Consider the following 107,682-nt stretch of genomic DNA (forward strand, 5'->3'; position numbering starts at 1 on the left):
TGGGTTACTGCTGGAGGTGGTTCGATGGCAGGAAATAATTTTAGGAAACTACAAATTCTATCACAATACCAAAGGTATTTATATGGTATTTAAGTCTTTTAAAATGGTGGTGTTATGCAGGATTACAAGATAAAAATAGAGAATGTTGTGGCATCAACCCAGATTGGTGAAAATATAGATCTGAACAAGATTTCAAGGGAAATTAAAGACTCTGAATACAAGCCCAAGCAGTTTCCGGGGCTGGTTTTGAGAACAAAAGAGCCAAAGGCTGCTGCTCTCGTTTTCAGAAGTGGGAAGGTAGTGTGCACGGGTTCCAAGAGTGTGGAGGATGCGAGGAGAGCTGTGAAGCAAATCGTAAAGATGCTCAAGAAAATCGGCATTTCTGTGATTGACGAGCCTGAGGTAAAGGTTCAGAACATTGTCGCCTCAGCAGACCTCGGAGTTGACCTCAACCTCAACGCAATTGCCATAGGTCTCGGGCTTGAGAACATAGAGTACGAGCCTGAGCAGTTTCCGGGGCTGGTGTACAGGCTTGACAACCCCAGAGTTGTCGTGCTGATTTTTGGGTCTGGCAAAATGGTTGTCACGGGTGGAAAAAGCCCGGATGATGCGAGAAGGGCTGTTGAGAGAATTTCAGAAGAGCTAAGAACCTTGGGACTGATGTAAATGAGGCCTGACAAGAAGGGCTACATAATTGATATAGACGGAGTTATCGGCAAGAGTGTAAAGCCCATCCCAGAGGGCGTAGAAGGGGTAAAAAAACTCAAGGAGCTTGGCAAGAAAATAATATTCGTTTCAAACAACTCAACGAGGAGCAGGAGAATTCTGCTTGAGAGGCTAAAGAGCTTTGGCCTTGAGGTTAGCGAAAATGAAATTCTTGTAGCCACCTACGCAACTGCAAGGTTTATTGCAAAAGAGAAGCCGAATGCCAAAGTTTTCACGACCGGCGAGGAAGGGCTGAAAGAGGAGTTGAAACTGGCAGAACTGGAAATTGCTGATTACAATGAGGCAGAGTATTTGGTAGTTGGGTCAAACAGAAAGATAAACTTCGAACTAATGACTAAAGCTCTGAGAGCATGCTTGAAAGGTTTAAGGTATATCGCAACCAATCCCGACAGAATTTTCCCAGCAGAAGACGGTCCCATTCCCGGAACAGGAATGATTATAGGAGCTCTTTACTGGATGACGGGGAGAGAGCCTGACGTTGTGGTCGGAAAACCCTCAGAAGTAATAATGCGCGAGGCACTTGAAATTCTTGGCCTTGAGGCTAAAGACGTTGCAGTTGTGGGAGATCAGATAGATGTTGATGTTGCTGCTGGTAGGGCAATAGGCGCGGAAACTGTTTTGGTTCTTACGGGTGTCACCACCAAAGATAACTTGAACCAGATGATTGAAAGGCACGGAATTAAACCTGACTACGTTTTCGATTCCCTTAAAGATATGGTGGAGGGTTGAGATGGACACCGCAAACGACTTCAGAATTTTGCTTGCTGAGAAGGGTATTGAAGAGTTGTTGAGGGTGTCGCAGTCATTGCAGATACCGGGAAGAAAGAAGTTTATCGAGGAGCTGAAATCCGTTTCTTCAGAAATTCAAAACGTGAAATACTGCTATCTGAGCGTTGATGAACTGCTGGAGTTTGACAGCTTCCTGAAAATCGTCGAGACTGCACGTAGCTTGAAAGACATGCTGTCAGATTCTAAGGACTACAACACAGCCTTAGCGGATTACTGGCTCGAATACATTGCCTACCTCCCTGAACTCATGAAGAGGGGCGAAATAGAAAGAGTTGGAGAGGCAATAAGGTATTTTGCCGGTGAAATCATTTCGAGAAGTGAACTCGATGGTTTGTGGCTGTGCATTTTTGACTATAGCGACAGACTTGAGGTTGTTACCAACAGCGAGGAATACAAGCAGGGAAAGAAGGCAGTTGTTGCTTACCTCCCGCCAAGAAGGTTTGGTAAGGTTGTCAGCAGAGGCATGTTCGTTCTGCAGCACGACAGAATTGCAAAGAAAGGGGAGCTTGACCTAGTGGACATTAGGAGCATAAGAAAGTGGCTCGGAGAAGTGGAGTCGATTTTAATGGACTTAATAAAAAGGTAAAATAAAAAATTATTATTCCTTTTCCTTAGGTGGCCAGTTCTTCTCAAGCCACCCCTTAATTCTTCCTGAGTCCATTGGGCCAACAAGAACTTTCCAGCCCGTCTCGTCCTCAATTGCACCCTGCAGTCTTGCAGCCAACCCTGGAATCACGAGATACTTGTGGTTAACCTTCTCCTCGATTTTCGTCTCCTCTATGAGCTCTTTAACCTTTGAAGCTGTGAACTGCCCGCCTGCAACGCTAACCTCAACACCCAGTCCCTCGGTGTTAAGCACGAGCAGCCATCCCTTGATTCCACCACTGGTAAGGTCGCTCTCGACAGTGTAGTATGTCAGGGCGAAGTTGGTTGTGATGAACACAGGATCGTCTGGCCCTGGGTCGTTGATCGCTCTCAATCCCGGCTCTACCTGCACGGGCGTTCTTGGGTCGGTGTATATGTTGAACCTGAGCGTTATTGTTGGCATAACCACATGCTGGTCAAGGCTTCTGAAAATCATGACGTCTCCATATTTCACAATGAACATGCTCGCGATAACAGCCTCCCAGTACGACTTGGTTACTTCATCTCCCTCAATCAGCCATGCTGCAATGGGTGTGATCATAATTGGATATGCAACATCCTTGTCCTGTCCTGCAATTGCTGTCCTGCGAAGCTGGATTACTCTCTCAAAGGTTCCCTTGAGTCCCTCTCCAAGAGGCTCGGTTACAGGGTCAAGAACAATGTCCTTTACACCAGCCTGCTTGAATGTGACCGCCATGCTCTTGAGAACGTCCAGGTCCTTGGCTCTCAGCGTTACAGGGACTTTGTATTCGAGGGCCATCTTTAGGAATTCCTTCCAGTTCCCTTCAGTTGCTGCATACATCAAAGGCCTCTGATCAGCCACCTCTTCAAGAGCAGCTTCCATGCATTCCGGATCAAGGGCCACAAGAATCATTGGTTTGCCGTAGGATGCAACCTTCTTCACAACCTCTCTGTACCTCTTTGGATCTCCAGAAGTGCATCTCACAGCAAAGCCATCGAGAGTCAGGAAATTTCCAACATAGAATTTCTTGTAGCTTACAACCCTATCACACCGCTCTTCCAAAGTTTTGTCATCCATCGTGTCCCAGACATCATAGAAGAAACCTGTTGGGTTAAAGAATGTGAGCTCATGTCTGTGCAGCACTTCTTCTCCACCAATCTTTACAGCATTTTCTCCTACACCGATTACAACCTCAGCTATTTCCGGAGCGGTAAGCTCAAGAAGCTCTTCAAGCTTCTTCTTCGCCTTTGGATCCTTCTCAGCTTCCTCAACAAGTGGTTTGCAGTCGAGAGGCGTTACTGATCTGTCGATGATGTGGGCTGCAAAGCTCATGCAGGTATCGAATCCACACTCTCCGCAGTTTGTTCTTGGCAGATAGTTGTAAACCTCAAGCGGGCTCTTTACCTTCATTCATCACACCTCCATGAAGATCCATTCTCCTGGGTCAGCCACACTCTCCTTCACATTCCCGCCGAGGGTGTTGAAGACCTCCTTAAGCACAGCCACTGCAATGGGATGCATCATCATGAAGAGGTCAACTCCGGCAAGTGAGAGAGTTAGACCAGTTATAATCTCCCATATCGGACCTCTCAGCTCTCTTGGTCCCCATGGTGTGTCTTCCTCAATCGGTGAGTCTACCATCCATGCTTCTCTCGCTCCCCAGGCGTTCGTGGTTCCGCTTGATATCGGGAAGTTAAGATCGGTGTCACCCTTCAAACCGCTGATCCTGATCCTCTCCATATTTGTGAAAGCGTAGTCAAGACCGTAACCAAGAGCCGCGGTGGTCGGGTCCATAACGATGCTGTTTCTTGGCACCTCAACTCTCTTCAGCAGGTACCTGTTTAGCGTCTTCTGGTTGTTTATGTCCATCTGAGTCCAGCTGAGCACTACATGCCCGTATTTCTTGGCGGCGTTGGCAATCCTCTCCCAGTCCATGTCGAGAGTTGCTGATGCAAGCATTATCCTTTCTCCCTCTGCAACCTCTGCCGCCTTTTCGAGAACCTCTGGATCCTTCTCCTTGTTACCGCTTCCACCAACAATGATCGGGCATTTTACCGCCTGCAAAACATCCTCAAGAACCTTCACAGCCTCGCTTGCTGGAGTATCATCCAGCAGAGGATCAGTGCTGATGAGATGGAGCGTTACGAGGTCAGCACCGAACTTCTTGACACACTTCTTAGCCCACTCTGCTGGATTGTCAAGCACATCTTCATAGTGGGTCCTAACGGCCTTCGCAAGCATCGGCCTTCTGTCAAAAACGTCGATTGCTATTGCGGGCAGGTGAGGCTGTGGAGCGTCAAAGGTGTAGAAGGCGAGACTTCTCTCACCACCAAGCGTGATCGTGTACTCTCTGCTCCCTCCATCCGCCTTAGTTGCACCCAGCACAACCTCCTCAATCTTATTTGGATACTCCTCCTTGTACGGTTCAAACTTTGCCCTTACAAGCTCTGTCGGAAGCTTGATCTCCTCAACTTCCGGGGCAGCTTCTGGTGCTGCAGGAGCTGCAGGAGCAAGCTGGGGCTGTGCAGCAAATGGAGTAGGTATGCCAAGAGCCGCAGAGAGTCTTTGGAGGTATCCAAGCGCCATGTTTGCATGATACAGGAAATTTCCGAATTCTGAAAGCATTGAGTACAGAGGGGCTATCGCGGATAGGTCTATAGATGAGCCCTCAAGCTCTATTTCGAGGTCTCCCTCAATCTTCACCCCTTCAATCTCCTCTACATTATATTTTTTCAGCAAATCCAAAAACTCCTCAAGCGTGAACTTTTTCAAATTAATCACCTCGCTTCTACTGACAAATTGAGCATTAAATTAGCTACTTCCCTCATTTTCTTATAAACTTCCGAATTCTTGTCAATTTCGCTCACTGGGTCTCCTCTCAGGTCGACTTCAGCCACACTGCTGTCGTATGGCAGCACGGCAAGTAGCTCCAAACCCTCCTCTTCTGCAAATTTTCTGATCGTCTTTTCTGCATCCTCTGATGCAATTCTGTTTGCAATCAGGAATATTTTCTTGAAATTCAGCTTGAGTTCTTCTGCAAGCCCCTTGATTCTCTTCGCTGTCGCAAGCCCCTTCCTTGACATGTCTGTGACTATGATAATGTAATCAGCTGTATCAATCGTTTTTCTGCTGAAATGCTCCAGTCCAGCTTCAGTGTCAATGATGATGTAGTCGTAGTGCCTCATCAGCCTTTTCAGCACTCCACGCAGCAGAGAATTGGCAAAGCAGTAACAGCCCTCTCCCTCAGGTCTTCCCATTACCAGAAGGTCGTAACGGGGGCATTCACAGATGGCTTCTGCGTAAATCTTCCCTTCTAACCACTGCTCTTTGTTCATAGTCCCCATTTCATCTCTGCTAACCTGAAAGAGTTCTCTGATCTCACCGAGAGTCTTTTTGAGCTGATCCTCCACACCGAGAGCCTCTGGCAGGTTGCTGTCAGGGTCTGCATCAACTGCGAGAACACTTGTTGTATGCTCTGAAATAAAATTAACGAGGAGGGCGGAAACCAGCGTTTTTCCGGTTCCACCCTTGCCTGCCACCGCTATTACTGTCATTCTTCTTCCTCTATTATAAGTTCCGGGATGTGAATCTGGGCTCCTTTGAGGATGAGCTTAACCTTCTTGCCTTCCTCCTCCATTACTTCCCACCCTTCTTCTCCTTCTCGGCCTTCCTGACGATGACCTTGTCGATCGTGATCTTCGCGTCCTTGATGATCAGCTTAACTCCTGCTGGAGCCGCGGAAGGAGCGGGCATCTGAAGGGCGGGCAGCTGGAATCCGGGCATCTGCATCGGCATTGGCTGCATAGCTGCTGGCTGGGCAGCAGATGCTGCAGGAGCCGCTTCAGCTGCAACTTCCTCAACAGCTTCTTCAGCCTCCTCTTCTTCCTCAACCCATCCGTTGGTAATCTTCTGGCCATCCACTGGCCTGACAACACCTTTCACCACTGGGTGATCCACCTTCTTCAGGAACTCTCTGAGCTCATCAAGGGTCTTTGCGTCCTCTTCAGTTGCAATCTTGTCCCTGATGTCGTCCGGGATGTACTTTGCCACTCTCTCTTTCAGTTCTTTCGGCATCCAGACAGTTCTGTACCACCCACCGTCAGCCTGAATGAACTTCTTGCTTCTGAAGTAGGCGATACCAATGCCAAGGAATCCGACAACCTGCTTTCCACCGCCAGTCTGCCCTGCCATTGTTGAGAAAGTCAGACCATTGGGGGCGGGCTCAGCATAGCCTCTGTGCACCCAGCCGATACCATCAACTTCAGGCATGTAAAATCCGATGACCTCAAAACAGCCGCAGCTTGTGTGCGGATACTCAAAGAAGCTGTGCAGCTTTATTCTCTCATACTCTCCACCGCTCTCCTGCTTTGCAAACTCGTTAACACCACTGTACTCACCACCTATTGGGTCAAGTAGCTCACCCTTGGGCACTGCTCTGTTCGGCCCCTCGGGGTCAACCTTTGCAGCAGCTCTCCCATCGAACCACGTTATTGCTCCACAGAGCGAGGGTCTATCTGGGGAGACGATACAGACGTTGGTAGGAGCGAAGCTCTGGCAGAGAGTGCATGAGTAGAACTCGTCAACATCCTCATCGCTCAAAGCCTCAACTCTTGCATCTCTCTCCTCGAATATGGGCATCGCAAGCTCGTTCAGCAGCTTCTCAACCAGATCCTTATCGGTGATGTAAACAGCCTCAATCTTCTCTATGAAGGGCAGTTCGTTCTTGTAGAGCATCATTGTCGCCTTGGCAATCTGGATGAGGCTCTTCAGCCCCTTCTTAATAGCATTCTTGCCGATTCTGATCCAGATATCATATCTCTGGTTGAGGTGCATGTAGCCTTCAAGGTAGTTCTGGAAGTCGTGGTTCCTCCTCTCAATGACCGGTTCAAGGTCCGTCTCAACCATCTCACCGGCAATGTAGTAAATCATCGCATATGGATAGGTCGAGCCCTCCTCCATCTCATCAAGATCAGGGCCGATGAGTGTGACCTTCATGTCCTCTACCTGGTCCATGGGTAGAGCCATTACGAGCTCGAATCCGGGCTGTGACGGGCCACCCAGTTCAACGTACATATCACCTTTCCTGATTCTCTCTCCCTCGTACATTGGAGATATGTCAAACGGAAACTCTGCCTCCTCTCCAACGCTCTCCTTGACTTTAACACCTTCCGGAATCTCTATTCTCTTTCTTTCAACCATACCTTGCTCACCTCCAAATCCATCTTAAATTTAGACTCTACAGACCATACACAGACAACCATTTTTGTTTATTTGTATTTATCGCTTTTCGCCTTTCCGCCAAACTACACGATTCCTCACTGAGCCTGATTTTCTCAGGCTTCCTTTACGATTTTGGAGTCGTTAGAATTTAAATTAATCGAAAAATATTCCTTGTAACAATTTTTTGAAAGATAATTACAACAAGTGTTAACAATAAAAAGCAAAGTTATACTATGTGTTATACTACAAGTCGAGGTTAATCACATCTCCACTCTGAACCTGCTCTTCTTTTACTGTTAGCTCCTTAACAACACTCCCTGCTTTTATGTAGTAAGGTGTTATTGGCTTAACAGGATATCTGGAGTCGTGTGAGTAGGGGAGTACAACGGAATATGTGTCGCCCTCAACCTTAACCGTCTGCCAGTACTCGAATGTTCTATTTTGATTCGTCTTGATTGTCGCGTTTACTGTAACTTCTGTTACATTGCCAGAAACTTTGCCGGTTACCACTGCTCCCTTAACTCTTTCGAATATCTTGACGTAGCCCGAAGGTGCAATTTTCACAGGTATCCCTATCTTTCTCTCATGAAGCTGACTGTAGGCGTACTTGTAGAGAACCTCCTGTGTGCCCATTGTCGGAGAAACACCGTACCTCGCCCTCATTACCGACTCATAAAGTGCCGTCTGCAGAACCTGACTCTCATTGTTTAAATCGATCTGAGAGGCGTAGGACTTCCACTCCCCCGGATAGTCGCTCTCATAGATCATTCTGTAATGAGATAATCCACTACCATCAAATAGATGTAGTTTTGCCTCCATCGTGTTGTAGTAAAGCTCGCTGGGGATTCTGAGGGGGATGATGACGGAGTTCATTGGCACGTCCCACTGAGAGCTTGCATAACCAAACTTGCCAGATGGTGAGTAGTACAGGAATCCAGCATAGTACTTCTCCGCAAGAGGCAAGTCTCCTTCAGCCCAGACAGCCATTGCGTAGAATTTTCCAGTCTCCATTTCGATATCACTAACTACATACTTCACATTGAGCTCATCAGCCACCCACTCCGCATAGCTTTCGTTCTCAGCTGTAAAGAACGAAGATGCTCCGGGAACATTGTTGTACTTGTTACCTATACCATGCTGGAATGGATTTGCTATGGGCATGCGGTGGGCAATGCTCTCTATCCAGTGCCCGTAGTCCCACCAGCTTATAACGCCATAAGTCTCGAAAGGATAATTGAATGGCTCCTTGTTGCTCTGAGGTGTGGGATATAGCTGGAGGTAGTAATCGTCGTATTTTTCTCTATCCGGCGTGTTCTCTTTCATCCACAACATCGCATCATACCACTGCTTGTTCGGTCCACCCGCGTAAGAACTCTGGGCATCCGCCAGGATGTAGGTGGGGTAGATTGCAACTAGGGCGATCAGAACGGCTAACGCAACTCTAAGATAGCTGAACTTGCTCTTTGCTCCTAAAGCATTCTCCAATACTTTGTAGAGGTGGAGCTTATCGAACACGACTGAAATAACTAGAGCCGAATAGACACTGGCTACGGCTGCAAAGTAATAAGCAAATCTGTTCTGCCCCCATAGAGCTATGAACATCAACACAGCCCAAATCAGCACACTCAATTCTACAAAATTCCTTTTTCTTATAACTCTGTATGCGGAGAAAAAGATTCCGACCATTCCGAAAAAGAACAGGCTACCGAAGTGTAGAACGGCATTAGCCAGTGTGAACTCTCCATTGTGAGTGAAAAAGAAGGGGTAAACTTCCGCAATTGTTAATGCCCCTCCCTTGGGCTGAACGACGCCTATTATAGAGAGAATGTTTCTTGCAAAATCGGGCATTAAAAGGAAAAACACTCCGACGATTACAGCGGTGATAACAACTACCGCTACCGGCATCCCCTTCCTGCCCAAACCTAATCTCTCGAAGAATTTTGCTTCATTCAATCTTTCTATCTGGTAGAATGCAGCAGCAATCACTGCTGAGCCAGCTAGAACAAGAAACTGGAAGGGTGAGTAGTGAACCCTGCTGAATCCAGGATAATTGAAGGCAAATGGAATGTAAACCAACGTTGCAACAACAAAAGTTATCACAGCTACAAGTGAAAGATTTTTTCTGTCAGCGTTGATGAGTTCTCCCAGAACAAAGGCGAAGAATAGGAAAGACAGCAGAATTGGAGCTATAATGAATCCCGGCCCCCAGGCCAGAATGTAAAGGCCAGCACAGATGCCGGCAATTACTGGATACAGGAGATGCTTTGTGTTAAGGTTATCTTTAATATTTTTGTCCTTCCATCTGTTGTACGCAAGCATGAACGTTCCGAGAGTTGAAACCTGCCAGAAGGCTTCCCAGATGTGGTGGTCGTTAAAGCCAAGAATGCTTCTCTGCAGGAACTGTCCGGGAACAATGGCGATAAGAAAAGCTGCCAGTACAGCAGTTCTCCTATCGAATACTTCCCTCGTGAGCAGATAAACGGGCAGTATCGCCAGAATTCCACCTATCGCGGGGATGAAAGCAAGAACTGCCCTTAGGCTCTCGCCGCTTGTTGCGTTGAAAATTATACCGGCTATCGACCCAAGGTAAACAAGGAAAGGCCCGAAGTGTGTGTAGGAGCCGTAAGGATAGTGTGTGAAAGGATCAAACCAGATTCTGGACGGGAAGTTGTGTATTGTGTTCTCTATAAGCCTATAGTAGTACCACGGGTCGTTTCCACCAAGCCTTACAGTCCAATTAAACACACTATCCCAGGGATTCAGAATCCTCAGCTTTAATGAAATCAAGGCGGTGATAACAAGGATTGACAGGTGCCAGTATTTCTTAACCAAATCACCAACATTCTGCATGGCAGAAAAAGTAAAATGCTTAATTTAAACTTTCTGATAGATGCTGACCTTCGTAGGGCTTGGGCTGTGGGATGCAAAAGACATTTCCGTCAAAGGGTTTGAGGCAGTAAGAGAGGCTGATGAGGTTTACGTGGAGTTCTACACCTCAAAACTTGTAAGCAGTATTGATGAAATGGAGGAGTTCTTTGGAAGGAAGATCATTGAGCTTGAGAGAAGTGACCTTGAAGAGAACAGCCGTAGACTGATTGATAGGGCAAAGGACAGGAATGTTGCTCTGCTGGTGCCCGGAGATCCTATGGTTGCCACAACACATTCAGCCCTGAGACTTGAGGCTAAAAGAAGGGGTGTGAGGACAAGGATAATTCACGGGGCAAGCATAGTCAGTGCAGTCTGCGGGCTGACAGGGCTTCACAACTACCGCTTTGGAAAGTCTGCCACTGTAAGCTGGCACAAATCCGAGACACCGGTAAAGGTCGTAAATGCAAACAGAAGCATCGATGCCCACACCTTGCTGTTTCTCGACCTCCATCCAGAGCCGATGACTATAAAGCAAGCCGTGGAGCAGCTAATTTCGATGGATGTTTCAATAAAAGACATTTACGCCGTAGGCATAGCGAGAGCGGGTAGTGATGATGCAGTCATAAAATGCGACAAACTCGAAGCTCTGAAAAACATCGATTTTGGCGAACCTCTCCACGTGATGGTTGTTCTTGCAGAAACACTGCACTTCATGGAGTTTGAGTGCCTGAGAGAGTTTGCAGACGCCCCTCCTGAGTTAGAAAGGCTGGTAGCATGATGCTTCCAGAAAGGGAGAAGTGGGGGTTGCTCTTGCTTCTTCTCGGCTTCTTACTCGCCGTTTACATTCACTGGAGGTATTCGTGATGAAGATTCCGAGGAGCTTTGAGGAGATTCTTGAGCATTTTGGCGGGCTGATTGACGAGGTGACTGCCAGACTACTCGAAAGTTATGCTGAAGGAAAGGCTGTAAAGGTGAGCGAGGCTCTGAGCAAAAGCGGCAGGGTCGTTGTTGAGGGTAAAGTTCTGAGAGTTTTTCCTGTGAGACATTTCGATAAAAACGGCAGAAAAGGGAAAGTTGGCAGTATAATCATTGAAGACGACCAAAAGGTCAGAGTAAACTTCTGGAATGAAGCTGCTGAGATGATAGAGGCGGGAGATATTGTAGAGGGTGTGAGGGTAAAGCTGAGGGGCTACTCAAGAGGTGGAGAGATACACGTCAACAGTCTTTCTGAGGTGGAGATTTTTCTCGACTTTGTGAGTGTTTCAGAACTTGCTGAAAAAGAAGGAGAGAGAGTGAACATTAAGGGATTTGTTACAGGCCTTGGAGAACCGGAAAAGGCGAGAGAAATTTACATTTCGGATGAAACAGGCAGGGTGAGAGTTTTGCTGGAAAACGAGAGTTTTTACTTTGCGGTTGACATAGGAACCTACGTTGAGATTTACAACGCTCTCGTTAGAGACAGCACGGTTTATGTGGACAGAAATTCGAGGTTTATTGTTGGAGAATAGAAGAGATGGGATTTACACTCACAGTCGGAGCATCCGAATCCGTTGATTCTTTCAAAGTTTTCGAATTTTTGGGCGAGAATGCATTCAGACTCTCTAAGGAGGATTGCTCCTATAACCTCCATTCTCGTCGAGATGTAGTCAATGTGCCACCTTTTTCTCTTTTTTGGAGAGAAATGCCTCTTGATTCTGTGCACACCGCTTTTGGCACTTCCAACATAGTAGTAGTAACCTTTCCTGAAGGAGATGACACCTAATGCTCCAACCTTGGTTTTGAAGTCCTCTTGGCAGTAAAGCAGGAGAACGTAAGAGGTCATGTCAGTAACTTGAGCCAAGATTTTATATTTTGGCGACATAGACAGTCCATGAGATGGTCAGTCATATTAATTGCATCACTTTTAGCCCTCTGCACGTCTCTGCCAGCTGAGGAGCTTTCAAGGGAAGAGTACTGCAGTAAAGTCTGGAGGTATGACTACGAGTGCGCTTTGGACTACCTTTTGAGCGATGCGGAAGTCCAGAAGGTCGCCAACGTTGCAGAGAAGCTGAAAGGAGAGAACTGCAAGGATACCGCATGGAAAATCCTTGAGTGGGAAGATGAAAACCTAGAATATGATTTTGAAAAGGCAAACCTTCCGCCACCGCAAATCGTTGTGAAAGGAAGAGATGTGGAGGTTTACGATTCGGGGAGATACATCCAGACTCCATCCGAAACGATACTGAAAGGAAAGGGAATCTGCACGGATTACGCCTTTCTGACACTTGCCCTGCTTGAATACAACAGTTGTAAGGGCTATCTGGTTAACGTAACTTTTGAGAACGATGAGATAGGACATGTCGCTGCAGCAATCCTCGTTAACGGAACCTACTTCATTCTCGATCAGCACCTCCCCCCCTTTCGACCCGGAAGGTTACTTCATTAAGTGGCTGAATGACGGAAAGAGAATCAAAAAGGCTGAAATCATTATTGACGGCAACACCACACTCCTTGACCTGACTACTGGTTACTCAGCAAGCGAAAGAGATGCTGAGTCACTTGAATCCAGACTTTACTCCTACTTTGAGAGTATGGGTATGAGGAGAGACTCAAAGCTGAACGGAAAGGTTTTGCCACCCAACTATAGAGAGGGTTACATTCTCAAGTTGAACCTTGAAATGGCTGAATACTATCATCCCGAATTTGAAAAGCAATACGCTAAGCACATCTTCAAAGTCCTCAAGGAAAAAATCGAAGACAGATACAGAGCGTTTAACTTGGATGTGTCAATTAACAAAGGAGTTTTCGAAGTAACACTTTACCTTGCAAGATGAAGTAGAGAGTAAGGGTTATTTATAATGGGCTTGAATGAAATAGTGTGGAAGTGCACGTCATTGACTCCAGTGCAATCTTCCAGAGGAAGGCAGTTTACAAAAACATGGTTACTGTGCCCGAGGTAGTGGCGGAAATCCTTGATGAGGCTTCAGCTCTCTATTTCAGCGTGAAAAGCCTGAGAGTTGAAGAGGCAAGCCCGAAAAGCGTTGAGAAGGTTAAAGAGGCTGCAAGAAGAACTGGGGACATACACAAGCTCTCCGATACGGACATAAAGGTTCTGGCAAAGGCTCTTGATGAAATTGAAAAGGGAAATGAGGTAGTTCTTGTGACCGATGACTATGCAATACAGAACGTTGCCATGAGCTTGGGGATGAGGTTTGATGGTATTCTGCACAGGGGGATATCAAAAGAGTTTAAATGGGTAAAGGTATGTAGGGGATGTGGTAGAAAGATTGAGTCTGAAGTATGCCCGGTTTGCGGGAGTGAAGCCATAATTAGGAGGGTTAAAAATGACAAAAATTGAAACTTTAGTTGAGAGGGCCAGAAGGCTTAAGGAGAAGGGTTTGACGACCGAGGAAATTGCAGACGAGCTGAACGTGTCGAGAGATACTGCTCTCTGGCTGATTACGAGAGTTGGTGAGACTCCACCTTCGGACATCTACGTTGAATGGAGGGAGCTAACGAAGCCTTCAAGGCTCAGGCTTGTTGCAATGGCAATGGTGGATATGATAGCGAATGAAGTGAGGGGAGATATTGATGTTGTGGTCGGCATTGCTACAAGCGGAATCCCTCTTGCGGCACTGGTTGCGGAAGAACTGGGGTGTGAGTTCACAATCTACTATCCAAGAAAGTTCAAAACCGAGGAGGAGAAGCCGAAAGGCGGAATTCTCAGCGAAAACTTTGCCAGAGTCGCGGGGAAGAAGTGTGCAATTGTTGATGACATCACGTCAACCGGAAGGTCGATAAAGGAGGCTATAGAGGTCATTGAGGCTAACGACGGAAAGGCTGTTTGTGTGGCTGTCATTGTAAACAAAAGAGGAGGAAACGAAATAGAGGGGATTCCCCTGCTAAGCATGCTGAAGATTCTGAGGATATAATGGATGTCACTGTCGTCATCCCAACACTGAACGAGGAGGAGGCCATCGGAGAGGTAGTTGAGGGGTTTGTTAAAAAGGGCTTCAAGGTACTTGTAATCGACGGAAACAGCAAGGACAGGACAAGGGAGATTGCAAGGGAGAAGGGGGCTGAGGTTGTTATCCAGAGCGGGAAGGGGAAAGGACAGGCTGTTGCGGAGGCGTTTGAAATCGTAGAGAGTGACATACTCGTACTTGTGGATGGTGATGGAACGTATCTTCCAGAGGAGGTAGACAAGCTCCTTGATCCCATTTTGAAGGGCAAAGCGGAGCATGTAGTAGGGAATAGGTTCGCGAACTTCGAAAAGGGAGCCTTCACAAAGCTCAACCTTATCGGTAACAAACTGCTCAACATGTTCTTTCGGCTCGCCTATGGAGTGGAGCTCAGAGACATCCTTTCAGGTTACAGAGCTTTGAAAAGAGAAGTTTACAAATCCGTAGAACTGACGAAGCCGGGTTTCGAGGTTGAGACTGAGCTTACAGTTGAGACTCTGGCAAAAGGATTCAGAATCGTCGAGGTGCCGATAACGTACAGGAAGAGGGGTGGTAAAACGAAGCTTAACCCGCTGAGGGACGGATTCAGGATAGGCAGAACGATTTATGAGCTAATGAGCCGGTACAGCCCGGCAAGATACCTCTACCTTTTCGGACTTGTTTTTATTATCGCGGGAATACTAGCGGGAGCGTTTGTCGTTTATGAATGGTTTCACAGGGTTACACACTACCTGCTCGCCATACTGACCACTCTTTTCATAATTACAGGAGTTCAGCTTATAATGTTCGGCCTTATTGCAGACTTCATATTCAGAAGCAACGTGGAGTTCAGGAAGGAGCTTAGAAGGCTGAGAGAGGCGATAGAGAGTGAAGGTAAGAGAGATTGAGGATTTGTTTTACCAGAACTTTCACGAGCTTGGAGAGAGAGCTGATTCGCTGAACGACAGGGTAATGTTCGTTGTTAACAGGCACATAAACTATACCGACGTTTGCGTTTCTAAATGCCCTCTGTGTGCCTTCAGCAACAGAGAGAGGTATTTGCTAACTCCCGACGAGATTCTGAGGAAAGTAAAAGAGGTTGAAGGGATTACGGAGGTTCACATTGTTGGAGGGCACAACCCCAACGTGGGTGTGGAGTACTTCGAGGAGGTTTTCAGCAGAATAAAGAGAGAGATGCCGGACGTCGTTATAAAGGCTTTGACGGCGACTGAAGTATATTATTACGCCAAAAAGGAGAAAATGGGCATAAGAGAGTTCCTGAGCAGGCTTAAGGATGCTGGCCTTCAGGCGATGCCCGGCGGTGGGGCTGAAATTCTTGTGGATGAGGTTAGGAAGAAAATAAGCCCGAACAAGTGCTCAAGCGAAGAGTGGCTGAGGGTTATGAAGATTGCACACGAACTTGGAATCAGAAGCAATGCGACAATGCTTTTCGGCCATATCGAGAGTATAAGGCACAGAGCCATCCACCTTTACAAGTTAAGAAAACTTCAGGAAAAGACGGGGGGATTCGTATCATGTATTCCGCTTGTTTATCATCCGGAAAACACACCCCTTGGGAAAGTCGTGAAGGAGAAGACGAATCCGGTTGATATTCTGAAAACGATATCTGTATCGAGGATCGTTCTTGACAATTTCAGGAGCGTTAGAGCTTACTGGGTTATGCTCGGAGAGAAGCTTACAGAGGTAGCTCTGAGGTTTGGAGCGAACGATATAGATGGAACGGTTGTGGAAGAGAGGGTAACGCATGCTGCTGGTGCTGAAACACCAAAGGGTTTGACGGTTGAGAGGTTGGTGGAGATTGGGAGAGGTGCGGGAAAGAGGGTGGGGCAGAGAGATACATTCTGCAACATTTTGAAGTGGTATACATGAGGGTCGGAAAGTTTGGGTATCTGAACAACTTCCTTCCTTACTACTTTCTCAACGAGAGTGTCGAGATTGTTGAGGCGAATCCGAGGAGAATGGCATCAATGCTGCTTGAAGGCAAAATTGATTATGCTCCCGTTCCCGGCTTCTTTTATCTGAAGAATAAAGAGCAGTTGAGACACTATGAATTCTGCGTCGCTTCCGAGGGTAAAGTTCTAAGTGTTGTGGTGGTTTCAAGAAAGAAGGAGCTTGACGATGATGCCATTGCCGTAACTCCCCACTCCCTGACTTCGGTTAATCTCCTCAGGATATTGCTGGCAGAGAAGGGAATGGAGAACAGGCTTGTTGAGGTGGAAACGTCCAAAGCTTCTAAGATGCTCGAAATCTGTCCACATGCTTTGGTAATAGGGGATGAGGCGATTAAGGCGAGAATGATTTACAGAGTTGTGATGGATCTGGGAGAGGAGTGGTATGAACTAACTTCACTGCCGATGGTGTTCGGAATCTCCGCATCACTGAAAGAGGTTGATGCCACGGCAATAGACAGGAAAATTCTTGATGCAACAGACGAAGGCTTCAGGAGGGTTGGAGAGGTCGTGAGGGAGGCGGAGAAAACATTTAAGATGCCGAGAGAGTTTCTCGAGGAGTACTTCAGAACTTTGAAGTTCAGGCTGGGAGAGAAAGAGGAGAGGGGGCTTTATGAGTTCGAAAAGTACTGCAGAGATTACGGACTACTTGACTGAGAAGCTTGGAAGAAGGGAAGCACTTGAGCTTTTCAAACTGTCAATTCACGAGGTAGGAAAAATTGCGGATGAGATAAGAAAGGCGAGGTGTGGAGACCTCGTTACCTTTGTCAACGACACCAACATCAACTACACAAACATCTGCACTTCAAAGTGCAAATTCTGTGCGTTTTATGCGAGAAGTGGCGGGTATGTTCTCTCCCATGAGGAGATTTTGAGAAAAATCGACTATGCTGCAAGAATGGGAGCGACGCAGATCATGCTTCAGGGCGGGATGAATCCGGGGCTTGGGATTGAGTGGTTCGAGGAGCTTTTTGCCAAAATAAAGGCTAAATTTCCGAACGTCCATGTCCACAGCCTTTCTCCTCCCGAAATCGTCTTTCTGTCAAAGCTGGAGAAATGCAGCATAAGAGAGGTTCTGGAAAGGCTAAAAAATGCCGGACTCGATTCCTTGCCCGGCGGTGGGGCGGAGATTCTTGTGGACGAGGTTAGGAAGAGAATAAGCCCTAACAAGTGCTCAAGCGAGGAGTGGTTAAAGGTAATGGAAGTTGCTCACAACCTTGGAATGCCCACCACAGCCACAATGATGTTTGGACATGTGGAGAGCGATGAGGATATAGTTGAACATCTGCTCAAGATAAGGAAATTGCAGGAAAAGACAAAAGGATTTACGGCCTTCATCCCGTGGACTTTCCAGCCCGGAAATACGGAGCTTTATGGAGAGATAAAGAGGCCAGTTTCTCCTCTCAGATACCTCCAGGTTGTTGCCGTATCAAGAATAGTTCTGAACAACTTCAGGAACATTCAGGACTCCTGGCTAACTCAGGGGTTTGAAATAGCAACTCTCAGCCTTTTCTTTGGTGCGAACGACTTTGGAGGGACGATGCTTGAAGAGAACGTTGTCAGGGCAACGGGAAAGGATTTCAGGCCTGCAAAGGTTGATGAAATAGTAAGGGCTGTTAAAGCCGTTGGTAGGCCGGTTGCGCTTCGCGATACGTATTACAGAATTCTGGAGCGGTTCTGATGTTTGAAGACCTGATTGAGAAGTATGGGCTGAAAGTCAATGTGGAGGTAATTGACCCAGCAAAGCTCAGGCTCGACTTGAGGGCAAGATGGAAGTGCATGTTCGGTTGCGAGAGCTTCGGAAAACCATCCTGCCCGCCGAACGTCCCAGATTTTGAAGAATGCATAAGGTTTGTGAAAGCCTACAAAAAGGCAATTCTCTTCAGGTTTAAAGTTAAGGGAGTGGAGGATATAAGAAAAGCTCAGGAGCTTATGCTTGAGGCCGAGTTAAGTCTTAAAAAGCCCTACGCCTTCGCAACATTTCCGGGGGGCTGTATGCTCTGCGAGGAGTGCAGAGGGAGATGTGAAAAAGCGAGACCTTCGATGTCAGCACTTTGCATCGATGCATCTCAGTTTGGGTTAAAGGATGATGAAATGGCTGCGGTGCTTTTTGTCGAATAGTAAGAATTATTGATTGAACACTACTCTAAATCGTGGAGGCAAGGCTGTATAGAAAGCTTAATGGGAAGTGCGTCTGCCAGCTATGCTGGAGATTCTGTAAGATTGGAGAGGGGGAGAGTGGATTCTGCAATGTCAGAGTTGTGAAGGAAGGCAGACTTTACACGCTCAGCTACGGCAGGTTGAGTTACCTTGAAAGCAGGCCGATTGAGATAAAGCCATTCTTCCACTTCCTTCCCGGCAGCACCAGCATGACCTTTTCAGGCTATTCTTGCAACCTCGACTGTCCGTGGTGCCAGAACTGGCAGATCTCCAAGTCTCCTCCTGTAGGTGGGAAAATCACTCCGCCTGAAAAGGTTATAGGGGAAGCGTTGAGGCACGGTGATGAGAGCACGTGTGCGAGCCTGAACGAGCCGACTTTGCTTTTTGAATACCTTCTTGACGTTTTTCCCCTTGCAGGAGAAAAGGGTTTGAGGAACACGATGGTGTCAAACGGTTACATGAGCATAATGGCCTTAAGAGAGTTAAGAAAAGCTGGACTGGATGCTATAAACATAGACGTCAAGGGGGATGAGAAGGCCTATGAGATGATTGGCGGGAAAGCAGAATACGTCTGGAGGGTGATAAAAGAAGCGGTAAGGCTTGGTTTGCACGTTGAGGTTGTATGCCTTCTTGTCACCGGTGTGAGCGACTCTGAAGACGTTATTAAGGAAAACGTCGAGAAATTGGCAGAAATAAACCCTGAAATTCCCATACACTTCACTCGCTACTTTCCCGCATACTTGTTCACAGCACCTCCGACAGATGTGGAAAAGCTTGAGAGAGCTGTTGAAATTGCGAGGAGAGATTTAAGCTACGCTTACGTTGGCAACCTTCCTGGCCACCGCTACGAGAACACGTACTGCCCTGACTGCGGGGAGTTGCTGATAAGGAGGTATCACGTGAGGGTTTTTGAAAACAGAGTTGCAGATGGCTGCTGTCCGAAATGTGGGAGAGAGATTTATGGAGTATGGAAATGAGGGTGGGGTTAGATTTTCGTTCTTAAAGTGGTAGGAAGGACGTTCAGAAAAGGTATACGCGCAATACATCCAATATGTGTATAAACGAGTTTAAGTGAAATTATCCTATGGAAAAAATATTTAAAAAATTAAAATGATTAACATTATGAACATCAAAAAGCACAGACACGCACCCATAGGAGGACTTGCAGGGGGGACTGGGGAGGTCTGGCATCTCATTTCGGTTTGGGTGTTTTAGAAGCAGTATTGATTGGCGTTGCATCCTATATCGCCATAGAGGCAATAATACATACACTAGAAAAAATTGCGAGAAGTGGGTGAAAATTTGACTCGCTAACCCTCACTTAATCCACTATCGTAAACTTCGCATACCCGCCTAACGTTATCTGGAATTTTAAGCAAAGCAAAAGAATCAGCTTGATCTTTTCCAATTACCACTCTTTTCCCTCTGTTACTGCAGAAGTATTGTCAGCAGTTTTTCCATATTTCCATAGATTATTAACTCCATCACACCAATTTGACTTGCCTTAGCATGTTTATATTTTTCCCACAACCTTACCGGGATTCAGTATGTTGTTTGGATCAAAGAGGAGCTTTATCCTCCTCATAAGATCGAACTGCTCAGGGAAAAACTCCCGTAGCTCAGATGTTTTCACAGCTCCAATGCCGTGTTCACCACTGATCACACCACCAAAGCTTACAGCGAGCTTCAACAATTCCTTCCTAAACTCAAAATAGCTCTTCTCCCATCCGTCGTAGATCAAAGGATGCTGGTGAATGTTCCCATCTCCGGCATGACCGTAAGTGATGATGTCTACTCCATATTTCTCGGCGAGTTCATTGCTCCTTCTCCAGTATTCCGCTATTTTGGCCGGAGGCAGGCAGGCATCGAGAATTTCAATGATGTCTTTTCTCAATCCCTCATAAATCAAACCTCTGACTCTCAGCAGCCTGTCCCGGTCTTTTTTCGTGGTGGCAGCATAAACATCAATCGCACCAAAATTTTGGGCAATTTTTGCAGCCTCATCTGCTTCATCAAAGCTCTCGAAAACCATCAGAAGATGTGCCTCTCCATCTCTGCTAACCCACTTCTCACCACTCACCCTCTCTCCAATTTCAACAGCTCTTTTTTCCATAAATTCAAGGGCCAAGGGTAGCATTCTTGCGGAGATTTCAACAACGCAGTCCATCGCATTATCCATCGTTGGAAACGGCACAGCAAGAACGGTCATATCTCTTAGCTGAGGAAAGAGTCTGATTTTCGCCCTGGTAATAATGCCAAGCGTCCCCTCACTCCCAACAAGAAGATGAAGGATTGAGTAGCCTGAGGAGTTCTTTATGGTCTTCCCTCCAAGCTCTAAAATTCTGCCGTCAGCCAGAACGACCTCAAGGCCGAGAACGTAGTTTCTCATCGTGCCATACTTTAAAGCCCTAACACCTCCCGCATTTGTTGCAATCATCCCACCCACAGTAGCAGTTTCTGCTCCAGGGTGGAGTGGAAAGCTCAAATCGTTCTTGAAGGCAGCGTCATCAAGCTGCTTCAGTGTCACACCTGCACCACATTCTGCCACCCTGTTCTCCCTGTCCACCTCAAGCCCAGTCATCCTCTCCGTTGAGAGTACAATCCCCTCTTCCGTTGGCACAGCACCTCCGCTCAGCCCTGTCCCACCTCCTCTTGTGAACACGGAAATTTTTCGCCTGTTTGCGAACTTAAGCACAGCTGAAACCTCATTGGCGTTCTCAGGTTTCACAACTACAAAGTTTTGAACTGGCTTAGGGGCGATTAGCGGTGGCGTTTCGTCGTAAGCGTAAGCATCAGATGGGGAAAAGACCTCAACTATTTCAGAAAGCTCTTCAACCCAGCCCATGAAAAAGGATAAAGTTTAGAATTTAAGAATTCTCGCCGAAACAACAATCGGGTCCCAGATGGGTGTGAATGGGGGAGCGTATCCAAGATCTGCAAAGAAAACATCTTTCGTCGTGAACCCGGCCTGAATCATTGTGGCAAAGACATTAACCCTCATTGCAACGTCCGCTCCCAGCACCTGTGCCCCCAAAATTTTCTTTGTGTTCGCATCCGCCACAACCTTCAGGAAGGTATCCTTTGCCCCCGGATAGTAGTGAACTTTCGTTTTTGCTTTCACAACAGCCGTTTTAACCTCATACCCTTCAGCCTTCGCAGCCTTCTCCGTCAAACCTGTAGCGCCAATTTCCAAGTCAAAGAACTTTGTAAGCTGCGTCCCTAACACGCCCGGAAACTCTACGTTTCCTCCAGCAGCATTTACTCCCGCGACATAGCCCATTTTGTTGCCGGGAGGTGCTAATGCTATCCAGACTCTCTTTTTCGTCAACATGTGGGTCGTTTCCGCACAATCACCTGCTGCAAAGACGTTTTCCACGCTCGTCTGCATCCTACTGTCAGTCCAGATTGCTCCCGTCTCACCTATCTTACAGCCAAGCTGTTTTGCAATCTCGACGTTCGGCTTGACACCAACCGCTATTAGTACGAGGTCTGCCTTGTACTCTCCCTTGTCTGTGATAACTCTCTCAACCTTATCTTTTCCCTCTATCGCAACGGCCGTTTCATTCATCCGCAGGTTTATGCTTTCGGCCATCTTCTCCTTTATTATCTCCCCGACCTCTCTGTCAAGCCTTGGCAGAGGGTAGTCGTATATTCCTATCAGTGTGACATTTTTGCCCTGAGCAGCAAAAGCTTCGCTCATCTCAACACCAATGTAGCCAGCACCGATTATCACGACATCTTTCTTATCTTTGGCAGCCTTTTTTATCGCCTCCGCGTCTGGAGGTAAATGTGCAGTGAAGACGTTCTTGAGCTCCACTCCCTCGATCGGCGGAAGCTTCGGCGAGGCGCCGTTTGCTATTACCAACTTGTCCCACTCGTATTTTTTCTCCTGCCCGTTTTCCTCAACTCTCACAAATCCCTCTCCGGCCTCAACAACTTTTGCGTTGATGTGCAAATCGATGCCTCTCTTCTCCCTGAAAAACTCGGGTGGGTAGTACATCAAATGCGAAGTCTCGGTCAATCCTTCAACAACGTAGGGAATTCCACAAGGAGCGTGGCTTACAAAGTTCGTCTTTTCAAAAACCGTAACCTCCCAATCAGGCTGCAAGGCTTTAACTCTCGAAGCTGCGCTCATCCCTGCCGCTCCACCGCCGATAACAACGACTTTCATGCTTTATTATTGTTCAGAACCAATTTATGCTTTTCGCGGTTTTGCTGGTTTAAAATAAAAGAGAATTTTATTTTGGATGAACTATAGAAGTCCATAACTCACTCTCTCCATTGGCAGGAGTTTTACCATCAAAACAAAGGTGACCAGAACTGCCCCCAAAAAGCCCCGACGATTTTGAATACTGATTCCTGAGTGGTTTGCATGGCAATGGCCCAAAAATAGAGCTATCACACAATATTTTTCGTTGAGATTACTACAGGAAGTGAGAAGCGAAGTTTATAATCAGCCCCACCTAAAAGCGAGTATGATAATAACTGACGACCACATGCACCTCTACAACCACCTCAGGTTAAGGGCTCTGGAGCAGTTTAAGGATGCTGGAGGTACTCACGTCTTTCTTGTCAACCTGCTCTGCCACCACTACAGAATAAGGCCAAAAAGTGGTAATGACTTCAAAGAGGTGTTTGAGAGACATATCAACCTCGTCAGCAAGGCGAACAAAGTCGTTAAAGCTTATGCAGTTCTTGGAGTTCACCCTGCAGAGATCACGGTTATAGGGGACAAAATTGGCCATGAAAAGGCAGCTGAGATGATGAAGGAAGCTTTGGAGATTGCAGGAAAATACATCCAAGAGGGAAGTGCTGTGGCTCTCAAATCGGGGAGACCACATTATCCAGTCAGCAAGCAGGTTTGGCAGTTGAGCAATGAAGTCTTAAAGCATGCTTTTGAAGTTGCAAAAGATGTCGGGTGTGCAGTCCAGCTTCATACGGAGAGCTACACGAGGGAGGGGATGGTGGAGATAGCAGAGATGGCAGATGAGGTTGGGCTTAAAAGAGAGAAGGTCGTGAAACACTTCTCCCCGCCGTTCATCAAGGAGTTTGAGGAAATAGGGATTTTTCCGTCGGTTCTTGCCAGCGACAAAAACGTTCTGAAGGCTGCGGAACAGGGAGACCGTTTTACGGTTGAGACGGATTACATTGATGACAGAAAAAGACCTGGAGCAGTTCTTGGACCGAAAACAGTTCCAAGAAAGGTTAAAGAGCTGGTGGAAATGGGATATGAAGATGTTGCCTACAGGATTTGCGTTGAGAATGTCGAAAAAGTTTATGGAATCGAGCTTGAGGATTAGTCTGGAGGCAACATGCTGAGCGGAGATTTCGCTGTGGTGAGGGCGAAAAAGAATTTGGAGAGAAGGGGTTTTGGCGTCAAGAGAGGGGACAGAATCTACCTCCATCCTCTTGAAGTTGTTTACCTCCAGGTTAAGGGTATTGAGAGATTTGGAGAGTTTGAAGAGGTTCTGAGGTGGGCTGAGAGCAGAATCGAGGATTTCTCAACATACTACTTCGTTTACGAGGACTTGAGAGATAGAGGCAACAGGGTGAAGATTCAGGGAGAACTGTTGCTGACAAAAAAGCCCTATTTACCCATTTCAGAAAGAAGGGTAATCAGAATGGGCGAGATTGCAGAGAAGGCAAGAAAGTTTGACGAGTTAAGGTTGGCTGTCGTTGATGAGGAGAGTGAGATAACCTACTTCAAGGTTTATGAGCCCGAAATGATGGGGGGGCAGACGGAAGAGCTTCCTGAGATAAACGGAGTTTTATCGAATGAATTCGTAATTACTACACAGACAGAGATCTTCAGCAGATACTTCTACGGAAGTGAAAAAGGTGGATTCGTAACTTTATCACTGATAGAGAGCCTCTATCTCCTCGAAGCCGGAAAGCTCAAGCTGATGAACGCCGATAAAGCCAAACTGGTTAAGAGGGCAAGGGAAGTTGAGAGAAACTTTGACAGGAGGTACGAGGTTTACAGAAACCTCAAGGAGAGGGGTTTTGTGGTTAAAACCGGATTCAAGTTCGGCAGCGAGTTTAGAGTTTACAAAAAGGTCGAGAGTGTTGACGACCTGCCACACTCCGAGTACCTTATCGACATTGCTGACGAAAAGGAAATCAGGCTGATAGACCTGGCAAGGGCTGTAAGGCTCGCCCAGAGTGTGAAGAAGAAGATGGTTTTTGCCTTTGGTGAAAACTACCTGTGCTTTGAGAGGGTAAAGGTTTGAGGTGGAAAATGATAAGGGTCGTTGTGGGTTCAAAGAATCCAACGAAGATTGAAGGGACAAAGATGGCCTTCAAGCAGTACTTTGATGAGATTGAAGTTGTTGGTGTTGAAGTCAATACTGACGTCCCACCTCAGCCATTTAACAGCGAAACAATCAGAGGGGCAATTGAGAGGGCAAAGAAATCCTATTCTCCAAAATTCGACTTTTCCGTCGGAATAGAGGCGGGTCTTTTCAGATTTGATTACACCATTTCAGGCTACCTCGATTTTCAGGTTGCCGCGGTTTATGACGGCGAAAAGTGCACGATTGGTTTTGGACCGGGCTTTGAGTACCCAAAATCGGTGGTTAAGGAGGTAATGGAAGGAAAGGAAGTTGGTGAAGTTATGGAGAGGGTTTCGGGGATAAAAAACCTTGGCAGGAAGTGGGGAGCGGTGCACTACCTGAGCAAGGGGGCAATATCGAGAACTGAGCTATCGAGAATTTCAGTCACAATGGCTTTGATTCCACTGCTGAACCGCGAAATGTACCTATGAGAGTTATAAGGCCCTTCGACCCCTGGAAATCCCCTCTTTGCACATGTCCAGAAAAGTACTCCTTTAACCCATATACGGGCTGCGCACACGGATGCATCTACTGCTATGCAACGTATATCCCAAACTTCTACAGACTCAGGGAGAAAAAGGGGTTATTCAGAAACCTTGAAAAAGACCTCAAAGATCTGCCCGCAAACGCCCTGATTTCAATGTCCAACAGCTCCGATCCCTACCCTCCCGCTGAAAGATATAGAGAGATAACAAGGAGGTGCATAGAAATTTTAAAAGAATACGACGTCAGGCTGATGGTGGTGACCAAAAGCGATATCGTCCTGAGAGACCTCAAAATTCTCAGCGAAATGAGGAGTGCGGTCAGCATTACCATCACTGGCCTCGATGAACTTGAGCCGAATGCTCCTTCAACTGAAAGGCGAATAGAGGCTTTAAAGGCTGTAAAAGACTCTGGAATCCCGGCAATACTTCGCTTAGATCCTGTAATCCCGGGAATTAACGACAGGAGGTTTGAGATAATTGAGAAGACTACGCCTGATCATGTCGTCACATCAACTCTAAAGCTCAAAGCAGATTCAATGGCAAGAATGGGGAAAAGGCTTCTCTGGCTGAAAAACGTTAGTTTCGAGGAAAAAGGTGTTTACAGGTACTTTCCGGAAAAAATGCGTAGAGAGGTTCTGTACAGAATAAAGAACTTCTGTGAAAATATTGGGATTAGCGTGGGGTTCTGCAGGGAAGGCTTCGAACCTCCATCCAGGTCATGCGATGGCAGCCACCTTTTAGGCTAACTTTTGGAAAATTTTTAAATACAAGAGAGAAGAAGATAAAAGAGGAGGTGTAAAATTGAGCCTTACAAGGCTGTTTCTTCATGAAAGAACGGTAGAGATTATTCTTCGAATCCTCAAAGCTGAGGAGAACGGTGAAAAAATATACCCTCTTCAGATATCCAATGACATCGGTTCGCCTTACAGCTATGTCTCAAAGGTTCTGGGGGAGCTTGAAAGGTTCTCCCTCGTCGAAAGCAGATCCGAAGGCAGAATGAGGGTTTTATCTTTGACACCTTACGGAAAGGTGGTTGCTTCAATGCTCAGAGACCTCCACAACGAGCTTGAAAAGGACTTCAACTCAAGAATGAAGCTCGACATTCTCAAAAAAGTTTACAGCAACTCCAACGGAGACCTGAGAGTTTACCTTCCCGTGATGGCCGAGCTGGAAATGTTAACAAAATCCACGGAGGATGAGTTCGTCGTTGAAGAGGCCAAAAAACTAATTTCTGAAATTAAAGAAAGAATAAAGGGGGAAACATGAAGGTGCTGGATGCAGTTGAGGGCTTCAGGGATGACATGGTAAAAACACTCTGTGATCTTATTGAAATAAAAGCGATAGCACCTGAATTCGGAGGAGACGGGGAGTACAAAAAGGCAGAGTATCTTATGAAACTCCTCGACGGTTTTGATGTGGTCGAGAGGTACGATGTTGAGGATGAGAGGGTTAGTGACGGTCTTAGGCCTAACATAGTGGCCAAAGTAAAAGGCGTTCTCGAAAAAACAATCTGGATTGTATCCCATCTCGATGTCGTTCCTGAGGGTGACGAGAGGCTCTGGGAAACACCACCTTTCAAGGGCGTTGTTAAGGAGGGAAAAATTTTTGGAAGGGGAGCTGAGGATAACGGGCAGAGCATAGTCTCGTCACTTTATGCGGCAAAGGCTATTATTGAGAGTGGATTGACTCCGAAATACACTCTTGGCCTCGTTTTCGTTGCGGATGAGGAGGCAGGGAGCAACTACGGGATAAAACACGTCCTGAAGCAGAAAATTTTTGATAAAGAAGACTTGTTCGTGATACCAGATATTGGAACTCCAAAGGGTGACATGATAGAGATAGCAGAAAAAAGCATATTATGGCTGAAATTCGTTGTGCATGGCCAGCAGAGTCACGCAAGCATGCCCTCAGGTTTGAACGCAAGCAGAAGGGCAATGGAATTCATACTGGATCTGGACAAAAAGCTCCATTCGAAGTTTAATGGTAAAAACGAGCTCTTTGTTCCACCCTATTCAACTTTCGAGCCTACAAAGAGGGAAAAGAATGTCGACAACATAAACACGATTCCTGGGTTAGACGTCAGCTACATGGACTGCAGAATAATTCCTGACTACCATGTAGAAGAAGTACTTGACTACATAGAGGACATAAGAAGCTTCCATCAGATGAAAGGCAACAGCAAGATAGAGATTGAAATTGTGCAGAAGGTCTCATCCCCACCCACTCCTGAAAACGCTCAGATAATCGAAAAGTTGAGGAACACAATTGAAGAACTCAGAGGTTTCAGACCAGGAGTTTACGGAATTGGAGGGAATACGTGCGCATCGTTTTTCAGGAAAAGCGGATTTACAGAAACTGCTGCGTGGTGTACAGCAGATGGTGTAGCCCATCAAGCCAACGAGTACTGCGTGATAGACAATATGGTTGAAGATGCAAAGGTTTTCTCCATTCTGCCTTTTGAACCTGGCTACTAAACTCTAATCTCCTTTATCTTTTCGTAGAACGCAGAAATTTCTTCAACCTTAGTAATCTCCTTTCTAACGTTGCCGAAAATTTTTCTCTTGATTTCTACATCTGGCATCTTCCCGTAACTTCTCAAAGCCTCTACAAGTCCCTTCTCTATCTCCATCCCTTTAGAGTCAAAGTCGGTCAGAATTATGACGTCACTGTCCTTCAAAGTGTCGGCAGTTGAAGCAAAGCCTGTAAAAACAAATATCTCACCGCTGACACCTATGGCTCTTAAAGATTTCACATCCTTTTTCCCCTCTACAACCACAACCCACCCGTTCTTCGATTTTTCCTTAAGCTCGTCAACAGCATCAAAAAAAGGCTTATATTCCTCCATACCTGATTCCCGGCTCTATCTGAACGATGACGTCGGCAATAACACCCCTCTTCATTCCTCCCCTAACAACTGTAAAAGAGTTGAAGTAAACGGTTTTAACTTTGCCGAGCTCCTCATCTCTCGCCCCGAACCTTTTTGCAACCTCAACAACCTTCTCCCTCGCAACATCCAGTAGCTGCTCGTCATCGGGCAAGCTGCCGGGCTTGAAGGGGCAGGGTTCTGTGTGACCGTTGTAAGCTGCAAATCCTTTCTCCGTGTCGATACGGACATATAGGGTCATGCTCACCCTCGAAACTGCAACACCAACGGCATTTGCTGACTCGTAGTGGTCGGGAATTATGCAGTCAACTTTTGCAGCCTTTGCAACCTCCGAAATGAGATAAGGAGCCAAGTAGCCCGTACCTATTATCTTATCACACCCAATTTCCTTCACCGTTGTCGCTGCAAGCGAAACAAATTGATTCAAAACGCTCTCAACATCACACTCAAACTTCCTCGAGGCTCTATAATCTCCAATCTCGTATCCCGCACAGTTCAACGCGTCGGTGAGCGTGAACTTCTCTCCTCCAAACGCAAGAGATTTGGAGCTGATTGGAGTGAGCTTCCCGTTCTCAACTACTGAATCACCGCCAAAAGGAATGCTGACCGAATCAACACACCTTATCAAAGTCTTTCTGCCCGCAAGTTCTATCCCCTCAACTATTTTCGGCATCCCATCAACAACTTCTACGAAGTCTGTGGAGGTGCCACCTATGTCCACAACCAGAGCATTCTTCTCGCCGGTCAGATAAACTGCACCAAGAGCCACAGCGGCTGGAGAGGAGTTGTAAAGCTCCGAAGGATTGTTGAGAGCTATCGAGTAGGGTATAATCCCTCCATCTCCTTTGAAGTAATAGAAATCACCTGCATACTTTTTTATTAGCTCAGTAAGCCTGAAAACCGTCTCCTTTATCTTTGCATTAACCACAGTAGTGTGAATCCTGGCAGGGAAGTTCATACCCCCAGCGTAGTGACTCAGGGCAATTCTGTAATCATCCACATAGTTTCTAACAATCTCGGCTATTTTTTCCTCTAAACTGCCATTCCTAACTGAGAATTTTGATGAGATTGCCACATTATCGTATGAGTTTTCCCTAAAGGTTGCGGCTATTTCGTATTCATCAATGTCCTCAACAACATCTCCCCTGTGGTTGACATAGCCCTTAACAACCTCACCATACTCAGAGTAATTCAATCCCGGCCCCGGTACAACTAAGCTGAGGGTGCGGTATTCGCTAAATTTTGAAATGATAAGATTTAGGGGCCACGACGTACTTACGACGACCTTTTCCTCTATCAGGTTTGCCTCTTTTGAAATTTCCTTGAGAATTCCACCTATTCCAGCTTCATTCGGAAGCTTGATAGTTTTGATCTCGTCAGAAACTATAGCGGCATCCGTATTGGTACCACCAACGTCTATTCCAATTATCATTACTCCCACAAATTCGTGTGATTTAAAAAAGCTTATCGTTTTTCATGGACAAATAAAATCAGCACCGCAGAAGCCAAGGATGCTACAAGGCAGAATGAAAATGCCAAGGAGTACGCTTCAGGTGGATAGGACTTGCCAACCATTCCAACTGTGTCCATCAGATAGCCCATGAAAACCTGAAAAACGGCGCCACCAAAGAAGGGAAAAACATTCACGATGCTCGTAGCCAGCCCGGTAACCTCCAGCGGGTAAGATTCTTTGATTAGCGCATACGCAACCGGTCCTGCAGCGCTGAAAAGTCCAATTAGAAATGATATCATGTAAAGCTGAGCAACTGAAAGGTTTGCAGTGAGGAAAACGAGTGGAGCCATTGTAAATGTAAACCCAAGCCCTGCAGCAACAAGGAACCACTTTCTCGTCCTGATGACTTTGTCAGAGAGAAAACCTATCACCGGTGCTCCGAAAATTGTTCCAACGCCCACCATCATCAGCACTCCTCCAGCCTCTTCCCTCTGCATACCGTAAACATCCATTAGATACGGCCCTCCCCAGAGCCCCTGGTAGCCCATAACTATACCATATCTCAAAAATGCTGAAGTTGCAATCAACCACACTACAGGGTTCTGAACAACCACGCGAAAATTGGTCGAAAACTTTTCACCCTTCATGTTTGTTTCCAAAACTCCTCCAGGCGAATCTCTTACGAAGATCCAGCAACTGAGAGCAAGGACAAGCGTAATTGCTCCGATCAGGAAAAAGGTACCCCTCCATCCGAACGCCGACACCATCGCTGCAAGAGGATATGCCGAGGCAAGAGCGCCCACGTTGCCCACGGCAAACAGCACGCCTGTCAGTGTGGCAAATTCATCGTCTTTAAACCACTGGGAAAGTATCTTTATCGTTGGTATGTAAACTCCAGACACGCCCACACCTATCAGGAGTCTGCCCAAAATGGCAACCTCAAACGTTGGCGACAATGCAAACAGCAGTGTACCAAGGAAAGCGATCAGTGTAAACACTGTCGTTATTAACCTTGGCCCTTTAGTGTCCGAGAGATATCCCACAGGAATCTGCATCACTCCGTAGGGGTAAAAGTAAGCAGACGAGAGAACGCCCACAGCAAGTGCAGTAACGGCAAATTCACCCATAAGTGTGGTTGCAAGTACAGCCGGGGAAGTTCGGTGGAAGTACACGAAGAAGTAAATCAAAGCCATCACACCGAATACTACCCAACGGTACCTGTAAGCCTTCACTTAAGCTTGTGAACGCAAAAATATATGAACTTTTTTCATATTATATTAAGTCTTCGTGTTACCCTTATACATCCACTTTAAATTCAAATTATCCGAAAATTGCAGAAGCCATCAACAGGTCTGAGAGTTTCGCTGCCAGTCGGTTAAAAAATGAGAGATTCTGAATAAATCTACAATCCAAGAAAATCGTCCATGGTGTAAAGTCCCGGTTTATCAACGCTTGCAATCCACTTTGCTGCCTTAACAGCCCCCATCGCAAAGCACTCCCTGCTCATAGCCCTGTGAGTGAGCTCAATCCTCTCCCCACTTCCGAGAAAGTAGACGGTATGCTCCCCAACGACGTCTCCACCCCTCACTCCAAAAACTCCAATCTCGTTCTCTCTCGGCGAGATGCCTTCTCTGCAAGTCTTCAGCTCAGCCTCCAGCCCCTTCTTTCCCTTCACCTTCCTGATTATTTCGGCAATTTTCAATGCAGTTCCGCTTGGAGAGTCCCTCTTGTGCCTATGGTGAATTTCGACAATCTCGGCATCCCATTCGTAGAGCATTGAAGCGGCATACTCAACAATTTTCCAGAAGACGTTAACGCCAAGACTGAAATTTGGTGAGATGATCATAGGAACTTTCTCTGCCAGCTCAGCAAGCCTCTTCCTCTCTTCCTCGGTGAAGCCGGTTGTGCCCATGACGACCCTTACACCCTTCTCAGCAGCAATTTCCACGTTCTTTATCGCTGCCTCTGCAGTCGTGAAGTCTATCAGGACATCCGCATCAAGCTTTGAAATATCATCCTGAATTGGAACACCGATTTTTCCAACTCCTGCAAGTTCACCAGCATCCTTTCCAACTTCATTGATGTCAAAGGCCTGAACTACTTCTAACCCTTCCAGAACGGCGTTTTTAACAACAAGTCTGCCCATTCTGCCCGCTGCACCGGAAACAGCAACTCGCATAAAGTAAATTGAGAGAGAGTATATAAAATATGCAGCTAAATCAGCTCAAGATTCTTGAGAACCTGTCTGACCTTCTCCGTCTTATCCTCGGAAAGCTCAACTAAAGGCAGTCTTGGCTTCCCCGCTGCGAGACCCATGAGTTCGAGCGCCTTCTTCACAGGAATCGGATTTGTGTCGATGAAAAGCACGTCGAAAAGTGGAGTTAGCTTGTGGTGCATTTCCACCGCCTTCTTCATGTCTCCCTTCTTGAACGCTTCATACATTTCCTTCATCAGGTGTGGGGCAACATTTGCCGCAACGCTGATAACTCCTGTCCCTCCGAGACAGAGAATCGGCAGCGTGAGGAAGTCGTCACCAGAAAGGAGAGCAAAGTCGTCAGGAGTTGTTCTTATGATTTCTGATATCTGCTTGAGGTTTCCGCTTGCCTCCTTTATCGCCACGATGTTGTCGATCTCTGCCAGCCTTCTAACAAGTTCTGGTGTTGTGTTTATGCCGGTTCTGCTCGGAACATTGTAAACGATGATTGGGATTGAGACTTCAGACGCGACAGTCTTGTAGTGCTGGTAAAGCCCCTCCTGATTTGGTTTGTTGTAGTAAGGCGTTACGAGCATTGCTGCATCTGCCCCAGCCTTCTCAACCTCTTTTGCGAGGTACAATGCCTCTCTTGTCGAGTTGGAACCTGCACCGCCGATAACGGGAAGTTTTGATGTCTCTGCAACATACCTCACAACCTCTATGTGCTCCTCGTAGCTCAGCGTTGCAGCTTCTCCAGTAGTCCCAGCCGGAACGAGTGCATTGACGTACTTTTCAAGGCAGTCCAGATTTCTCGCGATTCCCTCGTAGTCGACGCTGAAGTCCTCCTTGAAAGGCGTTACCATTGCGGGAATAACGCCTTCAAACATTGACCAACCCTCTGTTTACCTTCCTCGTGATGTAGCCAGCAACTCTATTCCTTACGGTCTTGCTCTGAATGTTGGTAAGCTCCGCAACAAGCCTCTTGTTCTCGTCGAAGTTTCCTGTGAACACTTCCGGATACTTCTTCAACAATTCCCTCGCGATAACCTTGATATATGCAGGTTTAACCGTGCCCATGGCCTGATGGCAACCCGGCAATATTTAACGTTTGCCTCCCTTTGAAGATAGCCTCTTCCTCAAAACCTTTCCGGCTGTGTATGTAGCAAGAAATCCGGCAGTGAACATGAAAACCTTGGTGTAGTCAATTTCACCAACATTCATCGAGACAGGCTGAGTTGGATTGGATGACGGTGTTTCTGGAGTTTTTTCCGTCGTCGTTTCAGTGGTCTTGTTGGGCGTTAAAGTTAGAGTGGCTGAGACATTTTCCGAGGCAGAAATGTTGACGTTAATGGTGCCATCCTCTTCCTTTCCCTCTTTAACTACCACGTAAGCATCGTTAGTGGTGATAGCGACGTAGTCTCCACTTCCATCATAAATTCCAGCATTCTTAATTTTCAACCAGCATTCTCCAAGTTGCTGAGCTCTAACCTTCACTTCCGCAAGCAGGTTTGTGTTCGGTTTCTCCATACTGTAGGCGCTGATTTTGAGATAGTCCGGATGCAGAGATTTCTCAAGCGGCTTGAACTTATCTGGCATTTTTACAGATTCGATTTTCACACATTTTCCTGAGATAAACAGAGTAAAATCGTACGATGATAGCTTCATTTCCTTGTCAATTAGTACCTTGAAGGTCAGGTAAGTGCCATTAAAAATTTCAGCCTTTGATGGCTGAACGTACATTTTAACACTTTTCTCCTCCTCTTTAACGATCCAGACATCCTTCTTTTGAAGGACGTCATCATCAGCCTGTATTATCCTCGAAAAGCTGTTGTCTGGAGGGAGGTCGTAGTAGTTCTTTGCCAGGTCTGAGATTGATAGGGTTGAGGTTTTGGAGGTGTCTCTCACATAAACTGTGTACTTGCCCGCTTCCAGTCCAGCAGTCTCGAACTGCACTTTTGCTTTTCCGTTCTCGTCAAGGTAAACCTTCTTGTACATCACGGAGTTTTTACCGGCAAGCACAACCAGTATTCCATCATATTCAGCCTCCCCAATTCTGTTTGAACTGATGCTAACAGTTAACGGTTCTCCAACCTTAATTTTGTCTGGAGCAGAGAACTCAAATTCTGGTTCAACAATCAAGACCGATATTCTCTTTGAGTCCCATACTTTCCCGCCATATTCAAGTTTTAAGTCAACAACATACTCTCCGGGCTTTACGGTATCAGCGATGTCTCCCGTTCTCTCATACATTTCCCTCAAATTCAGGTCAAACTTTGCTGAGTAGATGTTGTCCTGCTCCTCAAAATCAGCAGTTTTTTCGTAGTACAGCTCGGCGTTGTTTCCGTAAAACCTGAGCTTCAACTTCGCCGGATTTGCACTCTCCACCAGCACCTCCAGTTCGGTTCTGCTCTGATAAACAAGCTCCTTTAGCTCAAACTCCGTTATTTTCGGTCTGATAACTTTGAAGTCTTCTACATGCTCTTCTGGCTCTGTGTCGTCAATCACAACCTTCAAATGGTAAGTTCCCTCCTCCCAGTCTTCCGGAATGATGAAAGTCCACTCTTCCCCGCATTTGTCGTAAATATCCTCTCCCTCATCAACGTGGCAGAGCAACTCACCATCATCCTCTCCCACAACAGCGATGTCAACTGACCGATTTACATCCAGATAAACCTGAAATCTGACCTGATCTCCGAGATTTACACTCTCCTTGTCGATAAAGATGTTTACCTCCGCTGCAAAGGCAGGAGAAATTACAAGGATCAAAACGACAGCAAAGGCCAGCCACCTCACGCAATGAGTTCCGTAGACCAATCTTAAAATTTTCTTTCAAAAAAGAAATTACCAAAGCTTAATGCCAGCAATAGACCATTCTGAAAATATTTTAATACGTGCATGTGAAGATACATCCCTTAAAGCTCGCTCAAGTTAAATTCTTGCTTTACACCTTATCCAGCGATGATGATGCGACCGAAAATTTAAAATTTAGCATATACTCACTTCTTAAAAAGGAGGTAAAGCAAGAAGATGTCGGAAATTTGCCCTGTTTGCGGACTGCCGAAAGATTTGTGCGTTTGCGAGGAAGTTGCGAAGGAGCAGCAGTTTATAGTGATTAAGACGGGCAAACGAAGATACGGTAAAGAGGTTACCATCATTGAGGGAATAGACAAAGGAGAGATAAACCTGGAAGAGCTGGCTAAGTTTTTGAAGTCAAAGCTGGCATGTGGAGGTACTGTTAAGAACGGCGTGATTGAGCTTCAGGGCAATCACGTAAACAGGGTTAAGGAGCTTCTGATAAAGAAGGGGTTCAATCCTGAGAGGATAAAGACCTAGAGGCGTAATCCATTATTTTTCTCATCATCTCAACATCAGCCTCTTTTTCTTTTAGCCTTAACTCGAAAATTTTCTCCCTGCATGCCATGTAAGCGTCGAAGGCGGTAAAGATTATCTCTTCAAACGTTTTGGCGAATTTCAATCTTTCCTCTGTTCTAAGATTTAGCTCATCAGCCATAAAATCCCTCAGATCGCAAAATAGCCTCATGCTGTCTCCCGGACTGAAGTTTCTATCAGTAGCGAGAAAGCGCATCACGTCATCCACTGCATCGCTCAAATCAGCCTCTTTCCCCTCGTAAAGGCTCAAAGCTCCATCGACTATTTTTTCTGCCGCTTCCTGAAGAAAGCTGACTACCTCAAAGACCGGCTTTACGGGGTAGTTTATAAGGAGCTTATCAACCCACCACTCAACCACTTTTTTCCTGTCCATATTCTTCTAATTGTCAGGCACCATAAGAAGATAACCTTTTAAGTTGCATTCTGCACTGCATGCACATGAGCGAGATCATGGAGATGCTGATTCGCAGAGGGTATCTCTGGCAGTCTTTTGAGATATACGGAGGAATGGCAGGTTTTATTGATTACGCTCCTCTTGGTAACAACCTGAGAAGAAAGATTGAGAATATCTGGAGAAGGTACTTTGTGATTAACGAAAGAGCTGCGGAAATCGACACTCCAACGATAGGAATAGAGGAGGTCTTCATCGCCTCAGGACACGCTACATCCTTTACCGATGTGGCAATTGAGTGCGAAAGTTGCGGGAGGGTTTACAGAGCAGACCACTACGTCAAGGAGAAGCTCGGAATCGAGGTGGATGAGACGGTTGAGGCGGTTAAAGAGGTTATGGAGGTTTACGACCTGAAGTGTGAGTGTGGTGGGAAGTTCAAAGACCCCGCTCCCATGAACCTGATGTTCTCCACCACCATCGGCCCCGGAAGGGGAAAGAAAGGCTATCTCCGCCCCGAAACGGCTCAGGGGATGTTCGTTGACTTCAAAAGGCTGGCGAACTTCTTCAGGGAGAAGCTTCCATTTGGTGTGGCCCAAATTGGTAGAGCATACAGAAACGAGATCAGTCCAAGACAGGGTGTAATAAGGTTAAGAGAGTTTAATCAGGCGGAGCTGGAGTTTTTCGTTCATCCTGGAGAAAAGAAACATCCGAACTTCAGCCTTTACGCCAACGATGTTGTCAGGCTGGTTGATAAATTTGATAATGAGCATGAAATGAAGCTTGAGGAAGCGGTTGAGAAAGGCATTATAGCAAACCAGATTCTTGCTTACTTCATCGGAAAAACAAGGCGTTTTCTGCTGGAGATTGGCATTAAGGATGAAAAGCTTAGGTTCAGGCAGCACAAGGATGACGAGAGGGCTCACTACGCAACAGACTGCTGGGATGCTGAAGTTTTGACCAGCTACGGGTGGATTGAGATTGTTGGAATTGCAGACAGAACAGACTACGACCTGAAGAGGCACAGCAAGTACAGCGGTGAGGATCTGAGCGTGTTCGTGCCATACGAGGAGCCGGTAAAGGTTAGAAAGAGAAAAATCGTTCCGATTCTGAGCAAACTTGGCCCCGTTTTCAGGCAGAAGGCCAAGAAGGTTGCTGAAGCTCTTGAGTCCCTGAACGTTGAATCGGAGCCGGAAGAGGTTGAGGTAGAGGTTGATGGGGAGAAGATAAAAGTAACAAAGGAGTTCTTTGAAGTTCAGGACGTTGAGGAGGAAGTTGTGGGGGAGAAGGTTATCCCGCACGTTATCGAGCCTTCCTTCGGGCTGGATAGAATCACCTACTCAGTTCTTGAGCATTCATTCGACAAAGATGTTGTCGACGGGGAGGAGAGGAGAGTTCTAAGGCTGAAGAGGTGGGTCAGCCCGATAGAGGTCGCTGTCCTTCCTCTTCTTTCCAGAGAACCTTTCGAGTCAAAGGCGATGGAAATTGTCCAGATTCTCAGAGAAAATGGAATTTTCACAGACTATGACGATTCGGGGAGCATAGGAAGAAGGTACAGGCGATATGACGAAATAGGGACTCCATTCTGCATCACCACCGACCACCAGACATTTGAGGATGACACAGTAACCATAAGAGACAGAGACACCACCTCTCAGGTTAGAGTTAAGGTTTCCAAACTTCCGGAAATACTGAAAGAATTGCTGAGGAGTGAGAGGGATATAACAGAGTTCGGAGAAGTCTTCAGGCAGGTGTAAACTTTGCTCGTCCTCTCAGGAGGGACTGGGACACCAAAACTCCTTCAAGGACTAAAGGAGGTAGCAGACTTCTGGGTTGTTGTAAACACAGCCGAGGATGTCTGGGTGTCTGGAAACAAAATCTGTCCCGACATCGACTCCGTCATCTACGCTCTTGCTGAAGTTATCGACGATGAGAAGTGGTGGGGGATAAAAGGAGATACCTTCTACACTCATCAAAGGCTGAAGACTCTTGGCTTCGATGAGGGAATGATGATTGGTGACTTGGACAGGGCAACGCATATTCTGCGAAGCGAGGTTCTGAGGGCCGGAAAATCGCTTTGTGATGCCACGAAGACTGTTGCGAATGCTTACGGAGTAAGGCATGAGATATTTCCGATGTGTGAAGAGGAGATTTCGACCATCGTTGTTACCGATGAAGGGGAGATGCACTTTCAGGAGTTCTGGGTGGTCAGGAAAGGGGAGCCGGAGGTTAAAGACGTTTACTTCAAAGGCATTGAAAGGGCAAAAATCCCGGAGGAGGTTAAGAAGAGGCTGGAAAAGGAGAATGAGGTTCTTATCGGTCCGAGCAATCCAATCACGAGCATTATGCCGATTTTGAGCATTGAGGACTTCAGAGAGAGATTGAGAGATAAGAGGGCCATTGCCATCTCGCCTATAATCGGAAAAGCTCCGGTAAGCGGTCCTGCAGGGAAACTGATGAGGGCGAAGGGCTACGAAGTATCGCCAAAAGGTGTGGCGGACGTTTACGCGGACTTTCTCGACCTTCTTGTGGTTGATGAAGCGGATGAGGGTGTGATCGAGAAAAGTGTCGCAACAAACACGATAATGAAAAGCAAAGAAGACGCGATAAGACTTGGAGAATTTGTGGTCAGGCTTTTTGACAGATTATGACTGATAGACTATGACTCTGATAAACGCTGCAAAAATCAGAAAGTTTTTGGAAAACCTTCCGTATCCGGCACACTGTATTCACTGCCAAGGTATTGACGAGAAGGCTGAGAATCCTGTCCACCATCCGAGTTACGAAGTCACCCCCTCCTGCAATCTGAGGTGCATTTTCTGCTACTCAAGGATTGCGGAATTGAAGGGTGCAGCACCAAAACCCGGCTACTACGGCTCGCTGAATCCAAAAGCGATCACGATCTCCCAGTACGGCGAGCCATTCGTTGTCGGGACTGAAAGAGTTGTTAAAATCATCAGGAAGCTGAGGGAAAGGTTTGGAGAGGTGAGGATTGACATCCAGACAAATGGGACCCTCCTCGATCCCGAAATTCTTGGAAATGAGGCGGACATAGTGATGATCAGTCTCGACGCGGGAAGCAGGGAGAGCTATGTGGAGATCGCGGGCAGAGACTACTTCAAAAAAGTTGTTGAGAATATAAGGAGAATGTCAGAGCAAACTTACACCGCTGTCAGAACAGTTTTCATGCCCGGTGTTAACGACTACGAGCTTGAGAGGATTGCGGAGATTGCCTCAATTGCTGAAGAGCTTTTCCTTCAACCAATCTCAATCTACAGGGAGAACACCGAGCTTATGAGAAGGCTTGACGTTGAAAGGGCTGAGAGCCTTGGAGAGTACATCAAAACTGCATATAGGCTTTCAGAAATTGCAGAAGTCAGAATACCGGGATGTCTGCTCCTGAACATGCGCTGGTTTTTGAAAGAATACGATGTAGGAGATCTTCTGCTCGTCAGAAGGGATGCTTTCGGAAGCATGCCGATAATGCAGAGAGACTGGCAGTTCAGCTTCGATTAAACTTATTTTCCCTCAACCATACTTACGTTATGAGGTTCGCTGCTGTAAGCGATACGCATGACAACCTGACTGCCGTAAGGGAACTTATTGAAGCTTTGAAGAGGGAGAAGCTGGACTTTGTTGTGCACGCGGGTGATGTAATCGCTCCATTCTCCCTGAAAGAGTTCGAGAAGCTCGGAGTGAAGCTGTACGTTGCCTTCGGGAACAACGATGGAGAGAGAAAAATTCTAACGGAGATAGCAAATCGAAACGGGTGGGAGATCGGAGATGTTGTTGAATTTCCTGGTGGTGTTGTTTACCACGGCACGGACAGCAGAATACTGGAGATACTGAAAAAGCTCGACACACTCGTCGTTTTTGGGCACACTCATGAAGTCCTGAAGTCTGAAAACCTCCTGAATCCGGGAGAGGTCTGCGGGTACCTTACGGGAAGGAGAACGTATGCCATAATCGAGGATGGTGAAATCAGCATAGTGGAGCTTTAGGGCTAAAGTTAAAAAACTGCCAATTGGTGTTAGTCCATGCGAGTTTACACTGCTGACATAAAGCCCGAAATGGAAGGTCAGAAGGTCAAGCTGTACGGATGGGTTCACGAAGTTCGCGATCTTGGTGGATTGGTGTTTATACTGCTCAGGGATAGAGAGGGCATCGTTCAGATTACATTACCAAGAAAGTTCGTAAGCAAGCAGGTTTTCAAGCTTGCCAAGAAGATTAGGAGAGAGAGCATTATCGCAGTGTTTGGAGAAGTCAGAAGAGAGGAGAAAGCTCCGGGAGGAGTTGAGATAATTCCCGAATCCATAGAGGTTCTCAACGAGGCTGATGCACCTCTACCGCTTGAGGTCACCGAGAAGGTTCCGGCAGAGCTTGACACACGCCTTGACCACCGCTTCATGGACTTGAGGAGGCCCAGAGTACAGGCGATTTTCCGAATAAGGCATCAGGTGTTGCAGACTGTCAGAGAATTCCTGTCTAAAGAAGGTTTCATAGAAGTTCACACGCCAAAAATCGTATCAACAGCAACAGAAGGAGGCACAGACCTTTTTCCAATCAGCTACTTCGAGAAAGAGGCTTTCCTCAACCAGAGTCCCCAGCTTTACAAGCAGGTTCTTATGGCCGCGGGTTTTGAGAAAGTATTTGAGATAGGGCCCATATTCAGGGCGGAGGAGCACAACACTACTCGCCATCTCAACGAGGCAATATCCATCGACATTGAGATGAGCTTTACCGACCACAACGGTGTAATGGATATTCTGGAGAGGCTCGTTCACAAGGTCTATGTTGACGTTGCTGAAAAATGCGAGCGTTACTTGAACTGGCTTGAAATAAGTCTTGAAATTCCCGAACTGCCCTTCCAGAGGATAACGTACGATGAGGCGAGAGAAATTGCCGCAAGGAAAGGCGAAGAGATTCCGTGGGGTGAGGACTTGAGCACCAACGCGTTAAAGTTCATCGGAGAGGAGATCGGAGGGCTGTACTTCATCACCGACTGGCCCACAGAGTCGAAGCCATTCTACGCCATGCCCTACGAGGACAGACCTGAAATCAGCAAGAGCTTCGATTTGATGCACGACTGGCTTGAGCTTTCGAGCGGGGCGCAGAGAATTCACCTTTACGACATGCTGGTGGAGAGTATGAAGTCCAAGGGATTGGAACCTGAGAGCTTCGGTTTCTATTTAGAGGCTTTCCGCTACGGCATGCCACCCCACGCCGGCTGGGGACTTGGGGCAGAAAGGCTAATCATGTCGATGCTCGGCCTGAAAAATGTGAGGGAGGCGGTTCTGTTTCCGAGGGACAGGCACAGGCTCGTTCCGTAATTGCAGAATTGAACAAATTTCTCAAAACCTCTTTGACTTTATTTTTCGAACAATTTACCAAATTTTATGCCCGCGGTGATTGATGCTGCAAGATGTGATGGGTGTGGACTTTGCATTCCAGAATGCAAGGGAAATGCCATCCACCTCAACGGAAGCAAGGCCTACGTCGATGAGGATGCCTGCATGGAGTGCGGAGCTTGTGTTAGAGCCTGCCCGAACAACGCAATCAGCGTGGAGTGGTAAGGGCACGATAAGATTGATACTAGATGCAAAGACTTTAGACACAACAAAAAAACGCTTACTCTAACTTAGGAAGATTAAAGGGAAAATACATCAAAAAATTAAAAAGAGCTTGATCAAACTACCATGGGTGAGTTCCAACAACGACCTGCTTGCCAAAAGTTTTTTCAATCATTTCTTTGATCTTGTTTACGTCGCCGTAAGGACAGTTGCCTTTCTCGTTCGCGACTACGATGCATTTACCTATGAACACTGTATCGTAGTCATCCAACCCCTCTATCCATTTGTTGAACAGCTTTATCTTAGGAACGATGTAGCCGGGACAGCCGCCACAGCCGACCAAGCCCACAATATCGACCTTGTCGAACTTCTCGAACTCGCCCTTACCCTCTCTTGCTGCTGTGAAGCACCTCTGGCAGCCGATGCAATACCTGTCCCTACAGTTATCGCAGCACAGAATAATAGCCTTCACCATTCCGACCACCTCGATAACAAATTTTTGCAATATTACAAAACTTTTTCTACTTATTTCGATTAAAATTTAATTATTAAATCTTAAGGAAGTTCTCGAAATCATTTCAGGTAAGAATTGCTACTCTTGCAACCGTGAGGGGTAAACTGAGAGAATATCCAAATATGATCAAAATCTAAGCCTGAGGGCAACAACGAGTTGTTAGGTTGAAGGACATTCGAAGCCTGAAAAACTTATTAAATTTCAATCCCTATAAAATTTTATGGAAGAGTATGAGGAAATTCTCAGCATTGTCGGTTCTGCCCCGTGGTACAGGCTTACTGGCATGATCCCGAAGTTGCATGGAGATAGAGTCGTTGTGGAGATGGAAATTGACAAAAGCAAGCACATTCAGGCTCTCGGCACAGCTCACGGAGGAGCGATTGCCAGCGTTCTCGATTCTGCCATTGGTCTCAACGTCAACAGAGAGGTTGTTAAGAGGGGGAAAACTGCAGTAACAGCACAGCTAAACATCCACTACATTCGGCCAGTTACAGAAGGCAAGATTGTGGGCGTGGGAATGCCGGTGCACATAGGCTCTAAGGTCACGGTTGGTTACGGAGAGGTGAGAAACGAGGATGGAGAGCTTGTTGCTACGGGAACCGCAACCTTCTACATAATCGAGAGGAAGTTTAAGGATTGAGCAGCTCTCCCTTTACCTTCTTCAAATATTCCACAATTCCGTCTACAGCCTCCGCAAGTATCTTGGAGTTGTCGTACTTCTCGACAATTTCCCTCAGCCTCTCCTTTTCCCAGTCCCTCATCTCTTCAGCAATCTCAACCATTTTCGGGAAGGCTCTGATGATGTTGTCAACAATCGTGATGTCAGCCATTCTGGCAGTTCTGGAGAGGGGATTTAAGTCGACAGCTATCACCTTCTTTCCGTGCTTCTTCAGAATCTCACACCTGTCCCCATCCTCCAATGGCACGAGGACAACATCAGCAATAAGTATTCCTCTGCTGTCAACTATTCTTCTCGCCGATTCAAGGCCTTCAAGCTCTGCATCGCCTGCGGCAAGCACTTCAATCCCATACCTCTCAAGATAGTTCTTGATTTTCTCGACCCTCTCGGGAGTGTGGTGGAAAACATTGATTTCCACTTTTGCATTTACGAACTCTGCAAGCCTCTTTGTTTCTTCTGGCACCAGAACTGCCGTGTTACCATTTACGGAGATAACAGGATGCTTTGCAAGGAGCATTAAAGCCACCGCAGCTCTCTCAGCCTTCAAAGCGAAATCTCTGGTCATTTCGCCGAGGATATAGTCAAAAGCCTCCCCTCTACCGTGAGCTATCAGTCCCTGCATTGCAGTAACCCCTAATTTTACCCCTTCAACCAGCTTTTCCCTCGTTACCAAGGATGCGTACCTTGGATGGCTCTTCGGAATCTTCTTCATCACCTCACCTCAAGGAAGTCTGCAAGCTCTTTCAGGGATTCAAAAACGTAATCTGCATGCTGGATAAAAGACTTTGCCATCTCCTTGTTTCTCTCTGTCAATATTAAGGCGGCTTTTGCTCCGGCAGCTTTTCCAGAGAGGATGTCAAAGAGAAAGTCCCCAACCATAAGGGCCCTTGAAGGTTTAACATCGAACATCTTCAACGCCAGAATGAGCGGTTCTGGAGAGGGTTTTGGCTTTGCATCTTCTCTTCCAATGATAAAGTCAAAGTTGAATCCAAGCCTTTCAGCCACTATCTCAGCACTCCTTCTGCTGTTTCTCGTAATAACGCCCTTTATGACATCAAGCCCGTTAACAAGCTCTACAGCGTAATAAGCAGGTCTAGCTTCCATCGCGCACTTCAACTCATAACTCTCAAGAATTCTGAACATTTCCTGTCTTCTCTGCATATCGCTCTCTTCCATTATTGACTCAAGAATAAACCGTCCCTTAATCCCAAGTTCTCTCCTTATCTCGTCGAAGGGTATGTTAAGCTCGATAAGTGTGCCGTCTAAATCAAAGGCAACAAGCTCAAATTTCGAGGAGTTGTCTGAACTTTCTGGCTTCTTCTGCTGGATTTCTTGAATCATAAATACCCCTCCCGACTATAATTCCATCAGCATACTTTACAGCCTCCAGACTACCCTTCTGAGCACCTATTCCGGGACAGAGGATTTCCATGTCGCCAGCAACTCTCCTTATTTCCTTCAGCCTCTCAATTCTCGTTGATGGAGCTATAAGTCCGCTGCATCCAATTTCTCTAGCCTTCTCAGCGATTTTTAGCGAGACTGCACTCATGAACTCCTCCCCTCCGGGACTGCTGAGTTCTGTCACAACGTAAACCTTCCCCCCATACTCCGCTGCAACTCTGCAGACTTCTTTAAGCGTATCGCTGCCAACAAATCCGTGTGCAATCACCGACTCTGCAGAGTTCTCAAAGGCGATTTTCGCTATCAGAGAACTCGTGTATGGGATGTCGGCAATCTTGAAATCTGCTATAACGGGTTTAATTTTAGAGAGCTTTTTTATCACCTTTATACCAGCCGAGAGAACAAGGGGATAGTTGACCTTTATTCTGTCAACATACTCCTCAACATTTCTCGCTATTTCAAGGGCTTTTTCTTCATCGAGAACGTCAAGAGCCAGTATCAGCTGTTTCATCGGGAAATGTTGAATGTGGGTAAAAATTACTTTTCCTTCCAAAAGCAATCCTGAGCAACAACTTTATACCGTTCTGCACGACCATGCATAATGGTTAGGGAGAAGGGTTTCTGGAAGAGGGAGAGGGTTGATGAGGCTCTCAACAGGTTGCTTGGGAAGATTAAGGTCCTTGGTACCGAACATGTTAACGTTTACAACCTCAACGGCCGTGTTTTGGCCGAAGACATTGTTGCAGGTTTCGATATTCCACGATTTGACAGGGCGGCGATGGATGGCTATGCTGTAAGGGCTGAGGACACGTTTGGTGCTTCTGTCAACAATCCAATCATGCTCGAGCTTGCCGGCAGTGTGGAGATTGGAGAGACGCCTGAGGTAGAAGTGGAGCCGGGAAAAGCTGTCAGGATAATGACCGGAGCGATGATGCCTAAGGGTGCAAATGCGGTAGTTATGCTTGAGCACACGAGGATAAATGGCAACTTGATTGAAGTCTTGAAGGCCGTGACACCAATGAAAAACGTTTCGAGGAGGGGGGAGGACATAAAAGAGGGAGAGGTTGTCCTGAGAAAGGGGGAGATTCTCCAGCCTCAGGATGCCGGGGTGATTGCATCCCTTGGAATAGACAAAGTCAAGGTTTACCGGAAACCAAAAGTGGCCGTTATCACCACCGGAAACGAGCTTGTGGAGGTTGGTGAAGCAATTGAAGGAGCAAAAATATACAACTCCAACAATCCGATGATATGCAACGCCCTCCTTGAATTTGGGTTTGAAGCGATTTCGCTGGGAATTGCGAGAGACTCCATTGAAGATATACGGAATAAGGTTAGTGAAGCGCTAAAGTTTGATGCAGTTGTGATAACAGGGGGAACCTCTGTCGGCTCCAAGGACCTCGTTCCTGAAGTTATTGAAGAAATTGGAGAGATAGTATTTCACGGCGTTTCGATGAAGCCCGGAATGCCAACTGCAGCCGGTGTTGTTGATGGAAAGCCAGTTTTTATGCTCCCAGGCTCGCCGGCGGCAGCTCTGCTTGGATTTTACACCTTTGCTGTTCCTGCTATCTACAGGATGATGAATGTGAAAATTGTTGCGAGGAAATGGAGCAGGCAAAGAGGAATTCTGCAGGGAAGGGTTCCGTCGGAGACTGGGGTTAGAGGGAACGTCAGGGTTCACTGGCAAGATGGGAAAGTTTACCCGGTAAGGATTTCGGGGTCGGGGGTTCTCAGCTCCTTCGTCAGGGCGAATGCCTTGCTTGTAGTGCCCGAGGAGAGAGAAGGCTACGAGGAGGGTGAGGAGGTAGAGGTTACGCTTTTGAGGGATGTAACAGAGGTGTTCGAATGAGGAAGGTTTTCAGAGATGTTGTAACGATTGACGAAGCCCGGAATCTGCTTTTCAACTATTTCACTCCCAAAAGAACTGTTGAGACTGTCCCGCTTTACCTTGCCGTAAATAGAGTTCTGGCAAAGGATGTTTACGCCCTCACCGACGTCCCACCTTTCGACAGGGCAACAATGGACGGCTACGCTGTCAGGGCTGAGGACACTTTTACCGCCGAGGAGGACAATCCGGTCATTTTGAAAGTCACAGGAGTGATTGAGGCCGGAAAAAAGCCAGAAATTGAGGTTAATAGAGGAGAGGCTGCTGAAATAGCCACAGGAGCCATGATGCCGAAGGGTGCAAACGCTGTGGTAATGGTAGAGTACACGAGGAAAAGAGGAGATGAAATTGAAGTATTCAAGCCAGTCTCTCCGGGAGAGAACGTGATGTACGCGGGAAGCGACATAATGGCGGGAGAGTTAATAGCCAGAGAGGGATCAAGGCTGACTCACAGAGAAATCGGTGTTATGGCTGCATGCGGAATAAAAGAGGTTGAGGTGTACAGGAAGCCAAGAGTTGCAATAATCTCAACAGGAAATGAGCTGATTAGTCCGGGAGAAAAACTCGTGGAGGGTAAAATATACGACGTCAACTCCTACAGCCTAACTGCAGCAGTTGAGGAGAATGGCGGGGAAGCGATTTTAATTGGCATTGCGAGAGATGATGAAGCGGAGATGCGCAGACTTATTGATAAAGCTCTTAAAGATGCTGACATCGTTATTACGAGCGGAAGCACCTCTGCAGGAGCCGGAGACGTGATGTACCGCATTCTGGATGAATTCAATCCGGGTGTCATAGTTCACGGCATCGCCATAAAGCCCGGAAAACCAGCTATTATAGCTGTGAGCGATTCAAAACCAATTTTCGGGTTGCCGGGATATCCCACCTCCGCCATGACAGTTTTCGAAGTTATAGTAGCGCCGATAATAAGGGAAATGGCCGGAATTTCGGAAAGTGAGGTGGCAAGGCTAAAAGCAAAGCTGGCTTTGAAGGTTTTCTCGGCAGAGGGGAGGAGAGAGTATCTTCCAGTAAACGTTGTGGAGGGTGTCGAGGGTTACTCAGCCTATCCTGTGAGCGGCTCATACAGCGGAGCCGTTACCTCCTTTGCCTTCACAGATGGCTTTGTTGAAATTCCCGAGAACGTTGTCATGCTCGAAGAGGGGGAAGAGATTGAAGTTAAGCTCTTCAGCCATCTCAGACCTGCGGATTTGATGATAATAGGAAGCCACTGCGTTGGTGTGGACATTCTTCTGTCAATTCTGCGGGAAAAGAGGCCATACATGAGCAAGGTTATAAACGTCGGTTCCACAGGCGGGATTCTTGCCGTAAAGAGGGGTGAGGCTGATATTGCCGGCACCCACCTGCTTGACGAGAGCGGAGTTTATAACGAGCCGATTGTGAGAAAATACGGGCTAAGGAATGTGTTGCTGGTTAAAGGTTACTTGAGGGAGCAGGGTTTGATAGTTGCAAATGGGAATCCCAAGAGAATTAGAGGCTTTGAAGACCTGCTGAGAGGGGATGTGACCTTCATCAACCGCAACCGGGGCAGTGGGACGAGGATTTTAACGGATATGTATCTCAGGGAGGTTGCCGAAAAGAGAGGTGTGAGTTTTCAGGAACTCACTGCTTCAATCAAGGGCTATACAGTTGAGGCAAAAACCCACACTTCCGTTGCGGTTTCGGTGGCAAGCGGGAAGGCTGATGTAGGGGTGGGGATAAAGAGTGTCACGGTGAACTATGGCCTGGATTTCATACCACTGAGAAGTGAGGAGTACGATTTCCTGATAAGGAAAGACAGGATGGAAAAGGAAGCTGTGAGGGATTTTCTGGAGTGTTTAACTTCGGAGGAGTTTGCCAGCAGGCTTCAGAAAGTTGAGGGTTTGAAAGTCTATGAGAGGACTGGGGAAGTGGTGGAAATCGACTGAACATTAATCCAAAATCAAAAAGCATTTTAAATCTCCTTCCCACTCAGCCTTCATGCTACTCCTCGAACACGAATCCAAAGCTCTGCTTGAGAAATACGGCATAAAAACAGCAGCATGCACCTTCTGCGAGACGGAAGAGCAAGCCATTAGGGCAGCAAAGCAAATAGGCTTCCCGGTTGTGATGAAGGTTGCTGGGAGAGAGATAGTCCACAAGAGTGATGTCGGTGGAGTTATTCTGAACATCAACTCTGAAGAAGAAGTAAAAAAGGCTTTCCAGGCTTTGATGTCCATACCAAAGGCTGAAGGAGTCAATGTGCAGCCTCAGGTCGAGAAGGGGATTGAGGTCATAGTTGGTGTTGCTGAGAACGAGCAGTTCGGAAGCGTTGTCATGTTTGGCTTGGGTGGTGTTTTTGTTGAAGTTCTGAAGGATGTTAGCTTCAGGTTGTTGCCTTTAACGAGAAGGGATGCCGAGGAGATGGTGAGGGAGGTTAAGGGGTATAAGCTGCTTGAAGGCTACAGAGGGATGAAGGGTGATGTTGGGGCTGTTGTTGATCTGCTTTTAAAGCTAAATGAAATTGTTGAGAAAGAAAGTATAGTGGAGATGGATTTGAATCCCGTTTTTGTCTATGAGAAAGGACTGGTTGTTGCTGATGCCAGGATTGTTGTTGGGGAAAGGAAGAGGTTCGATATGGAAATTGGGGATATAGACTTCTTCTTCAATGCAGAGAGTGTGGCGGTTGTTGGTGCTTCGACAAATCCAATTAAGGTCGGAAACTCTGTCTTGAAGAGCCTGATGTCAAACGAGAATCTGAGGATTTACCCCATAAACCCGAAAGCGAACGAAATTCTTGGGCTGAAAACTTATCCCTCCATAAAATCCCTTCCCGAAGTCCCGGATATTGCGATTATAACTGTCCCTGCCGATTACGTTGTTGATGCTGTCAGAGAGGCTGCTGAAATTGGAGTGAGGGGAGTTGTGATAATCTCGTCCGGATTTAAGGAGGCCGAAGTTGAGGAAGGAAAGCTCAGGGAAGAAGAGCTGAGGAAAATCGTCAGAGAATACGGAATAAGGATAATAGGGCCAAACACCTTCGGCATAGTCAGTGTAATCAACGGCTTAAATGCCAGCTTCACACCGATGTTCAGCGAGGTGAAGAAGGGCAGAATAGCGCTGGTTTCGCAGAGCGGCGGGATATGCCACTACACTGTTCATCAATTCAGGGATTTAGGGTTCAGCCATATCCTGCATCTTGGAAACAGGTGCGATGTCGATTTTCCAGACGCGCTGAGGTTTTTAGCCAATGACGAGAATACCGATGTCGTCGCACTCTACATCGAAGGCACTGAAAACGGAAGAGGAATCTTTGAAGAGCTAAAAGAGCTCTGCAAGAGGAAAAAGGTTGTGGTGATGAAGTCTGGAAGGAGCAGTGTTGCTGACAAGGCATCGGTGAGCCACACGGGAAGCATGGCGGGGGATTACAGAGTCTTTGCCTCAGCCATGAGGCAGGCTGGGGCGGTTGTTGTGGAAACTCCAACGGAACTGATGGACTCAGCTATGGCAATGGCAAAATTTGAGGAGGTAAAAGGTGGAGTTGCAGTGCTGACAATACAGGCCGGCCTTGGAATCGTTGCTGCCGACATCATCGAGACCTCTGGCGGTAGGCTGGCAAAATTTGGAGATGAGACTGTGAGGAAGCTGAAAAGCCTGCTACCCCCGATAACTCTCAGAGAGAACCCCGTGGATATGTCGTTCAGCGGTCTCGACCTTCATGTTTTTGCTGAAGTTATAGATACAGTCTGCCAGGATGAAGATACCGGAATGGTAATGTTCCTTTACGCTGTCGCACCACCAAGCTGGGTTTTACCGGCTGAGGTAATCTCGCAGATAATGGGCAGAATGACCAAGCCGTCCATTCTTGTCTATTCATCAACTCCAGAGAACTACGCAGAAATCAAGGAAGTATTAAAGGACTCTGAAACTCTGATATTCGACTCAGTAGAGAGGGCTGCAAGAGTTGCCGCAATTCTGTCAGACAAACGAAACTATTTTTAATTTCACCCTGCATTTCAGGTTGATGTTGCTGGTTTATATTGACGGTGAGTTCGTCCCGGAAAATGAAGCGAAGATAAGCATCTTTGACCACGGCTTTCTTTACGGAGATGGAGTTTTTGAGGGGATAAGAGCTTACAACGGAAGAGTTTTTCGGCTAAAAGAGCACATAGACCGCCTTTACGACTCCGCCAAAGCCATCGATCTTGAGATACCTCTCACCAAGGAGGAGTTCATGGAGATAATTCTTGAAACGCTGAGAAAAAACAACCTCAGAGATGCATATATCAGGCCGATTGTTACAAGAGGGGTTGGTGACCTTGGCCTCGATCCGAGAAAATGTCAGAAGCCCTCGATAATAGTCATAACAAAGCCATGGGGTAAGCTCTACGGAGACCTCTACGAGAGGGGCTTAACGGCAGTCACTGTTGGAGTGAGAAGGAACTCTTTTGATGCACTTCCGCCAAATATAAAGTCTCTCAACTACCTCAACAACATTCTGGCAAAGATTGAAGCGAATGCAAAAGGAGGAGATGAGGCTATCTTCCTTGACAGAAATGGCTACGTTTCAGAGGGGAGCGGGGATAACATTTTTGTGGTTAAAAATGGGGCAATTACCACACCACCAACAATAAACAACCTCAGAGGAATTACGAGAGAGGCTGTGATAGAAATAATAAACAAACTCGGAATCCCGTTCAGGGAGACAAACATCGGTCTCTACGACCTCTACACGGCAGACGAGGTTTTTGTCACCGGCACTGCTGCTGAAATCGCACCAATTGTAGTTATTGATGGCAGAAAAATCGGTGATGGTAAGCCGGGAGAGATAACGAGAAAGCTTATGGAAGAGTTCAAAAAGCTCACTGAAAACGAGGGCACCCCAATCTATGAGTGAAGTTCTGATTACACTAATCGTAGAGCTTGAGGACAGGCCGGGTCAGTTGCTAAAAGTTCTGCAGCCAATTTCGGCACTTGGAGGAAACATTGTTGGAATTATCCACCAGAGAGGGAAAAAGACACCTCTGAACAGACTGCCAGTCGAAATTTCGTTTAAAATAGATAGCAGCAAGGTGGAAAACCTTATAAAAGAGCTGAAATCGCTTGGAATAATTATAAGGAGCTTCAATGAGGTGAAGCTTACTGCAACTACATCAGTTCTTCTAATAGGTCATCTCATCCACACGGACATCAGTGACACAATAAGCAGCATTGACACTGATGGCGAAGCGGAGTGTGTGGAGATGCATGTCAGCATGCCAGAGATTTCCGGTCCTTCGACTGCAATAATAACCATCTCAGCTTCAGGGAAGGAGAAGCTCAAAGAGGCTTTAGAAAAGCTGCGGGAAGTTTGCAGAAGAAAGGAAATAACGATAATCGAGCCGGTTAACGAGGAGCTAATATGATTAAAATCGCCATCATCGGGTTCGGAACAGTTGGACAGGGATTTGCTGAACTTTTGGTCAGGAAAAGGGACGAGATCGAGAAAGCCATTGGGGAATTCAAGGTTACCGCAATTGCAGACTCCAAAAGCTCGATAAGCGGTGAATTCAGCCTTTCTGACACCATTAAAATGAAAAGGGAGACTGGAAGGCTCAGAGATGATGTCAGCGCTATGGAGATTGTAAGAAATGCTGAATACGACGTTTTGGTTGAGGCCAGCGTGACTAAAATTGGGGGTGGAGATGCAGTTGAATACATCACGGAAGCCCTCAGGAGAGGGAAGCATGTAATTACGTCAAACAAGGGGCCAATTGTTGCCGATTTTGATGGTTTAATGAAGCTTGCAGAGAAGAACGGAGTAAAGCTCATGTATGAAGCCACTGTCGGAGGGGCGATGCCGGTTGTAAAGCTGGCAAAGAAGTACCTCGCATTTTGCGAAATTGAGAGTGTGAAGGGGATCTTCAACGGCACCTGCAATTACATACTATCAAGAATGGAAGAGGAAAGGCTCCCTTACGAGCAGATTCTCAAGGAAGCTCAGGAGCTTGGGTACGCTGAGGCTGACCCAACATACGACGTCGAGGGGATTGATGCCGCACTTAAGCTCGTAATAATCGCTAACACAATCGGTGTGAGTGCAAGGTATGAGGATGTTGAGGTGACGGGAATAACGCAGATAACCCCCGAAGCTTTTCAGGTTGCTGCTGAGAAAGGCTACACCATAAGGCTCATCGCAGAGGTTAGCAGGGAAAAGCTGAAAGTATCTCCGCGGCTTGTTCCACTGCACCATCCTCTCTCAATCAGGGGGGCGATGAATGCAGCCATGTTCAAAACGGATACTGCAGGAAACATCTTCGTCGCTGGCAGGGGAGCGGGAAAGGAGGAGACGGCATCAGCCATGCTGTCTGACTTTTACGAGATTTATGCTGGATCTCATTAAGTTTTTAATAGTCCTTGGATTTTTGTTATACGCCTGCAAGCTCGACTTGGAGAGCAGAATAATCCCAAATCGAGTATGGAAGTACATGCTGCTCGTCTCACTCCCCATAACAGGATATCAGCTCGTTACAAGTGATTATTTGATGATACACTATATGGTGGCCGGATTTTTCGTTCTGATGGTTATCGCTCTCTCCTATGCCCTCTACCTTATCGGAGCTTACGGAGGGGCTGATGCAAAAGCGATAATGTGCCTCGCCGTAATCTTCCCGTTTTATCCAACCTTCAACGGCTTCCCTATGCTCAACCAGGGATTTTCTTTCGCCTTCTCAACGCTCGCCAACTCTGTAATAGCCGCTCCACTGCTCCTGATTTTTATGTTTTTCCGCAACCTGGTGAGAGAGGGTTGGAGAGGGCTGAGAGGGAACGTTCTCTATTATTTCACAGGTTACAGGGCTGACGTAAAAAACCTGCCGAAGTTCCACAACCTGCTCGAATTCGTAGACGAGAATGGAGAGTTCAAGCGTGTCAGGAGGGCTGTTGAGCCGGATGAGAGGATGCTTGAAAGACTGAGAAAGAGTGGTGTGGAGAAGGTCTGGGTCACTCCCGCATTACCATTCTTAATATTCATCACCGCAGGATATATCGTTGCATTTATTTTCGGGGATTTACTGTATCTGCCAATCTCCACCATTTTAAGCTGGTGAAAGGTTTATATATCCTCCTAATGGATTTAACGAAAAACCAGAAAGGAGGAGATGGGTATGGCTAAGGAAAAGGAGCACATTAATGTTGCCTTCATAGGGCATGTGGACCACGGAAAGAGCACTCTGATTGGAAGGCTGCTTTACGAAACTGGTGAGATTCCGGAGCACATAATTGAGAAAATGAGGAAAGAAGCTCAGGAGAAGGGCAAAGCTACATTCGAGTTCGCATGGGTCATGGACAGACTGAAGGAGGAGAGGGAGAGAGGAGTTACCATCGATGTAGCCCACAGAAAGTTCGAGACTGAGAAGTACTACATCACCATTGTCGACTGCCCCGGTCACAGGGACTTTATCAAGAACATGATTACTGGAGCTTCCCAAGCTGATGCAGCGGTTCTCGTCATGGATGTTGTTGAAAAGGTCCAGCCACAGACCAGGGAGCACATATTCCTTGCAAGAACTCTCGGTATAAACCAGCTGATCGTGGCAATTAACAAGATGGACAGAGTTAACTACGACCAGAAGGAGTACGAGGCAGCTAAGGAGGCAGTAAGCAAGCTGCTCAAGATGGTGGGTTACAAGGTCGATGAGATTCCGTTCATTCCAGTCTCAGCATACTACGGAGACAACGTCGCCAAGAAGAGCGACAAGACTCCGTGGTACAACGGACCGACTCTGATGGAGGCGTTCGACCTTCTCAAGCCGCCGGAGAAGCTCGTGGACAAGCCGCTCAGAATCCCCATCCAGGATGTCTACTCGATCAGCGGTGTTGGTACGGTGCCTGTGGGGAGAGTTGAGAGCGGTGTGCTGAGAGTTGGAGACAAGGTCGTGTTTGAGCCTGCTGGTGTGAGCGGTGAAGTCAAGAGCATCGAAATGCACCACGAGCCAATTCAGGAAGCGTATCCAGGAGACAACATCGGTTTCAACGTTAGAGGTGTGAGCAAGAAGGACATCAGAAGAGGAGATGTCGCAGGACATCCGGACAACCCGCCAACCGTGGTTAAGGACTTCACAGCCCAGCTCGTCGTTCTGCAGCACCCAACTGCAATTACAGTAGGTTACACTCCAGTTGTGCATGCGCACACGGCACAGATCGCCTGCAGGTTCGTTGAGCTCCAGAAGAAGATCGACCCAAGGACTGGTCAGGTTAAGGAAGAGAACCCGCAGTTCCTTAAGACTGGAGACGCTGCAATCGTGAAGCTTGAGCCAACAAGACCGATGGTCATCGAGAAGGTCAAGGACATTCCACCGATGGGCAGGTTCGCTATCAGAGACATGGGTATGACCATTGGAGCCGGAATGGTTCTCGATCTTACCCCAAGAAAATAACCTTATTTTTTTGGTGGTCTAATGCCGATAAAAGGTCCTAAGGCAAGAATCAAGCTCTCTGGTCTGAATCCAAAGGAACTGGATAGAATCTGCAGCCAGATCAAGGAGATCGCAAACAAGACTGGTGTTGAGCTGAGCGGGCCGGTACCTCTCCCCACAAGGAGGATGGTCGTTCCAGTGAGGAAGGCCCCGGACGGAGAGGGCAGTGAAACCTGGGATCACTGGGAAATGAGGGTTCACAAGAGGCTCATAGACATTTCAGCGGACGAAAGAGCGTTGAGGCAGATAATGAGAATTCAGGTTCCGAGAGACGTGAACATTGAAATCGTCCTCGAATCCTGAATGTTATTTAAAATCACTTTTCTTGGAACTTCCGGCACTATTCCAAGCGTGGAGAGGAATTCCCCCGCTATTTTTGTCCAATTTGGCGGGCAGAGAATGCTTTTTGATTGTGGCGAGGGGACGCAGAGACAGATGATGATAGCCAAAACCGGCTTTCGTAACCTCGACAACATTTTCATAACTCACCTACACACTGACCACTTCATCGGCATTTTTGGACTGATTGAGACGATGTCCTTGAATGAGAGAACCAAAGACCTCAACGTTTACTCTCCAAGGGCTGACGTGCTGAAAGCGCTTTTCGATGCTTTCGGATACGACCAGCTCAACTACGATGTGAAGGTGAGGGAGCTGAAAGACGGGGATGAGGTAAAGTTTGACGACTTCAAAGTTGTTGCATTCAAAACGGAGCACATAGTCAAGAGCGTTGGATATGCAATCATAGAGAACGACAGAAGAGGGAAGTTCAACAGAGAAAAAGCGGAGAGAGAGCTTGGAATCCCCCCAGGGCCGCTTTACGCAAAGCTTGCAAGGGGAGAGGAGATAGTCTGGAAAGGAAAGGTGATAACACCGGATATGGTTCTCGGTGAAGTTAGAAGGGGGAGGAAGGTTGTATACACCGGTGACACGAGGCCAACTGAAAGAACGGTTGAAATTGCAAGGGATGCAGATCTGCTCATCCATGACGCCTCCTTTAAGGAAGAGTTGAAGGAGTGGGCAATAGAGAGCGGTCACTCAACTGCGAGAGAGGCGGCAGAGGTTGCAAAAGCTGCGAACGTTAAAAAACTCATTCTCACACACATAAGCACTCGCTATTCAAAGGATGCTACTCCCTTACTTGAAGAGGCCAAGGAAGTTTTTAGTAACACAATAATAGCAAGTGACTTTCTTAGTATTGAAGTAAATTACAAAAGATAACAAATTATATATAACTCTTTACCGCATGGTAGCCCGGTGATTTGATGAGAAAATTGTATGCCATACTGGTCCTAATTGCACTCGCATTGGTTCTGGGCGGGTGCTCCGGGCAGAATGAGAGTCCAGCAGCAACCACAACTCCGACTGAGAGTGTACAGGAAGAACAGCAAGAACAGCAAGAGGGAGGAAATCCATACTACACTACCAGCGAGGCACCTCTCAGTGGAGATGCCAAAGAACTTGACGAGATGGTAAGGCCCATTCTGAATGACATTTTCGGAGGGGCGAAGGCGGAGTCTTTCTTGTCTGGATCTTCCGATTCTGGTATGGGTGTTTCCATACTTTACGTGTTGAAGAGACCGGTTGAAAACAGCGATTTGGAGTCACTGAAAACAGCCATCTCCAACTTGGGGTTCAGCACCAATTACGGTGGGGTCAATGGGCAGGATTTTGGCTACGCCTTCACAAAGGATCAAACAGCACTTTTAATTGGTGGCACCATCGGAGAGCAGAGGATTCAGGTTACCCTGGGGACGGGGTAGCCAGTCCTATTGTTTTATTTTTATTTCGTCAAGTCAGTGCAAACATGCCGCCATCTATTCTCGAGAAGTTAAATTAAACCACTTAATCAGACCACGCCCAACTCCGCCAGCCTCTCTGGGAGATATACATCCGTAACATAATCCAGACCATACTTAGCCAGAGCCTGCTGCTCTGACTTCTTCTTTATCTCAAGCTGCAGGTTCACCTCCTTCTTCCAGAATTCGGAATCAAATCGAGGATCAGTAAGTATTGCGTTCAACGCCTTGATATCCTCATCCGTCAGCTTGTCCGCTGGCAGATCGTACTTTACGATGTCCGTTGGCCTTATCCCCACAAACTGAGCTGCAGGAGTTGCAAGATACTCCGAGAGGTGGGCGGACTTTATACTCCCATAAGCCACGCTCGCAAAAATCCTGTAGCTCCAGGGATCTCCATCCGTAAACACAACCACTGGCAGATTGAGCTCGGTGTTGAGCCTCCTCAACAACCTGCGAGTGCTTCTTGCCGGCTGTCCCTTCAGGTGGACTATTATCGCATTGTATTTTTCATCAAACCCGTTCTCTACAAGCCTGTCCCTCATACCGCCTGTCTCTATCGCTATCACGAACTTTGCGTCGTGGTCAACAAACTCAATCCTGTCAACGTTGACCGGAATCTGATATCCTCCCTCACCCACATCATCCTGACAGTGTATCTCCCTAACACCTCTCCTCGTCTCCTCCCTAACCCTGAGGGGCCCTATAACAGTGGCTCCATCCTCTTCAGGGCGGATGTGGAAGTGCTCCCTCTGGAAGTTCGTCAGAATTTCTAAATCCTCAACAAGCCTGTCGCTTTCAGGCTGCTCCTCGAATTTTGCCGCACCCCATCCCTCAGAGATGTAGTAAAGCTCTCTCAGGGTTGATGACTTGTTTAGGTTGAGCTGCTCCTTGAGAAAACCGATGACATAGGTCATCTTCAGGATTCTGTAAGCCCCCTTAACGGTCTTGGCAGATCTTACAGATTTTCTGTCACCGTAAACCCAAACCTCGCTCTCCTCATTAAACTCGATGTTGTGCTTAGTTCTCGTTGCGATATGAAGCTCAGGAACCTGCCCGGCTTTCATCTGATCATAAATGTTCTGCACTATACCGATCAAAGCCTGCAGGCATCTTCGCTCGATTTCTCTCATCATTCTATCATTATCGCAACGGATTTATAGGCCTTACCAACACTCTCTTTGATGCTTTACATCAACACGTTTCTCGACAGAATAGGAGAGATTATTAGAGGAGAAAGAAGCGTTGAAGAGGCAGATGAGCTTCTGGAGCAGAAAAACATCCTCGAGATGTTCAAAAAAGATTGTGAGGAGATAATCAACCTCTACAAAAGCGGAAAGGCAGAGAAAGAGGAAGTTCAGAGGAACTTTTACCTCCTCAAGACGTATGTTGTTTCTCAGCTCGCAATTCACTTCGACAGGCTCAAGGAGTTTGCAGAAAGCAAAGGTGTGAGGATTGAGAAGAGGCTTGAACCGGAAGTGATAAACGAGATTGCCCTCTACATTGACAGGATCGAAAAGGAGATATGAAGATTCTGCTCACAAACGACGATGGGCTATATTCAGCAGGGCTCAAGGCTGCATACGAGGCATTGGAGCAGCTTGGAGAGGTCTTTGTCGTAGCTCCAGCCGTACAGAGGAGTGGAGTGGGGAGAAGCCTCTCCATAATGGAGCCGATAAGGGTCTCTGAGCTGAAAATTAACGGAATGAAGATATATGCTGTGGATGGCACACCAACGGACTCGGTTATAATCGGCATGTACGAGATTATCGGCGAAATCCCCGACCTTACAGTTAGCGGGATAAACCTGGGCGAAAACCTCTCCACTGAGGCTGCAACGACGTCGGGAACTGTGGGTGCTGCTCTGGAAGCGGCAACTCACGGAAGCAGAACCATCGCAATATCGCTGCAGATGCCGGACGTCAGCAAATTCGAACTAACGAGTAAGGCGGATTTTAGCTTCGCATCCAAGGTTCTGAAAGACCTCGCAAAGCTCGTGCTCGAAAAAGGACTGCCTGAGGGCGTTGACCTGCTGAACGTTAATGTCCCCGCAAGGCCGAACGGTAAAATTGCCGTAACAAGGCTTGCGAGAAGAATGTACATTGTCAGCGTGGAGAAAAGGCTAGACCCGAGGGGCAGGGAGTACTACTGGATACATGGGGATGAAGTAGAGGACGCTGAGGAGGGGACGGATATCCACGCCCTTAGGCTCGGTTATGTTTCCGTAACCCCTCTCTCAATTGATTTAACCGCGAAAGTTGATTTTGGAAAGGTTGGAAGGTGGTTTAATGGCCTCGAATGGGAAGTATAACGCTGCAAAGCTCGCGTTAGAGCTTGTTAAAGACGGGATGGTTTTGGGGATTGGTAGTGGTTCAACAGTCGAAATATTCCTGAACCTGCTTGGGGAGAGGATAAAAAGAGAGGATATGGAGGTTTATGGAGTGCCAACTTCCTACCAGTCCTACTACGCAGCCATCAGAAACAGGGTAAGAGTTGTCGATCTGGTTGAATACGAACCAGAGTTGTGTATTGATGGAGCTGATCAGGTAGATGCTAAGATGAACTGCATTAAAGGTGGTGGAGGGGCATTGACGAGGGAGAAGATAGTTGCGAAGGCGAGTAAGAAGGTTGTGATAATCGTGGATGAGGGCAAGCTGGTTGAGAAACTTTCAATGCCCATCCCGGTTGAGGTCCTGCCCTTCGCCTACGGGTATGTGTCCAAAAAGTTGAAGGAGCTGGGAGCTGAAGTGAAACTCAGGCACGGGAGCGGCAAAGTTGGACCAGTTGTGACGGATAACGGCAACTTTGTTTTGGATTGCGATTTCGGTGTACTGGAAGATGAAGCTGTTGAGGAAACGGAAGAAAGTGTGAAGCTCATAACCGGTATTGTTGAAAGCGGTATTTTCCCCAAAAAAATGATTGACCAGGTTATAGCTGGCTCATCGAACTCTACGAGGTTTTTATAGGCTACCACTTGTCCTTTTTTCTCGAATTCATTATGACAGCTATTGCTATTGCAACTAAGGCTACTCCACCACCTGCCACGGCAACTGTGGTTAGATCAGCATCAATCAGACTTTTCTCCCTGATTGATTTCTTAAGCTCCTCGACTTCCAGCTTCAGCGAAGAAAGAGAATCCTTAATCTCGTTTATTTTTGTATCTGCAGTGGTAAACTTCCCTTCGTTAACCAGCCTCTCCACCTCATCTATTGCCTCATCAACACTGCCAATGTTTGAGTACAACTCCTCGTATCTGGCCTTAACCTCCTCATAGTTCTCGATCCTGTCTCTCTCGTTTTCGACTCTGTACTGAATGAGAATGAGTTCTTTGTTGATTTCAGTGAGCGAAGCTTTCAGCTCGTCGATTTTGGACTGGTAGGATTTCATATTGCTGCTAACGTAGCACTCCTCAACAGCATCCTCTATATCTTCCATCAATTCCTCAGCATCCCTGTACTTTTCATCATTGTAAAGCAGCTTGGCCTCCTTCAGCTTTTTCTCATCGGCACACTCTGCATCTTCAAAATTCCTTATGTCTGAGTAAAATTTCTGCTTGTTCACAACCGTAATTTCCAGTCCGATTAGCTCTTCTTCCTCAGTCTCCACTTTCAGCACCGTCAGGTTTTCAAGCCTTGAGTCGATTACCGGCACATATCCAGAAACTGTCAAAGCAATTTCATCCACACCATCATCGCTTTCAGGGACAAAAATCTTGAGTTCTGTTTCACCCCCATCGGAGCTATACTCATCCTGAGGTGAGGGGTAGAGCACTTTCTTTCCATCCCGATACTCAACGACAACTGCAAGCGCTGAGGAGTCAAGTTGGGTAAAAACATGATACTCCTGGTCGTCTGCCAGCTTGGCGTCGCTTGAGGAGTCGGGAGTTACTGTGCAGGTGAAATAGAGGTATTCTCCGCCGAAGTAGTAATCGTCGAATGTTTTGGAGCAGGAGTAGTCGAAGTCATAAGCTGAGGCTGTGGTAAATAGCAAAAGAACAGGAAGAAGAATTAACGGAGCTCGTCCCATTTTCTTCTCCCTCCTCTGAACTTTATTGCTGCCACCACCACTACTACCCCAACAATGATGCCTGCAATGATGTACAGCGGTGAAATTGGCAGTTCAATATTGAGTGATGGTAAGCTGAAGCCACCCTCCTCTGACTTCTCGTTTTCAATCTTTGTCTTAAGCTTGTCAATATTGCTCAAAAGGTCTTCAACCTGTGGTTTCAACTCCTTGAGCTTTTCGTAAGCATCAGAGTATTTTTTATCTTCTATCATCTGATTTGCATCGTCAAACTGACTCTTCAGGCTATCATACTGACTTTTCAGTTCAGCGTAGGTTTCTACATAGGCGGTGTAGTTCTTGCTGTCAGCAACTTTGTTGAGAGCGACTTCTACAACGCTCAGGTTCAGGTACGCTTTGTTGAGCATGTCCTCAACGTAATCCCTCTCAGTCTCGGCCTTTAGCTTGTTGGCCTGTGAAGCAATCTCGTCAAGCTTCTCCTCAGCCTCGCTTATCTTCTCATCCGCTTCAACATATTTTCCCTGAGACACGAGGCTTTCAGCACTCTCAAGGAGAGAGTATATCTCATCAAAATCAGACTGGTTGTACTGCACTCCTGCCGATTCCAAGTCTGACTTAAGGGAATCTGCATCTTCCCTTACCTTTTGAATGTCCTCGCTGAACTTCTGTGTGTTCACAACCTTTATTTTCAGGGGTGGGAGCGCATCTTCCTCAGCCTCTTCGACTGAAACATTGACCACATCGATACTTTCCAGTCTTTCGGAAACAGAAGGTACTGTGCCAGACAAGTTCACTTCTATGCTTCTAACACCTTTCTTCTGTTCGTTGACATAAAAATATTTGACCTCAATTTTGACTTTATCATCATTCAGAAACTCTTCGGTCTTGCTTCCGAGGTAATAGTTGACTGCTATAATCCACTTCGTACTTTCGAGAGAAGTTTCGAAGGTGTAAGTACGTGGATTATCCCTCTCACCCCCAATTAACTCCATATCGTCATCCGTATTGGGAGTTATCCTGTATGTTACAGTAACTTCGTCTCCCGGCAAATAGTAATCCTTCCCTGGTTTTATCTCGGTTTCAGGAGTGTCGAAGTTATCCTTTGTAAGGGTTTCAAGAGCTAGGGCTGGAGTAGCCAGTATGAGCAGGAGCAGTACTGCCACAATCTTCTTCATAAACAGAATACAGAACCGTAGCTTAAAAACTTTATCGTAAAATAAAAAAGGAAAAAATTTGGAGAATTACTTTCTCCTCAGCAGGTATGCTACTGCCAGCAGTCCGGCAATTGCGAACACTGCCTCGAAGCCGGGCACTCCACCGCCCTGCTGTGGTGTTGTGGTTGTAACCGCGGTGGTTGTGGTCTCTTCAACGGCTGTGGTTGTTGTAACCGCGGTGGTTGTGGTCACGGCTGTGGTTGTTGTAACCGCGGTGGTTGTCGTAGCTGGTGCGGTTTCGAGGAGTTCGACTGTCTTGATCACGAGCAAGTCATCGTGAGCAGTTTTTTCTCTAGCTAAGGACTCTGTCGGATCAAGATAATACACTTCTTTGATGTATTCTGTATCTATCTCATCTCTTGGAGTCTTAGCCGTGTCACGGACATACAACTTGTAGGTTCCTGGGCTATAACCAGCAGTCTCTATAGTAATCTCTCCGACGCCCTCTGAGTTAACTACAACCTGGAAAACATCTTCGATGTTGTTTCCGGTAAATACTACCCAAATTCCGTCATAGCCTGAGATTTGCCTGTTCGTAGTTACCTTGATCTTCAAGGTGTCTCCAACTACTGGGGTTTCTGGTTCCAACGTCACATCGAGAGTCTGCTGCACCACTTCGATCAGTTTCTGAGTTTCGGCTGAATCAACTTCTTCATACTCCTGACCTGTGTAGATGAACAGTTTAACGGTTAGCACATAGAGACCCGGAACGAGTCCTTCATCAAGGCCCTCATCGTCAGCAATTTTGTCTAAATCAAGCGTAAACGTCGCTGTATTGTTGGCATCCAAGTCATACGCTGCATCGTCATAGTCTTTGTAATCTACATTAAGTCCTTCAAAGACGTACCCAACCTTCACTTTCTGGCGGTCACCAGGTTCAACAACTACTGAGACATCTGTCTCACCGTTGTACGGGAGGACTCCTGGCACTACTATCTCCTTTACCCACGGATCCTTAACGACTATGGAGAACATCTTCTGAGCATCTGCTGCCCTATCGACATAATTTACTTGCCCATCAGTGATGTTTTCTGGTGCAACAAGATACACATAGTACGTTCCTGGATCAGCTTCTGCGTCAACATCCAATTCAAACTCTAAGTTGCCATCTTTATCTGCCATAACCTGGGCAGTATTTGGACACACGCCGTCATCAAGGTCTGCCTCTGACGCTACGTGTTCACTACCAAGATAGAAGTAGTCCTCTTCGTCAGAATAGATACACACGATTTGGTCAGGAGATGTTGTACCTGAGAATACTAAGCTGTCGCCCCTGATTACGGTCGTCTTATCAACCGTAACATCCAGTATCTGCTTGACCACCTCAACTCTCACACTTGCAGTAAGTCCCAGCCCCATAGTATCTTTTGCCTTAAACCTGTAGTCATGCAACTCTGCGTTGTAAGCTACATCAAATTTGAACTCGGCCTTACCTGTGGCGTCTACTCCCTGGGTGAACACACACTCATCCTCGCTGGAGTCATACCAGCCACCCATGTCTACACACAGATCATCTGGAGTATCGTTAGCGTATAGATCACCAAGGTCGTCCTCACTTATTGTAAGATTTACTGGAGTATTGATCTTAAAGTTCGTTTGCACTATAATCTTGAAGGAGTCACCCCTGCTCACTGTGGGTTTATCAACCGATACCGTAATTGTCCCCTCTTTCAGCTCCATTAGATCGACAATCTCATCCTCTGCAACTCCATCGCCATCCGCATCTATCCACACTTTCACTTTGTAGTAGCCAAGCTCAAGATCTCCTGGGACTTTGGTTCCAAAGCTATCTATCTTGAACTTGAATTCACCTCCCTCGTCGATGTACGCCATTATTGGACCTACCTTAAGCACATCATCCATTGTTGTGATGTTCAACCAAGCTACATTTTCAGCACCGTTTTGAGTATACTTCAGTGTGAAGTTGTCATTCTTTGTACCACTCTTTGCGAGTGTTGCCTGACCAGTAATGACCAAGTCCGTTCCTTTCACATGGGTGTCGGGTACATTCAACTGGGTTATCTCAGCCTCGACAACACTAAATACGGCTGTAGCTTCTGATCTGTTCTCATTGTGTTTGTAGTTCACGTCAATCTTCGCTACATAGACTCCCTCTGGAAGGTCCGATGCAGGAACTTTTTCTGATATAACAGCCCAGAAAGGCGCAGCGGTTGCTATCATTGCATTGCTGGAGTTTCTTGCATACTCGCCCGCCTTAATTGGCACCCACCATGTATCGTCCCCACAGGCTTCACTGAGGGTGTGGTAGCCCCCTGCTGATGCGTTACACAGCTCGATGTACCTGTCGTTTCCTGTGACGAAGACCTTTATCTCCGAGACGGCGGTCGATGTGCTCATGGACGCTTCAACCTTAACCCAGTCACCGATGGCCACTGACGATTTGTCGACCGAAATGGAAACCTCAGGTTTCCCTGCAACTGGCGGGTTAACCTTGAATCCCAGATGTGTCGGATCTCCATTGGTAACATTATGACTATACCCCGAAGTTGTGTTGTAGACAAACGGGAACACGACATAGGTTCCAGAAACATCTGGTGTAAATTCCTTATTCAGCTCAGCCCCTTCACAGTCTACCTGAACCTTCAGTAAAGCATTATCAAGTAAGTCATCGTAGGTAGCATCACCAGCCCAGAAATCAACGAAATCAGATGCCTTAACGACAACCAAGAACCTTGTTGTCTTACATGGGTCTTCTCCAGTTGATACCCACGAACCCGTTATAGTTACTGACTCACCGAGATTTATTTCATCGTCACTCAGCTTTAAATTCAGTAGATGTACTGGATCACCTACCGTTATGGGTCCATCATCCACTGTTACATTTTCTATACTCGGTGTAAGGGCCATCGCTGGAGTCACTGATATCACTAAAAGCGCCGCCATTATTACGCCTATTATTCCTAACCTTTTCATACTTCTCTACCTCCTTTTCTCACCTTTCATCTCACCTTCCACTATATAAATTCTCCCATTCTTTGGCGGCGGGAAAGCTACAGCATCAGCTAACCCGCCGCCACCGTAATTTAATGGTCACTACATATATTTAAACCTTTTGCTTATGAAAGGGGATATTGTAACAATCGATTGCTACTGAGAACAGGTTGAGGTTAAAGGAGAAGGTAGGTTTTCTGAAACCTTTCGAACTTGCTTTGAGGATTTGGATGTGGCAGAAAGGTGGACTAAAAAGCAAATTAAAAAATTAAAATCAATCAAACGTCAAAGTACTTCATGAACTCCCAGGGCGTTATGTACAGACAGTACTGGTTCCATTCATCAATTTTGAGCTCCATGAATGCATCCAAGATGTGCGAGCCGAGAACCTCGTGCATCACCTCATCGCTCGCCAGATGGTCTATCGCATCCCTCAGCGTTGTTGGAAGTTCACCAACACCCAGCTCCCTCTTCTGGGCTGGTGTTAGCTCGTAAACGTCCTCAAGCAGTGGATCGCCGGGATCGATCTTTTTCTTTATGCCATCCAGACCGGCAGCGAGCTGGGCGGTGATTGCAAGATACGGATTGCAGCTCGGATCAACGCCCCTGTACTCCACTCTTATTGCCGAAGGCTTTTTGACATACATTGGAACTCTAACAAGGGCAGACCTGTTCCTCAGACTCCAGCAGATATAAATGGGAGCCTCAAACCCTGGAACTAATCTCTTGTAGCTGTTAACCGTTGGGGCGCAGAGAGCAGTTAGAGCCTTGGCGTGCTCAAGCAGCCCTCCTATGTAGTACCTCGCCTTCTGGCTAAGCATGTACTCATCGTCTGGATCGGCAAATATTGCATCACCGCTGAATGGCTCCCCCTTCCACAGGCTTTGATGCGTATGCATCCCGCTGGCATTGTCTAAATAGAGGGGCTTGGGCATGAATGTTGCATATAGGCCATGCATTGCCGCAACATTCTTTGCTGCAAACTTGTAGAGGTAGAAGGCATCTCCAACTTCAACGAGTTGTTTTGGCTTGAAGTTCAGCTCCACCTGACCGGCAGTCGCAACCTCGTGGTGGTGGTACTCAACCTCAACACCCAACTTTTCAAGGTAGTATGAAAGTTCGTTTCTGTACTCAACTGTTGTATCCTCAGGTGGAGGCCTGAAGTAGCCCTCCTTGGGCCTTATCGTATAACCACTCTCAACTTCCGGGCTGATTGGCATGACTCTCGGCGGCCCCCAGCTGTCACCAGCACCACCATTCGGCGAGACCCACATGTCCCAGCTCAGGCGGGTGAAATCAACCCCTTCAAAAACGAAGAACTCGATTTCGGGGCCGAAGATTGCCGACATTCCCTCAGCTTTAAGCATATCCTCATATCTCTTCGCCACATAACCGCGAGGATCGCAATCGGCAATCTCATTCCCCCAGGCCTCGTAAACGTTCCCGAACATTATCGCCGACTTCTGAATCGGATCATCAGTCCACGGTATTACCTTCAGCGTCGATGCGTCCGGCATCCAGATCATGTCGCTCTTCTCTATTGTTCTGAAACCCCTGACTGAAGAACCATCAAAACCGATTCCTGTTTCAAAGGCATCTCCATCCAGAAACTCTCTTGCGGGAATCGAAAACGTCTGGAGATAACCTCTAACGTCTGTGAAAGCGCAGAGAACCTGCATAACGTTATTTTCTTTCAAAACCGATTTTACTCTCTCAAACTCATCCATTTAATCACCTTTAAGCCCTTTTTTGCTTCAAGATATATATTTTTTTGCATTATCACTTTCTCAGTCAAGAATTCTTAAATATAAGCCAGAAATATTAAGGAATTTTCAATCTCCTCTCTGTCCTACATACGTGCTAATACTAACATATACAAATAACACATAGATACACGTATTAATAGGGTAAAATTTAAATACACTTGGTGTTGAAGGGCAAAGCCGGAAGTAAAAAGGAGGTGGTGAGATGGGAAATTTAAGGACACCGAATGCAGATGAGGCGACAGGAACATTTAACCGCTCCAGGAGCGTTGTTCCATTCTCTGGACTTTGTTCAAGGTGCATTGACGGGTGCAGAGGAGGGTGTGAGGCTTGGCTCGCATCTTTCAGAGGGAGAGAAGTACTTTATCCCCAGGATTTTGGATACGTGACGGCCGGAGCAGATAAGGAGTATCCTGTTGACTACTCACATCTGAACATACAGGGATATGCAAGAGGTGCGAAGGGTCTTGAGGGTGATATTGGCCCTGACGAAGCAATTTTCACGAATGTTGACACAACCACAGAATACGGATGGGATAAGAAGGTCAAGATGAGGCTTCCAATTTTCACGGGAGCTCTGGGTTCAACCGACATTGCAAGGAGAAACTGGGAGCACTTTGCAGTAGGTGCAGCAATTTCTGGTATTACGATCGTCTGCGGTGAAAACGTCTGTGGTGTAGACCCCGAACTTGAGCTTGACTCTGAAGGGAAGGTGAAGAGATCACCGGAAATGGATAGAAGAGTGGAGATTTACAGGAAATTCTACGAAGGGTACGGTGAGCTGATAGTTCAGGCGAACGTTGAGGACACAAGACTCGGTGTTCCTGAATATCTCGCAAGCAAGCATGAGCTGGAGACCATAGAACTGAAGTGGGGGCAGGGAGCGAAGAGCATAGGTGGAGAGATAAAGGTAAAGTCTTTGGAGAGAGCTCTTGAACTGAAGAGGAGGGGCTACATAGTCCTGCCCGATCCCGAAGATCCCGCAGTTCAAAGGGCTTTTAAGGAAGGGGAAATTAAGGAGTTCGAGAGGCATTCAAGACTTGGGTTTGTGAGCAGGGAGTCCTTCCTTGAAGAGGTTGACAGGCTGAGAAGCATTGGCTTCAAGAGAATAACGCTGAAAACCGGTGCATACTCAGCAGTTGATTTAGCCCTCGCACTTAGGCTTGGATCGGAGGCAAAGCTGGACTTGGTAACCATAGACGGTGCAGGAGGAGGGACGGGAATGAGCCCATGGCCGATGATGAACGAATGGGGAATACCGACCTTCTACCTTGAATCCCTTACCTACCAATTCTGCAGGAAGCTGGACAAGAGAGGATTTAGAGTTCCCGACATTGCCATTGCTGGAGGATTCTCGACCGAAGATGGAATATTCAAGGCAATCGCAATGGGTGCTCCCTACGTGAAAGCAGTGTGTATGGGCAGGGCATTGATGATACCCGGCATGGTGGGTAAGAACATTGAGAAGTGGTTGAAGGAAGGAAATCTGCCAAAGAACGTTGCCAAATACGGAAATAGCTTGGAGGAGATATTCGTAACCTATGAAGAGCTGAAAGAAAAATACGGAAGCAGAATAAAGGAAATTCCAGCCGGAGCTATAGCAATGTACACATTCTCTCAGAAAATAAAGGTTGGACTGCAGCAGCTGATGGCGGGCAGCAGAAACTTCAAGCTTTCAACGATATCCAGAAACGACTTAATTGCTTTGACAGAAGAAGCAGCAAAGGTTTCCGGCATCCCATACGTTATGGATGCTTACAGGGAGGAGGCAGAGAGGATCTTGGAGGAGTGAGGGAATCTATTCGAGAGTCTCTAATCTTTTTTAATTTTATTTAGTAATAAAATTATCACACAGTTTTCTCGAAAATTGCATAATTACAGCAATGCAAGGATGAGTAAACCAATGGATGATTTAGAGTTATCCTTGTCAGCTCAATCTCGGAGGGAGAACTTAGACAAAAATTAAATTTTAGTTCCCGCCTTGAGCAGGTCTTCAGCTATCAGCCTGACAGTGTCCTCAACAACGCCGTCCTCGTATATGTCCTCTCCATCCAGCACAGCCTTGACCATCCTGCCAATTCTTGTGCCGAAATCAATTTCGACCTTCTGGCTTCCATAGTAGTACTTCAGAATCAGCTTTTTGAGGATGACGGCGTCTTCTCTTAACTCTGAATCTGACTCAATGACTTTGTCCAGGCAGTGCATGAAGTTCACAGACTGAAAGCCGAAATTTCTGTACGCCATGAAGCCAAGACATGCCGCCTCCATGTAGTGCTGTGCAAAATCTTCTCCCCTCTCCTCTGCTCTCCTTGCCTTGAAGTAAGCTATCTTCGCCTTTAGATCTATCGGAAGCTCTCCAAAGCTCTCAAGCCGCTCCATAACCCTTTTCAGCTCACTTTCATCCAAATACGGCAGAAGGTTCTGCAGAACCGCGGCTATGCTCAAGTCCTCTCCAACCTGCTCTAAAGCATCAAGGGCCATTTTCAGCAGCATCTCCGCCTCTCTCTTTCTCCCTCCCCTCTGATAAACCACGGCAAGATTGTTCAGAAGCATCCCCATCATTCTAACGTCTCCCTTCTCCTTTGCCATGTTGAACGCTTCAATCAGAGCTTTCTCAGCATGCTCTTTCATATCCAGCTTTGCATACATTGTTCCAAGGGCAGTCAAAATCGCCAGCTTCTGGTCGTTTTTTACATCTCCGAGAAGTTTCAGGGCATCCGTGTAGGCCTTCTCAGCCTCAGCGTACTTTCGAGAAATCTGGTAAAGATTGCCGAGATTGTATAGGCAACCAATCACGTACGGCAGAAAGCTCTCATCCTCCTCCGAAAGCTTAATGTAAAGGTTTAGAGCCTCACGGTAAGCCTCCTCAGCCTCTTTCAGCTTATGCATAGCGTAGTAAATGTTTCCTAAGGTTCCGAGAACCTTCCCCTTTTCGTGGCCATCAAGGCTCCCAGAAAGACTCTTCCCGACTTCAGCGAGTATTTCAAGCTCAGTCAAATCCTTAGCATTGTTAAATGCCTCCACAAACTCATCAGCGTTCATTCTTCTTCCCCTTTTTGAATATTTTTTCGATTTCAGAATCCATATACCTCCTCTTGTGCTCACTCCCAAGGGCTTTTCGGTAGTCAGCCCTCAACTGCTGGGAAGCGAGCTTTTCAAGAAGCTTTTCCTTCTCTTCGTCATCCATGTCAATACTCTTTCTGAAGTTCATTTAAACCTATTGGAATGCCAAAGTTTTTTTACCCAGTCGTTATCTGCAAAACCGTGCAAGTCAAAATCCTCGACACAACACTGAGAGACGGTGAGCAAACTCCCGGAGTATCGCTGAGCGTAGAGCAGAAGGTGATGATAGCCGAGGCTCTGGACAACCTTGGAGTTGACATCATCGAGGCAGGAACAGCAATTGCCTCTGAGGGCGACTTTCAGGCAATAAAGGAAATCTCGCAGAGAGGTCTGAATGCCGAAATCTGCAGCTTTGCGAGGATAAAAAAGGAAGATATAGATGCCGCAGCAGATGCCAATGCTGACTCCATCTTCATGGTTGCTCCGTCATCAGATATTCACATCAACGCCAAGTTTCCCGGCAAGAGCAAGGAGTACGTAATCGAGAAAAGCATCGAGGCAATTGAGTACGCGAAGGAGAGGGGGCTTATAGTCGAGTTCGGTGCTGAGGATGCATCAAGGGCTGATCTAAATTTCGTCATCGAGCTGTTCAAAAGGGCTCAAGAGGCTAAGGCGGACAGAATTACCTTTGCGGACACCGTGGGAGTACTCTCTCCCGAAAAGATGGAGGAGACCGTGAGAAAAATTAAGGCTGAGGTCAAATTGCCTCTCGCAATCCACTGTCACGATGACTTTGGACTCGCTACCGCAAACACCATATTCGGCATCAAAGCTGGAGCTGAGGAGTTCCACGGAACCGTAAACGGTCTCGGCGAGAGAGCCGGAAATGCGGCAATAGAGGAGGTTGTAATTGCCCTTGAATACCTCTACGGAATTAAAACTAAAATTAGGAAGGAGAAGCTGTACAACACGTCAAAGCTTGTAGAGAAGCTTTCAAGAGTTGTAGTTCCTCCAAATAAACCGATTGTGGGAGACAATGCCTTCACACACGAAAGTGGAATTCACACTTCAGCCCTTTTCAGGGATTTCAAGTCGTACGAGCCTATATCCCCAGAGGTTGTGGGGAGAAAAAGAGTCATCGTTCTCGGAAAGCACGCTGGAAGGGCAAGTGTTGAAGCGATAATGAACGAGCTCGGCTACAAAGCGACTCCAGAGCAGATGAAAGAAATTCTCGCAAGAATAAAGGAGATTGGAGACAAGGGCAAGAGAGTCACGGATGCCGACGTAAGAACGATAATTGAGACGGTGCTGCAGATAAAGAGGGAGAAGAAGGTCAAGCTCGAAGACCTAGCAATCTTCAGCGGGAAAAACGTCATGCCGATGGCAAGCGTGAAGCTCAGGATAAATGGTCAGGAGAGGATAGAGGCTGCTGTCGGTCTCGGTCCGGTTGATGCGGCGATAAACGCCATAAGAAGGGCTATAAAGGAGTTTGCAGACATAAAGCTTGTAAGCTACCACGTGGATGCCATAACGGGCGGAACCGACGCTCTCGTTGATGTGGTTGTGCAGTTGAAGAAGGATAATAAGATTGTGACGGCAAGAGGTGCGAGGACGGACATAATCATGGCATCGGTCGAGGCTTTCATTGAAGGTTTAAATATGCTCTTTTAATTTTACATGAACATCTCTCTCATTAGCTGTTCCGCACCCTCACTGTCGCCAAAGTAAAGAACCTCTCCTCCAACGAGAATACAGGTTTTATCTGACATAAGAAAAATCTCATCAAGTTCGTCGTGAGTAACAACCACCACTCCACACTTCTTGGAAAGGTTGTAAATCATGTTTACTACCCTCACCCTCAGGTCTTTGTGAAGACCTTGAAAGGGTTCGTCGAGGAGCAGATACTTTGGTTTTGATATGAGGGCCCTTGCCAAAACCACCATCTGCCTCTCACCACCACTCAACTTTCCTGCCTTTTTTTTGGCCAGTGGTCCAAGCTCGGGAAAGATTTCCAGAGCCTCCTGAAAGTCCCCTGAAATAGACACGTTCTCCTCGACAGTCAAATTCTTTGCAACTCTCAACCTCTCCGGTGCCAGAGTTATACCCATTTTAAACCTCTCAGAGGGCTTTAAATGTGTAATTTCCACATTATCGAGGAAAACTCTTCCCTTAGACTCCATCAAGCCCATAATGCACTTCAGCAGGGTTGACTTTCCGCTGCCGTTAGGGCCAGCAATAAGCATTATCTCTCTCCTCTCCAAATAGCAGGTAACATCCTTCAAAATCATCCTCCCGTTAAGCTCCACTCTAACTCTGTCAGCCCTCAGCAATTTTTCCACCCCTCATCTCGTAGCTGACATCAACAATATCCCTCAGCAGCTTCATCCTGTGGGCAGTAACAATGGCATCCACACCTTCCCGCTTTATTTTTCTCAAAATCCTCCTCACCCTTTTTGCGTTCTCCACATCAAGCCCTGAGAATGGTTCATCGAGAAGCATGAGTTTCGGCTGCGCTGCCAAGGCTCTTCCTATTTCCAGCAACCTAAGCTCACCTTGAGACAGTAAACCTGCCTTTAGATTCACCTTATTCTTGAGACCAACAAATTCACAGATTTCCATTGCAGATTCCATCGCCTCCCTGTAGCTCACCCTCAAAATAAATGGGGTGGCCACGTTTTCAATTACGCTCATGTTCTTGAAGGGTCTTGGAATCTGGTAGACGATTGTAATGCCCATCCTTGCTACCTCTTCAGGTGTCTTTCCTGCTATGTCCTCTCCTTCAAACAAAATTCTCCCGCAATCCGGTTTCTCAATTCCCGCAATTATCTTGAGCATCGTTGACTTTCCGCTGCCGTTTGGTCCGTAGATTCCGGCAAATCCACTCTCAAGCTCGAAGTTTATGCCCCTCAGCACCACATTTCCGTTGTAAACCTTTGACACGTCAATAAGCTGAAGCACCCCACCACCTCTTTAGCTTGGGAGATAGCATCAGAACGGCAGCGTAGATGAGGAGATGTGTCTCCGGCAGAATTCCTGAAAAAGCTCTGGAGACGACTACAATTATGTAGCTACCGATTATTGGAGACGCCCACCTATTACCAGCGATGAGACTGGCAACGAAGGGTAGAAGTACAATCTCAACGGAAAAAATTTCAGGGGAGACGTGGCCGAAATACAGAAGATAGCACACACCGGCAACTGTTGCAGTAAAAACTGATATTGCAAAGCTTACGATTCTAATTTTGAAAGCATTAATACCAATGCTTCTCGCGGCGAATTCATCATCTCTCACAGCCTCAATTTTAAGTCCAAGCCCTGACTTTCTGATGAGAGCAAAGGATGTGAAGAAGAGCAGCAACATCGAAGAAGACAGCAGGTAGCTCTCCCATAATCCAATCGATAGGAATGAGAAGCCCTCCTCCCCACCAACAACTCCACCGTTTACACTGAGAGTTATGTAATGCGAAAAATACCAGAATACAATTGCGGTGATGAAGGACGTGAAGACGAACTTCTCTCTCCCGGAAAGGGATAGGGCTGTGAACAGGAGAAGTGACAGCAAAAAAGCCGGAATGATGAGAACTGGATTGATTGCCAGAGCATATGCAGCAATGCCGAAGGGTATTGAGTGAACAAGGCTCGTCCATCCAGCCTCTTTTTCCATGAAAAACCAAGATAGTGACAGGATAGAGTAAACGACGGCCATCGTTGCAACTGAAACGATAAAACTGCTCCTGAGTAGTAGGGGTAGCAGGAGTAATGCTAAGATAATTGCAAAATCTTTCTTCAAAGCAGCCACCTCAGTACTGCGGTGTATGCTATGGCTATTGGAATCGTGAGGCCGTACTTCCTCAACCCTGCATTACCCGCTAACGCAGCAATTGCGGCGATTATCACCGCTATGACCATACTGCTCCAACCCATCGAAGGGAATAGGGATTGAGTTGGAGCCAAAACTGCTCCAGAAAGACAGATGAAGCTGGACGAAATTGAAATTGTTAGAAATCTGATTCTCGATGTGTCAACTCCGTACATCTCTGCCAGCTCCCAGTCATCCTCTACAAACTTTAATTCAAATCCCCTTCTCGAAAGGGGAATTGCTGCGAATGCTAGGAATAGGAGGACAATCATCGCCCCATTCAACATCTCATGAATGCTCACGACTTCCCCAAACAATTCTACATAGTTAGTTTCCATTACTTGGTAGTAAGAGGTTCTGTAGAGAAATCTCAGAGACTCCTCGATTGCTATGGAAAAACCGAGTGATATGATGGTAGCTTCCGCAACTGATAACTTCCTTGTTGCAGCTGACACTATCGCCCCCATGATTCCTCCAAAAATGAGGGCAAGCAGCAGTGCAGAGGTTGGGTTAAAGCTGAAATAAATATAGGCCCCGAGAGTGAAGATGGATGCAAAGGAGAGGTTCAGCAGTCTGCCAATTTTGTAGTTCAGAATTACAGCAGAGGCGAAAAAAGATAAAAAAATTGCTGTTAAAAGTGCCGAAATCATTTCATCCACAGAACCTGGGACGTTGCAAATTCAGGTGGATAAAGAACCTTCACTTCTCCTCCGACGAACTCACCAATGACACCTTTGAGCTCATCGCTTCCCCACAAAGCTTGATGCAAGTCATTGAACCTGTAAATTCCTGCCGCACCCTCGAATTTTCCGGACAGGAGAGTTTCAATGAGTTTATCTTTACCCCCCTTCTTGTAGGCTTGGGATAGTATGATAATCGAGTCGTAGGTTAGCAGGCCAGCGTAGTTGTTTGCGTCCTCTCCATACTTCTCTCTGTAATCCTCGAAGTATTTCTTGGTCATGTCCGTCTTCTCAGTCACTTCCAGTGCAGCAGCCTGAAATACTGTATATTCAGCGTTAATCTTTTTCAGTGTTGATGGTAATGCGAGAGCACCACCCACTGAATAAACCAACCCCTTACCACCGTTTGCTCTGTATTCCTTAAGGAAGTTTATCGAAATTCCACCCGGATCACCGAGAATGATGACATCTCTGTCTCCAGCCATCCCCGCAATTTCTCTGGCCACCTTTTTGTAATCATCTGGAGAGACGCTCGGAGACTTGTAGTAAACCTCCACCTCCGGATCACCGTAGAGAGACTTGATTGATTTGAGCATCCCCTGATTGAAGGTCTTTAAGGGGTCGTATCCCACGAAGTAGTATTTCTCAGGCTTTGCAAGCTTCAGAAATTCTCCAGCCAGCGCACCCCAGTAGGTGGTGTTGTAAGCAACCCTGAAAACATAATTGTTGCCCTCAGCGACCTTTTTCTCTATTGCTTCGGTAGAAGCAACGCTGACGAGGTAAACAACCTTGCTCTCTCCTGCAGCATCCGCCACAACCATCGACTGCGGGCTTGAGTATGCGCCGACAACAGCATCAACATTCTGGGAGACGAGATATTCGAAGGCCGTTTTCGCCTTCTCAGGTGTGTCACCACAATCAGCAAAGACCAGCTCTACATTTCCTGCATGTTCTGCAGCAAGCTCGGCAGCATTCTTCATTGCAACTCCGGCTGTTGAGTAAAGTCCGGTTTCAGGAACAAGAACGCCTATCTTTATTATCTCCCCACTCTGCTCCGCAGGTTGAGCGCATCCAAGCAGAATTAATGCTAAAAAAATGGCAAAAAATCTCCACTTCACTCCCTGTCCCTCCTGAACTCGGCCTTCCTCTTCTCAACAAATGCCTTTATCCCCTCCTCAGCGTCTGGAGAGGAAAAGGACAGGGCAAACAGGTCTCTCTCGTACATTATTCCGTCCCTCAACTCCATTTTGAATCCTCTGTTTACCGCCTGCTTAACCAAAGCCACCGCGTAGGGGGACTTGCTCTTAATGACTTCCGCCATCTTTTTTGCTTCGTCCATCAGCTTATCATGCTCAACCACTTTGTTTACCAATCCGAGCCTGTATGCTTCATCCGCCGAAATTCTTTCCCCAGTAAGGCACATCTCCATTGCCTTCTTCCATCCAACAATCCTCGCAAGCCTTTGCGTCCCTCCTGCACCGGGAATAATGCCGAGATTTATCTCAGGCTGCCCAAAACTGGCTTTTTCGCTTGCTATTATGATATCACAGGCCATTGCAATCTCACACCCACCTCCCAATGCAAATCCATTTATAGCAGCTATAACAGGAACTTCAAGGTCCTCCATTTCTTCGAGAACCTTTCCAAGCTCCTCTATCGTGTTTCTCGCTACAAAATGAGATGATTCGGAGAACATCTTAATGTCCGCCCCAGCACAGAATGCCTTGCCCTCTCCAGTCAGTACAATTACTCTAACACTTTTGTTCTTCTTTGCATATTCCACAACCTCCTTCAACCCCTCCACGAAGTCTTTGTTGATCGCATTAAGAGCTTCAGGGCGGTTGAACTTCACCCAGAGAATTCCGTCCTCTTCTTTGTACTCAATAGCCGGCATCCTCTCACGTCCTGTAGCTCTTGGGCATTCCGAGAATGTGCTCGGCTATGAAGTTCAGAGCCATCTGCTGGGTTACAGGAGCCAGGCGGATGAGGTTGATCTCCCTCCACCACCTCTCCACGTCATACTCCTTGGAATATCCGTATCCACCGAAGACTTGCATTGCCCAGTAGACTGCTTTTATTCCAGCCTCCACTGCAACCGCCTTCGCCATGTTCGCAGTAGCTCCAACCTCTCTGTAGTTTGCCCCCTGATCAAACAGCGTTGCGGCCTTGAAGTTCATGAGCTTCGCACACTCCAGCGTTGCGTAGGCTTCAGCAAGCGGAAACTGCAGCCCCTGATAACTGCCTATTGGATCTTTGAACACCACCCTCTGCTTTGAATACTCAACTGCCTTGCTTATCGCAAGCCTGCTTATGCCGATTGCTGCCGTGGTGAAGCTCATTCTCTCAGGGTTGAGCGTGTCGAGCAGATGATACCATCCACCATCAAGTGGGGGTATCAGCGCATTTTCAGGTAGCCTCAGGTTGTTGAAGCTGACCTCACAGGTCTTGGAGTAATTTATTCCGTGCTTGGGGATCGGATTCACCTTTACCGCATCATTGGGCAAATCTGCAAGGAAAAGACTTATGCCATGGGTCTTCTTCTCAGCCTTCTCTCTTGGTGTCGTTCTGGCGATTATCAGCATCCCCTTCGCCCTGTCGGCACCGCTGATGAAGATCTTGTTACCATTAATAACCCACTCATCTCCATCCTTCACAGCTGTCGTTCTTATAGCCAGAGTGTTCGTTCCTGCATCCGGCTCGGTTAGGGCCATGCAGAACTCCATCTCACCCTTTGCAATTTTAGGCAGATACTTCTCTTTCTGCTCCTCCGTTCCGTGCCGTACTATAGTTAATGCACCAAAAACCTCAGTTAAAACCATGTACCAGATTCCAGCCATCCCGCATCCATTCGCTGCAAGCTCCTCCATCGCTATCAGCAGCTCGGTTATTCCGTAGCCTCCACCACCGTACTCCTCCGGAATCACTATGCCCATGAAGCCCGCATCGCTTATTGCCTTGAAGAACTCCTCAGCAAACTCCCCATTCTCCTCCTTCTCCCTCCAGTACTCAGGCGGGAAGTCCTTGGCTATGTCCCTTGCAGCGTTGGCAATCATCCTCTGCTCTTCGTTAAATTCAAAGTTCATGCTATCACCAAAAAATTAGAGAGGTTTAAAGTAGAGAATATCGGTAATCTTTCCTTCTCTCTCGTTCTTCGGCTTGAGAACCGGCTTCACCTTCATACCGATTTCAACGTTTTCGGGCTCAACTTCGCCAAGAAGGTGAATCAGGCAGCCGTCTGTGCCGTCAATATCAATAACAGCGTAAATTTCAGGCTTCTCCAAAGGTTTCTCGTAAGCGTCGAGCCTTGCAACTGTGAAAGCTCTTACACAACCCTCCCCGCTCACTTCCACAAACTCAGTTTCGCTGAAATCCTTCTCGCAGTAGATGCGGGGCGGGAAGTAAACCTTTCCACACTTCTTGCATTTGGCAGCCAGAAACTTCTCCTCGTTCATGAGCTTCTTGAAGAACTCGTCTCCTGCCTTTCCACTCGTGTAAATCCAGTAAAGCTCTATTCTGCCATCCCAGTGTCTCAACTCTTTTGGATTAACAATCTTCTCAATCATCTTCATCCCTCCATCGGCTTCCAGTACTTGATATCCGTAATCGCTCCCTCTCTCTCCTCTTCGCTCTTCCAAACAGCCTTTACCTTCATCCCGATGTAAACGTCCTCTGGCTTCACCTCATCGAGAATGTGCATTATTCCCATGTGCGGTGATGCTCCATCAATGGAGATGACCGCCACTATAACAGGCTCAGGCAGTGGCCTGGCATCGGGGTCGATGTATGAGATGGAGAACGTCTCAACGGTGCCTGTATCTTTCAGCTCGACCCATCCGTCAATGGGTTTGTAGCAGAGCTCGCAGAACATTCTTGGCGGAACCATCACTCTGCCACACTTGTTGCACTTCACTCCCAGAATCTTGCCCTCTTTCAGACCGTTAAGAAACTTGCTTATAGCCTGCCCAGCGGTCCAGGAGTAGCGGATATCCGGGTGATCTTCCACATACGTGACCTTCTTCTGTTTGATGTCAGCATCACTCAGCGGTGTTCCCTCAGCGTATGGAGGGCACTCAATATCCTTCTTGCCAACAGCCATTCTATCACCTCTTATTTGACATAACCATAACCGTTCCAACCTGCATCAGATCTCCCCATGCCTGACATACGCCCGTTGTGACTTCCTTTGCCACCTGTCTCTTCCCTGCCCTGTAGGCGAGCTGCCAGTACAGTTCGCAAGCCTTAACACCCATCGTCGCTGCAATTGGATTACCAACTCCCAGCAGTCCTCCTGATGGGCAGGTGGGTAGGTCTCCGTCTCTTTGCGTTACTCCCTCTCTTGTGAGAATGGGCGCTTCTCCCTTCTTTGCCAGGCCTAATCCTTCCATGTGGTGCAGTTCTTTGTAATCGAATGGGTCGTATGGCTCGGCAACATCAATCTCCTTTCGTGGGTCATTGATGTGTGCCTGTCTGTATGCCATCTTCGCAGCTTCAGCAACATAGCGCGGGAAGTACAGATCACGGTTAGTCCACCATGTGGTGTCGAGAGCCCAGCCCACTCCAGTCACCCAAACTGGATTGTCAGTAAGCTGTCTCGCAATGTGCGGAGCGACCATGATTAGGGCTGCTGCTCCATCTGATGGCGGAGATACATCAAGCCTTCTGACAGGAAGAGCCATTGGCTCGCTGTTCAGCACATCCTCAACCGTAATCTTCTCTGCCACCTGAGCGCATGGATGATCCAGAGCGTTTCCCTTGTTCTTCACCGAAACAAGAGCAATGTCCTCATGCTTGATGTTGTGTACATGCATGTAGCGGCGCATTTCAAGAGCGAAAATCCAGATGAGGTTGGGGCTCAGCGGGCGGTCAAGAATCGGATCCCAGATGTACTTGAACGCCGACTGAGGGTGTGGATGGGATGAAGACATCTTCTCCTCACAAACCACAAGACAGACATCAGCCAAACCACTCGCGACATGCCAGTATCCAGCTATAGGGGCAAAGACTCCCGTTCCTCCACCCACAAAGACTCTCATGTAAGGCCTGTCTGAACCTCCAGAGCCGTCAAGCAAATACTCTCCTTTCATGTGCAAACCATCGAACGTGTCAGGGGCGGAGCCCATCACAACCATCTCAATATCGTCAATTGTTATACCAGCCTCCTCAAGAGCCTGCTTTATGGCAAGATAGCTCAACTCCCTCCCGGTTTCGTTGAGTCTCCTCTTGAAGGTCGTCATTCCCGCTCCAACGATTGCCACATCCTGCTTCTTGTGGAACTTCAACCCGCTAATTTTCTCAACTTCCATATCCACCACCTTACACACCAAAAACAGCCACAGCACCGCTGTGAGTGGGCAGATATCTCCACGCCTGCGCCACTCCGGTCTCTACATCACTTAGCTGCTTTTTGCCCGCCTCACCGCGAAGCTGGAGAACCACTTCCAGAGCTTTCTGCCCTCCAGTGCACTCAAGCAGGTTGCCAACTCCGAGACTTCCTCCTGAAACGTTAACTGGCAAAGCACCATCCCTGTCGAAGTAGCCTTCAGCCATAAGTCTTGCCGAGTCGAACTTTCCTGCGAGTTGCAACGCCTCTATGTGCTGGAGTTCCTTGAATGCGAACCTGTCATCCACCTCGGCAAAATCAACTTCCTTGGCGGGATTCGCTATTCCGGCCATCCTGTATGCCATCTTCGCTGCCTTGTAGGCGTACATTGCAGACAGGCTTGCAGTGTCATAACCATAAGTTTCGCTCCACCATCCTACACCCTTAACCCAAACAGGGCTGTCTGTCAGCTCTCTCGCAACCTTATCACTTGCAAGAACAAATACAACACACCCATCAGCGAGGGGGGCGATCTCCATCTTCTTCATCGGATCGAAGAGCTTCGGACTCGCCATGACATCGTCAATGGTTACATTAGCCGCATACGGGGCCGACTCATTCAGCAAAGCGTTGTTCTTGTTCTTAACGACCACTCTTGCAACATCCTCTTCACCCAGACACCTCTCGGACATGTACTGAAACATTTCTAAGGCAGCGAGGTAGTAGGGGTGCGCATTTCCAATGTTCCTGAGCCATATTGGATCCATCGCAAATTTGACAACATTTCCGAAAGTCTGAATGTCGCTCGCCTTGCTGTGGGCCTCAACGACTGCTATATCTGCAAGACCGCTTCTGATCTGCATGTAGGCAGTGGCAACGCCATAGAGAAAGTCTCCTGACACTGTGCACGTTGGCTTTACCACTGCCCCAAGCTGGTCTGGCACGAATTCATCGAAGATTGCAAAACCCTCGTAGATGTCCTCTGCACACGTTACGAAGCTGTCCACATCTCTGCGTGGATTTATGCCGGCATCGGTGTAAGCCCTGACAGCGGCCTCGTACATGATTTCTTTCCAGCTCAGGTCGGGTGTGGTGGAATTGAAACCCGAATACCCAACTCCCACAACAGCTACCATTCCATCACCAATTATTCTTTGTATTTCGATAATACTTAAATCTTACCGATTTTACTTGGTTAAAAATAAAAATAAAGGTGCGACACTTCAGCATATAAAATAATACTAATTTTCACTCCTCCATGAACAACAAGAGAAATCAGAACTTAAACAACCGGGTAAAAAGCCTGGATAGGAAACGAACAGAAGGAGATGAATTTACAGCGATGGAAAACAATCTACGTTTTTAAGTTGATGAAAACTTTTCGTGAGATTTACCTCCATTCGACATTTTCAAGATAAGCTTCCCCACGTGGAGTGAGAGAGTAGTACTTTTTCCCTCCTTCCACCTTTGACTCGACGAACAAAGCTTCCTCAAGCAGATCCAAATGCATTCTGGCCTGGGCTTCAGAGAGGTTGAATCTCTCCACAATCTCCTCAAAACTCCTCTTTCCGTACCCAATGAACTTTATAATCTCCCTTCTAACTCTGTGCTGCAAGGCCCTCAGACCAATTTTGTGATCCTCCGTAGGATCTCGAAGCTTTCCCTCTCTCTTCAACTTCTCCAGCCACTCCTGTTTTCTTTTCTGAAGGTCACTGCTCATATTAACACTAATACCATGAGAAATATCAAATTTTTCGTTATCCTCTACGCTTGGTGTTACTTGATTGCATAAACCTGTAAAACCTCAAGCTTTTTCAAGTCTATCCCTCTATGATTGCATCCACACTATCCTGAGAACAGACGTTAGCAGCATAACAGCGGTTAAGGATGGATGCAATCACCCTTCCCACCTGAATTGGTTCATTATTTAAATCTTAATCCTCTTAAACCCTAAGGGGCTTGAAATTGCCAGAGATAGTTAGAGCTTTTTAAAGATATGTGGAGGGAGAGATGAATGAGCAAAGCAATGAAGTTCATCATCTTGATGGGTTTGGTGAGTCTCTTCGGGGATATCACCTACGAGGGGGCGAGAAGCATAGTTGGGCCATATCTCGCCACTTTTGGTTTAAGCGCAGCTGTAGTTGGGCTTGTGACGGGGTTTGGGGAGTTTACGGGCTATGGTTTAAGGCTGCTTTCAGGTTACGTTGCGGACAGAACTGGAAGGCACTGGCTTATGACCTTTCTCGGATACTCTCTAATCCTTTCCATTCCATTGCTGGCTTTTGCTCAATACTGGTGGGTGGCTGCTGTGCTTATTGTGGCTGAGAGGCTTGGAAAGGCGATCAGAACACCCGCGAGAGATGCTATGCTGTCCTTTGCTACAAAACAGGTTGGTAGGGGATTGGGGTTTGGTGTTCACGAAGCGATGGACCAGATTGGAGCGGTAATTGGCCCGCTGATTGTTTTCTCAGCGCTTGTAGGTTATAGCTACAAAGAAGCTTTTATGGTGTTGTTTTTACCAGCCTTGTTGGTACTGCTGGCTCTCCTTGCAACCTGGAAGCTGTACCCCGCTCCACAGAGGTTTGAGGAGGAGAGGCAGGAAAGTGAGATTAAAGGAAGCTTCCTGCTTTACTCAATCTTCGTTTTCCTAAGTGTTGTGGGATTTCTCAGCTTTCCCTTGCTCTCCTACCATCTGGCCCGCTATGTCGATTTAAGGCTCATACCTCTCCTTTACGCCCTTGCCATGGGTGTTGATGCCCTCTTTGCGTTGATTTCTGGCAAATGCTACGACGTTATCGGCCTGAAAACACTCATGCTTGTTCCACTGCTGACACCTTTGACTCTGCTCGCTTTGCAACCCACATTTGCCGGAGTTGTTGCTGGTGTTGCGGCATGGGGAGCTGTGATGGGGATGCATGAGGCAACAACGAGAGCTGCGATAGCTGACCTAACAGGAGTGAAGAAAAGAAGCACAGCTTACGGCATCTTCAACTCAATTTTCGGACTTGCCATGTTTGCTGGAGGAGCTGTTCTGGGATATCTCTACGATGTCTCCACGACAGGTCTTGTGATGTTCGTTCTGGCAGTTGAGTTTGCAGCTTTTCTAGTCATTTTGACGGTGAACAAAAATATTTAAACTTTTTGGAAATGGAATTCCGAAAATTTTTTAAATAATTAGATTTAGAATGTTTAAATCGTATTAAAAGGGTGGTAAGATGCGCCTTCACGAGCATCAGGCCAAGCAAATTTTCGCAAAGCATGGAATAGGGATTCCAAGAGGTGAGGTGGCAACCACTCCTGAGGAGGTAGAGAAAATTGCAGAAAAGCTCGGAGGGAAGGTGGTTGTAAAAGCACAGGTTCTCGTGGGAGGGAGAGGGAAGGCTGGAGGCGTTAAGAAAGCAAACAGTCCGAAAGAGGCGAGAGAGGTAGCGGAGAAGATTCTTGGGATGAGTATAAAGGGGCACAAGGTTGAGAAGGTTCTTGTGGAAGAGCAGCTCGAAATAAAGAAGGAATACTACGTTGGATACGTCGTTGACAAGGTAAACAGACTTCCGGCAGTGATTTTCAGTCGAATGGGAGGAATGGATGTTGAGGAAATTGCCGCAAAGCACCCAGATGAAATACACAGGATTTACTTTGACCCTCTCTGGGGGTTAAAGGACTACGAGGTTCGTAAAGCGCTGTTCAGGGCAGGTTTTAGTGGAGATGAGTACAAGCAGATGTTCGACATCATAAAAAAATTGGCTGAAATTGCCTTCACCTATGAGGCAGAGCTTACTGAAATTAACCCTCTTGCCGTGACGAGTGAGGGATTTCTGGCTGCTGATGCCCGACTGAACGTTGACGATAACGCCCTTTACAGACATCCGGAGCTTGCAGAGCTGAGAGAAGCGACGGAGGAAAATCCGCTTGAGAGGGAAGCGAGATTGAAGGGAATCAACTACGTTCACCTTGGAGGGAATGTGGGTGTTATTGCTAACGGTGCGGGCCTGGCAATGGCTACAATGGACATAATCAATCTGATGGGAGGAAAGCCAGCAAACTTCCTCGACACTGGAGGAGGCTTGGCAGACCCTGAGAAGATGAAAAATTGCTTGCTGCACGTTCTTAAGGATCCGAATGTAAAGGTCGTTTTCATCAACATCTACGCCGAGATAACGAGATGCGAAAAGGTTGCCGAGGGAATAATTTTGGCACTGGATGAGGCTCAAAGAAAAGTTCCACTCGTCGTGAAGCTTGCCGGCACGAATGAAGATATTGGAAGAGAAATGCTTGAGAGATACAGTTCGGAAAAGGGAGCTGAAATTTACTTTGTCGATTCGGTTGAGGAAGGTGCGAGAAAAGCTGTAGAGCTTGCGGGGTGATGGATATGGCAATTCTTGTTGATGAGAACACTCGTGTTATTGTTCAGGGAATAACGGGATTTCAGGGAAGTTTTCAGGCGAAGAGGATGCTTGATTATGGAACTAAGGTCGTAGGGGGAGTAACTCCCGGAAAAGGTGGTACTGAGGTGCACGGAGTGCCCGTCTTCAACACTGTAGAGGAGGCTGTTGCCGAAACGAATGCTGATACGTCAATCATCTATGTTCCCGCACGTTTTGCAACAGATGCCATATTTGAGGCATTCGATGCAGGATTGAGGCTGGTTGTGTGTGTGACTGAGGGCATACCGCTCTACGACGAGATGCTCATCCACAGGAAGCTGAGAGAAGTGAAATCAATGCTCCTTGGCCCCAACTGTCCAGGAGTAATCAGCCCGGGGAAGTCAAAGGTTGGACTTCTGCCTGACAGAAGCTTCATGCCAGGCAATCTCGGTGTGGTTTCGAGAAGTGGAACGCTCACCTACCAGATTTGTGAGAATCTAACAAAAGCAGGAATTGGACAATCAACAGTGGTGGGTATTGGAGGAGACCCAATGCCGGGATTAACGTTTGTTGACGTTCTTAAAATGTTTGAAGAGGATGAAGAGACCAAGGCGGTGCTACTGGTCGGTGAAATTGGAGGGACAGCAGAAGAAAAGGCTGCAGAGTTCATAAAGCAAATGTCCAAGCCGGTAGTGGCGTTCATAGCGGGAAGGACAGCACCACCTGGAAAGAGGATGGGGCATGCTGGAGCGATAATCGAGGGCAATATGGGGACTGCAGAGGCAAAGATTGCTGCTCTCCGAGATGCAGGAGCGAGGGTTGCAGAGACCTTGCTTGATGTGGTGAAGGGGGTCAGAGGTGTGTTGGGCTGAGTTTTGATGGCAAGTTGCAGTAAGTAAACCCAACTACAGACCGTACGCACAAAGTTGTAAACATTTGCCAGTGAAACCAATGCGCCTCCTGACAAAGACAGCAAAGATGCAATACTGCCCAAACTTAGCTCCCGATTAAGAGTAAGGTAAAGAGAGTTCAACCATTTATATAAAAAATCAGGCCCCAAACTTCTTCGCAATGTTGAGCAAATCGAGGGCAATGTTGAGCAAATCCACACCTCTTATTCTGCACAGCCCTCCCTTATACGCTTCAAACTCGCTGAAAGTTCTGACTTCATCCCTTCTAACGTCCTCATGCACAATAACAACCGGAACTGGATCGGCAGTATGATCCTTGACTTTGATTGGCGTTGAGTGGTCTGCGGTGAGGATAAGACAGTGTTTGCTGAAGTCCAGATCAAGCAGTGGGGCAATTTTGGCGTCAAGCTTTTCTATGAAGGCCTTTTTCCCCTCGAAGTCTCCATCGTGCCCAAGCTCATCGGTTGCTTTAATGTGGAGCAACACTATATCGTAGCTTTCCAGAGCCTTTACTGCCGTTTCGACCTTTGAATCGAGGTTCGTGTTCTTGTTTCCCGTTGCCCCCTCAGGTGTAATTACGTCAGCACCAACAATTTTTCCAACGCCCTTGATGAGAGCTGTTGCGGCAATTACGCATAGCTTTAAGCCGGTCTTTTCCTCAAATCTCGGTACGTGAGGCATCTCTCCAGCCCCTCTCAGAAGTAAAGCGTTTGCCTTCAGCAATCCCTTCTCAGCCCTCTCCTTGTTCAGCGGGTGGTTCTCAAGAACCTCATGAACCTGCTGCATGAACTCGTTGACCATCTCGGCCATTCTCTTGGCCTTCTCATCTTCTTCAAGCGGAACGCAGCGCTTTACTTTCTTCCCAACGGCCTTCGGATCGGTATCGCTCACCTTATCTGAAAGCCCCTCTCCCCTGAAGACCACCGCCGCTCTGTGGCCTGTACCTCTCTCAATAAGAAACTCAACAGGCAGCTTAACTTTCTCCTTTATCGCCTCGATTAAGGCTGAAGTGTCCTCAATCCTTCCCGCTCTCCTGTCAACGACAGTCTTGTCGAATATGCTCCCCTCTCCCTCAACTGTGGCAAAGTTGGCCCTGAAGGCCACATCTCCCGGCTTCACCTCTATCCCCACTCCGGCAGCCTCAATTGGCCCCCTGCCGCTATAGTACTTGTAAGGGTCGTAGCCGAGCAGAGCGAGATGACTGGTATCACTCCCAGGCCTTATTCCGGGAGCTATGGTGTCCATGATTCCGTTTATTCCCCTTTCTGCAAGAAAATCAAGGTTCGGCTTTCTTGCTTCACTCAGAGGAGTTTTTCCGTTAACAGGCCTGTCAGAAAGACCGTCAACCACTACGAGCAGTACTGCCATTCAATCCCTCCTCAGCAGCTTTTTAAGTTTGCATCCCTGATTTGAACGTATCTGCTATAAATCTCCTCGTACTCTTCTGTTCCATCCTTTGAGGGTTCCACTTCAGCAAAATCAGGAAGGAAAGTTTTAAGCGCATCACCAATACCACTGAAGTTATCGCTGCCCGAAGCTGCAAGTATCGCCGCCCCCCTCGCAGTAGCTTCGACATCTGATGAGACCAAGCACTTTCTTTTGGTGACATCGGCAAAAATCCGGTTCCAGAGTTTGCTGTTTGCCGCACCTCCATCAAGCCTGAGTTCATCAATCTTTATCCCCTTCTTCTCCATCACCTCTATGTTCGTTCTGACCTCAAACGCAACTGACTCCATCACAGCCCTTGCAATGTCTCCCCTGTTGTGTGCTAATGTAAGGCCAAATATTGCCCCCTTAACTTCAGAATTCCAGTGAGGACATCCAGCGCCTGAAAAGAAAGGCAGTATAAAGATGCCTCTCGCCCCTCTACCCGACTTTTCCGCCTCCTCGTTTATAACATCGTAACCTTCGCCGTGATAGAATGCCCTTTTAACCCATGAAAGAAGGCTGCCAGTTGTGAATATGCTCACCTCCCCCACATTTACATCCGGTAAAACGTGGGCAGAGTAGATTATCTCTCCGTAATCTCTTATCCTCTCAACAGGGGCGACCATGAAAGTCCCAGTCCCGGTAGTGGACTTCACACTCCCCTCATCAACAACTCCCTGGGCAAGGGCGGAGCACTGCTGATCCCCACCACCAGCAACAACGACAGGGTTTGAGCTGATTCCAAGCTTTTCGGCAACGTTTCCCCTAATCTCCCCCACAACATCTCCCGAATTGACGAGGTCAGGCATCAGAGATATGTCGAAGTTAAACTCCTCGGCAATCTCATCGCACCACTTTCGCGAGTACAGATCGAGCAGCATCGTTCTTGAAGCATTTGAGTAGTCCGTCACAACCTCCCCGGTGAGCTTGTAGACGATGTAGTCGTGGACGAGCATGAGTTTCCAGCTTTTTTCTATCACATCCGTGTGCCTTATCCACCAGAGGATTTTGGGCAGAGAGAAGTATGGGTCTGGCTTCAATCCTGTTACCTCTGCAACTCTCTTCTCCCCTATCCTATCCTTTATCAGGTTGACTTCCTCCCCGCACCTCCTATCCTGCCAGACTATCGCCCTGCTGACAGGCTCTCCATCTCTCCCTACAGGAACGATGGTTTCCCTCTGGTTCGCAACAGCGATGGCTGCGATGGTGTCAGTGGCTTTTGCGATCTTCACCGCCTGTCTGCAGGCATCCACGATGCTGTTCCACCAGTGCTCGGCATCCTGCTCAACCCATCCGGGCTGGGGATAGTATGTTTCAAATTCAGAATAGCTTTTGGCAACGAGGTTTCCATTTTCGTCATAAACCCCAACCGTCACACCTGTCGTTCCAGCATCAACGCCGAGGATGTGCACTAAATCACCTCCTCTATCCACCCCAGCATGTCAGCAAGTACTCTATCCTTTTCAGGCTCATTGTGGGGCTCGTGGTAAAAGCCCTCGTAGCTGATAAACTTGCAGAGCTTTCCACCCCTCCTCGCGAATTCCCTGCTCGCTTCATAAGAGGTGATCTGGTCAGCGGTCCCGTGTATGAGCAAAATCGGCTTTTTCAGTTTTTCAGCATTCTCCAATGCCCACTTGCCCGCCTCAAGTGACTGCAGAATAAACCTCGGAGAGATTTTGTCGTGAACGAGAGGGTCTGAAACGTATTTCCTGACAACCTCTTTGTCTCTGCTTATCAGTTCGGGATTTATTCCGTTTGAAAGCTGAATTGAGGGACCTATTGCATTCAGAATTTTCAGAACGAAGTAGAGGATTTTTGGCAACTCTTTGGGAAGGGCCAAGAAGGGAGCAGAAATTATACCTCCCGTAACATCAGCATCTCTCCTGAGAAGGAAGTTCAGAGCGAGATTCCCACCCATGCTGTGCCCGTAGAGTATTTTCGGGCAGTCGTAATCACAGCTTTGGAGAAAAAGCTCGATATCGTCCATAAGCTTCTCGTACTCAGCATGTCCCCTCTTTCCCTCCGACCTTCCGTGTCCTCTGAGGTCAAAGGCTGCAAAAGATATGCCGTTCTCGTTGAAGAATTCAGCAACGTGCTCATACCTTCCAGAGTGCTCACCAAGACCGTGCACAAGGCAGATGGCGGCTTTTGGTGATTCAACATCCCAACTTCGGGTGAAAAGCGTAAGTCCGTCTTTTGTTTTTAGAGTCATGGTGATATTTAACGTATAAAAGATTAAAGTTTTTCGCACTCACACTGCAAGCCTGAGGAGATAGTAAGAGATAATGGCAGCGATGATGGATATGCCGAAGTTTTTCCAGCGGTTGAAGGTCAGGATGAGGGGAATGAGGGCTAATACCCTTAAACCCATCTCTCCCGCATTGGTAGTGAAGATGGAAGTTACAAAGAGAGCTGAGATGGCCGAAGTGGAGGAAAGGGAAAGGAAGTTCTTCATTCTTTTAGAAGTACTGAATTTGAACTTCAAAGGTAGAAATCTGGAAAGATACGTCCCGATGGCTACAGCAACAATTGCTACAACCTTTTCATTCATCCTCCCACCCCGAAAGTAGCGGACCTGTAAGAGCAGCAGCTATTATTCCAGCAGCAGTTAAATTTAGAAGGTGGAAAGCTAAGGCAACAGCTCCCCCGCTCAACGCGGCTTTTATGTGCCTGCCTTTCAGGTTCGGAAGGAGCAGGACGAGAAATAAAGCAGAGACGGAGAAAACGAGCGCGGAGTAAATGTTCTCATCCAAAATAAGTGCACCACCAACAAAAGCGCCCAGTGCTGTCCCGGCAACCCATGCTGAGTAGGAACCAAGCTCGAGCCCCAAGAGAAATCTCTCGTTTTCAGCCGAGTTTACTGAGACTGCAAAAACTTCATCGGTCAGACCAAAGGCCGAAACTTGAGGAAGCTTCAATTTAAGCTTATGAGCGATTATTGAGCTATATATAAGGTGTCGAAGGTTGATGAAAATCGGGATAAAGATAGCACTGAATATTGTCTGGTTGTAAAGAGTGACCAGGGCAAACTGGCTCGCTCCCGCGAATATCAGCATTGATGCCAACAGTGCTTCCACATCAGAAAAGCCGAGAGTTCTGGCCAGCACACCGAAGGTGAAGGCGACCGGGATGTAGGCCAAGATTATGGGGGAGCTGTAAATCAATCCCTTTCGGAACATAGTGGTTTTGGGCTGGAAAGTATAAAGCCATTTTCGGTTGGCAGATTTTAAGAATGCAAAGCTTAATGGAAACCAGACGTTCAGCAGTTTGTATGGAAAACATAAAAATTTATTAATTACATCGTTTACGGGCAATCGTGAAGGACGTGCTCATTGTTGGCGCTGGTGTTACTGGTAGCTTTATAGCCAAAGAGTTATCCAAATACGACCTCGATGTTGTGGTTGTCGAGAGGAAATCAGGGCCGGGTTTGGACCAGACCAAAGGCTGTTCTGGAATCATCCACCCACTCCAGCTCCCGTTTGGGTCTTTGAAGAGCAAGCTCTGCCTTAAAGGCAACGCAATGATGGACGCTGAGGCTGAGGAACTTGGTTTCACCTTTAAAAGGGTTGGGTTAATTCTGGTGGCAACGAACGTTATTACTTTCCTTGCAATTCCTATCATTCAGCTTTATTTCAGGCTAAACGGTGTTGTTTCGAAAAGACTGAGCAAGAAGAAAGTTCTTGAAATGGTTCCGAATGTGAGAGAGGATATATGGGGTGGGCTTTTCCTTCCAACAGCTGGTGTCGTAAATCCGGTTGAGATGACGGCCTCAGCAATAAGGTTTGCAAAAGCAAATGGCGTGGAAGTTCACTACGACTGCGAGGTTACGGGAATTGAGAGAAAGGGCGAAGGATTTGTTGTCAAGACGACTAAGGGGGATTTTGAAGCCAGGTGCGTTATAAACTGTGCAGGGCTTTACGCTGACGATATAGCGAGGATGGTTGGTTACGAAATGACCATAACTCCGGGAAAAGGTACGCACATAGTTTTCGCTGAAAGGGGATTCTCCAACCACCTGACAGTTGCAATACCCCTCAAGCCAAACAAGAGGACGAAGGGGGGCGGGGCACTCATTGGCTTTGACGGCAAGCCGCTCTGGGGGCCCAACTTGATTGATGTTGACAGCAAGGAGGACACTTCAGTGAAAAAGGAGGAGATAGAGGGCATAATCGAGAAGTTCTCACCTTTGTTCAAGAGGAGGCCAGAGGGTGTTGTTGCGTTCTACGCGGGCTTGAGGTCTATTGCCGGCACAGATTTTGTCATCAATCAACCGGTGGATGGCTTTATCAACGTCGCAGGCATACAGAGCCCTGGTCTGACCGCTGCTCCGGCAATTGCAAAGATGGTAATTGAGATGCTCTCCTCCAGATTTGAGATGAAGAGGAAAGAAGACATCAAGAGGCCTCGGTGGACAAGGCTTTCAGAGATGGATGACGAAAGGATTAGGAAGGCAATTGATGAGAATGAGGACTTCGGAGAGATCGTCTGCCTCTGCAACATGGTGAGCAAGGCTGAAATCATTAAAGCACTGGAAGAAGGTGGCTGTTTTGACACCGTAAGACACCTCACGTGGGCAGGAATGGACTGCTGCAAGTGTCATGCGGAGATAATGAGGATAATAGAGGAGAAGAGTGGGAAGGTAAAGAAGGAGATAGAGGAGAGTGAAATCGTATGGTAGTCGTTGTCGGTGCAGGATACGCAGGAATCTCAGTGGCTGAGAAGCTAAGGGAAAAGGGTGTTGAAGCCAAAGTTTACGACATGCGAGGAAAAGGAGGAGAGCTTGCCGAATTTGCAAAAATAGATGAGTTGAAAGAATACTACGCTAAATATATTGAAAAAGTAGATGAAAGCGAAGTGGAGGTCATTAAGGGATGTGTTGTTTCAACAAACCCGTTCAAGGTAATATCTCCGCAGGGATTGGAGGTTAAAAAGGAGGATGGTTTCTTTATTTGCACAGGTGCTGTCGATTTAACTCCTGCCGCTTCAGAGATTTACGGAAAAAGAGTTGCGGGGATATACACTCTTGAAACTGCCATAAGGCTGCTTGCAATGGGAAAAAGAATCGGCAACAAGGTTTTAGTTGTTGCGAGAAAGGAAGAGGACATTTTAAAGCCGCTTGAGAGGTATCTTGTCGAGAAAGATTTTGAAGTGGAAGTTCTGTTGTCAAAAGAGCCGGCAGAGGTTTACGGTAGCAGAAGGGTTGAGAGAGTTGAGATTGGTGGGGAGAGCGTTTCCTGTGACGCTCTCGTAGTTTACGGAGGAAGGATACCCTTCAACCCCAAAAACCTGAAGGGCAAGCTGGCTGGAAATGTTGTTGAGTGTACCTACGATTACGAAAAAGTGGAGAAAAACGTTCAGAGTATTATGTTCTGAGCATAACCGCAGTTGGGGCACTTTGGTGGTTCATCTTTAACGAGATTGATGTTGTAAACGTAGAATCCCTCCCTTTCAATCAGCAGCTCTCCGCAGTTGGGGCAGTAGGTGTTCTCGTATCTGTGCCCCCACACGTTTCCGGCATATACGTACTCTATCCCCTCCTTCTTGGCAATCTCAATAGCCTCTTCTATTGTCTCCACAGGTGTTGGTGGTTTGTCGAGCATCTTGTAGTCCGGATGGAAGCGGGAGAAGTGGACTGGAATTTTTGGCGAAAGCTCTGCAACCCACCTGCAAAACTCTCTTATTTCTCCCCTGTCGTCATTCTCTCCCGGAATGATGAGATAAGTAAGCTCGATGAAAACACCCTTTCGGTAAAGGTACTCTACGGTTTCAAGCACGTGTTCGAGCTTTGCGTGGCAAATTCTCCTGTAAAAATCCTCCCTGAATGCCTTAACGTCAACATTCGCAGCATCAAGTATTCCCTCAAACTGGTCAACGGCTTCCGGAGTCATGTAGCCGTTGGTGACGTAGACAACATAGTATCCAGACTCCTTTACAAGTTTTGAGCTGTCAAGGGCAAATTCATGCCAGATGGCTGGCTCGTTGTACGTCCAGGCAACACCATCAGCTTTTCTTTCTATACACATCCTTAAAACCGTGTCAGGCTCAATCTCTCTCAAGTACGGGTAGTTGAGGTCGGCAAAGGCTATCTCAAAATTCTGACAGTGCTTGCAGCGGAAGTTACAGCTCACACTGCCGAAAGATAGAACCTTGCTTCCGGGCTTGAAGTTGTTCAGCGGCTTCTTCTCGATGGGGTCGAGGGCAATGGATGAAGCCATTCCGTAGTTCAGCACGAGGAGCTCTCCACCCTCGTTCTTCCTGACTCTGCAAATTCCAGTCTTGCCTTCTTTTATTACGCAGCGATGCCAGCAAGTCTTGCACCTAACCTCTCCGTTAAGTTTCTCGTATAAGTAAGACCTCACTATCATAGCTCGTTCCAGATCTCCTTAATTTCACTGGCATACTCTTCTGGAACGAAAAACACAACACTCTCGTCGTGGAACATTTTCGGATAGAACACGTCGCACCAGTAGTATTTTGCGAACGGTGTCCTCGCAACGATGTTGATGTTCGTCCTGAAATGCTCTCCGATTCTGTCAGCGCAGAACATTGAGAAGTTGAACGCGTTCAGACCCTTCTTACCGTAGTACTTCAGAATCTTTACAATTCCTTCAGCAATTCCATTAAACTGTTCATCACTCATCTCCGCAAACTCTCTCTCCTCAGGTATGCCCGTAAAGTGGAAAAATCCTTTCGGAGCGAAGGCTGCGATCCAGTCAGTCTTCTCTGTTCTGCCAACATACCTCTCTCCTTCCTTTTCGACCTCTGCAAGTTTCTTCCAGTAGTCAACACCCTTGCTCTCCTTGAACTCAAGTGCGCTCCACTCAAGTCTTGCGAAGTAGTCTGTCGACACCTCACTTATCATTACCTGAATGTGGGGATGCATGATGCTGCTTCCCGAAGGTTTGAGGTAGTTCATCCCGATTGTTATGTAGTACTTCCCATCCGGGACCTTCTTCACATACTCCTGAATCAGCTTAAAGGCATCATAGAAGTGCTGCTGCCTGAATTCGGATACTGGAACGTAGTGCTCCTCCGTCAGCCTTAAAACGAGGGAGTATCTGGAGTAAGGCGTGAGGTTGGAGAAAAGCACACCTTCTCCCCTTTTCCACAGCTCCCCCTTCATTATCTCAGGATCACGTGATGCCATCTGCTCAATCCTTTCCGGGCAAAAAGGACACCAGGACTTCGTGCTCTCAATCTCCTCCTGAAAGTCCCCGCTTTGCATCGGAATTGTCTTTTTCAGAATTCTTGATGTCTGCAGCGTCAAAGGGTCGTAGCGTATCTCAACAACGTTCTCCTCGACTTTACCACCAACAAGAATCTTCGCAACTTCAACCTCTTTACGAAATTCCATGTATTTTCTTGGTTACCGAAGATTTAAAGATTATGAACAACCTTAAAGTTTCCAAGGTGTAGGTGGTGTGATGAACCTGGATGAACTCCTGCTCCTCATTGAAAAAAACAGAACTCAGCTATCGAAAATTGAGGAAGACTTTTACGAGAAGTTGAGGGAAAGAATAGCGGAGCTTGAAGAGCTAAAAAGTTCTGCCGAAGAAAGTGACTTTTTCAGGTATGAAGACGAGATAAGAACGCTGAAAAGGATGCAGAGGAAAATTTTTGAGCTGAGAACCGGCAAGATCATCAGCGCTGCTTGGGCTGAGGTTTGCGGGCAGCAGTTCAACAGTGATGTTGAGAACATGTGCACTGATGAAAGACTATTCTTCAAGAAGCTGATTGAGATAATAAAGGAGTTCAAACGGAGCATTCTGGAAGGAGAGCGGAAGAAAGTTGAGGATAGAGTGCTTTTAAGGATTAAAAAGGATGTCGAGATACAGGGGGCTGACGGAAAAACATATAAATTGAGGAGGGAAGATGTGGTTACACTCCCTCAGTTGAACGCTGACGCTCTGATCAAAGGCGGTATCGCTGAGAGAATAGAGGTGAAAGAAGATGAAATATCCCAAGAAGGTTAAGACGTTCTGCCGGTATTGCGGGAAGCACACTCTTCATGAAGTGGAGAGAGTTAGCAAGGGAAAGGCAAGTTCACTTAACTGGATCAACAGGCAGAAGAAGAGAAGGGGAAAAGTTGGAAACTTGGGCAAGTTCAGCAAGGTTCCTGGTGGAGATAAGCCAACGAAGAGAGTCAACATCAGATTCCGCTGCACGGAGTGCAAGAAGGCTCACCACCGCCCGACATGGAGAGCCAAGAGGTTCGAGTTGATAGAGAAGTGAGGAGGTGGGAGTGTGCACAGCAGGTTTGTCAAGGTCAAATGCCCCGACTGCGAGCACGAGCAGATAATTTTTGACCACCCCTCAACAGTTGTGAAGTGCATAATCTGCGGTAGAACTATTGCAGAGCCAACTGGTGGAAAGGGCAACATAAAGGCAGAGGTTTTAGAGGTTGTTGACCAGACTGAATAAATTTATTTCATTTTGTAAGCTGTTTTAAACTCAAATAACTCCACGACGTTTTAGCACTCATTGAACCAAGTGGGTTATGAATTCCGATACCTTCTCTACCAAGGTGAACCTGTACTCCTTACTAGCAAATTCAATAACTGGCTGTAAGACGATTTTGACTTTCGTCTTTTCTCCATTCTCAATATGGCTGACCCACCACTCGTCGAGCATTTTATTGTCGAGCTTTATTGTATACGTGAGCGTCGCTTCAGACCTTGGCTGTATGGTAGTTTCAACATTACTTGAACCCTCAGAAAACTTGATGCCGTTCATATCAACCAAGTAATGGATCTTCATTATCTTAACCGGAACCAAGTTGTCATTGTAGATCGTAGCTGTGGTTATAACCTCAGTGTAGTTTTCGTTTACTTCCCCCCAGTATGACTTGGTTGACCTGATTGTTAAACCGGCAGGCCCAATGCTAATCTTCTGTGGCTCGTTTGAGCTTAATCCAGCCAGTATGTCCGTTTCTATCGGGTTGGAAAGCTCGATGGGATATTTGAATTCCGTAACTTTGAGGTCGAAGACCAAGTAGCCTCTTACATTCATCGTTGACTTCTCACCGTTCTTAATGTGTGAAACCCACCACTCTGGTATTTTGTCATTTTCAAGCTTCGTTGAGATGAGTATGGTCGACTCTGAGTTTGCTTTAATTTCAGCTTTTAAAGCTAAACCCTCCCCCATCTTTATGTTATTCATGTAGACTTCAGTTAAAACGTCTTTTAGCGGTAGCGGAATCGGATTGGGATTATAAACAACGATTTTTGTTATTATTTCACTCGTTGAAGTCGTTACTTCTCCCCACTCATGACTTACCCCTCTAATCTCCGGTTGACCAATGGTCAACTCTTGGGAGCACCCTGCGATAAGGATTGGAATTAAAAGAGCAATCACCAGTATTCTACTAAACCCCATGCTTTGGCTTCAGATTTAAAGTCTATATTTTTTCTGAGATTTTTACTAACCTAACACCATATACATGTAAAATAAAATTATCAAGAAAAAACAGTATAGACCAAATTAAACTAAAGCCAAAACTCCTGACATAAGTTTTACAATAACCTCTATTTCCTTAAAGCCCAGCAGCAACAGGAGGTTGTGGAAAGAGCATACTCCAAGGACGGCTGTAGAGGCTGTCAGGCCCACCACAATCCCAAGATGAACTCCTTTATTCAGAGGAAAGTTGAGTTTTCGAGTTGAGAGGACGAGGGCGAAAATTGTGGCTAAGATAGCAACTTTGAGAAGAAGAAATGATGCCGGTGTCAAGGAGGCTACAAACTCGTTAAGTTCCCGAAATCCCATTTCGATGCCTTTTACTGTGGTGAGGTAATCCGTCAGGTTCACAATTGCGAATGTTGTTAGCAGTAACTTGATTTTCTTCATTGTACTTACAATATTGAAATTACAATATAACAATTTCTGTTTTGTAAAAGTTTCTTTGTAAAAGTTTTAGGGCATCAAAGTTTTTATAGATGTCTTCACTCCTTCAAGTGATGGTCATTACAGAGATTGCAGTTCTGCTTTCAGCCCTCGTTCTTGATTTTTTCATTGCAGAACCACCCGCATTGCTGCATCCGGTTGTCTGGTTTGGCAAGTTGATATCATTGTTTGAAAAAATCAAGTTCAGCAGGAGAAAAGTAGAAATTCTCTACGGAACTTTTTGCTGCTTATCAATCATCTCTCTTGCCCTGATACTTGCCTTACTCCCTCTCCCTTACCCAGCAAGTTTTCTCTGGTCTGCGTATCTGCTCTTCTCAGCTATTTCGATCAGGAGCATGGTGAACCACGCGAAGGCATGCATAGTAAACGGCTTGGACAGGAAAGCGGTTCAAATGATTGTAAGCAGGAATACGGGAGAGCTGAGCGAGGAGCAGCTTTGTTCTGCCGTCATAGAGTCCGTTGCGGAAAATTACGTTGATGGAGTGGTTGCACCCCTCTTCTATTTCGCAATATTTGGAGTTGCCGGTGCTGTAGTCTACAGAGCGGTAAACACGTGTGATGCAATGATCGGCTACAGGAAGGGCAGGTACGAGGCTTTTGGAAAGTTTGCTGCCAGATTGGATGATTTGCTCAACTACATTCCCGCAAGACTTTCGTTAGTCTTCTTTGAGTTTTTGAGGAGGGGAGCGATTATTTACGGTTTGAAGAACAACGTGAAGCTAAACGGCTGTGCAATTTCTTCCATTTCCTACGTTCTCGGAGCAAAGCTCGAAAAGCCCGGACATTACTCGTTACCGGGCAAAAGTCCGGATGTGAAGGACGTTGAGAGGGCAATAAGTGCTTTCATCACCCTCAGTTTGCTTGCCGTAATTTTCACGGTGATCATGACTGCGATCAGGATAGTGTTATTAACAAAGCTGCAACTCTGAAACCAATGAACTGCAGCGCCTGCGATGGCAAGGGGTATGTAGAGATCGAAAAGGATTGCGAGATTTGCGGTGGAACCGGGAAGGCAAAGAGCTTCGACCCGAAGATAACTGCTGAGCTATCCGATGAGCAGATAAAGATGTTCATGAACGGTGTGTGTGGAGTATGCAGAGGAACGGGGAAGGTAAAAATCATGGAGGTCTGCAAGGAGTGCAAAGGCACGGGAAAGGCGGGAAGATGCAAAATTTGCGGAGAAAGAGTTATTGGCAACCACGATCTCTGCAGCAGGTGCAGGAGACAGCCGCACGCTTACAGGCTGAAAAACAGTTGCGGGATTGAAGATGTCAGAATAAACAGAGTTTACGTCGGTACGGTCTCGGCTGTTACGGATATAGGCGTCTTCGTCAATCTAAACAAGAGGTTGAGGGGGCTAATTCACAGAAAGAACCTGGGAAACAACAGGTTTTCTGAGGACGAGGAAGTTCTGGTTCAGGTGAGCGGGATAGGGTTCAGCGGAGAGATCGATCTGAAGCCGGTCAAAATGGACGATTACAAGGTGGTGGAGATATCAAAAGAGGTGGAGAGAGTTGAGATTTCGGATCTTGAGAAATACATAGGAAAGATGGTTGAGGTTAGGGGGCTGGTTACGCACATCAAGGTGACTGGAGGGCCAACAATTTTCACACTGCTTGACGGTAAGGCAAGTGTGCAGGCTGCTGCATTCGAAGGGGGCGAGAGGGCGTATCCTGAGGTTGGAGTTGATGACGTAGTAAGAATAATAGGGATAGTCAAAAAGAGGGACACCAAGTTCCAGATTGAAATTCTTGAGATGGAGAAGCTTTTGGGAGAGGACGCTTACGAGATAAGGAAGAGAGTCGAGGCTGAGATTGAGAGAGCCTGTGAGCCTGATTTCAAAGGTTTCCTGATCGAGAGCGATGTTCTTGAGGCACTGAAGGAGGACATGATGAGTGTTGCCAAAGAGCTGAAGAAAGCAATCTACGAGTCGAGGCCAGTGATAATCAGGCATCACTGGGATGCAGACGGTACTTGCGGAGGTGTGGCTCTGGAGAAGGCCCTCATCGACCTGGTTGAGAGAGTTCACTCGGACAGCGAGGCTAAATACTATCTGGTTAAGAGGAAAGTTTCAAGGGCCCCATTTTACGAGCTCGAGGACGTTGTCAGAGATCTGGACGAGAGTCTTGAGGATATGGAGAGACATGGAGATAAAATTCCTCTGGTTGTGCTTGTTGACAACGGCTCGGGACTTGAGGACTTGCCGGCGGTAAGGCAGTTCCTACTCTTTGGAGCAGACGTGATCACCATAGACCACCACTATCCGGATGATGAGATTGACAGCTACCTCCTCTATCACGTCAACCCCTACAAGGTCGGTGGTGACAGCAACTACACCTCAGGAGTGCTCTGCGTGGAAATAGCGAGGATGATTTCCGACTTGGATATGAAGCACCTCGCTGCAATTTCGGTTGTGGGTGATAGGGCAGAGGGAGAGGTGGAGAAGTACATAGAGCTTTCGGGAAAAAGCAGAGAGGAGCTTGCAGACATCGCACTTGCAGTGGAGTTTGAAGGATTTTATCTCAGATTCAGGGCGGCAAGTCAGATCATGCACGAGATTCTCGGTTTTGGCAGGCAGGACAGGCACGTAAAGCTGGTAAAAATGCTCTCTGAATACGCAAAGATGGCGATAGAAGAACAGGTGAGGACCGCGATGGATGGTGTGAAGGTGCAGATTCTGCCGAATGGAATCGCTCTGGCAGCATTAGATGTTGAGAACTATGCAAAGAGGTTTACCTTCCCACCTCCCGGCAAGCTGACGGGAGAGGTGCACGACAGGTTAAAGCAGAAGTACGACAGAATCGTTACGATCGGCTACGGACCTGATTTTGCAGTGATAAGAAGCGAGGGGGTTGAGCTGGACATTCCAAGGATTGTAAAGGAGTTGAGAGAAGAGATTGTTGCCGGTGTGGATGGTGGTGGACACCTCGTGGTTGGGTCTATAAAGTTCATTCAGGCGAAGAGGAAGGAAGTGCTTGCGAGGCTTGCGGCAAAGATTGGTAATCTATAATTTTACATAGAACTTAATAAAAAATAGACAAAAAATTGATTGCAAAAAAGTTACATCATTTACCACCTATTCTCCCTCTGAGAATTATCGCGAGCAGTATTCCTATTGCCGCTATTATAGATTCGAAACCCGGAATCCACTTTGGCTGCTCAGCTGGAGTTCCATGCGGCTTTTCCAGCTTTTCCCCTGCAAAAACGTAAATTCCGTTATGAGTTGTTGTGAAATTCGTCCTTATGATTTCTCCATCAAAAGTCGAGTCGGATAGCTTATTCCATCCATCCTCACCCAGATAGTATATCCCTACAGTAGATAAATCCAAAGGTTATTTCGAGAATTCTCGCTAACACCGACTTGAAGACAAATTCCTCTTTCTTAACTTTGATAAAAGCCTCATCCCTCGGAGCCCATGTGTAACCTGCTCCCTGATAAACTGCTGGAATCTTAACAATTCCCTCTTTATTACCTGCAATGTACCTGATTACAGCATTTCCAATCTCATCCGTCACCGGATTCCCGTAGGAATCGGTTGCTCCTGCAACCACAATCTTGCCATCAAGCAGACCGTACTTTTCAATCAAAATTGTCCTGCCAGCAAGAGGTTTTCTGCTACCATCAAGCTCCTCTTTGTAGAGAGAGATATAAAGTTCCGTTTCCTGCTTAGGTGAGATTACTTCTTTTTCTGCCCTTATTTCAATATCTATTCCGGCTATTTTTATTATAGCAAGGTTGTGTTTCAGCTTTCTACCTCTCGCTTTTGTGAAAATATCGATTTTGTCAACACCCTTTTTTTACACCCTTCGACTGGTCAAGGACGTATTCTGCTTTTGCGATTCCGCTGCTGTCAGTTACGGAGTAAACGTAATTTGAGCTAAGGCTTGAGATCCATTCTTCACCATCTGCTTTGACAAAACCTCTGTCAGTCACTTCTTCAAAGTAAACCCTCGCCCCCTTCACAGGATTTCCACGGCAATCTTTAACTTCCACTTTGATTTCTGCTCTATCTTTTCCTTCTTCAAATGTGAGGGATTCAGGTGTGATGGTTACGAAAAGCATCGGGTCTCTTGGAGGCACTGGACTGGCAATTTCATAATTTTCGATTACTTTCGAGATGTCACCCATACTTCTCGTTATTTCATCTGCTGTCTCCAGAACCTTACCACCTCTTGTCGAAGTGCTGTAGAATACCTGAACAAGGTCAAAATCCAGCAGGTTAGCACTCATTAGCAGAGTGTCACCGAAATAAGCATAGGAGAACCTCAAAATGTACTGAACGTCTTTTATCATTCCAGCAACCTTTGAATAATCCGCTTCTCCCCCAACCAGCATTTTGTCTTCCTGATACTTGAGCAGAGAGCTAACATCCCCGTATGTTATTACATCAGTGCCCGGTGAGGTTTTTGATATCAGTGTTGCGAGATAATCAGTTAGAATTGCGGTCTCTGATCCATTCCATGGAGGTCCAACTGTAACAAGCACTTTTGGCTTTGAGCATAAATCCGAATTATCACTGAAAAGCACCTCATTTCCATAGTGGAACTCATTGCCGTAAACGTAAGCCGGAAGTTTCGGACTTTTAAGCTCTAGTGATTCTACAAATTCTTCATTCAGACTTCCGAGAGAGTCGAGAATTACATTTCTGATTTCATTTTGCCCGCATCCCAGATTGACTTCCGTCAGAGGTATAGAATACATTATCCCATCTTCTGAGATTGCAAATCCAGCAAGATAGTATCTTCCGGGGACTGTTTCTAGTGAATAACCATAGTGGTCTCCTTCAAACTCAAACTCCTCAGTCTGGAGACTGTAGTAATCGATCAGTCTTATTCTGCTCAACAGAAATGAGGATACATCATTTTCAGACGTTTTCCTGAAATACTTGCCTTCCAGTGTTGACGCTCCTTTGCAAACCTCAAAGATCTGAATATCCTCAGCGATTAACGCTCCGGATTCGTTGAAAAGGTTGCTCCTCAGTATGTAATCTCCCTCTCTCCAACCTGTTACAGTCTCACTGAAAGCTGTGAAGTAGTCTGATTTTATTGGCGTGTATTCTGTGACCTCTGGTTTCTCGGAAAGCATCGGGAGGTAGATTAGCTCCCCGTCAGGAGTTTCCATTGAAATTAAAAGCGAAGCATTGCCCTCACCTGTTACGGCCTGCTCTACCACCACCACTTGCCCTTCGCTGAACACTTCTCTGTTAATGTATAGCTTCACGGAAGTTTCGTTGCTGTAATAAAGCCTGTCCGTAGATAACGAAAGAATCGAGTCACCTGAGACGATCTTCGCAGCAAGGATGTATGTTCCTGCCTTCTGCCCATCAAAGCTAAACTCAGAAGGAATTCTACCGTAATAATTTGTTCTCAGATAATAAGAGTCTAAAGCTTTCTCTTCCTCATTCCACTCCGGATAATACAGCTTTTTGCCATCAGGGATAATTAAATACAGGAACGCAGAATAATCTGAAGAATTTACAATTCCATCAATTCTGATGAATGGAGTCAGTTTTTCATCCTTGGAAATTGATTTATAAGATACAAAAACATCTATCTGCGGGAAGCTGAAACGTGTGGAAGGGATTAAAGTTACATTCTTTATCTCCCAGCTTTTCTCTCCATCTCCTGCATTTTCAGTGATGAATGAAACCAGATTTTCAGCATCTGCAGTGATATTGTCTGCGGAGATTGAAATCTCATACTTCTGGTATGATAACGTGGGGTTAAATGAGTGAATCAAACCACCGGAAAGGTCGTTGTATGGTTGAATACCACTTCCGTAAAATTCGTTTGTGTAAACCTCGATCCTTGCTTCTCCTTTAGCTTCGAATTCGAGAGTATAGTCGGCGTTTCTTCCGTAAAAAGAGAATGCGACATCATCAACGAAGCGGGGAGTTGTTTCTGTGCCAGTAACGTTGATCTCGCCCAAAGCTAAGGGTATAATCTCAAATTCAATCTCCCCTCTTCCTTTTCTGCCGTAGTAATCTTCTCCGTTAACGATGATCTTGTGTTTTCCAAGATGTAAGCGGTGTACCTCCGTTGAGCCTGATGTTGCGTAGGCTAAGATGTTCAATGATTTGGCATTACCACCATCTACAACTACCGACGCCCTTTTCAAAGGAACGGGGGAAGTGAATGAAAGAAGTAAATCTCTCTCTACGTACTGCTTCTTCTCAGGGCTTAAAATTGTAATCTCGAAGTCTGGCTGTGTCACCTCTTCGAGTGGGGTTACAGCAACACCTCTTCCACCTCCACCACCCCCTCCTGTGGTTATGCTAACTGTGAAGTTCACGGTTGTCGAATTGATGTTGCCAGCGGTATCGTTCACATAGACCGTCAAACTGTAATCTCCATTGGTCAATCCACTAATGGTTGTGTTTGGTGTGAAGGAAACATTCGCTCCAGAATTCAGACTATACCACCACCTGTATGCATCTGGGTTGGGAGAATAGACCTCCAGATAGACATAACTTGCAGAATAAGTCCTGCCTTCAGCAGGAGAAACAACGAAAATGATGGGAGGTGTCTCATCCTGCACAACCGATGTTAATGGATGGTAATCTCCGCCATTCGTTATGTTACTACTTGAATTATAGGGAATAAGCGTGTCACCCAACCCATCTCCTCCGAATGCGTCAATTCCCGCATAATCGTGCCAATAGTTTCCTCCAAGGTAAGGCGTGCCTATTATGCTTTCACCAGGTGTTTTTGTTACGTTCCAAGAATTAAAACCCGAGTCGTAGGCATTTACAGTGTTGTTGAAGTAGTTATTGAAGATCCTGTTACTGCTCGATGAATAATAAAGAGAGATACCATATTTCTGCCCACCCCTCCAGCTTCCCTGTTGAGGTATTACTGTGGCAAGCACATAGGAATCTTTTACAGTATTATTGTTCGATTTATAAAAGCTGACTCCCTTTCCTGCTCCGCACTTTTCGTCTACAGGTGGAATGTAGTAAGCGGGTCCGTTGTTGGTGAAATTAGAACTCTGAACGGTATTGTTGTTCGATAGATCAAGCTTGAGTCCTTCACACCAGTTTGTTTCAACCTCTGTGGAAGCTATTGATGAATCTTCCGTAATCTGTAAGTAAATTCCAACACCATCGGTTCCTTCTTCTCCATTGTTGTAGAAATAAGAATCCTGGACTGTAATGTTGCTGGAACTGTAAACGGCAATTCCCGCAATTGCATTATCGTTTGAGATTACATTCTCTATTCGGGAATTTGTGGTGTTGAAAAGAAGTATTCCATGCGAGTTGTCTTCTGGGGTGATACCTCGAACAGTTATGTTATTGCAGTTTATGCATGCGAAAAATGATGCATCGGGGTAATTGAAAATTGTATCAGACTGGTTTTTCAAATAATAGATTCTTTTCTCCTCTCCTCCGTCAACAATTTTATTGGAGGTGATATCGTTATCGAAGGAATTGAAGGTTGGAGAAAGAGTGTCAGAACTGGGTGGCAAATAGAAGTAAAAATGATAGTTGTTATTTGAAAGGTGATTGTTGACCATTGTCAGATTTGTTGGAGAGCTGAGGTATGGAGTTTCAGAGGGTATTAGGCGAACACCATAATTGTAAAACTCGATTGTATTGTTATCCACTATGCAGTTCCTGGCGTAGTATAGGTCTATCCCAATATCCGTTCCTGCGATTAACCCTTCCAAACCTCTCAAGATGTTGTTTGCAATTCGATTACCATCAGAATCAACTTTTATTGCAAAATTACTCTTAATAGTGTTCCCTGTGATCGTACTTTTATCCATGTGGACATCGATGGAAATAGCTGCAAGACCGGACAGAGAAGTTGTTCGGTTAATGTTGTTGCTTTCTATTCTGTTGTAAGCCATAATGTCGGATGAAATTTTGTTTTTAACCCATATGATCGGGTTCTGGAAGTCAGGATCCGAGGATCGAAAATCGTTGTTGGTGATTGTGTTATACCTGCCTTTATTAACCCATGTATTCTCAACCACAACATTACTGTTTTCGAAATAATTCTGAGTTATATTATTACTGTTTGAAGAAATATAGACTCCGCCTCCGTTAGTGATGTTGTTGCTTCTAATTACATTCCCATCCGACGAAGGGAGCATGTAGACTCCGTAGTTGTAATCTGACTGCGGAACACCAAGGTTATACAGTCCTGCTTTATCAATCGTAAAACCCTGAATAATGTTATTGTCTGAACTTAAAACAAACCCAGCTCCCACATCAAAAGCATCTATTAACGGTTCACCAGTTCCTGTTAGGTTCAGGCTTTTATCAACCGTAATATTTCCAGCATAGGTTCCGTTGCAAACAATTACTGTGTCTCCATCAATTGAAGCGTTCACCGCATCCTGAATATTCGTGAACTCTGCTGACGGACATTCTGTCCTATCGTCATCCACAACCCAGGTTTTCGGGTCTCTTATGGTTTTGAAATCTTTGATAGAGCTGTTCGAGTAAATGCTTGAGTCATCGGTTCTGTAAGAATAAACAGAGTAGTAGTAAGTTGTGTTAGCCAGCAATCCGGAAAGGGTTATTGAAGGGTTTGCAGTGTTGTAATCCCACTCAGACCATGCTGGAGATGACAAATCCGAATTTGTGCTGTAGAGGATGCGGTTATTGGCTACGACATTCGTCTGCCAGCTTATTGTTATGCTTGTATTTGTTATACTGGTTTCCTGAATGTTCGAGATTTGTGGTGGGGCTAAGGTTTCGAAGAGCATCGGATAATAATCTTTTGACTGAGAGCTTGCAGACCCTCCGCCATCTCCTCCTTTACCGCAGAACTCATCCGAGATGTTGTATGATGTATCACCTATTCCGTCTCCGTTTGCATCAATTCCCGCATAATCATCCCAGTAGTTGCCCGTGTAGTTCGTGAAAGAACTCCCCTGATAGGTGTAATGTCGCATCTCTGTTGAGTTCCAGTGGTTGTTTCCGCAGTCCCTCGCATTCTGGCTGTTGTTGATGAATCTGTTGAGGTATATCCTGCTATCACTTCCAGCGGGAATGTTGATACCGTAATCGGAGTCTGAAATCGTATTGTTTACAATCAGGTTATAATTTGATGAACCGTAGACGTATATTCCTTCCGTTACTTCAGAGATGTTGTTGTCCAATATTACCACATAGTTTGAGTCTTCAATCTGTATACCGCCGTAAAGGTTGTAGAGAACGTTTCCGGAAATGTTTACATGGTCTGATGAATCAGAATTGTAAGGTTCAACATCAATTCCGTCATCCTGCCCGTTCCTTAGTGTAAATCCGGTTATGTTTACATAATCCTGCATGCACCTCGATGATGTCATCGTTAGTGCTTGCCTCGAGGATGCAGTTTGCTGTGCCGTTTTCTGATCTCAAAGTTAGGCTTTTTGTGATGTTGAGATACACGCTGTAAATTCCATCTCTCACTATTATCGTGTCCCCGTTTCTTGAGGCATTTATTGCATCCTGTATTGTTGCGTTATCCCCCGGAACGTGTAAAACGCCCGCCTGACAAATCCCAGTAATCTCAATAGTAAGGTTAAGGAGTAGAATAACAATAATCAGTGGTCTAGAGTTTACCATACTATCAACTCCTCAATGTTGGCGGTCGAAAGGAAAAGCAAACCAGAAAACTTGCGATCCCCTCCAACCTTATAAAGTTTAGGAAGTAAGTATAAATAATTTTCGTGATAATTTAGTTTTTCTGCAGTTTCCAATTATTTCCCAACAAACCGTAACGAACCATAACGAAAATCTAACTCGAAAATCAGGAAGAAAAAAGACTAAAGTCAAACAAAAGCCTCATCGATTTTGCTGAAAAGCTTAACTATGAAGTCCACGCTCTCAGAAGTGAAGTCTGCCACTACTCTGGCGTACGCTTGGGATATAGTCTCATCGTCCGAATAAGGGTAGCTTCCATTCTGCAGAACCTCGGCCTCCTTTCTCAGAACCAGAGACAATCCTTGAGTCCCGTTCACATCCCCGAAAACAACGGTGCTGTTTTCTCCAAGCGTATTGATTGCATTACCAACCTTTGAAGATAACTCCTGCGAATTTGAAACTTCGTCGAGAATGGCGGTGGTAACTTCGTTGTTTACAGCCATAACCGTCAGTGTTCCGTAAATCACTCCCCAGAGGTTCTGGTAAACTGCGTCACTTCCGGAATTATCAAGAATGGCCATGAATTTGTTGCTCATTTCAAGGTTGGAAATCGTGTTTTTAAGGAGAACGACAGCAAGTTGCTCGGAATCCATTGAAAAGTCCTCTGCTACTGTAACTGGCGCAAGAGTGATTATAATCAATAATACCATCAGTGTTATTTTCATGCTATATGATGTGCGTTTACTAATATAAGTTTTAAGTTAAGTTGATGATGATTAGAGTGAGAATCTTTATCAAGAAGCAAAAATTAAATAGTAACAATGCTACTCAAAATCATGAAGCTGAGATGGCACACCATAATTCTAATACTGCTTGTCTTGGGAGGGGCTTCAGCTTCAGCGATCTACTTCTCAGTGAAAGGTAACGTGGATGTGGTCGAAGGTGAGATTTCTGTATCTCCTTCAAGCTTCAGCATAGATGTCGCAAAGGGATCACACTACGTGAAGGAGATCAGGGTGAAAAACTCAGGTGGAGAGGCTGAGATATACTTCGAAGAGGTAGTTGAGGGTCCTGACAAGGATGCCATCGACGTTTCATTCCATACTCAAAGCGGAAATAGCATATCAAGTTCAAACAAGCTCAAATTAGCTGCCGGTACATCAGAAAATCCGTCAGAGACTGTGATTAACGTGCACATTGATGTCGATGATAACGCCCCTGCAGGCAGCTACAGCATATACATCTCAGCCAAGGGATGAAAAGCCTTAAATTTTTTGAGAAATAAGAATTTGAATGGCAAAAATTGCGGTGGTGTCTCTGGGAGGTGCAGGGACAAGTATAATGAGGGAGATGCTCAAAATAGACTCCGACTACGACGCTTACAACGTCAATGAAAGGAAAACGTTGAAAAACGCGAATTATTTCGGTTACGAGGAGATTGAGGTTCTTGCACAGGAGCTCTCCAATTATGAATGCGTCGTACTCACAGCCGGTCTTGGCTCAAGTGGTGGGGAGGCTCTGGCGGATTTATACGGCATGCTTGAGGACGTTAAGAAACTCTGCTTCTTAGTAACTCCGTTCTACTTTGAAATTGAGAGATTGATGAGGTCAAGAGCGCAGCTAGGGAAGATCATATCTGATGGGTTTGAAGGGGCCGTTCTAAGTTTGAACACTCTTCTCCGAGAGATGGACGAGTCAGAACCGGATAAAGGGAAACTGGAAAAACTCATTAGAGAGTTTGACAGAGAGATGGCCGGGCTTATTGTGGAAATGATGAAAGAGGTAGGATAAAGACTTCAGAGCCTAACCTTAACATTCCGGCCGTCGAAGTCTACAAAACCTACCTTCTGCAAAATATTCACGTGGTAGTGTAAAGTCTTGTAGTTCATTTCGAGGGTTCTTGCCAGCTCTCCAAGCGTCATATCTCCATTTTTACTCAACACATCAAGAATCCTTTTTCTTGCATCAGACCTCAGAACTATTGCTTTGTCAACATCTCTCCCATTAAAAATAAAGTATTCAACCGGGAAAGCGAGCCTCTCCTTTCCCGCTTTTATAGTTATTATCTTTCCTTCTCTTTCAAGAACATCAACATGATATCTGAGTGTACTTCTGCTAATCTTAAAGTGCACATCCAAATCCTTCAGGCTTACTCCGGGATTTCTGGTTATAAACTCAAGAACCTTTTTTCTGCTTCTGTTCTTTAGCCCGACCTTAATTTTTCCGATGAAAAACGGTAGGAGTTTCCAGATAGCAATAAAGCCTGCAACCAAAGTCAGGATGTGGTGCATTTTTATCCACAGGGGTAAATCCCAAAAAGAAACTTTGATCTCATCTGCAGGGTCGTTTTTAACCCTCTCCATCAGCTCTCCATCACTGATGTTTGCAGGCTTTACCGTGGCAGCCTCAGAAGTTGAAATTAAAATCAGGAAAACCGGTAAAAAATCGAGCAGGAGTAAAACCGAGAATTTAGCCCTCATAACACGGTTAGAGTGTAATACTGCACCCCGCTCACTCTCTCGCCATACACTTTGAAGTACTAAACTCCCCGCTCAGCGTCCTCCACTGTAAGCACTATTTTACCATCAACCACACCATCACTCGAATCCCTAAAAGGGCCATATATGTCACCGTTTGGAGAGTAAAGCGTTAAGGTTAGACTGTTGGATGGTTCATTCCATATCAGATAAACGTCGAACGTTTGGGATGAAATATACTTGCTGAACCAATCAACTTCTCCTTTTTTTACAGAGTCATATACGGTTTTTATTCCAGTTTCCCCAGATTTTGCGAAGACCGGGGATGAGAGGAAGAGTACTGCCACTACCACCGCAGCAAGCTTCAATTTCATGGTTTTATTTGATTTTAAAGGAATATAAGCTTTCTGACCATGTTTTGAGAATATAAAAGTAGCAATATTTTCTCAATATATGGTCAGAATTGTTATACGCCTGAAAGTGACAAGGT

General features: G+C 46.6%; 112 protein-coding genes. 57 read left to right on the forward strand and 55 right to left on the reverse strand.

The features are described 5' to 3' along the window. Positions 1 to 114 precede the first annotated feature (114 nt). Genes H0Z19_RS00655 through H0Z19_RS00665 form a run of 3 tightly spaced genes read left to right on the forward strand, consistent with a single transcriptional unit; the run spans position 115 to position 2,101 of the window. Entirely contained in the window at positions 115 to 666 is a 552-nt protein-coding gene (locus H0Z19_RS00655) for a TATA-box-binding protein (protein WP_290722800.1), read from the forward strand. Then, positions 667 to 1,455 (forward strand): HAD-IIA family hydrolase, encoded by a 789-nt coding sequence (locus H0Z19_RS00660; protein ID WP_290722801.1) that lies wholly within the window; start codon positions 667 to 669, stop codon positions 1,453 to 1,455. It abuts the gene before it with no gap. A gap of 1 nt (position 1,456) precedes the next feature. Beyond that, positions 1,457 to 2,101, forward strand: coding sequence for an RNA-binding protein (locus H0Z19_RS00665; protein WP_290722802.1), 645 nt, complete (start codon positions 1,457 to 1,459; stop codon positions 2,099 to 2,101). Positions 2,102 to 2,113: 12 nt separating this feature from the next. Here the strand turns inward: H0Z19_RS00665 and acsC are convergent, their stop codons facing one another. From acsC to H0Z19_RS00690, 5 genes are all read right to left on the reverse strand, one after another. Further along, positions 2,114 to 3,532 carry an acetyl-CoA decarbonylase/synthase complex subunit gamma gene (gene acsC / locus H0Z19_RS00670; protein ID WP_290722804.1) on the reverse strand — a complete coding sequence of 473 codons (1,419 nt, stop codon included), beginning with the start codon at positions 3,530 to 3,532 and terminating at the stop codon, positions 2,114 to 2,116. A 3-nt stretch (positions 3,533 to 3,535) separates the two neighbouring features. Continuing rightward, positions 3,536 to 4,894 carry a CO dehydrogenase/acetyl-CoA synthase subunit delta gene (gene cdhD / locus H0Z19_RS00675; protein ID WP_290722805.1) on the reverse strand — a complete coding sequence of 453 codons (1,359 nt, stop codon included), beginning with the start codon at positions 4,892 to 4,894 and terminating at the stop codon, positions 3,536 to 3,538. A gap of 5 nt (positions 4,895 to 4,899) precedes the next feature. After that, a complete protein-coding gene (locus H0Z19_RS00680) occupies positions 4,900 to 5,676 on the reverse strand; it encodes an AAA family ATPase (RefSeq protein WP_290722807.1) in 777 nt (258 codons plus the stop codon). A gap of 82 nt (positions 5,677 to 5,758) precedes the next feature. Then, a complete protein-coding gene (gene cdhC, locus H0Z19_RS00685; protein ID WP_290722810.1) occupies positions 5,759 to 7,321 on the reverse strand; it encodes a CO dehydrogenase/CO-methylating acetyl-CoA synthase complex subunit beta in 1,563 nt (520 codons plus the stop codon). 264 nt (positions 7,322 to 7,585) lie between these two features. Then, the gene (locus H0Z19_RS00690) at positions 7,586 to 10,192 is read right to left on the reverse strand and encodes an oligosaccharyl transferase, archaeosortase A system-associated (RefSeq protein ID WP_290722811.1); all 2,607 of its coding nucleotides are present in this window, start codon (positions 10,190 to 10,192) and stop codon (positions 7,586 to 7,588) included. Between the two features lie 40 nt (positions 10,193 to 10,232). Here H0Z19_RS00690 and dph5 point away from each other — a divergent pair, with 40 nt between their 5' ends. Both dph5 and H0Z19_RS00700 read left to right on the forward strand, forming a co-directional pair. Next, positions 10,233 to 10,988, forward strand: a complete 756-nt coding sequence (gene dph5, locus H0Z19_RS00695; RefSeq protein ID WP_290722813.1) for a diphthine synthase — start codon at positions 10,233 to 10,235, stop codon at positions 10,986 to 10,988. 85 nt (positions 10,989 to 11,073) lie between these two features. Further along, positions 11,074 to 11,718, forward strand: a complete 645-nt coding sequence (locus H0Z19_RS00700; protein WP_290722814.1) for a hypothetical protein — start codon at positions 11,074 to 11,076, stop codon at positions 11,716 to 11,718. Here the strand turns inward: H0Z19_RS00700 and H0Z19_RS00705 are convergent. Further along, positions 11,679 to 12,032 (reverse strand): DUF123 domain-containing protein, encoded by a 354-nt coding sequence (locus tag H0Z19_RS00705; protein ID WP_290722816.1) that lies wholly within the window; start codon positions 12,030 to 12,032, stop codon positions 11,679 to 11,681. The two genes, H0Z19_RS00700 and H0Z19_RS00705, sit on opposite strands and share 40 nt — an antisense overlap. 48 nt (positions 12,033 to 12,080) lie before the next feature. Between H0Z19_RS00705 and H0Z19_RS00710 the strand changes: the two genes are divergently transcribed. Genes H0Z19_RS00710 through H0Z19_RS00755 form a run of 10 tightly spaced genes read left to right on the forward strand, consistent with a single transcriptional unit; the run spans position 12,081 to position 19,237 of the window. Beyond that, positions 12,081 to 12,635, forward strand: coding sequence for a transglutaminase-like domain-containing protein (locus H0Z19_RS00710; protein WP_290722817.1), 555 nt, complete (start codon positions 12,081 to 12,083; stop codon positions 12,633 to 12,635). Next, positions 12,547 to 13,023, forward strand: a complete 477-nt coding sequence (locus H0Z19_RS00715) for a hypothetical protein (RefSeq protein ID WP_290722818.1) — start codon at positions 12,547 to 12,549, stop codon at positions 13,021 to 13,023. Before H0Z19_RS00710 ends, H0Z19_RS00715 begins: the two co-directional genes overlap by 89 nt. Positions 13,024 to 13,067: 44 nt before the next feature. Further along, positions 13,068 to 13,547 carry an NOB1 family endonuclease gene (locus tag H0Z19_RS00720; protein WP_290722820.1) on the forward strand — a complete coding sequence of 160 codons (480 nt, stop codon included), beginning with the start codon at positions 13,068 to 13,070 and terminating at the stop codon, positions 13,545 to 13,547. After that, positions 13,534 to 14,121 (forward strand): orotate phosphoribosyltransferase-like protein, encoded by a 588-nt coding sequence (locus H0Z19_RS00725; RefSeq protein WP_290722821.1) that lies wholly within the window; start codon positions 13,534 to 13,536, stop codon positions 14,119 to 14,121. The genes H0Z19_RS00720 and H0Z19_RS00725 overlap by 14 nt, the downstream gene beginning before the upstream one ends. Further along, the gene (gene aglJ / locus H0Z19_RS00730; protein ID WP_290722823.1) at positions 14,121 to 15,038 is read left to right on the forward strand and encodes an S-layer glycoprotein N-glycosyltransferase AglJ; all 918 of its coding nucleotides are present in this window, start codon (positions 14,121 to 14,123) and stop codon (positions 15,036 to 15,038) included. The genes H0Z19_RS00725 and aglJ overlap by 1 nt, the downstream gene beginning before the upstream one ends. Next, on the forward strand, positions 15,019 to 16,020 hold the full coding sequence (locus tag H0Z19_RS00735; protein ID WP_290722824.1) for a CofH family radical SAM protein: 1,002 nt from the start codon (positions 15,019 to 15,021) through the stop codon (positions 16,018 to 16,020). The genes aglJ and H0Z19_RS00735 overlap by 20 nt, the downstream gene beginning before the upstream one ends. Continuing rightward, positions 16,017 to 16,757, forward strand: coding sequence for a menaquinone biosynthesis protein (locus tag H0Z19_RS00740; RefSeq protein ID WP_290722825.1), 741 nt, complete (start codon positions 16,017 to 16,019; stop codon positions 16,755 to 16,757). The genes H0Z19_RS00735 and H0Z19_RS00740 overlap by 4 nt, the downstream gene beginning before the upstream one ends. Continuing rightward, on the forward strand, positions 16,714 to 17,781 hold the full coding sequence (gene mqnC, locus H0Z19_RS00745; RefSeq protein WP_290722826.1) for a cyclic dehypoxanthinyl futalosine synthase: 1,068 nt from the start codon (positions 16,714 to 16,716) through the stop codon (positions 17,779 to 17,781). Before H0Z19_RS00740 ends, mqnC begins: the two co-directional genes overlap by 44 nt. Further along, positions 17,781 to 18,221, forward strand: coding sequence for a DUF2284 domain-containing protein (locus H0Z19_RS00750; RefSeq protein ID WP_290722827.1), 441 nt, complete (start codon positions 17,781 to 17,783; stop codon positions 18,219 to 18,221). The genes mqnC and H0Z19_RS00750 overlap by 1 nt, the downstream gene beginning before the upstream one ends. Before the next feature lie 32 nt (positions 18,222 to 18,253). After that, positions 18,254 to 19,237 carry a radical SAM protein gene (locus H0Z19_RS00755; protein ID WP_290722828.1) on the forward strand — a complete coding sequence of 328 codons (984 nt, stop codon included), beginning with the start codon at positions 18,254 to 18,256 and terminating at the stop codon, positions 19,235 to 19,237. A 536-nt stretch (positions 19,238 to 19,773) separates the two neighbouring features. Here H0Z19_RS00755 and dld read toward each other — a convergent pair. Beyond that, entirely contained in the window at positions 19,774 to 21,105 is a 1,332-nt protein-coding gene (gene dld / locus H0Z19_RS00760; protein ID WP_290722830.1) for a D-lactate dehydrogenase, read from the reverse strand. A gap of 15 nt (positions 21,106 to 21,120) precedes the next feature. After that, positions 21,121 to 22,431 carry an FAD-dependent oxidoreductase gene (locus tag H0Z19_RS00765; RefSeq protein WP_290722832.1) on the reverse strand — a complete coding sequence of 437 codons (1,311 nt, stop codon included), beginning with the start codon at positions 22,429 to 22,431 and terminating at the stop codon, positions 21,121 to 21,123. Positions 22,432 to 22,735: 304 nt separating this feature from the next. On the opposite strand from H0Z19_RS00765, the gene H0Z19_RS00770 reads away from it, so the two are divergent. Genes H0Z19_RS00770 through H0Z19_RS00795 form a run of 6 tightly spaced genes read left to right on the forward strand, consistent with a single transcriptional unit; the run spans position 22,736 to position 27,551 of the window. Continuing rightward, the gene (locus H0Z19_RS00770) at positions 22,736 to 23,560 is read left to right on the forward strand and encodes a TatD family hydrolase (protein ID WP_290722833.1); all 825 of its coding nucleotides are present in this window, start codon (positions 22,736 to 22,738) and stop codon (positions 23,558 to 23,560) included. Between the two features lie 12 nt (positions 23,561 to 23,572). Beyond that, positions 23,573 to 24,490 (forward strand): tRNA-intron lyase, encoded by a 918-nt coding sequence (gene endA / locus H0Z19_RS00775; protein ID WP_290722835.1) that lies wholly within the window; start codon positions 23,573 to 23,575, stop codon positions 24,488 to 24,490. Between the two features lie 8 nt (positions 24,491 to 24,498). Next, positions 24,499 to 25,023 (forward strand): inosine/xanthosine triphosphatase, encoded by a 525-nt coding sequence (yjjX, locus tag H0Z19_RS00780; RefSeq protein WP_290722837.1) that lies wholly within the window; start codon positions 24,499 to 24,501, stop codon positions 25,021 to 25,023. Beyond that, on the forward strand, positions 25,020 to 25,823 hold the full coding sequence (locus H0Z19_RS00785) for a radical SAM protein (RefSeq protein WP_290722838.1): 804 nt from the start codon (positions 25,020 to 25,022) through the stop codon (positions 25,821 to 25,823). Before yjjX ends, H0Z19_RS00785 begins: the two co-directional genes overlap by 4 nt. Positions 25,824 to 25,878: 55 nt before the next feature. After that, positions 25,879 to 26,343 carry a winged helix-turn-helix domain-containing protein gene (locus tag H0Z19_RS00790; RefSeq protein WP_290722841.1) on the forward strand — a complete coding sequence of 155 codons (465 nt, stop codon included), beginning with the start codon at positions 25,879 to 25,881 and terminating at the stop codon, positions 26,341 to 26,343. Continuing rightward, entirely contained in the window at positions 26,340 to 27,551 is a 1,212-nt protein-coding gene (locus H0Z19_RS00795) for a M20 family metallo-hydrolase (protein ID WP_290722842.1), read from the forward strand. The genes H0Z19_RS00790 and H0Z19_RS00795 overlap by 4 nt, the downstream gene beginning before the upstream one ends. On the opposite strand, the gene H0Z19_RS00800 is transcribed toward H0Z19_RS00795, so the two are convergent. The 7 genes from H0Z19_RS00800 to H0Z19_RS00830 all read right to left on the reverse strand — a co-directional run bounded on the left by H0Z19_RS00800 (position 27,548) and on the right by H0Z19_RS00830 (position 34,401). Beyond that, the gene (locus H0Z19_RS00800; RefSeq protein WP_290722844.1) at positions 27,548 to 27,922 is read right to left on the reverse strand and encodes a toprim domain-containing protein; all 375 of its coding nucleotides are present in this window, start codon (positions 27,920 to 27,922) and stop codon (positions 27,548 to 27,550) included. The genes H0Z19_RS00795 and H0Z19_RS00800 overlap by 4 nt on opposite strands. After that, positions 27,909 to 29,393: a hydantoinase/oxoprolinase family protein gene (locus tag H0Z19_RS00805; protein WP_290722846.1), complete on the reverse strand. Its 1,485-nt coding sequence runs from the start codon at positions 29,391 to 29,393 to the stop codon at positions 27,909 to 27,911. Before H0Z19_RS00805 ends, H0Z19_RS00800 begins: the two co-directional genes overlap by 14 nt. 32 nt (positions 29,394 to 29,425) lie before the next feature. Continuing rightward, positions 29,426 to 30,646, reverse strand: a complete 1,221-nt coding sequence (locus tag H0Z19_RS00810) for an MFS transporter (protein ID WP_290722848.1) — start codon at positions 30,644 to 30,646, stop codon at positions 29,426 to 29,428. Positions 30,647 to 30,816: 170 nt separating this feature from the next. Then, complete coding sequence (gene dapB, locus H0Z19_RS00815) at positions 30,817 to 31,593, reverse strand: 4-hydroxy-tetrahydrodipicolinate reductase (protein WP_290722850.1); 777 nt, start codon at positions 31,591 to 31,593, stop codon at positions 30,817 to 30,819. 35 nt (positions 31,594 to 31,628) lie between these two features. Continuing rightward, the gene (gene dapA / locus H0Z19_RS00820; protein ID WP_290722853.1) at positions 31,629 to 32,495 is read right to left on the reverse strand and encodes a 4-hydroxy-tetrahydrodipicolinate synthase; all 867 of its coding nucleotides are present in this window, start codon (positions 32,493 to 32,495) and stop codon (positions 31,629 to 31,631) included. Beyond that, complete coding sequence (locus H0Z19_RS00825) at positions 32,488 to 32,685, reverse strand: 30S ribosomal protein S17e (protein WP_290722855.1); 198 nt, start codon at positions 32,683 to 32,685, stop codon at positions 32,488 to 32,490. The genes dapA and H0Z19_RS00825 overlap by 8 nt, the downstream gene beginning before the upstream one ends. Before the next feature lie 24 nt (positions 32,686 to 32,709). Further along, a complete protein-coding gene (locus H0Z19_RS00830) occupies positions 32,710 to 34,401 on the reverse strand; it encodes a hypothetical protein (protein WP_290722857.1) in 1,692 nt (563 codons plus the stop codon). 234 nt (positions 34,402 to 34,635) lie between these two features. Here H0Z19_RS00830 and yciH point away from each other — a divergent pair, with 234 nt between their 5' ends. After that, the gene (gene yciH, locus H0Z19_RS00835; protein WP_290722859.1) at positions 34,636 to 34,941 is read left to right on the forward strand and encodes a stress response translation initiation inhibitor YciH; all 306 of its coding nucleotides are present in this window, start codon (positions 34,636 to 34,638) and stop codon (positions 34,939 to 34,941) included. On the opposite strand, the gene H0Z19_RS00840 is transcribed toward yciH, so the two are convergent. Beyond that, positions 34,916 to 35,371, reverse strand: coding sequence for a hypothetical protein (locus H0Z19_RS00840; RefSeq protein WP_290722861.1), 456 nt, complete (start codon positions 35,369 to 35,371; stop codon positions 34,916 to 34,918). The two genes, yciH and H0Z19_RS00840, sit on opposite strands and share 26 nt — an antisense overlap. Before the next feature lie 65 nt (positions 35,372 to 35,436). Here H0Z19_RS00840 and glyS point away from each other — a divergent pair, with 65 nt between their 5' ends. The 6 genes from glyS to H0Z19_RS00870 all read left to right on the forward strand — a co-directional run bounded on the left by glyS (position 35,437) and on the right by H0Z19_RS00870 (position 40,959). Further along, complete coding sequence (gene glyS / locus H0Z19_RS00845; RefSeq protein WP_290722862.1) at positions 35,437 to 37,143, forward strand: glycine--tRNA ligase; 1,707 nt, start codon at positions 35,437 to 35,439, stop codon at positions 37,141 to 37,143. Between the two features lie 3 nt (positions 37,144 to 37,146). Next, on the forward strand, positions 37,147 to 38,037 hold the full coding sequence (gene cofD, locus H0Z19_RS00850) for a 2-phospho-L-lactate transferase (RefSeq protein WP_290722865.1): 891 nt from the start codon (positions 37,147 to 37,149) through the stop codon (positions 38,035 to 38,037). 10 nt (positions 38,038 to 38,047) lie between these two features. Then, positions 38,048 to 38,902 (forward strand): radical SAM protein, encoded by an 855-nt coding sequence (locus H0Z19_RS00855; protein WP_290722867.1) that lies wholly within the window; start codon positions 38,048 to 38,050, stop codon positions 38,900 to 38,902. A 29-nt stretch (positions 38,903 to 38,931) separates the two neighbouring features. Continuing rightward, entirely contained in the window at positions 38,932 to 39,387 is a 456-nt protein-coding gene (locus H0Z19_RS00860; protein ID WP_290722869.1) for a YfcE family phosphodiesterase, read from the forward strand. Between the two features lie 36 nt (positions 39,388 to 39,423). Continuing rightward, on the forward strand, positions 39,424 to 40,716 hold the full coding sequence (gene aspS, locus H0Z19_RS00865) for an aspartate--tRNA(Asn) ligase (RefSeq protein ID WP_290722871.1): 1,293 nt from the start codon (positions 39,424 to 39,426) through the stop codon (positions 40,714 to 40,716). Positions 40,717 to 40,782: 66 nt separating this feature from the next. Then, the gene (locus H0Z19_RS00870) at positions 40,783 to 40,959 is read left to right on the forward strand and encodes a 4Fe-4S binding protein (protein ID WP_010878423.1); all 177 of its coding nucleotides are present in this window, start codon (positions 40,783 to 40,785) and stop codon (positions 40,957 to 40,959) included. A gap of 118 nt (positions 40,960 to 41,077) precedes the next feature. Here H0Z19_RS00870 and H0Z19_RS00875 read toward each other — a convergent pair whose 3' ends face one another. Beyond that, complete coding sequence (locus tag H0Z19_RS00875) at positions 41,078 to 41,431, reverse strand: CGGC domain-containing protein (protein WP_290722879.1); 354 nt, start codon at positions 41,429 to 41,431, stop codon at positions 41,078 to 41,080. A gap of 259 nt (positions 41,432 to 41,690) precedes the next feature. On the opposite strand from H0Z19_RS00875, the gene H0Z19_RS00880 reads away from it, so the two are divergent. Continuing rightward, positions 41,691 to 42,110 (forward strand): PaaI family thioesterase, encoded by a 420-nt coding sequence (locus tag H0Z19_RS00880; RefSeq protein WP_290722882.1) that lies wholly within the window; start codon positions 41,691 to 41,693, stop codon positions 42,108 to 42,110. Here the strand turns inward: H0Z19_RS00880 and H0Z19_RS00885 are convergent. From H0Z19_RS00885 to pyrF, 3 genes are read right to left on the reverse strand one after another with little or no spacing between them, the layout of a single operon-like run. Then, the gene (locus H0Z19_RS00885) at positions 42,100 to 42,861 is read right to left on the reverse strand and encodes a 4-phosphopantoate--beta-alanine ligase (RefSeq protein ID WP_290722884.1); all 762 of its coding nucleotides are present in this window, start codon (positions 42,859 to 42,861) and stop codon (positions 42,100 to 42,102) included. The two genes, H0Z19_RS00880 and H0Z19_RS00885, sit on opposite strands and share 11 nt — an antisense overlap. Next, positions 42,861 to 43,490 carry an HAD family hydrolase gene (locus H0Z19_RS00890; RefSeq protein ID WP_290722886.1) on the reverse strand — a complete coding sequence of 210 codons (630 nt, stop codon included), beginning with the start codon at positions 43,488 to 43,490 and terminating at the stop codon, positions 42,861 to 42,863. Before H0Z19_RS00890 ends, H0Z19_RS00885 begins: the two co-directional genes overlap by 1 nt. Beyond that, the gene (gene pyrF / locus H0Z19_RS00895; protein ID WP_290722889.1) at positions 43,432 to 44,061 is read right to left on the reverse strand and encodes an orotidine-5'-phosphate decarboxylase; all 630 of its coding nucleotides are present in this window, start codon (positions 44,059 to 44,061) and stop codon (positions 43,432 to 43,434) included. The genes H0Z19_RS00890 and pyrF overlap by 59 nt, the downstream gene beginning before the upstream one ends. Positions 44,062 to 44,151: 90 nt before the next feature. Here pyrF and glp point away from each other — a divergent pair, with 90 nt between their 5' ends. Genes glp through H0Z19_RS00950 form a run of 11 tightly spaced genes read left to right on the forward strand, consistent with a single transcriptional unit; the run spans position 44,152 to position 55,627 of the window. Beyond that, positions 44,152 to 45,396, forward strand: a complete 1,245-nt coding sequence (gene glp / locus H0Z19_RS00900; protein ID WP_290722891.1) for a gephyrin-like molybdotransferase Glp — start codon at positions 44,152 to 44,154, stop codon at positions 45,394 to 45,396. After that, the gene (locus tag H0Z19_RS00905) at positions 45,393 to 47,357 is read left to right on the forward strand and encodes a molybdopterin biosynthesis protein (RefSeq protein WP_290722893.1); all 1,965 of its coding nucleotides are present in this window, start codon (positions 45,393 to 45,395) and stop codon (positions 47,355 to 47,357) included. Before glp ends, H0Z19_RS00905 begins: the two co-directional genes overlap by 4 nt. 52 nt (positions 47,358 to 47,409) lie before the next feature. After that, on the forward strand, positions 47,410 to 49,410 hold the full coding sequence (locus H0Z19_RS00910) for an acetate--CoA ligase family protein (protein WP_290722894.1): 2,001 nt from the start codon (positions 47,410 to 47,412) through the stop codon (positions 49,408 to 49,410). Positions 49,411 to 49,432: 22 nt separating this feature from the next. Then, complete coding sequence (ilvE, locus tag H0Z19_RS00915; protein WP_290722895.1) at positions 49,433 to 50,305, forward strand: branched-chain-amino-acid transaminase; 873 nt, start codon at positions 49,433 to 49,435, stop codon at positions 50,303 to 50,305. Beyond that, positions 50,298 to 50,813 carry an ACT domain-containing protein gene (locus H0Z19_RS00920; RefSeq protein WP_290722896.1) on the forward strand — a complete coding sequence of 172 codons (516 nt, stop codon included), beginning with the start codon at positions 50,298 to 50,300 and terminating at the stop codon, positions 50,811 to 50,813. Before ilvE ends, H0Z19_RS00920 begins: the two co-directional genes overlap by 8 nt. After that, the gene (locus H0Z19_RS00925; RefSeq protein ID WP_290722898.1) at positions 50,810 to 51,790 is read left to right on the forward strand and encodes a homoserine dehydrogenase; all 981 of its coding nucleotides are present in this window, start codon (positions 50,810 to 50,812) and stop codon (positions 51,788 to 51,790) included. The genes H0Z19_RS00920 and H0Z19_RS00925 overlap by 4 nt, the downstream gene beginning before the upstream one ends. Then, positions 51,774 to 52,496, forward strand: a complete 723-nt coding sequence (locus H0Z19_RS00930) for an A24 family peptidase C-terminal domain-containing protein (RefSeq protein WP_290722901.1) — start codon at positions 51,774 to 51,776, stop codon at positions 52,494 to 52,496. Before H0Z19_RS00925 ends, H0Z19_RS00930 begins: the two co-directional genes overlap by 17 nt. Positions 52,497 to 52,553: 57 nt before the next feature. Continuing rightward, the gene (gene tuf, locus H0Z19_RS00935) at positions 52,554 to 53,825 is read left to right on the forward strand and encodes a translation elongation factor EF-1 subunit alpha (RefSeq protein WP_290722902.1); all 1,272 of its coding nucleotides are present in this window, start codon (positions 52,554 to 52,556) and stop codon (positions 53,823 to 53,825) included. A gap of 21 nt (positions 53,826 to 53,846) precedes the next feature. Next, positions 53,847 to 54,167 carry a 30S ribosomal protein S10 gene (gene rpsJ / locus H0Z19_RS00940; protein ID WP_290722904.1) on the forward strand — a complete coding sequence of 107 codons (321 nt, stop codon included), beginning with the start codon at positions 53,847 to 53,849 and terminating at the stop codon, positions 54,165 to 54,167. Beyond that, positions 54,168 to 55,085 carry a ribonuclease Z gene (rnz, locus tag H0Z19_RS00945; RefSeq protein WP_290722906.1) on the forward strand — a complete coding sequence of 306 codons (918 nt, stop codon included), beginning with the start codon at positions 54,168 to 54,170 and terminating at the stop codon, positions 55,083 to 55,085. Between the two features lie 44 nt (positions 55,086 to 55,129). Next, positions 55,130 to 55,627: a hypothetical protein gene (locus H0Z19_RS00950; protein WP_290722909.1), complete on the forward strand. Its 498-nt coding sequence runs from the start codon at positions 55,130 to 55,132 to the stop codon at positions 55,625 to 55,627. Between the two features lie 86 nt (positions 55,628 to 55,713). On the opposite strand, the gene H0Z19_RS00955 is transcribed toward H0Z19_RS00950, so the two are convergent. Further along, positions 55,714 to 56,796: a DNA topoisomerase IV subunit A gene (locus tag H0Z19_RS00955; RefSeq protein ID WP_365892167.1), complete on the reverse strand. Its 1,083-nt coding sequence runs from the start codon at positions 56,794 to 56,796 to the stop codon at positions 55,714 to 55,716. A 51-nt stretch (positions 56,797 to 56,847) separates the two neighbouring features. Between H0Z19_RS00955 and H0Z19_RS00960 the strand changes: the two genes are divergently transcribed. Genes H0Z19_RS00960 through rpiA form a run of 3 tightly spaced genes read left to right on the forward strand, consistent with a single transcriptional unit; the run spans position 56,848 to position 58,629 of the window. Next, positions 56,848 to 57,192, forward strand: a complete 345-nt coding sequence (locus H0Z19_RS00960; RefSeq protein WP_290722915.1) for a hypothetical protein — start codon at positions 56,848 to 56,850, stop codon at positions 57,190 to 57,192. Then, positions 57,189 to 57,974: a 5'/3'-nucleotidase SurE gene (surE, locus tag H0Z19_RS00965; RefSeq protein ID WP_290722916.1), complete on the forward strand. Its 786-nt coding sequence runs from the start codon at positions 57,189 to 57,191 to the stop codon at positions 57,972 to 57,974. The genes H0Z19_RS00960 and surE overlap by 4 nt, the downstream gene beginning before the upstream one ends. Continuing rightward, positions 57,952 to 58,629, forward strand: coding sequence for a ribose 5-phosphate isomerase A (gene rpiA / locus H0Z19_RS00970; protein WP_290722919.1), 678 nt, complete (start codon positions 57,952 to 57,954; stop codon positions 58,627 to 58,629). The genes surE and rpiA overlap by 23 nt, the downstream gene beginning before the upstream one ends. A 1-nt stretch (position 58,630) precedes the next feature. Here the strand turns inward: rpiA and H0Z19_RS00975 are convergent, their stop codons facing one another. From H0Z19_RS00975 to glnA, 4 genes are all read right to left on the reverse strand, one after another. Further along, complete coding sequence (locus tag H0Z19_RS00975; RefSeq protein ID WP_290722921.1) at positions 58,631 to 59,689, reverse strand: hypothetical protein; 1,059 nt, start codon at positions 59,687 to 59,689, stop codon at positions 58,631 to 58,633. Next, positions 59,671 to 60,861 carry a hypothetical protein gene (locus tag H0Z19_RS00980; RefSeq protein ID WP_290722924.1) on the reverse strand — a complete coding sequence of 397 codons (1,191 nt, stop codon included), beginning with the start codon at positions 60,859 to 60,861 and terminating at the stop codon, positions 59,671 to 59,673. The genes H0Z19_RS00975 and H0Z19_RS00980 overlap by 19 nt, the downstream gene beginning before the upstream one ends. Before the next feature lie 66 nt (positions 60,862 to 60,927). After that, positions 60,928 to 63,834: a PGF-CTERM sorting domain-containing protein gene (locus tag H0Z19_RS00985; protein ID WP_290722927.1), complete on the reverse strand. Its 2,907-nt coding sequence runs from the start codon at positions 63,832 to 63,834 to the stop codon at positions 60,928 to 60,930. Positions 63,835 to 64,130: 296 nt separating this feature from the next. Continuing rightward, positions 64,131 to 65,579, reverse strand: a complete 1,449-nt coding sequence (gene glnA, locus H0Z19_RS00990; protein ID WP_290722930.1) for a type I glutamate--ammonia ligase — start codon at positions 65,577 to 65,579, stop codon at positions 64,131 to 64,133. 241 nt (positions 65,580 to 65,820) lie between these two features. Here glnA and H0Z19_RS00995 point away from each other — a divergent pair, with 241 nt between their 5' ends. After that, positions 65,821 to 67,407 (forward strand): glutamate synthase-related protein, encoded by a 1,587-nt coding sequence (locus H0Z19_RS00995; protein WP_290722932.1) that lies wholly within the window; start codon positions 65,821 to 65,823, stop codon positions 67,405 to 67,407. Positions 67,408 to 67,577: 170 nt separating this feature from the next. Here the strand turns inward: H0Z19_RS00995 and H0Z19_RS01000 are convergent, their stop codons facing one another. Both H0Z19_RS01000 and H0Z19_RS01005 read right to left on the reverse strand, forming a co-directional pair. After that, a complete protein-coding gene (locus H0Z19_RS01000; RefSeq protein WP_290722934.1) occupies positions 67,578 to 68,657 on the reverse strand; it encodes a tetratricopeptide repeat protein in 1,080 nt (359 codons plus the stop codon). Then, positions 68,647 to 68,802: a hypothetical protein gene (locus H0Z19_RS01005; RefSeq protein ID WP_290722936.1), complete on the reverse strand. Its 156-nt coding sequence runs from the start codon at positions 68,800 to 68,802 to the stop codon at positions 68,647 to 68,649. The genes H0Z19_RS01000 and H0Z19_RS01005 overlap by 11 nt, the downstream gene beginning before the upstream one ends. A gap of 77 nt (positions 68,803 to 68,879) precedes the next feature. On the opposite strand from H0Z19_RS01005, the gene H0Z19_RS01010 reads away from it, so the two are divergent. Next, positions 68,880 to 70,349 carry a 2-isopropylmalate synthase gene (locus H0Z19_RS01010; protein ID WP_290722939.1) on the forward strand — a complete coding sequence of 490 codons (1,470 nt, stop codon included), beginning with the start codon at positions 68,880 to 68,882 and terminating at the stop codon, positions 70,347 to 70,349. A gap of 2 nt (positions 70,350 to 70,351) precedes the next feature. Here H0Z19_RS01010 and H0Z19_RS01015 read toward each other — a convergent pair whose 3' ends face one another. The 12 genes from H0Z19_RS01015 to H0Z19_RS01070 form a co-directional block, all read right to left on the reverse strand. Further along, positions 70,352 to 71,017 carry an ATP-binding cassette domain-containing protein gene (locus H0Z19_RS01015; protein WP_290722941.1) on the reverse strand — a complete coding sequence of 222 codons (666 nt, stop codon included), beginning with the start codon at positions 71,015 to 71,017 and terminating at the stop codon, positions 70,352 to 70,354. Then, positions 70,995 to 71,636, reverse strand: coding sequence for an ATP-binding cassette domain-containing protein (locus H0Z19_RS01020; protein ID WP_290722943.1), 642 nt, complete (start codon positions 71,634 to 71,636; stop codon positions 70,995 to 70,997). Before H0Z19_RS01020 ends, H0Z19_RS01015 begins: the two co-directional genes overlap by 23 nt. Continuing rightward, positions 71,620 to 72,468, reverse strand: a complete 849-nt coding sequence (locus H0Z19_RS01025) for a hypothetical protein (RefSeq protein ID WP_290722944.1) — start codon at positions 72,466 to 72,468, stop codon at positions 71,620 to 71,622. The genes H0Z19_RS01020 and H0Z19_RS01025 overlap by 17 nt, the downstream gene beginning before the upstream one ends. Then, a complete protein-coding gene (locus H0Z19_RS01030; protein WP_290723009.1) occupies positions 72,465 to 73,187 on the reverse strand; it encodes a hypothetical protein in 723 nt (240 codons plus the stop codon). The genes H0Z19_RS01025 and H0Z19_RS01030 overlap by 4 nt, the downstream gene beginning before the upstream one ends. Continuing rightward, positions 73,184 to 74,335: an ABC transporter substrate-binding protein gene (locus H0Z19_RS01035; RefSeq protein ID WP_290722946.1), complete on the reverse strand. Its 1,152-nt coding sequence runs from the start codon at positions 74,333 to 74,335 to the stop codon at positions 73,184 to 73,186. Before H0Z19_RS01035 ends, H0Z19_RS01030 begins: the two co-directional genes overlap by 4 nt. Beyond that, entirely contained in the window at positions 74,332 to 75,111 is a 780-nt protein-coding gene (locus H0Z19_RS01040; protein WP_290722948.1) for an enoyl-CoA hydratase/isomerase family protein, read from the reverse strand. Before H0Z19_RS01040 ends, H0Z19_RS01035 begins: the two co-directional genes overlap by 4 nt. A gap of 4 nt (positions 75,112 to 75,115) precedes the next feature. Next, on the reverse strand, positions 75,116 to 76,300 hold the full coding sequence (locus H0Z19_RS01045; protein ID WP_290722949.1) for an acyl-CoA dehydrogenase family protein: 1,185 nt from the start codon (positions 76,298 to 76,300) through the stop codon (positions 75,116 to 75,118). A 15-nt stretch (positions 76,301 to 76,315) separates the two neighbouring features. Further along, on the reverse strand, positions 76,316 to 76,780 hold the full coding sequence (locus tag H0Z19_RS01050; protein WP_290722950.1) for a Zn-ribbon domain-containing OB-fold protein: 465 nt from the start codon (positions 76,778 to 76,780) through the stop codon (positions 76,316 to 76,318). 2 nt (positions 76,781 to 76,782) lie between these two features. Further along, complete coding sequence (locus tag H0Z19_RS01055; RefSeq protein ID WP_290722952.1) at positions 76,783 to 77,313, reverse strand: Zn-ribbon domain-containing OB-fold protein; 531 nt, start codon at positions 77,311 to 77,313, stop codon at positions 76,783 to 76,785. A 4-nt stretch (positions 77,314 to 77,317) separates the two neighbouring features. Continuing rightward, positions 77,318 to 78,520, reverse strand: coding sequence for a thiolase domain-containing protein (locus tag H0Z19_RS01060; RefSeq protein ID WP_290722954.1), 1,203 nt, complete (start codon positions 78,518 to 78,520; stop codon positions 77,318 to 77,320). A 10-nt stretch (positions 78,521 to 78,530) separates the two neighbouring features. Next, positions 78,531 to 79,673, reverse strand: coding sequence for a thiolase domain-containing protein (locus H0Z19_RS01065; protein WP_290722956.1), 1,143 nt, complete (start codon positions 79,671 to 79,673; stop codon positions 78,531 to 78,533). A gap of 254 nt (positions 79,674 to 79,927) precedes the next feature. Next, complete coding sequence (locus H0Z19_RS01070; protein WP_290722958.1) at positions 79,928 to 80,257, reverse strand: winged helix-turn-helix domain-containing protein; 330 nt, start codon at positions 80,255 to 80,257, stop codon at positions 79,928 to 79,930. 294 nt (positions 80,258 to 80,551) lie between these two features. Here H0Z19_RS01070 and H0Z19_RS01075 point away from each other — a divergent pair, with 294 nt between their 5' ends. From H0Z19_RS01075 to sucD, 3 genes are all read left to right on the forward strand, one after another. Further along, on the forward strand, positions 80,552 to 81,673 hold the full coding sequence (locus tag H0Z19_RS01075; protein WP_290722960.1) for an MFS transporter: 1,122 nt from the start codon (positions 80,552 to 80,554) through the stop codon (positions 81,671 to 81,673). A 79-nt stretch (positions 81,674 to 81,752) separates the two neighbouring features. Further along, on the forward strand, positions 81,753 to 82,901 hold the full coding sequence (gene sucC, locus H0Z19_RS01080) for an ADP-forming succinate--CoA ligase subunit beta (RefSeq protein WP_290722962.1): 1,149 nt from the start codon (positions 81,753 to 81,755) through the stop codon (positions 82,899 to 82,901). A 5-nt stretch (positions 82,902 to 82,906) separates the two neighbouring features. Continuing rightward, positions 82,907 to 83,773, forward strand: a complete 867-nt coding sequence (gene sucD / locus H0Z19_RS01085; RefSeq protein ID WP_290722964.1) for a succinate--CoA ligase subunit alpha — start codon at positions 82,907 to 82,909, stop codon at positions 83,771 to 83,773. Between the two features lie 177 nt (positions 83,774 to 83,950). On the opposite strand, the gene H0Z19_RS01090 is transcribed toward sucD, so the two are convergent. Genes H0Z19_RS01090 through H0Z19_RS01110 form a run of 5 tightly spaced genes read right to left on the reverse strand, consistent with a single transcriptional unit; the run spans position 83,951 to position 88,419 of the window. After that, positions 83,951 to 85,180, reverse strand: coding sequence for a 2,3-bisphosphoglycerate-independent phosphoglycerate mutase (locus H0Z19_RS01090; RefSeq protein ID WP_290722966.1), 1,230 nt, complete (start codon positions 85,178 to 85,180; stop codon positions 83,951 to 83,953). An 11-nt stretch (positions 85,181 to 85,191) separates the two neighbouring features. Beyond that, entirely contained in the window at positions 85,192 to 86,652 is a 1,461-nt protein-coding gene (locus H0Z19_RS01095) for an FGGY family carbohydrate kinase (RefSeq protein WP_290722968.1), read from the reverse strand. Beyond that, a complete protein-coding gene (locus tag H0Z19_RS01100; protein WP_290722970.1) occupies positions 86,652 to 87,452 on the reverse strand; it encodes an alpha/beta hydrolase in 801 nt (266 codons plus the stop codon). Before H0Z19_RS01100 ends, H0Z19_RS01095 begins: the two co-directional genes overlap by 1 nt. Before the next feature lie 39 nt (positions 87,453 to 87,491). Further along, the gene (locus tag H0Z19_RS12010) at positions 87,492 to 87,791 is read right to left on the reverse strand and encodes an AzlD domain-containing protein (protein ID WP_365892159.1); all 300 of its coding nucleotides are present in this window, start codon (positions 87,789 to 87,791) and stop codon (positions 87,492 to 87,494) included. Then, on the reverse strand, positions 87,784 to 88,419 hold the full coding sequence (locus tag H0Z19_RS01110; RefSeq protein ID WP_290722975.1) for an AzlC family ABC transporter permease: 636 nt from the start codon (positions 88,417 to 88,419) through the stop codon (positions 87,784 to 87,786). Before H0Z19_RS01110 ends, H0Z19_RS12010 begins: the two co-directional genes overlap by 8 nt. 137 nt (positions 88,420 to 88,556) lie before the next feature. On the opposite strand from H0Z19_RS01110, the gene H0Z19_RS01115 reads away from it, so the two are divergent. Both H0Z19_RS01115 and H0Z19_RS01120 read left to right on the forward strand, forming a co-directional pair. Then, positions 88,557 to 89,918: an NAD(P)/FAD-dependent oxidoreductase gene (locus tag H0Z19_RS01115; RefSeq protein ID WP_290722977.1), complete on the forward strand. Its 1,362-nt coding sequence runs from the start codon at positions 88,557 to 88,559 to the stop codon at positions 89,916 to 89,918. Further along, a complete protein-coding gene (locus H0Z19_RS01120; protein ID WP_290722979.1) occupies positions 89,912 to 90,613 on the forward strand; it encodes an FAD/NAD(P)-binding oxidoreductase in 702 nt (233 codons plus the stop codon). The genes H0Z19_RS01115 and H0Z19_RS01120 overlap by 7 nt, the downstream gene beginning before the upstream one ends. On the opposite strand, the gene amrS is transcribed toward H0Z19_RS01120, so the two are convergent. Together amrS and H0Z19_RS01130 are read right to left on the reverse strand one after the other, a co-directional pair. Beyond that, complete coding sequence (amrS, locus tag H0Z19_RS01125) at positions 90,595 to 91,605, reverse strand: AmmeMemoRadiSam system radical SAM enzyme (RefSeq protein ID WP_290722981.1); 1,011 nt, start codon at positions 91,603 to 91,605, stop codon at positions 90,595 to 90,597. The genes H0Z19_RS01120 and amrS overlap by 19 nt on opposite strands. After that, the gene (locus H0Z19_RS01130; protein WP_290722982.1) at positions 91,602 to 92,594 is read right to left on the reverse strand and encodes a hypothetical protein; all 993 of its coding nucleotides are present in this window, start codon (positions 92,592 to 92,594) and stop codon (positions 91,602 to 91,604) included. The genes amrS and H0Z19_RS01130 overlap by 4 nt, the downstream gene beginning before the upstream one ends. A gap of 70 nt (positions 92,595 to 92,664) precedes the next feature. On the opposite strand from H0Z19_RS01130, the gene H0Z19_RS01135 reads away from it, so the two are divergent. Genes H0Z19_RS01135 through H0Z19_RS01145 form a run of 3 tightly spaced genes read left to right on the forward strand, consistent with a single transcriptional unit; the run spans position 92,665 to position 93,661 of the window. Beyond that, entirely contained in the window at positions 92,665 to 93,213 is a 549-nt protein-coding gene (locus H0Z19_RS01135) for a hypothetical protein (protein WP_290722984.1), read from the forward strand. Next, positions 93,191 to 93,472 (forward strand): 50S ribosomal protein L44e, encoded by a 282-nt coding sequence (locus H0Z19_RS01140; protein WP_290722986.1) that lies wholly within the window; start codon positions 93,191 to 93,193, stop codon positions 93,470 to 93,472. Before H0Z19_RS01135 ends, H0Z19_RS01140 begins: the two co-directional genes overlap by 23 nt. Positions 93,473 to 93,484: 12 nt before the next feature. Beyond that, positions 93,485 to 93,661, forward strand: coding sequence for a 30S ribosomal protein S27e (locus tag H0Z19_RS01145; protein ID WP_290722988.1), 177 nt, complete (start codon positions 93,485 to 93,487; stop codon positions 93,659 to 93,661). Positions 93,662 to 93,718: 57 nt separating this feature from the next. Here the strand turns inward: H0Z19_RS01145 and H0Z19_RS01150 are convergent, their stop codons facing one another. Beyond that, on the reverse strand, positions 93,719 to 94,615 hold the full coding sequence (locus H0Z19_RS01150) for an LEA type 2 family protein (RefSeq protein ID WP_290722989.1): 897 nt from the start codon (positions 94,613 to 94,615) through the stop codon (positions 93,719 to 93,721). Positions 94,616 to 94,720: 105 nt separating this feature from the next. Then, entirely contained in the window at positions 94,721 to 95,083 is a 363-nt protein-coding gene (locus tag H0Z19_RS01155) for a DUF5658 family protein (protein WP_290722990.1), read from the reverse strand. Positions 95,084 to 95,193: 110 nt separating this feature from the next. Here H0Z19_RS01155 and cbiB point away from each other — a divergent pair, with 110 nt between their 5' ends. Then, positions 95,194 to 96,069, forward strand: coding sequence for an adenosylcobinamide-phosphate synthase CbiB (gene cbiB / locus H0Z19_RS01160; RefSeq protein ID WP_290722991.1), 876 nt, complete (start codon positions 95,194 to 95,196; stop codon positions 96,067 to 96,069). Between the two features lie 5 nt (positions 96,070 to 96,074). Beyond that, entirely contained in the window at positions 96,075 to 98,150 is a 2,076-nt protein-coding gene (locus tag H0Z19_RS01165; protein ID WP_290722993.1) for a DHH family phosphoesterase, read from the forward strand. 55 nt (positions 98,151 to 98,205) lie between these two features. On the opposite strand, the gene H0Z19_RS01170 is transcribed toward H0Z19_RS01165, so the two are convergent. The 5 genes from H0Z19_RS01170 to H0Z19_RS01190 all read right to left on the reverse strand — a co-directional run bounded on the left by H0Z19_RS01170 (position 98,206) and on the right by H0Z19_RS01190 (position 105,440). Next, positions 98,206 to 98,469, reverse strand: a complete 264-nt coding sequence (locus H0Z19_RS01170; RefSeq protein ID WP_290722994.1) for a PGF-CTERM sorting domain-containing protein — start codon at positions 98,467 to 98,469, stop codon at positions 98,206 to 98,208. Next, the gene (locus H0Z19_RS01175) at positions 98,432 to 98,728 is read right to left on the reverse strand and encodes a hypothetical protein (RefSeq protein ID WP_290722996.1); all 297 of its coding nucleotides are present in this window, start codon (positions 98,726 to 98,728) and stop codon (positions 98,432 to 98,434) included. Before H0Z19_RS01175 ends, H0Z19_RS01170 begins: the two co-directional genes overlap by 38 nt. Before the next feature lie 196 nt (positions 98,729 to 98,924). Next, a complete protein-coding gene (locus H0Z19_RS01180) occupies positions 98,925 to 104,420 on the reverse strand; it encodes a NosD domain-containing protein (protein ID WP_290722998.1) in 5,496 nt (1,831 codons plus the stop codon). Continuing rightward, complete coding sequence (locus H0Z19_RS01185) at positions 104,368 to 104,697, reverse strand: hypothetical protein (protein ID WP_290723000.1); 330 nt, start codon at positions 104,695 to 104,697, stop codon at positions 104,368 to 104,370. The genes H0Z19_RS01180 and H0Z19_RS01185 overlap by 53 nt, the downstream gene beginning before the upstream one ends. Positions 104,698 to 104,903: 206 nt before the next feature. Continuing rightward, on the reverse strand, positions 104,904 to 105,440 hold the full coding sequence (locus H0Z19_RS01190) for a hypothetical protein (protein ID WP_290723002.1): 537 nt from the start codon (positions 105,438 to 105,440) through the stop codon (positions 104,904 to 104,906). A gap of 111 nt (positions 105,441 to 105,551) precedes the next feature. On the opposite strand from H0Z19_RS01190, the gene H0Z19_RS01195 reads away from it, so the two are divergent. After that, on the forward strand, positions 105,552 to 105,974 hold the full coding sequence (locus tag H0Z19_RS01195; RefSeq protein ID WP_290723003.1) for a hypothetical protein: 423 nt from the start codon (positions 105,552 to 105,554) through the stop codon (positions 105,972 to 105,974). A 34-nt stretch (positions 105,975 to 106,008) separates the two neighbouring features. Continuing rightward, positions 106,009 to 106,506, forward strand: coding sequence for a hypothetical protein (locus tag H0Z19_RS01200; protein WP_290723005.1), 498 nt, complete (start codon positions 106,009 to 106,011; stop codon positions 106,504 to 106,506). Positions 106,507 to 106,511: 5 nt separating this feature from the next. Here H0Z19_RS01200 and H0Z19_RS01205 read toward each other — a convergent pair whose 3' ends face one another. Beyond that, positions 106,512 to 107,195, reverse strand: a complete 684-nt coding sequence (locus H0Z19_RS01205; protein WP_290723006.1) for a winged helix-turn-helix transcriptional regulator — start codon at positions 107,193 to 107,195, stop codon at positions 106,512 to 106,514. A gap of 59 nt (positions 107,196 to 107,254) precedes the next feature. Further along, complete coding sequence (locus tag H0Z19_RS01210; protein ID WP_290723007.1) at positions 107,255 to 107,566, reverse strand: hypothetical protein; 312 nt, start codon at positions 107,564 to 107,566, stop codon at positions 107,255 to 107,257. Positions 107,567 to 107,682 lie beyond the last annotated feature (116 nt).

Source organism: Archaeoglobus sp., from assembly GCF_017656475.1.
In the GTDB taxonomy this organism is placed as follows: Archaea; Halobacteriota; Archaeoglobi; order Archaeoglobales; family Archaeoglobaceae; genus Archaeoglobus.

Bases quoted from the DNA above. Each gene is read 5' to 3' on its own strand.
- H0Z19_RS00655 (WP_290722800.1), top strand. From the start codon at position 115: ATGCAGGATTACAAGATAAAAATAGAGAATGTTGTGGCATCAACCCAG.
- H0Z19_RS00660 (WP_290722801.1), top strand. From the start codon at position 667: ATGAGGCCTGACAAGAAGGGCTACATAATTGATATAGACGGAGTTATC.
- H0Z19_RS00665 (WP_290722802.1), top strand. From the start codon at position 1,457: ATGGACACCGCAAACGACTTCAGAATTTTGCTTGCTGAGAAGGGTATT.
- acsC (WP_290722804.1), bottom strand. From the start codon at position 3,532: ATGAAGGTAAAGAGCCCGCTTGAGGTTTACAACTATCTGCCAAGAACA.
- H0Z19_RS00680 (WP_290722807.1), bottom strand. From the start codon at position 5,676: ATGACAGTAATAGCGGTGGCAGGCAAGGGTGGAACCGGAAAAACGCTG.
- cdhC (WP_290722810.1), bottom strand. From the start codon at position 7,321: ATGGTTGAAAGAAAGAGAATAGAGATTCCGGAAGGTGTTAAAGTCAAG.
- H0Z19_RS00690 (WP_290722811.1), bottom strand. From the start codon at position 10,192: ATGCAGAATGTTGGTGATTTGGTTAAGAAATACTGGCACCTGTCAATC.
- dph5 (WP_290722813.1), top strand. From the start codon at position 10,233: ATGCTGACCTTCGTAGGGCTTGGGCTGTGGGATGCAAAAGACATTTCC.
- H0Z19_RS00700 (WP_290722814.1), top strand. From the start codon at position 11,074: ATGAAGATTCCGAGGAGCTTTGAGGAGATTCTTGAGCATTTTGGCGGG.
- H0Z19_RS00705 (WP_290722816.1), bottom strand. From the start codon at position 12,032: ATGACCTCTTACGTTCTCCTGCTTTACTGCCAAGAGGACTTCAAAACC.
- H0Z19_RS00710 (WP_290722817.1), top strand. From the start codon at position 12,081: ATGAGATGGTCAGTCATATTAATTGCATCACTTTTAGCCCTCTGCACG.
- H0Z19_RS00715 (WP_290722818.1), top strand. From the start codon at position 12,547: ATGTCGCTGCAGCAATCCTCGTTAACGGAACCTACTTCATTCTCGATC.
- H0Z19_RS00725 (WP_290722821.1), top strand. From the start codon at position 13,534: ATGACAAAAATTGAAACTTTAGTTGAGAGGGCCAGAAGGCTTAAGGAG.
- aglJ (WP_290722823.1), top strand. From the start codon at position 14,121: ATGGATGTCACTGTCGTCATCCCAACACTGAACGAGGAGGAGGCCATC.
- H0Z19_RS00740 (WP_290722825.1), top strand. From the start codon at position 16,017: ATGAGGGTCGGAAAGTTTGGGTATCTGAACAACTTCCTTCCTTACTAC.
- mqnC (WP_290722826.1), top strand. From the start codon at position 16,714: ATGAGTTCGAAAAGTACTGCAGAGATTACGGACTACTTGACTGAGAAG.
- H0Z19_RS00750 (WP_290722827.1), top strand. From the start codon at position 17,781: ATGTTTGAAGACCTGATTGAGAAGTATGGGCTGAAAGTCAATGTGGAG.
- dld (WP_290722830.1), bottom strand. From the start codon at position 21,105: ATGGGCTGGGTTGAAGAGCTTTCTGAAATAGTTGAGGTCTTTTCCCCA.
- H0Z19_RS00765 (WP_290722832.1), bottom strand. From the start codon at position 22,431: ATGAAAGTCGTTGTTATCGGCGGTGGAGCGGCAGGGATGAGCGCAGCT.
- H0Z19_RS00770 (WP_290722833.1), top strand. From the start codon at position 22,736: ATGATAATAACTGACGACCACATGCACCTCTACAACCACCTCAGGTTA.
- endA (WP_290722835.1), top strand. From the start codon at position 23,573: ATGCTGAGCGGAGATTTCGCTGTGGTGAGGGCGAAAAAGAATTTGGAG.
- yjjX (WP_290722837.1), top strand. From the start codon at position 24,499: ATGATAAGGGTCGTTGTGGGTTCAAAGAATCCAACGAAGATTGAAGGG.
- H0Z19_RS00785 (WP_290722838.1), top strand. From the start codon at position 25,020: ATGAGAGTTATAAGGCCCTTCGACCCCTGGAAATCCCCTCTTTGCACA.
- H0Z19_RS00795 (WP_290722842.1), top strand. From the start codon at position 26,340: ATGAAGGTGCTGGATGCAGTTGAGGGCTTCAGGGATGACATGGTAAAA.
- H0Z19_RS00800 (WP_290722844.1), bottom strand. From the start codon at position 27,922: ATGGAGGAATATAAGCCTTTTTTTGATGCTGTTGACGAGCTTAAGGAA.
- H0Z19_RS00805 (WP_290722846.1), bottom strand. From the start codon at position 29,393: ATGATAATTGGAATAGACGTTGGTGGTACCAATACGGATGCCGCTATA.
- dapB (WP_290722850.1), bottom strand. From the start codon at position 31,593: ATGCGAGTTGCTGTTTCCGGTGCAGCGGGCAGAATGGGCAGACTTGTT.
- dapA (WP_290722853.1), bottom strand. From the start codon at position 32,495: ATGTTTGAAGGCGTTATTCCCGCAATGGTAACGCCTTTCAAGGAGGAC.
- H0Z19_RS00825 (WP_290722855.1), bottom strand. From the start codon at position 32,685: ATGGGCACGGTTAAACCTGCATATATCAAGGTTATCGCGAGGGAATTG.
- yciH (WP_290722859.1), top strand. From the start codon at position 34,636: ATGTCGGAAATTTGCCCTGTTTGCGGACTGCCGAAAGATTTGTGCGTT.
- H0Z19_RS00840 (WP_290722861.1), bottom strand. From the start codon at position 35,371: ATGGACAGGAAAAAAGTGGTTGAGTGGTGGGTTGATAAGCTCCTTATA.
- glyS (WP_290722862.1), top strand. From the start codon at position 35,437: ATGAGCGAGATCATGGAGATGCTGATTCGCAGAGGGTATCTCTGGCAG.
- H0Z19_RS00855 (WP_290722867.1), top strand. From the start codon at position 38,048: ATGACTCTGATAAACGCTGCAAAAATCAGAAAGTTTTTGGAAAACCTT.
- H0Z19_RS00860 (WP_290722869.1), top strand. From the start codon at position 38,932: ATGAGGTTCGCTGCTGTAAGCGATACGCATGACAACCTGACTGCCGTA.
- aspS (WP_290722871.1), top strand. From the start codon at position 39,424: ATGCGAGTTTACACTGCTGACATAAAGCCCGAAATGGAAGGTCAGAAG.
- H0Z19_RS00870 (WP_010878423.1), top strand. From the start codon at position 40,783: ATGCCCGCGGTGATTGATGCTGCAAGATGTGATGGGTGTGGACTTTGC.
- H0Z19_RS00875 (WP_290722879.1), bottom strand. From the start codon at position 41,431: ATGGTGAAGGCTATTATTCTGTGCTGCGATAACTGTAGGGACAGGTAT.
- H0Z19_RS00880 (WP_290722882.1), top strand. From the start codon at position 41,691: ATGGAAGAGTATGAGGAAATTCTCAGCATTGTCGGTTCTGCCCCGTGG.
- H0Z19_RS00885 (WP_290722884.1), bottom strand. From the start codon at position 42,861: ATGAAGAAGATTCCGAAGAGCCATCCAAGGTACGCATCCTTGGTAACG.
- H0Z19_RS00890 (WP_290722886.1), bottom strand. From the start codon at position 43,490: ATGATTCAAGAAATCCAGCAGAAGAAGCCAGAAAGTTCAGACAACTCC.
- pyrF (WP_290722889.1), bottom strand. From the start codon at position 44,061: ATGAAACAGCTGATACTGGCTCTTGACGTTCTCGATGAAGAAAAAGCC.
- glp (WP_290722891.1), top strand. From the start codon at position 44,152: ATGGTTAGGGAGAAGGGTTTCTGGAAGAGGGAGAGGGTTGATGAGGCT.
- H0Z19_RS00905 (WP_290722893.1), top strand. From the start codon at position 45,393: ATGAGGAAGGTTTTCAGAGATGTTGTAACGATTGACGAAGCCCGGAAT.
- H0Z19_RS00910 (WP_290722894.1), top strand. From the start codon at position 47,410: ATGCTACTCCTCGAACACGAATCCAAAGCTCTGCTTGAGAAATACGGC.
- ilvE (WP_290722895.1), top strand. From the start codon at position 49,433: ATGTTGCTGGTTTATATTGACGGTGAGTTCGTCCCGGAAAATGAAGCG.
- H0Z19_RS00920 (WP_290722896.1), top strand. From the start codon at position 50,298: ATGAGTGAAGTTCTGATTACACTAATCGTAGAGCTTGAGGACAGGCCG.
- H0Z19_RS00925 (WP_290722898.1), top strand. From the start codon at position 50,810: ATGATTAAAATCGCCATCATCGGGTTCGGAACAGTTGGACAGGGATTT.
- H0Z19_RS00930 (WP_290722901.1), top strand. From the start codon at position 51,774: ATGCTGGATCTCATTAAGTTTTTAATAGTCCTTGGATTTTTGTTATAC.
- tuf (WP_290722902.1), top strand. From the start codon at position 52,554: ATGGCTAAGGAAAAGGAGCACATTAATGTTGCCTTCATAGGGCATGTG.
- rpsJ (WP_290722904.1), top strand. From the start codon at position 53,847: ATGCCGATAAAAGGTCCTAAGGCAAGAATCAAGCTCTCTGGTCTGAAT.
- rnz (WP_290722906.1), top strand. From the start codon at position 54,168: ATGTTATTTAAAATCACTTTTCTTGGAACTTCCGGCACTATTCCAAGC.
- H0Z19_RS00950 (WP_290722909.1), top strand. From the start codon at position 55,130: ATGAGAAAATTGTATGCCATACTGGTCCTAATTGCACTCGCATTGGTT.
- H0Z19_RS00955 (WP_365892167.1), bottom strand. From the start codon at position 56,796: ATGAGAGAAATCGAGCGAAGATGCCTGCAGGCTTTGATCGGTATAGTG.
- H0Z19_RS00960 (WP_290722915.1), top strand. From the start codon at position 56,848: ATGCTTTACATCAACACGTTTCTCGACAGAATAGGAGAGATTATTAGA.
- surE (WP_290722916.1), top strand. From the start codon at position 57,189: ATGAAGATTCTGCTCACAAACGACGATGGGCTATATTCAGCAGGGCTC.
- rpiA (WP_290722919.1), top strand. From the start codon at position 57,952: ATGGCCTCGAATGGGAAGTATAACGCTGCAAAGCTCGCGTTAGAGCTT.
- H0Z19_RS00975 (WP_290722921.1), bottom strand. From the start codon at position 59,689: ATGGGACGAGCTCCGTTAATTCTTCTTCCTGTTCTTTTGCTATTTACC.
- H0Z19_RS00980 (WP_290722924.1), bottom strand. From the start codon at position 60,861: ATGAAGAAGATTGTGGCAGTACTGCTCCTGCTCATACTGGCTACTCCA.
- H0Z19_RS00985 (WP_290722927.1), bottom strand. From the start codon at position 63,834: ATGAAAAGGTTAGGAATAATAGGCGTAATAATGGCGGCGCTTTTAGTG.
- glnA (WP_290722930.1), bottom strand. From the start codon at position 65,579: ATGGATGAGTTTGAGAGAGTAAAATCGGTTTTGAAAGAAAATAACGTT.
- H0Z19_RS00995 (WP_290722932.1), top strand. From the start codon at position 65,821: ATGGGAAATTTAAGGACACCGAATGCAGATGAGGCGACAGGAACATTT.
- H0Z19_RS01000 (WP_290722934.1), bottom strand. From the start codon at position 68,657: ATGAACGCTGATGAGTTTGTGGAGGCATTTAACAATGCTAAGGATTTG.
- H0Z19_RS01005 (WP_290722936.1), bottom strand. From the start codon at position 68,802: ATGGATGACGAAGAGAAGGAAAAGCTTCTTGAAAAGCTCGCTTCCCAG.
- H0Z19_RS01030 (WP_290723009.1), bottom strand. From the start codon at position 73,187: ATGATTTCGGCACTTTTAACAGCAATTTTTTTATCTTTTTTCGCCTCT.
- H0Z19_RS01040 (WP_290722948.1), bottom strand. From the start codon at position 75,111: ATGCCGGCTATTGAGTACAAAGAAGAGGACGGAATTCTCTGGGTGAAG.
- H0Z19_RS01045 (WP_290722949.1), bottom strand. From the start codon at position 76,300: ATGAACTTTGAATTTAACGAAGAGCAGAGGATGATTGCCAACGCTGCA.
- H0Z19_RS01050 (WP_290722950.1), bottom strand. From the start codon at position 76,780: ATGATTGAGAAGATTGTTAATCCAAAAGAGTTGAGACACTGGGATGGC.
- H0Z19_RS01055 (WP_290722952.1), bottom strand. From the start codon at position 77,313: ATGGCTGTTGGCAAGAAGGATATTGAGTGCCCTCCATACGCTGAGGGA.
- H0Z19_RS01060 (WP_290722954.1), bottom strand. From the start codon at position 78,520: ATGGAAGTTGAGAAAATTAGCGGGTTGAAGTTCCACAAGAAGCAGGAT.
- H0Z19_RS01065 (WP_290722956.1), bottom strand. From the start codon at position 79,673: ATGGTAGCTGTTGTGGGAGTTGGGTATTCGGGTTTCAATTCCACCACA.
- H0Z19_RS01070 (WP_290722958.1), bottom strand. From the start codon at position 80,257: ATGAGCAGTGACCTTCAGAAAAGAAAACAGGAGTGGCTGGAGAAGTTG.
- H0Z19_RS01075 (WP_290722960.1), top strand. From the start codon at position 80,552: ATGAGCAAAGCAATGAAGTTCATCATCTTGATGGGTTTGGTGAGTCTC.
- sucC (WP_290722962.1), top strand. From the start codon at position 81,753: ATGCGCCTTCACGAGCATCAGGCCAAGCAAATTTTCGCAAAGCATGGA.
- sucD (WP_290722964.1), top strand. From the start codon at position 82,907: ATGGCAATTCTTGTTGATGAGAACACTCGTGTTATTGTTCAGGGAATA.
- H0Z19_RS01090 (WP_290722966.1), bottom strand. From the start codon at position 85,180: ATGGCAGTACTGCTCGTAGTGGTTGACGGTCTTTCTGACAGGCCTGTT.
- H0Z19_RS01100 (WP_290722970.1), bottom strand. From the start codon at position 87,452: ATGACTCTAAAAACAAAAGACGGACTTACGCTTTTCACCCGAAGTTGG.
- H0Z19_RS12010 (WP_365892159.1), bottom strand. From the start codon at position 87,791: ATGAATGAAAAGGTTGTAGCAATTGTTGCTGTAGCCATCGGGACGTAT.
- H0Z19_RS01110 (WP_290722975.1), bottom strand. From the start codon at position 88,419: ATGTTCCGAAAGGGATTGATTTACAGCTCCCCCATAATCTTGGCCTAC.
- H0Z19_RS01120 (WP_290722979.1), top strand. From the start codon at position 89,912: ATGGTAGTCGTTGTCGGTGCAGGATACGCAGGAATCTCAGTGGCTGAG.
- amrS (WP_290722981.1), bottom strand. From the start codon at position 91,605: ATGATAGTGAGGTCTTACTTATACGAGAAACTTAACGGAGAGGTTAGG.
- H0Z19_RS01130 (WP_290722982.1), bottom strand. From the start codon at position 92,594: ATGGAATTTCGTAAAGAGGTTGAAGTTGCGAAGATTCTTGTTGGTGGT.
- H0Z19_RS01135 (WP_290722984.1), top strand. From the start codon at position 92,665: ATGAACCTGGATGAACTCCTGCTCCTCATTGAAAAAAACAGAACTCAG.
- H0Z19_RS01140 (WP_290722986.1), top strand. From the start codon at position 93,191: ATGAAATATCCCAAGAAGGTTAAGACGTTCTGCCGGTATTGCGGGAAG.
- H0Z19_RS01150 (WP_290722989.1), bottom strand. From the start codon at position 94,615: ATGGGGTTTAGTAGAATACTGGTGATTGCTCTTTTAATTCCAATCCTT.
- H0Z19_RS01155 (WP_290722990.1), bottom strand. From the start codon at position 95,083: ATGAAGAAAATCAAGTTACTGCTAACAACATTCGCAATTGTGAACCTG.
- cbiB (WP_290722991.1), top strand. From the start codon at position 95,194: ATGGTCATTACAGAGATTGCAGTTCTGCTTTCAGCCCTCGTTCTTGAT.
- H0Z19_RS01165 (WP_290722993.1), top strand. From the start codon at position 96,075: ATGAACTGCAGCGCCTGCGATGGCAAGGGGTATGTAGAGATCGAAAAG.
- H0Z19_RS01180 (WP_290722998.1), bottom strand. From the start codon at position 104,420: ATGCAGGATTATGTAAACATAACCGGATTTACACTAAGGAACGGGCAG.
- H0Z19_RS01185 (WP_290723000.1), bottom strand. From the start codon at position 104,697: ATGGTAAACTCTAGACCACTGATTATTGTTATTCTACTCCTTAACCTT.
- H0Z19_RS01190 (WP_290723002.1), bottom strand. From the start codon at position 105,440: ATGAAAATAACACTGATGGTATTATTGATTATAATCACTCTTGCGCCA.
- H0Z19_RS01195 (WP_290723003.1), top strand. From the start codon at position 105,552: ATGAAGCTGAGATGGCACACCATAATTCTAATACTGCTTGTCTTGGGA.
- H0Z19_RS01200 (WP_290723005.1), top strand. From the start codon at position 106,009: ATGGCAAAAATTGCGGTGGTGTCTCTGGGAGGTGCAGGGACAAGTATA.
- H0Z19_RS01205 (WP_290723006.1), bottom strand. From the start codon at position 107,195: ATGAGGGCTAAATTCTCGGTTTTACTCCTGCTCGATTTTTTACCGGTT.
- H0Z19_RS01210 (WP_290723007.1), bottom strand. From the start codon at position 107,566: ATGAAATTGAAGCTTGCTGCGGTGGTAGTGGCAGTACTCTTCCTCTCA.